General features: G+C 31.1%; 52 protein-coding genes, 1 tRNA gene, 1 other RNA gene and 1 pseudogene. 14 read left to right on the top strand and 41 right to left on the bottom strand.

Annotated features, from left to right (window positions below):
• Nucleotides 1-84: 84 nt before the first annotated feature.
• A complete protein-coding gene (locus BT151_RS17685; RefSeq protein ID WP_143144343.1) occupies nucleotides 85-609 on the top strand; it encodes a hypothetical protein in 525 nt (174 codons plus the stop codon).
• 1,083 nt (nucleotides 610-1,692) lie between these two features.
• Nucleotides 1,693-2,520: a hypothetical protein gene (locus BT151_RS17680; protein WP_072403691.1), complete on the top strand. Its 828-nt coding sequence runs from the start codon at nucleotides 1,693-1,695 to the stop codon at nucleotides 2,518-2,520.
• 654 nt (nucleotides 2,521-3,174) lie between these two features.
• Here BT151_RS17680 and BT151_RS17675 read toward each other — a convergent pair.
• The 5 genes and pseudogenes from BT151_RS17675 to BT151_RS17655 form a co-directional block, all read right to left on the bottom strand.
• Nucleotides 3,175-3,900, bottom strand: coding sequence for a DUF6088 family protein (locus tag BT151_RS17675; RefSeq protein ID WP_072403690.1), 726 nt, complete (start codon nucleotides 3,898-3,900; stop codon nucleotides 3,175-3,177).
• A gap of 130 nt (nucleotides 3,901-4,030) precedes the next feature.
• Nucleotides 4,031-4,566: pseudogene (locus BT151_RS17670) on the bottom strand (type IV secretory system conjugative DNA transfer family protein); the annotation flags it as partial.
• A 349-nt stretch (nucleotides 4,567-4,915) separates the two neighbouring features.
• Nucleotides 4,916-6,115 carry a mannonate dehydratase gene (uxuA, locus tag BT151_RS17665; protein WP_072403689.1) on the bottom strand — a complete coding sequence of 400 codons (1,200 nt, stop codon included), beginning with the start codon at nucleotides 6,113-6,115 and terminating at the stop codon, nucleotides 4,916-4,918.
• Between the two features lie 15 nt (nucleotides 6,116-6,130).
• Nucleotides 6,131-6,946 (bottom strand): SDR family oxidoreductase, encoded by an 816-nt coding sequence (locus BT151_RS17660; RefSeq protein WP_072403688.1) that lies wholly within the window; start codon nucleotides 6,944-6,946, stop codon nucleotides 6,131-6,133.
• Nucleotides 6,947-6,953: 7 nt separating this feature from the next.
• Complete coding sequence (locus BT151_RS17655) at nucleotides 6,954-8,078, bottom strand: glycoside hydrolase family 5 protein (protein WP_084648020.1); 1,125 nt, start codon at nucleotides 8,076-8,078, stop codon at nucleotides 6,954-6,956.
• 186 nt (nucleotides 8,079-8,264) lie between these two features.
• On the opposite strand from BT151_RS17655, the gene BT151_RS17650 reads away from it, so the two are divergent.
• From BT151_RS17650 to BT151_RS17640, 3 genes are all read left to right on the top strand, one after another.
• Nucleotides 8,265-9,629, top strand: coding sequence for a carbohydrate-binding protein (locus tag BT151_RS17650; RefSeq protein WP_072403687.1), 1,365 nt, complete (start codon nucleotides 8,265-8,267; stop codon nucleotides 9,627-9,629).
• Between the two features lie 22 nt (nucleotides 9,630-9,651).
• A complete protein-coding gene (locus tag BT151_RS17645; protein ID WP_072403686.1) occupies nucleotides 9,652-11,844 on the top strand; it encodes a glycoside hydrolase family 3 N-terminal domain-containing protein in 2,193 nt (730 codons plus the stop codon).
• Nucleotides 11,845-12,001: 157 nt separating this feature from the next.
• Nucleotides 12,002-12,817 (top strand): T9SS type A sorting domain-containing protein, encoded by an 816-nt coding sequence (locus BT151_RS17640; RefSeq protein ID WP_084648019.1) that lies wholly within the window; start codon nucleotides 12,002-12,004, stop codon nucleotides 12,815-12,817.
• An 89-nt stretch (nucleotides 12,818-12,906) separates the two neighbouring features.
• Here the strand turns inward: BT151_RS17640 and BT151_RS17635 are convergent, their stop codons facing one another.
• From BT151_RS17635 to BT151_RS17615, 5 genes are all read right to left on the bottom strand, one after another.
• The gene (locus BT151_RS17635) at nucleotides 12,907-13,998 is read right to left on the bottom strand and encodes an endo-1,4-beta-xylanase (RefSeq protein ID WP_072403684.1); all 1,092 of its coding nucleotides are present in this window, start codon (nucleotides 13,996-13,998) and stop codon (nucleotides 12,907-12,909) included.
• 30 nt (nucleotides 13,999-14,028) lie between these two features.
• Nucleotides 14,029-15,837 carry a glycoside hydrolase family 2 protein gene (locus BT151_RS17630; RefSeq protein WP_072403683.1) on the bottom strand — a complete coding sequence of 603 codons (1,809 nt, stop codon included), beginning with the start codon at nucleotides 15,835-15,837 and terminating at the stop codon, nucleotides 14,029-14,031.
• Nucleotides 15,838-15,862: 25 nt separating this feature from the next.
• Entirely contained in the window at nucleotides 15,863-17,425 is a 1,563-nt protein-coding gene (locus tag BT151_RS17625; protein WP_072403697.1) for a RagB/SusD family nutrient uptake outer membrane protein, read from the bottom strand.
• Nucleotides 17,426-17,461: 36 nt separating this feature from the next.
• Nucleotides 17,462-20,482, bottom strand: coding sequence for a SusC/RagA family TonB-linked outer membrane protein (locus tag BT151_RS17620; RefSeq protein WP_072403682.1), 3,021 nt, complete (start codon nucleotides 20,480-20,482; stop codon nucleotides 17,462-17,464).
• A 209-nt stretch (nucleotides 20,483-20,691) separates the two neighbouring features.
• Entirely contained in the window at nucleotides 20,692-24,810 is a 4,119-nt protein-coding gene (locus BT151_RS17615) for a hybrid sensor histidine kinase/response regulator (protein ID WP_245794911.1), read from the bottom strand.
• Nucleotides 24,811-25,386: 576 nt separating this feature from the next.
• On the opposite strand from BT151_RS17615, the gene BT151_RS17610 reads away from it, so the two are divergent.
• The 3 genes from BT151_RS17610 to BT151_RS17600 are packed head-to-tail and all read left to right on the top strand — an operon-like array spanning nucleotide 25,387 to nucleotide 26,546.
• Entirely contained in the window at nucleotides 25,387-25,572 is a 186-nt protein-coding gene (locus BT151_RS17610) for a hypothetical protein (RefSeq protein ID WP_072403680.1), read from the top strand.
• Between the two features lie 3 nt (nucleotides 25,573-25,575).
• A complete protein-coding gene (locus BT151_RS17605) occupies nucleotides 25,576-25,980 on the top strand; it encodes a hypothetical protein (protein WP_072403679.1) in 405 nt (134 codons plus the stop codon).
• Between the two features lie 32 nt (nucleotides 25,981-26,012).
• On the top strand, nucleotides 26,013-26,546 hold the full coding sequence (locus BT151_RS17600) for a hypothetical protein (protein WP_072403678.1): 534 nt from the start codon (nucleotides 26,013-26,015) through the stop codon (nucleotides 26,544-26,546).
• A 196-nt stretch (nucleotides 26,547-26,742) separates the two neighbouring features.
• On the opposite strand, the gene BT151_RS17595 is transcribed toward BT151_RS17600, so the two are convergent.
• The 9 genes from BT151_RS17595 to BT151_RS17550 all read right to left on the bottom strand — a co-directional run bounded on the left by BT151_RS17595 (nucleotide 26,743) and on the right by BT151_RS17550 (nucleotide 37,540).
• Nucleotides 26,743-26,824: transfer RNA gene (locus tag BT151_RS17595), tRNA-Leu, on the bottom strand.
• 3 nt (nucleotides 26,825-26,827) lie between these two features.
• The gene (locus BT151_RS18885; protein WP_245794913.1) at nucleotides 26,828-27,013 is read right to left on the bottom strand and encodes a site-specific integrase; all 186 of its coding nucleotides are present in this window, start codon (nucleotides 27,011-27,013) and stop codon (nucleotides 26,828-26,830) included.
• A gap of 68 nt (nucleotides 27,014-27,081) precedes the next feature.
• Entirely contained in the window at nucleotides 27,082-27,555 is a 474-nt protein-coding gene (locus BT151_RS18880; protein ID WP_245794912.1) for a site-specific integrase, read from the bottom strand.
• A 120-nt stretch (nucleotides 27,556-27,675) separates the two neighbouring features.
• Nucleotides 27,676-29,214 carry a GMC oxidoreductase gene (locus BT151_RS17580; protein WP_072403676.1) on the bottom strand — a complete coding sequence of 513 codons (1,539 nt, stop codon included), beginning with the start codon at nucleotides 29,212-29,214 and terminating at the stop codon, nucleotides 27,676-27,678.
• Between the two features lie 5 nt (nucleotides 29,215-29,219).
• Nucleotides 29,220-30,395, bottom strand: coding sequence for an MFS transporter (locus BT151_RS17575; protein WP_072403675.1), 1,176 nt, complete (start codon nucleotides 30,393-30,395; stop codon nucleotides 29,220-29,222).
• Nucleotides 30,388-32,325, bottom strand: coding sequence for an amylo-alpha-1,6-glucosidase (locus tag BT151_RS17570; RefSeq protein ID WP_072403674.1), 1,938 nt, complete (start codon nucleotides 32,323-32,325; stop codon nucleotides 30,388-30,390). Before BT151_RS17570 ends, BT151_RS17575 begins: the two co-directional genes overlap by 8 nt.
• A gap of 5 nt (nucleotides 32,326-32,330) precedes the next feature.
• Nucleotides 32,331-34,961: an MGH1-like glycoside hydrolase domain-containing protein gene (locus BT151_RS17565; RefSeq protein WP_072403673.1), complete on the bottom strand. Its 2,631-nt coding sequence runs from the start codon at nucleotides 34,959-34,961 to the stop codon at nucleotides 32,331-32,333.
• A gap of 15 nt (nucleotides 34,962-34,976) precedes the next feature.
• On the bottom strand, nucleotides 34,977-35,795 hold the full coding sequence (locus BT151_RS17560) for an SDR family oxidoreductase (protein WP_072403672.1): 819 nt from the start codon (nucleotides 35,793-35,795) through the stop codon (nucleotides 34,977-34,979).
• Nucleotides 35,796-36,325: 530 nt separating this feature from the next.
• On the bottom strand, nucleotides 36,326-37,540 hold the full coding sequence (locus BT151_RS17550; protein ID WP_072403696.1) for a peroxiredoxin family protein: 1,215 nt from the start codon (nucleotides 37,538-37,540) through the stop codon (nucleotides 36,326-36,328).
• Between the two features lie 140 nt (nucleotides 37,541-37,680).
• Here BT151_RS17550 and pheT point away from each other — a divergent pair, with 140 nt between their 5' ends.
• The 3 genes from pheT (at nucleotide 37,681) to BT151_RS17535 (ending at nucleotide 41,273) form a co-directional block, all read left to right on the top strand.
• The gene (gene pheT, locus BT151_RS17545) at nucleotides 37,681-40,107 is read left to right on the top strand and encodes a phenylalanine--tRNA ligase subunit beta (RefSeq protein ID WP_072403670.1); all 2,427 of its coding nucleotides are present in this window, start codon (nucleotides 37,681-37,683) and stop codon (nucleotides 40,105-40,107) included.
• A gap of 8 nt (nucleotides 40,108-40,115) precedes the next feature.
• Nucleotides 40,116-40,967, top strand: a complete 852-nt coding sequence (locus BT151_RS17540; RefSeq protein ID WP_171946661.1) for a phosphatase PAP2 family protein — start codon at nucleotides 40,116-40,118, stop codon at nucleotides 40,965-40,967.
• 69 nt (nucleotides 40,968-41,036) lie between these two features.
• The gene (locus BT151_RS17535; RefSeq protein ID WP_072403668.1) at nucleotides 41,037-41,273 is read left to right on the top strand and encodes a putative signal transducing protein; all 237 of its coding nucleotides are present in this window, start codon (nucleotides 41,037-41,039) and stop codon (nucleotides 41,271-41,273) included.
• Here the strand turns inward: BT151_RS17535 and BT151_RS17530 are convergent, their stop codons facing one another.
• Entirely contained in the window at nucleotides 41,274-42,899 is a 1,626-nt protein-coding gene (locus BT151_RS17530; protein ID WP_072403667.1) for an ABC-F family ATP-binding cassette domain-containing protein, read from the bottom strand. It abuts the gene before it with no gap.
• A 205-nt stretch (nucleotides 42,900-43,104) separates the two neighbouring features.
• Between BT151_RS17530 and BT151_RS17525 the strand changes: the two genes are divergently transcribed.
• Nucleotides 43,105-44,526, top strand: coding sequence for a TlpA family protein disulfide reductase (locus BT151_RS17525; RefSeq protein WP_084648017.1), 1,422 nt, complete (start codon nucleotides 43,105-43,107; stop codon nucleotides 44,524-44,526).
• 4 nt (nucleotides 44,527-44,530) lie between these two features.
• On the opposite strand, the gene BT151_RS17520 is transcribed toward BT151_RS17525, so the two are convergent.
• From BT151_RS17520 to ffs, 3 genes are all read right to left on the bottom strand, one after another.
• Nucleotides 44,531-44,956, bottom strand: a complete 426-nt coding sequence (locus tag BT151_RS17520; protein ID WP_072403666.1) for a hypothetical protein — start codon at nucleotides 44,954-44,956, stop codon at nucleotides 44,531-44,533.
• Nucleotides 44,957-45,007: 51 nt separating this feature from the next.
• Entirely contained in the window at nucleotides 45,008-45,811 is an 804-nt protein-coding gene (locus BT151_RS17515; RefSeq protein WP_072403665.1) for an SDR family oxidoreductase, read from the bottom strand.
• A gap of 57 nt (nucleotides 45,812-45,868) precedes the next feature.
• Nucleotides 45,869-45,967, bottom strand: an RNA gene (gene ffs / locus BT151_RS17510) — signal recognition particle sRNA small type.
• 88 nt (nucleotides 45,968-46,055) lie between these two features.
• Here ffs and BT151_RS17505 point away from each other — a divergent pair.
• Complete coding sequence (locus BT151_RS17505) at nucleotides 46,056-47,090, top strand: glutaminyl-peptide cyclotransferase (RefSeq protein ID WP_072403664.1); 1,035 nt, start codon at nucleotides 46,056-46,058, stop codon at nucleotides 47,088-47,090.
• Between the two features lie 58 nt (nucleotides 47,091-47,148).
• Here BT151_RS17505 and BT151_RS17500 read toward each other — a convergent pair whose 3' ends face one another.
• From BT151_RS17500 to BT151_RS17485, 4 genes are all read right to left on the bottom strand, one after another.
• Nucleotides 47,149-48,126, bottom strand: a complete 978-nt coding sequence (locus BT151_RS17500) for a PorP/SprF family type IX secretion system membrane protein (protein ID WP_072403663.1) — start codon at nucleotides 48,124-48,126, stop codon at nucleotides 47,149-47,151.
• 38 nt (nucleotides 48,127-48,164) lie between these two features.
• Nucleotides 48,165-56,402 (bottom strand): T9SS type B sorting domain-containing protein, encoded by an 8,238-nt coding sequence (locus tag BT151_RS17495; protein ID WP_072403662.1) that lies wholly within the window; start codon nucleotides 56,400-56,402, stop codon nucleotides 48,165-48,167.
• A 586-nt stretch (nucleotides 56,403-56,988) separates the two neighbouring features.
• Nucleotides 56,989-57,963 carry a PorP/SprF family type IX secretion system membrane protein gene (locus BT151_RS17490; protein ID WP_072403661.1) on the bottom strand — a complete coding sequence of 325 codons (975 nt, stop codon included), beginning with the start codon at nucleotides 57,961-57,963 and terminating at the stop codon, nucleotides 56,989-56,991.
• A 42-nt stretch (nucleotides 57,964-58,005) separates the two neighbouring features.
• Nucleotides 58,006-61,890, bottom strand: coding sequence for a T9SS type B sorting domain-containing protein (locus tag BT151_RS17485; RefSeq protein ID WP_072403660.1), 3,885 nt, complete (start codon nucleotides 61,888-61,890; stop codon nucleotides 58,006-58,008).
• A gap of 118 nt (nucleotides 61,891-62,008) precedes the next feature.
• Between BT151_RS17485 and BT151_RS18685 the strand changes: the two genes are divergently transcribed.
• On the top strand, nucleotides 62,009-62,164 hold the full coding sequence (locus BT151_RS18685; RefSeq protein WP_171946660.1) for a hypothetical protein: 156 nt from the start codon (nucleotides 62,009-62,011) through the stop codon (nucleotides 62,162-62,164).
• 98 nt (nucleotides 62,165-62,262) lie between these two features.
• On the opposite strand, the gene BT151_RS17480 is transcribed toward BT151_RS18685, so the two are convergent.
• The 14 genes from BT151_RS17480 to BT151_RS17395 all read right to left on the bottom strand — a co-directional run bounded on the left by BT151_RS17480 (nucleotide 62,263) and on the right by BT151_RS17395 (nucleotide 96,795).
• Nucleotides 62,263-75,414: a hypothetical protein gene (locus BT151_RS17480; RefSeq protein ID WP_171946659.1), complete on the bottom strand. Its 13,152-nt coding sequence runs from the start codon at nucleotides 75,412-75,414 to the stop codon at nucleotides 62,263-62,265.
• Between the two features lie 421 nt (nucleotides 75,415-75,835).
• Nucleotides 75,836-78,223: a PorP/SprF family type IX secretion system membrane protein gene (locus BT151_RS17475; RefSeq protein WP_072403658.1), complete on the bottom strand. Its 2,388-nt coding sequence runs from the start codon at nucleotides 78,221-78,223 to the stop codon at nucleotides 75,836-75,838.
• A 1-nt stretch (nucleotide 78,224) separates the two neighbouring features.
• A complete protein-coding gene (locus BT151_RS17470) occupies nucleotides 78,225-79,667 on the bottom strand; it encodes a T9SS type B sorting domain-containing protein (RefSeq protein ID WP_072403657.1) in 1,443 nt (480 codons plus the stop codon).
• A gap of 203 nt (nucleotides 79,668-79,870) precedes the next feature.
• A complete protein-coding gene (locus BT151_RS17465) occupies nucleotides 79,871-81,196 on the bottom strand; it encodes a hypothetical protein (protein WP_072403656.1) in 1,326 nt (441 codons plus the stop codon).
• Nucleotides 81,197-81,503: 307 nt separating this feature from the next.
• Nucleotides 81,504-81,950 carry a hypothetical protein gene (locus BT151_RS17460; protein ID WP_072403655.1) on the bottom strand — a complete coding sequence of 149 codons (447 nt, stop codon included), beginning with the start codon at nucleotides 81,948-81,950 and terminating at the stop codon, nucleotides 81,504-81,506.
• 216 nt (nucleotides 81,951-82,166) lie between these two features.
• Nucleotides 82,167-83,417, bottom strand: a complete 1,251-nt coding sequence (locus BT151_RS17455) for an NAD(P)/FAD-dependent oxidoreductase (RefSeq protein ID WP_072403654.1) — start codon at nucleotides 83,415-83,417, stop codon at nucleotides 82,167-82,169.
• Nucleotide 83,418: 1 nt separating this feature from the next.
• The gene (locus tag BT151_RS17450) at nucleotides 83,419-84,429 is read right to left on the bottom strand and encodes a 4-hydroxyproline epimerase (RefSeq protein WP_072403653.1); all 1,011 of its coding nucleotides are present in this window, start codon (nucleotides 84,427-84,429) and stop codon (nucleotides 83,419-83,421) included.
• A 6-nt stretch (nucleotides 84,430-84,435) separates the two neighbouring features.
• Nucleotides 84,436-85,365, bottom strand: coding sequence for a dihydrodipicolinate synthase family protein (locus tag BT151_RS17445; protein WP_072403652.1), 930 nt, complete (start codon nucleotides 85,363-85,365; stop codon nucleotides 84,436-84,438).
• Between the two features lie 177 nt (nucleotides 85,366-85,542).
• On the bottom strand, nucleotides 85,543-87,489 hold the full coding sequence (locus BT151_RS17440; protein WP_072403651.1) for a T9SS type A sorting domain-containing protein: 1,947 nt from the start codon (nucleotides 87,487-87,489) through the stop codon (nucleotides 85,543-85,545).
• 318 nt (nucleotides 87,490-87,807) lie between these two features.
• Nucleotides 87,808-88,224 (bottom strand): DUF7793 family protein, encoded by a 417-nt coding sequence (locus BT151_RS17435; protein WP_072403694.1) that lies wholly within the window; start codon nucleotides 88,222-88,224, stop codon nucleotides 87,808-87,810.
• A gap of 13 nt (nucleotides 88,225-88,237) precedes the next feature.
• The gene (locus tag BT151_RS17430) at nucleotides 88,238-88,651 is read right to left on the bottom strand and encodes a DUF7793 family protein (protein WP_072403650.1); all 414 of its coding nucleotides are present in this window, start codon (nucleotides 88,649-88,651) and stop codon (nucleotides 88,238-88,240) included.
• Nucleotides 88,652-88,835: 184 nt separating this feature from the next.
• Complete coding sequence (locus BT151_RS18740; RefSeq protein WP_084648016.1) at nucleotides 88,836-92,519, bottom strand: PAS domain S-box protein; 3,684 nt, start codon at nucleotides 92,517-92,519, stop codon at nucleotides 88,836-88,838.
• Nucleotides 92,520-93,169: 650 nt separating this feature from the next.
• Nucleotides 93,170-95,596, bottom strand: a complete 2,427-nt coding sequence (locus tag BT151_RS17400) for a DUF4982 domain-containing protein (protein WP_072403649.1) — start codon at nucleotides 95,594-95,596, stop codon at nucleotides 93,170-93,172.
• A gap of 41 nt (nucleotides 95,597-95,637) precedes the next feature.
• Nucleotides 95,638-96,795: a glycoside hydrolase family 53 protein gene (locus BT151_RS17395; protein ID WP_072403648.1), complete on the bottom strand. Its 1,158-nt coding sequence runs from the start codon at nucleotides 96,793-96,795 to the stop codon at nucleotides 95,638-95,640.
• Nucleotides 96,796-96,972: the final 177 nt, after the last annotated feature.

The following is a 96,972-nucleotide window of genomic DNA, read 5'->3' as shown; positions in this document are numbered from 1 at the left end:
ACACCTCAAGAAATTATGGATTCTGAACTAAAAAATGTAGCTTAGTATCTCACAAAAAAAAGCAACGTTTGTTGCGTTAGAACCTTGAATGCAGCCGAAATGCTAAAGATATTTAAGGGAAATATAACATCTGAATATAAGGAAAGACTTACCAAAGCTTTCCCGAAAAAACTGCATTCGGATTTAAACGAAGTTTTAAAAATCATTCCATTTGACAATAATAAAGTAAAACTCTTTGACGGAACAATTCACCAAGTTGACAATCTGATTCACGAAAATGAGTTGGATGTAGTACTTGACAATGAAACTTTGACAATTCCATACAGACTTTACTTTGACGAGCTAAATCCAGAATTGGAAAAGACTCTGACGGACAAACAAAAAGACATCTTAAATTGTATTTATTTGAGACATCATAATGGACATTTAAGAGAAGAAAGGCTGAATTTATTATCAGATAATTTAGAAAAATGGACAGTTCCTTTTCTAATTCAATTAATTGGAGAGTACATCTATGAACTACTTCCGATTATTGACAAAAAAGTAAATGAAAACACTCTGGACTTTTGCGCTGAATTTAGAGATGAAAACTCTATATATTGGCAATAGACTGAAAGTAGAATGATAAGTTATTGGAATGAATATTACAGATACAAATTCCCAAAACTGAAAGAATATTTGGGATTTGAAATTGTTAACCGAATAAAAAACGAACGCACAACAAGGTGTAAAAATAATAAGGGTGAAGTGCCAAACCCAAAATTAGTACATATTAACAAAGTCCGCCAAATTTTCAATTTGACGGTTAAAAGAAAGATAACGGTAAAATTGTAAATTTGGCTAAGTGCTAAATCGAAAAGTAAGTACATTTTAATCCCTTACTATTCTTACACAAACCGTTGTAAACAATTTCTCCGAAAAATTTTACGCTAAAAATAAACTGACCAAAACCCTTAATTTAAAACCAATCTTTACGCCGACTTTTAACCAGAAACGAAAAATAAAACTATCTGATTTCTACAAATTTTCGGATTTTAAAACGAATTAAAAAAACCGAATTTTGCGGATTTAAAAACCTGAAATAATATCTGACTGACCAAAGCAGTTCTCAACTGTTGCGTCGGACTTTACTCAGTCTGAGAAAAATTAAAGCGAAATAAATCGTGATTACTCAAATGTGTCACAACTGATTTACAACATTGTATAAAAATAATGCGTAGTTTAGTGCTTAATCAAAAGTTAGTGCTTTTTTTGTTAGCTTCTGATTTTCCTACGGAAAATCCTCGCACACAAAACCGCACTATTCTTATACGTAACCGTTGTGTACAATGCGCTCACTCGGTTAAAAAGCAATATAAATCTTTAATTTTTTCGCTTTAATTCTTAAAACATTTGACCTTAACAAAACGTATATATTACGGATTTCTGACCTCTATTTACGGACAAAATTTCTGACTCTAAAAATTCCGACCAAAGCAGAGCGCAACTGTTGCGAACGACTGACCTTCTGCACGGATAAACTAGATTGAAATAAATTAAGCACTGTACACAACATTGCCTATAATTCATTGCTGCGGATTTTTCCTGCGGAAAAATCTCGCACTTTTGCTATCTTTGATTTACGGCGGAAATGTCCTGCGGACTTTTCCGCAACGAAATCATAGCCGAACCGTTGGCAACAAGCTAAAAAAAATGAACGTCGAAAAAAATATACTTTGGGTTTTATTAATTTTCACAGTTGTTAGCTGTCAAATTTTTGACAAAAGCGAAAACCGAATTATAAAGGAATATTATAACCCAAAACAAAGTATGAAGGTTGTAGTTTTTGAGAAAATGGGAAATGCAACTGTTAACAATTCTATTCAAGCCTCTATTCAAGGATATGATTACGAATTAGATAATGAAGAAATCGGAAATGTATTTGTCGCTGACCAATTTGAAAGTTCCAAAATATCAAAAGATAGTATCTTAACCGTAAATTGGATAGATAATGAAACTGCCGAATTTACATTTCCTCACAAGATTAGGACTTTTAAAAAAGAAAAACAATTCGAGAATAATATTGGAAAAGTAAAAATTCTATATCAAACGACTGAAAAAATTGATTTGACAAAAGTTCCTGATTCCTTGGATTTAATAGCTGACAAAAATCTGGAGGGAGATTTTAACGGAGACAATAAAACTGACTTTGCTTCTATCGTAATAAATAAAAACAATCAAAAAACTGGAGTTTTAATAATTCACAATTCTGACAATCAAGAATGTTTTGTTTTCGGAGCAGGTAAAGAAATTGACCAAATGACAGATTTGGATTGGATTGAAGTTTTTGAAACTTTACCGAAAGGAAAAATAGTCTCACCAACTTTAGTTGACGAAGAAACTGGAGATATAATTGGACAAGACGAAAGCCGAAATTTTGAATTAATTGGAAACGGAATTTATATGAGCGTTGAGGAATCTCACGGTGGCGGAATTATTTTCTGGAATGGAAAAGAATACGAATGGTATCACGTTGAATAAAAGCCAGTTGCCAACACCATGTAAAAATAATTGCTTGGTTCTCGCCTATTTGGAAAATCCTACGGATTTTCTTCTGGTTCGTTCCATTTTTAGTAAGTTAGTTGCTTAAACACGCAACTATTCTTACACATCACCGTTGGCAACATTTTTGACCAGTCCTTAAATAAGGCTACTTAATTTTAAATATTATGTCAAAAAGAAAATAAAGTAATTAAACGTAACAACACACCATAACTTATTATAAAATTTTAATGTAAATTTGATATATTATTTATAATTCGAAAATCAAAACTGCATACGTTTTTGCATACGATTTTATAATTTTGATGCTTGTGAGCCCAATAAATGTGCTTAATTTTTAGTAAGTATAGAGTTCATAACCCGGAGGTCGGGGGATTGTGCCCCCCTCTCGCTACCAGGTAAATAAAGGAAAACCCAAGATTAAAACTCTTGGGTTTTTTGTTTCAGGTACAACAAATAGCTCTTTTTTAATTGAATATCCCAAATTGAATCATATAGCATCAAATTTTATGAAGCCATATTATTTTCTTATATTAATTCTTTAGAATAATAAAAATCAGCTGGCGAACCTCCAATTTGTCAAAAAAGCAAGTTAAAGTTAGTGTAAGTAAAATTTATAATTGTGAAATGTTATTAGGTGATATTCCAGTTAGAGATGGTAGGTAATGTTCTTTCAGAAATTCCAAATTCATAGCTGCTCAAATAGTTAATGGTTTCTTTAAGGGAACCACTCAATTCGTTAAATGAAAGGATTTCAAGAATGGCTCCCAGCAAAGCCCTAACTTTTGGTGGGTACGCTTTTGCAAAACTGGCCAACTTGTCTTTATCATCATCCGAAAGGTTTTCAATCTTTTGCTTAAGAAAGACAACGCCTTTCTTTTTATCCATATCTGGAATGTTCTTAAAATCCTTCATGACGTCCAATAGTTGTAATAAGGGCACATTTTTTTTTGTAACCCGAACATAACTCTTGGCAGGTTTAGTAATAAGGCTTCCTATTTTCGTCTTTATTTCTTTATCCTTACTTGCTAACCTCACAACATTAGAAACTTGAGTGGTCAATCCAAATTGATTGTATAATCTAACACCCGTTACATAAGCAATTTGCTTATCCTTTTCGAATAGATAATTTTTAAGTAACTCATCCTCTCTTGGTTTTAGTTCTCCAAAAACAGTTTGCTTGGGTTTATAGTACATCCCTTTTTTATATCTCTTGATAACCCCATTGGCAACCAATCGACTTAAAGCTTTAGCAGCAGCGGAAAATTCACTTTGGGGAATAGACAACGTATCGTATGTAAATACCTCTCCGGTATCTATACGAGCCACTTTAGTTTTTATGGATGTTGTTATATTCATAGTTCTAATAATACAAAGATACTCATTTTCAATAATACTTGTCAAGTTTTTTCCATTATTTACTTGACTATTAAAAACAAGAACTGTTCCATAATTAGTTTTTATTAACCTAGATATTAAGTTCCTCTAATTATTTAAAAATTGATTTAATAGCCTCATAAACCCTATCAAAATTAGCTTGTAAGTCGGCATCAGCATAGTCTTGTTGTTTCGTTGGTAATCGCTTTTCAATTTTAGGCAATTTAAATTGTACTTTCCGATCCTTTCCATCTGCGAACGTTATAAACTCGCCTTCTTTCAGCCTAAAAAACACATCCGCCCTAATTTTTGCGACCTCACGCTCCCCTGTTGTAATTCGGGTATCAAAATTGAGATTATGTCCTCGATTGACGCTGGTGGTTTCTTTCTTGACGATTTCAAAAAAGGGGTTCGTAATATTTCGCGGTGTCTGGATCGTATACCTTTCCGAAGAATTGATAGGATAAACTACTTAAGATCGTTTTACTAGCCTTGTCTCCATACATCATATCGTTTTGAATTTTATCTTACATCACGTAAATCGTGGCATGTGGCAGGAATTCGGTGCATATTTAGTAACCTGATCGTTGGTGCTTCTTCCATTAACAAAAAAGAAGCCATTGCATTTCGTACACTCATTTGTTTGGAACTGTGTTCAAAAACGTGTTCAGTTTTATGTTAACTTTTTATACAAATATTTTAATTAAATTAAGTATAAAATCTATAATATGCTTTCTTATGAAACATATTTTTAAAAGAATTTACTTGCCATAAATAATAGTTACCTCAACAGTTAAAAGTTCAAACTTTTTGGATAATACTTCACTAATTTTTAGATTTGAAATATAGTAAGATAATCCTAGAACAAACCCAATAAACCTGACTTCAAATCTAATTTTATTTCAAAAATTTAAGCAAAAAATGTTTAACCAAATTATATATGAATTAGATAAATTACATTCTTTTAAAAACCTTTTAGAAACAACTAAACTTACTTTTAATGATTTGTTCTAAATAGAAATCTTAAGTTTCTAATTATACCATACTCTAATCCTCTTAATTCAGCCATACCCCGTAATCTTCCTATACCTGAATACCCAGGGTTGGTTTTCTTATTAAGATCATCTAACATTTGATGCCCATGGTCTGGACGCATTGGAATTACATTATCTTTTCTGCCCTCTTTTTCACGTCTTTGTTCTTCAAAAACGACTTCTTTTATGATGTTAAACATGTCTACATCACCTTCTAAATGATTAGCTTCATAAAAATTCCCTTTTTCGTCTCGTTTAGTACTTCTCAAATGAAGAAAATGTACTCTATCTGCAAAACTCTTGAAAATTTTAACCAAATCATTATCTCTCCTCACACCTAATGAACCGGTACAAAAGGTAAGTCCATTAGAGATGTTTGGAACTTCCGAAAACAAATACTTAAAATCTTCTTCTGTACTAACTACTCTTGGTAATCCTAAAATTGGGTATGGTGGGTCATCTGGGTGCATACACATAAGCACGCTATTTTGAGATGCAACTGGAATGATTTCTTTTAAAAACAACACTAAATTCTCTCTTAACTTTTTATCATCAATATTAAGATACGTATTTAATATCGTTTGAAATTGATCTAAAGTGTAACCTTCTTCTGCTCCTGGCAAACCTGCAATAATATTGTTTACTAAAATTTGTTTCCCTTCTTCTGAGAGCTTCTCAATATATGCCATAGCTTCCATTTTTTCTTCTTCAGAATAGATGTCTGCCACTCCTGGACGTTTTAACAAATACATTTCAAATGCTGCAAAGGCCGTTACATCAAAACGAAGAGCTTTTGAGCCATCTTCAACTTCAAAATCCAAATCCGTTCTTGTCCAATCTAAAACCGGCATAAAGTTGTAACACACAATATTAATCCCACAACTTGCCAAATTCTCAATACTAATTTTATAATTTTCAATATATGTTTGAAAATTTCCAGAACGTGTTTTTATATTCTCATGTACAGGAATACTTTCAACAACACTCCAAGTAAGTCCAACATTTTCAATAATTGCCTTTCTTTTATTTATGTCATCTATTGTCCAAACATCTCCATTTGGAATATGATGTAAAGCTGTAACAATACCTGTTACACCTGCTTGTTTTATGTCTGATAATGATACGGGATCTTCTGGTCCATACCAACGCCATGTTTGTTCCATTTTATTTATTTCTTTTTAAACTCCACTAAAAGCGCTAAAACCTCCATCAATAGGAATCACAACACCCGTAACAAATTTTGAAGCTTCAGAACACAAATAGTGAATAGTACCATTTAATTCTTCCGCTTCCCCAAATCGTTTCATGGGTGTGTTTTGAATAATTTTATCCCCTCTTTGCGTATATGATTTATCGTCTTTATTTATTAATAAATCCCTATTTTGATTTCCTATAAAAAACCCTGGAGCTATAGCATTTACACGTAGGTTTTCTCCAAATTTCATTGCCAATTCAACTGCCAACCATTTTGTAAAATTATCAATAGCAGCTTTTGATGCCGAATACCCTACAACTCTTGTAACAGCACTTTGAGCTGTCATAGAAGAAATATTAATAATTATTCCTCTTTTATTTTTTGCCATTTCTTCACCAAACACTAATGCTGGCAAAATAGAACCAAATAAATTAAGATCAACTACTTTTTTAAAGTGATCGATATTAACATCAAAAATAGTTTGATTGATTCCAATAGTGGCTCCAGACATATTGCCCCCGGCAGCATTTATAAGCACATCAATTTTTTTGTATTTCTCTATAATTTTTTTAGAAACTTCTTTAAGGCTTTTTTCTTCTAGGACATTGCATACAAACCCATCAACTTTTTGACTAATTTTTTTTAAGGTTTCTGTGGCAACTTCAACAATATCTTCTTTATAATCTAAAATAATTATTGTTGCATTATTTTTTAATAAATAACGAGCCATTTCTCCACCTAAAATGCCTCCGCCTCCAGTTATGAGTATTACTTTATTTTTTATATTAAACAAATTCATTTAATTTTTAATTATCTTTTATTAAAACCTCTATCAATTCTTTATTTATAACACCCGTTTTTGAATCTATAATCCCAAAACCTCCTTGATAATCCCAATTGGCCCATGCGATATTATTCTCATTAAAAACACTTATAATATCAGAATACCACTGCATTCTATCTTTGTTTGGTGTTGATGGAAAGCAGCCAAATTCGCCACAATATAATTGCAAGTTGTATTCTTTTGCTATTTGAATTGCGGATTGCATTTTATCTTGAAAAAAATCTTTAGAGTATGATACATTGTCTTCTAAAAGGCTAATCTGTTCTTTAGTGTACTCTTTTAAATCTTCTTTGTTTATTGAAATACCTGGGTATTTTATAGGGCCATTGTAGAATCCTATTTTACTCCATGGCGCCTTATAATGTGTAAAAACATGTGGGCTGTAAAAATGAAAGCTTAAAATAATATTTGAATCTTCTTCAGGAATTTTTAAATTTTGAAACGTATCCACAGATTGCCACTTATTAGAACCCAAAACTATTGTACGAAAAGGCTCGTTTAATCTAATTTCTTTAATAGTCTCACTCAATAAATCGTTCCAATCTTTAGCATTATTCGCTACTGGTTCATTCAAAATTTCATAAGCTATTAAACCATTTGGATACTTTTTTAATTCTAATGACAGCTGCCTCCAAAGGTTAACAAATTTTTGCTGCTCAGTAACATCATCCCATAATGGATTGTATTCATTGTTAAAATAGTGAGCCCTCACTATATGTAGATCTACAATTACTCTTAAGTCATTATTTTTAGCCCAATAGATAGCACTATGAAGGGATTGAAATGCTAAAGTATCTTTTATTCCATTTTCATCCCACATATTTTTTTCATCAATTGGTAACCTAATATGATCATAACCTAAAGAAGCTATTAGCTTCATATCTTCTTCCGAAAAATAGTTAAGTCTTTCTTCTTCATTTTTATTAGATTGTGATAACCAATGACTAATATTCACACCTCGTTTTACTGTAAAGTCAGGTTTACTTATAGTTGTTAAATTATCTTGATTATTATTTTTGAAACAAAAAGTCAAATGCATTAAAACACTTATAATTAAAATTTTAAAAAAGGAATTTATATAAATCATAATTTAATTTGTTAATCCTAAAACAAATCTATACCTATTAAAAAAATAACATTATCATAAAAATCTCTTTTAAGGGGTAAAAATGTACATATATACCCCTTTACAAAAACTACAGAACACCTCTATTAGAATAGTATTTTTAATCTTTGTAATAACTAAACAAAACATTTACTAAAAAAGCTAATTATGATTTTAAAAAAAATTCAAAAAATTAAATCGTATTATTTAACAGGCTTAATCCTCTTTGGTTTACTTTCTTGTGAAGATGAAATTAGAGAAGTAACTCTCTATGAAAAAGGAAATATAGAAGCTTCTACAAGCTCAACAAATATTACAGTTGATGAAAGTATATCATATCAAGATCTATCAACTAAAGTTCAAAGTATAACTTGGGCTTTTGAAGGAGGCAACCCATCAACTTCTTTTAACTCTAATGTAGATGTAACTTATAATGAATCTGGCGTTTATATAACAACGTTGGAAGTTAAATTTATTGATAATCAAATTGAGAAAAAGGAATATACTATAGAAGTTTACCCATTGGCAATAGTTCCGCAAAATCCGTTTAGTGGATCTCCTAAACCAACTGAAACAAAAATCCAATTTGAAGACTTTGATTTTGGTGGTGAAAGTATTTCATACCATGACACAGACTCAAATAATGACGGAAACTCGAATTACAGATTTGGTCATGGAGTTGACATCGAAACAACAAACGATGAAAGCGGAAACTTTGATATCACTAATATTACTGATGGTGAATGGCTAGAGTACACAATATTTGTTGAAACTGCTAGCATATACGATATCAACTTTAAACTTTTAGCAGAAACAAATGGCAGCTCAATAATAGTGCAGAGAGTTAATGGTACAAATGTTACTGATTTAGGTGATACAGGAGCTATAACATCTACTGATGGTGTATATACAACAGTAACAGCTGAAAACGTAAACTTAGAAGCTGGACAACATGTTTTAAGAATGCTATTTTCTGGTAGTGGTATAAAAGCTAATTACTTCGAAATTATAAATACTATTTACATACCACCAGTGGAAAAATTTGGTATATATACAGAAAATACAGATTTAGTTGGCTCAACCCCTATTCAATTACAAGTTAACAATCAATTTGCCATTAACACCATAACAGATGATCCTTATGAAGGCACTAAAGCATTAAGTTTTACAATTGATGGTAGTGCAGATTGGGCAATGGCTTCAATAATACCAGATACTCCTGTAGATATTTCAAGTTATGTAAATTACAATGTAGCATTAAAATCTACAAGTAATGGCACTATCTTAATTAGATTACAAGGAGGCGGCCAAAGAGGTATCATATCTCTTGATGCAGCAAGTGAACCCTATGGCTTTAAAAGAGATGGAAACTGGCATTTAATTTCAATACCACTTACAGACTTTTTGGCTGACAATCCTGCTTTAAACTTATCATCAATTACAGATCTTATGGTTTTAAGAAGTTCTCCCGATGATGTTAGAAATGCCAATAATTATGATTTCTATTTAGACAATTTCTATTTATCAAGATAAAATTAAACAATATAATAGAAATTTGAAGAATAAATTAATTTTAGGTTTAGCTTTATTAGGCTACTTATCCGTTTTTCCACAAAAAAGTCTACCAATATATAAAGATGAAAATACTCCTATTGAAAATAGAATAGAAGATTTATTAATACAAATGACATTAGAAGAAAAAATACTTCAAATGAACCAATGGACTTATGGGAAAAATGCAAATCCTAATAACTACGAATCCAAAATAAAAGATATAAATCCAGAAATAGGTTCTATAATTTACAGAAGTACAAATCCTAAATATCGAAATTATATTCAGAAAAAAGCAATAGAAGAATCTCGTCTTGGTATACCCATAATATTTGGCTTTGATGTTATTCATGGTTATAGAACCATATTCCCTATTCCACTCGCACAAGCATGCTCATGGAATATTGATTTGGTAAAAAAATCTTGTGAAATATCAGCAAAAGAAGCATGGCTATCTGGAATTGATTGGACATTTTCACCAATGGTAGACGTAGCTAGAGATGCCCGTTGGGGAAGAGTTTCTGAAGGTTACGGAGAAGATTCTTATGCAAACTCTGTCTTTGGCGTTGCTGCTATACAAGGCTATCAAGGTGAAGATCTATCAGACAAATACACCATTGCAGCTTGTTTAAAGCATTATATAGGTTATAGTTTATCTGAAGGCGGAAGAGATTACCACTACTCTGATGTATCACAGCAAACACTATGGGAAACGTTTATTCCTCCTTTTGAAGCTGGTATAAATGCAGGTGCTGCTACAGTAATGAGCGGTTTTAATGATATTAGCGGAATTCCTGCTTCAGCAAATCATTATACATTAACAGAAATACTTAAAGAACAATGGGAGTTTGATGGTTTTGTAGTTTCAGATTGGGGTTCAATTAAAAATTTGATTTATCAAGGTGTAGCTAAAGACCGAAAAGAAGCAGGATTAAAATCCTTTTTAGCTGGTGTAGATATGGATATGGTAGATGATGTTTATATTGAAAATTTATCAGAATTAATTAAAGAAGAAAAAATTACTATTTCACAAATAGATGAAGCTGTAAGAAGAATATTAAGAGTTAAATTTAAACTAGGCCTTTTTGATAATCCCTATGTTGATGAATTAGATGAAAAAGATACATACTTACAACCTAATGATTTAAAAATTGCTCAAAAACTAGCAGTAGAATCAATGGTATTATTAAAGAATGAAAACGATGTCCTTCCTTTAAAATCTAGCTACAAAAACATTGCTATTATAGGTCCTATGGCTAAAGACTCCGTTAATATTATGGGTTTCTGGGAAGGAAAAGGTAGATCTGAAGATGTAGAAACTGTTTATGAAGGATTAACTAAAGAATTTGGTACTAAACTAAAATATGCAAAGGGCTGTGATTTTGATGGCAATGATACCTCAGGTTTTAAAGAGGCTATTAAAATTGCTGAAAAATCTGAAATTGTATTGATTTTTTTGGGAGAAAAAAGAAATTGGAGTGGAGAAAATGGATCCCGTTCAACTTTATCTCTTCCAAAAATACAAGAACAATTAGTTTTAGAATTAAAAAAAACTGGAAAACCTATTATTTTAATACTATCTAGCGGAAGACCTTTAGAATTAAATAGGTTACATGAAGAAGTTGATGCTATAATTGAAATGTGGCAACCAGGAACTGCTGGTGGTTCTGCAATTTCTGGTATTATTTCTGGAAGAATAAATCCTTCAGGAAAACTATCAATCACATTTCCTCTCACAACTGGTCAAATACCTATTTACTATAACATGCGTCCTTCTGCTGTACCGGGGTCTGGCAATTATAAGGATATTCCCAAAGAACCATTATATTGGATGGGACATGGTTTAAGCTACACAACCTATAGTTATAGTGATATTACTTTGTCTTCAACTGAAATAAGTAAAAGCGACACATTAATTGCAGAAATTGAAGTAAGTAATATTGGAAATATGACCGGTAAAGAAACCGTTTTATGGTATATATCTGATCCTGTTGCAAATATATCAAGACCTGTAAAGGAGTTAAAATTCTTTGAGAAAAAGGAACTAAAAAAAGGAACTAAAGCTATATACCGTTTTGAGATTAATCCAATTAAAGATTTAAGCTATATAGATAGTTTTGGCAATAAACATTTAGAAAGTGGTGATTTTTACATAACAGTAAATGACAAAAAGGTTAGATTTAAATTAGTAGATTAATTTTAATCACCCTTCAAAAAATTTAACAAGCTTTTCTTCATATCAATTTTACACAAGCACAAATAAACCCCTTATCTAAAATGTATGACACCTATGGCATTCGTTTTAATATAATAAATTGATAACTATAAATCAATTAACTAAATATTATATTATTATGAAAAAAATTACATTTATTCTCGCTCTATTAATTTGTTCTTTGGGATATTCTCAAACTACTTTAGGCTATTATACAGAGGCATTTGTAACCTCGACAGTTGCAACTCAAAACTTACAGATGGACGCTATGGTAACGGATGCTTCATTTCCAGATACTGGTACAGATGGCGGGTCTACTGTTATGGAAATTAAAGCTGATGCTGGCGGTGGAACAAACTACCAAACTTATTTAAATTACCCTGGAAGCCCAAATCAAGATTTGAGCTCTTATAGCTATTACCATTTGTCTTTAAAATCTTCAAGTCCACAAGCTACAGTAATTAGATTAGAAGATGCAGCTGGACAACAAGCAAATTTTGACCCAACTACATATGGTTTTGTTTATGATGGAAATTGGTACTCTTTAGTTATACCATTTACAGATATTTCATCTCAAAACCCAAGCTTTAACTTCGCAGATGTTAATAATATTTTTTTAGTTAAAAGTATCCCTGGTGAAGCTGCGTCTGTTGTAATTTCAACATACCTTTTTTATGTAGATAATGTTTATTTTTCTACTACTAGTACTGTTTTATCAACTAAAAGTTTTGAATCTGCAAAAATTAGCATGTATCCTAACCCTGCACATACAGAAATTAGCATTGCATCTAAAAACAAAATAGAATCTGTTGCTATTTATAATGTTACAGGACAAAAAGTATTGTCATCAAATAAAGCTGAAAACTTAAATATTTCATCTCTTAAAAGTGGCATGTATTTTATAAATGCAATTACTGATGGTATAAGTGCTACATCAAAATTTATTAAGAAATAAAATAAAGACTAGCTTAAATAAAAAAGCAATAACTATATATTAGTTATTGCTTTTTTATTTAATAATACTATTATTCTAAACTAGTCTAGCTAGTTTAGACCAAGAATAAAACCTTGATAGGCTTTCTTTTTATTATAATTTGAATCAAGTAAAAGAGGATATTCTTTAGGATGCCATTCTGTTAATAACCAGCTATAATTATCAGTAACACCCCATGTACTGATTGCAAATTTCTGACTTTCAGGTAAGCTATTATACATTGAAACTATTTCTTTATAAATATCAGATTGTTCTTGAGCAATGGCATTAGAAAAAACAAAAAGATCAGATTTATTAGTATTCATTTTAATATCCAACTCTGAAATATGCATTAATAAGCCAATACTAGATAAATCATTAAAACCTTCAATTATTGTACCCATATTTGTTGACTTACCATAATGAAATTGTGCTCCAATACCATCGATAGGATAACCTTTTTCTTGAAATCTAGTAACCATATCTTTTATAGCATTTCGTTTACCAGAATCTATAACAACACTATAATCATTATAAAATAATTTTGCATCAGGATCGACATCTCTAGCATATTGAAAGCACCTTCCATAAAATCCAATCGGGTCGTTAAAAAGTGGTGCTATTACATCATCATTACGCATACCACCTCCATCTTCAAAAACCTCATTAACCACATCCCAACTTTTTATTTTCCCTTTATATCTTCCAACAACGTCTGTAATGTATGTTTTTACTTTAGCTTCAAAAGCAATAGAATCATTATTCTGATTTTTAAACCAACTTGGAAACGATCTATACCAAACCAAAGTATGCCCATGAACTTCCATATTATTGTCTTGGGCAAAATCAACAAGATAATCTACTGCATCCCAATTATAGTTATTTTCTGAAGCCCATATACTTTCCATTTTCATTTCAAACTCTGCAGTAAGCTGGCTAAAATTAGCAATAAGAGCATCCTTATAATCGGCATCATTTTTTAAATAACTCGTTTTAACGGCGGCACCAACTTTAAAGGTAGCTTTATCTTTTATGCTTATATCAGTATCAATAGTAGTACCTTCCGGTTCTATTCCTTGAATAAATACCACCTTTTCATCTGTAGTACATGAGGTTATTAGAAAAAGAAAGAATACACCCAAAAATTTAATTTTTTCAATCATTGTATTTAGTTTTTGTATCTATTTATATTTTTATTTAGTTTTATAATATTCTTTAAGCACAAAAAATGCTTTTTTCTTTACTCCATTATTTGAGATTAATCCCTTACGGTTCCAAAAATTTTGATAGACTGGATTTTGTCTACGTGGTGATTTAAAATCGACTAAAATCCAAGGTGTCATACCCCTTAATCCATCAATTTTTTCTAACATTTTTAGTTGATTAATGTAAACTAACTCTTGATATTCTTCACTCCAAATGGTTTCATCATCAGCATGAAACCCAGCCAAAGCTCCAGCCCCAAATTCTGATATTATTACAGGTTTATTAAATTTAATATCAAAACTATAGTTTGCCAGATCTTTTGAATTTCCCCAATACCATCCTCCATACTCATTGAAACTTGCTAAATCTAATTTATCTCCCAATTGATCTTCAACAGTAACAGTATAACCGTCTCTTTCTACCTCTAAAGCAGCTCCAACTAATCTGGTATTATCTAAACTTCTAACTTTATCAACAAGGTTGCTCATGAAAATATTCCTTGGTTCTTTAACTGGGGTTTCATTTCCAACAGACCAAATAATTACAGATGCTCTATTCTTATCACGTTCAATCCCTACTTCTAATTGGTTTTCTGCATTTTTGTATGTTTCCTTGTTTGACCAAGAAATAGTCCAATACACTGGCACTTCTGCCCATACCATTAAACCCATTTCATCTGCTAAACGGAGCATCGTTTCATTGTGTGTATAATGTGCTAAACGCACATAATTACACCCTAATTCCTTAGTCCAGGTTAATACCATTCTCATATCTGCTTCTGATCTCAAGCGTCCTTGAATGAGTGGGTTTTCATCATGTATTGAAATTCCTTTTAAAAAAACAGACTTTCCATTTAATAGAATATCTTTTCCTTTAGTTTGAATGGTTCTGAATCCAATTTTGTCTAAAACCTCATCATTTGGAGTTGAAATTTTAACCTGATATAATTTAGGGTTATTAGGAGACCAAAAAGTAATATCATTTACCGGAATGTTAAACTTTACTAACCCGTTTTTATCTGAATTATAAACCTTTTTAATTTTTAATTCAGGGATTTCTAAAGTTATAGATTGTGAGAGATTACCCCCATCTAATTGCACATAACCTTCTACTTTTTTACTGTCATTTTTAGCTAACTGAACTTTATAATCATTGATAAAAGATTTTGGTGTTTCAATTAAATTAACTTCTCTAGTAATACCGCCATAGTTCCACCAATCGGTATTTACTGTAGGTATTTCATCTCTTTTACGAGAGTTATCAACCATAACAACTAAAAAGTTGTTTCCCTCAATTAATTTACCTGAAACTTCAAACTGAAAAGGTGTAAAACCTCCTTTATGAGAACCAATTTTTTTACCATTTAAATAAATATGAGACTCATAATTTACTGCTCCAAAGTGAATGAAGTAACGATTATTATTATTAAGACTTACATTAAAGTCTCTCTTATACCAAAGTGTTCCTTCGTAAAAAAGAAGTCTTTCATATTGCGAGTTCCAGTCTCCTGGAACACTTAGCGTAGGTTCGTGACTAAAATCGTACTCAACCTTTTCGTTTTTTTTTGGTGAATTAAGATTATCATAAAACCCACCTTTCCCTGTTAAAGACTTATCAAATGGTTCCTGTCTATAATCTAGATATCCCATTTTATAAGGATCTAGAATGTAGTTCCATTCTCCATTTAAACTTAAATTAGTTCTAGCATCAATATTTTGTATCGTCTTTTGCGAATATGAATTTGAACAAACTGAACAAAAAATCACAAATAGTATTAAAAATTTATTTTTTAGCATATTTATTTTTTAAAAAGTCTTCTTATTAATAACCTGGATTTTGTGGAAATGTACCCATTAAATCTATTTGAGATTGTGGTATAGGCAGTCTTACCATATGAGGTTTCATTGGTTCTGGTACTTGATTACCAGAATTTGAGCCATAACGATAATACAAATTTTGTCTTTCTACAAGTAGGCCTAATCGTTTTAATAAAAACCAACGATTTTTTTCGAAAGCCAATTCTCTAGCAGATTCTTCTAAATAGTCTTCTAATGTGAAAGAAGTGAAATTATAAGCCGGACTTCCAAATGCTCTCTCTCTAATTTTATTTATATATTCTAGAGCTTTTCCTTCTTCACCTAATCTCCAATGCGCTTCTGATCCTAGTAAAAGAGTTTCTGCAAATCTGTAATAAATTTGATCTTTCCAACTTTCGTTTGCAAGTGGTTTTTTATCTGCATCATAATACTTTTTTAAGCTAAAATGATATCTTCTAAAATTATCATCATAATCGTTAACGGGAATTATTTGACCAAATTTTGGAGATTCAGGATTGTTAGCTGTATAAGTTTCTGGATAAAAATATGTAGTATAACGTTTATCATTCGTTTTATCATACAACCCTTGTAAATAATCATTAGGATAAGACCAACCTAGTGCTTGCCCTCCATATTCAACTTGTTGTATAAAATCTCCTGATCCTTGCTCGTATAGTCTTTGGGTAAAAACACTGCCTAACCATGAGCCATCTCCTCCTGCAGAAATATCGGTAGCATTATCAATATTATCACCTCCAAGCAACTCATCTCTTGTATAAACAAATAATGTTTCAGTATGGTTTAAACTTTGACCAAAAACATTTGTAATAGAAACCAAAGATTTACCACTATTTTCTACTATAGAATCAAACTGTATTACAGCTTCTTCCCAATCACTTTGCCACATGGCACTTTTCCCTTTTATATGTCTAGCAGTTGCTTTACTGTACCTTCCGTAAGACTCGTTGTATGATAAATTTTCAATAGCAAAATCTAAATCGCTATCTATTAACGCGTATACATCTTGAGGATCTGCTGGCTCGTAAACTATTGGATCGTTAACGTTTTCTGGAGTTGTAGCTGTTGTATCTAAAAGAATATTATCATACATTCTAATAAGGTCTAGATATGTTTCTCCTCTAATAATTCTTGCTTGAGCTAGTAAATGATTTTTTTCATACATATCCATATCGATATTTTCTGCACTAGTAATTATGGCATTACATCTATCAATAATTTGATAGCCATTAATCCATTTATTTGAAGCAAAATTACTAGCTGTATGATTAGGTCCATATGGTCTATGAAATGTTCTGGTCATTCCAAGATCGGTACCTGCCATAAAAAATATATTAGATACTAATCTATCATCATATCCACCAGAAGCATTATATGAGCGCATTAAATTATATAACGCATTAACTCCAACCTCTAACCCTGCTTCCGTAGTGTATATATAATCTACAGATATTTCATCTAAAACTTCCTCTTCTAAAAATTTTTCACATGATATATTTAGTAATGAAGCAAGTATTGTAAAAACAAATAAAAAATTTATATTTTTCATAATCCTGTTTAATTTATAATTCATTTGTGTTTTTCTTTAAAAGCTAACTTGTAAACCCATTACAACCGATACTGCTTCTGGATATTCGTTAGGATTTTTCTCTGGACTGTAAGATTCAAAATCTGTTATGGTAAATAAGTTACTACCTGTCACATATAATCTTAATTTATTTAAACCTAGTGTGGATAACATATCTTTAGGTAAAGTATATCCTAATGTTACATTTTGTAAACGAATGTATGATGCATCTTGTAGTCCTTTTGAAATTAGTTGTGTTGGATCGTTTGCTTCGTTAGGTCTGGGAAAATCACCTCCTGGATCTTCTGGTGTCCAATAATATTGCTTAATACCGTTTTTAATACCTCTTAAAGAACCTCCTTCTGTATATCCGTATAAAAATGGATTGTCTTTTATAGCGCCTTGAACAGTAGTAATGTTTGTCGAAAAATCAATTTCCTTATATTCCATGTCAAGATTTAAAGTTCCAATCCAATCTGGTCCTCTTTGAGTTATAACACGATCTTCTGCATTTAAAATACCATCATCTGGATATCTGTCATATAATTTGACATCTCCAGGCACAGCATTTGGTTGATGTGTACTTATTATATCTTCTCCTTCTTGAAAAATTCCAATAGGTTTATACCTATAATAAACATCTATTGGTTGACCAATAAACCATCCATTTCCAACATCATCATCTTCAATACCATCACCATCTTCATCTAAACCATAAAGACTAATGATTTTATTGTCATTTTTAGAGAAAATTAAACCTAGGTTAATCTTAAAATCTTCTTTTCGAACAATGGCCCCATTAAGTGAAACTTCTATTCCTTGGTTTTCAATTTCTCCTAAGTTTGTTTTCTTTCTTTTATATCCTAATCCAGCATTAAGAGCTTGATCAATCAATAAGTCCTTTGTTCTAGTATTATAAAACTCTACAGTAGTTGTTAATCTATTTTTCCATAAACCAAGATCTAATGCTGTATTAAAGGTGGTAGATGTTTCCCATTTTAAATCTGGGTTAGGAAGAAAATCACCCGGAACATATCCAGATACTTTAACACCATTTATTATATAATCTCTTTGTGTGGCTGAACTTAAACTTTGGTAAGGAGCAATAGCTTCATTACCAACACTACCGTAACTAAATCTTAGTTTTAAGTTATTAATAGCTTCAACATCACTTATAAAACTTTCTTTATGAACATTCCATCCTATTGCTGCTGCGGGAAAGAATCCCCATTTATTTTCTGATCCAAATACTGTTGAGGCATCTGCCCTTCCTGAAACTGTTACATAATATTCAGAACTAAAATCATACTCAGCTCTAGCAACAAATGACACTAAGCCTCTTCTATTCCCACTAATAAACGGTGTATTTGTTTCCGCTGCTTCTAAACCATAAATTCCAAGAATGTCGTTAGGAATATTATCGGCAATATTTATATAAGAATTATATTTAGATTCTGTTACACTATGCACAGCTGTTAAGTTTAAATTGTGTTTAGCATCAGAAGAAAAATCAGTTTTATAAGTAAGGATGTTTTCTATTTGCCATTCAACATTATCTTGAAATTGAATACTTCCATTTCCTAAGCCACCACTAGAAATACCTGAAATTGACTTAGTAGAATTATAAGATCGAGCTTTACCGTTCCATGATCTTCTACTCGTGTTTAGTCTATAATTAAACCCTTTAAATGGGCTTATATCCATAAAAACATTTATGATGTCATTTCTATTTTCGCCTAGAGAATTTGTTTCTGCTAAATCTATTAAAGGATTCTTATTCTCTTCAAATCCACCAGGTAAATAGCGTAATGAACCATCATCATTATATATTTTTCCTAATGGTGATGTTGTAATTGAATTAAGCAAAACATTACTAACATTTGGTCTGTTTTCATTTGAAAATTGAAAAGACGTATTTAAACCAATTTTTAGCCAGTCACTTATTTTTTGGTCAACATTTAATCTGGCTGTAACTTTATTATAATCTGAATTCTTTACAACTCCTTTTAGATTGAGATAATTTAAACTAGTATAAACACTAGTGTTTTCTGTTCCAGAGGAAATACTTAAATTATGGTTTTGGGTTGTACCCGTTCCTATTATTTCTTTTTCCCAATCTATATATTCTCCAGATTGTACACTTGCTAATTCAAGAGCAGAAAATATAGCTTCATCTGGTTGATAAACTCCAAGGTTAGAACCTCTAAAAGCTTCTCTTTTTAATTGTGCAAATTCATCTCCGCTATAAATATCAAAATTTCTATTTATGGTCTGTACTCCAGAAGAACCATTATAAGAAACTGTTATTTTACCTTCTTTCCCTCTTTTTGTAGTAATTAATATAACACCATTTGATGCTCTAGCACCATATATAGCTTGTGCCGCTGCATCTTTTAAAATTTCTAACGAAGCAATATCGTTTGGATTAATATCATTAATATCTCCAATGGGAACACCATCTGCAATTACAATGGGATTATTACCTCCATTAATTGAATTTTTTCCCCTAATAAGTATGTTAGAAGAACTTCCGGGTCCACCATCACTTAATGTTACTTGCACACCAGCTGCCTTACCCCTTAACATTTCACCAATATCAGTTGTAGCAACTTTAACCATATCTTCTGGTTTAACTGATGTAACCGAACTAATAACATCGCTCTTTTTTTGAGTTCCATAACCTACAACAACAACTTCATCAAGTAATTCATTATCTGTTTCAAGTATAACAACAATTTTCGTTTTATCTTGAACCAAAACCGAAGTGGTTTTCATTCCTACGTAAGTAAAAACAAGTGAGTCTCCATTAGATGCCTCAATACTAAAATTACCATCAAAATCTGTCATTGTACCCGTAGTAGTTCCTTTAACAATAATGTTTACACCTGGCATTGGCATATTAGAATTATCAACTACAGTTCCTGTAATTTTTTGCTGTGCATTTACATTGCAAAAGGCAGTAAGTATTAATAAAAACAAGCTTAATTTAAAGTAGTAGCCTGCTTTAAAAAACACGTCGCATTGATTGTTTTTTTTCATATTTAAAGTTTAGTTTGGTTTTTATAAGCCTAAAAAAAGGGACCTATTAATGCAAATATGAATATAAAAGATAGGTTAAGAGGGATAGATACATTCATTTTCTGGGGTGTGAATGTATTTATTACTGGAATACACAAATTATACTTCTTCAATCTGTTTTCACACCTATTTAATCATGAAAACACTCTTAATAATAAGAATAAACCAATTTACAATTGTTTTTCTACTGCTTTCCTATATTCTGTAGGAGATACTTTGAATATTTTTTTAAATTCTTTACTGAAGTGTTTTCTATCACTAAAACCAACCAAATAAGTTACTTCCGATATATGATAGTTTGTATTTAATAAAATATCTGCCGCTTTTTTTAATCTCAAATGTTTTATTAAGCTTGCAACAGAGTGATTGGTTAATGCTTTAACTTTTTTATACAATACAGTCCTACTCATACCAATTTCTTTTACTAATTCATTAACATCAAAATCGGGTTTTTCAATATTTTGCTCGATAATTTTCATTAATTTTTTAATAAACATTTCTTCAGGCATTTCCAGCTTTTCCAAATTTGAATCAATAATAAAGCTTCCGCTATATTTTTGACGCAAAATTTCTTTTGAAGACAATAAATTAATAATATTGAGTTTTAAAACCTTAACGCTAAAGGGCTTTGTTATATAGGCATCTGCACCTAATGAAAGTCCATCAATTCTATTTTCGGTAGATGTTTTTGCAGTTAAGAGAATTACAGGGATATGGTTGGTGTTCTCGTGTGTTTTAATACGTTTACAAAATTCAAAACCATCCATTTCTGGCATCATAACGTCACAAATAATTAAATCTGGAATTTGTTTTTCCATATAATTTATGGCATCTTGCCCATTAGAGAATGCTATTATAGTGTATTCTTCCTGTAAAATTTCTTTAATAAATTTTCTTATTTCTTTATGGTCATCAATAATTAAAACATGTAATTTATTTTCATCTTCTAGTTCTTCATCTTCTATTATTTGTTCTGGAACAAGCAATTCTTTTTCAACAATTTCTACATTTGATTTAAGTTCAGTAAACTCTAAATCATTTTCAACAATTTGAGATTCATTTAAATGCGCTCTTCCTTTTTGTAATGATATTTTAAATACAGTAGTTGCCCAAGTTTCTGGCTCGTTTTCAATATTTAATTCACCATGATGTAGTTCAACTATAGTTTTTGAAAGTGCCAAACCGATACCGCTTCCTGTGTTTTTCTGTCCTCTTTCATCAACCTGAAAAAAACCTTTAAACACTTTCTTTTTACTATCCTTTGGTATACCAATTCCATTGTCTTTAATTTTTATTTGTATCCAGCAATTATCGTCTGGTATTTCTTCAATTGATATAACTATTTTCCCGTTTTTCTTTGTGAATTTAAAAGCATTACTAAGTAAATTATAAATAACCTTTTCCATTTGGTGTTTATCAAAAAAAACAGGTATAGATTTAGTGTTCATAACAAACTTATAATCTATATTTTTTCTCTCAGAAAGCCCTTTAAATGATTCATATATATCAAAGCAAAACTGAATAATATCTTGCTTTTCGCAAAAAATTTTCATTTGTTTACTTTCTATTTTTCTAAAGTCTAAAAGTTCATTTATAAGCGTTAATAATCTGTCAGAATTTTTCTTTATAGTAGTTAGCTTTTTTTTAAGTTTGCTATCTTCCTTATAAGAGCTCAGTAATTCTTCTACAGGTCCTTGAATAAGTGTTAAAGGTGTTCTAATTTCATGAGAAATATTGGTGAAAAAATCTAATTTCATATTATACAACTCCTCTCTTCTTGCACTTTCGGTTTGTTTTAAAAGTAAAGCTTGCTTAATTATAACTTTACTCTTGATAAAATTCATTGTTATTATAAAAATAGATACTATTAAAATAGTATAGGCTAAATACGCCCAATTGGTTTTCCACCATGGTGGCAAAATCGTAATCTTTAAGGATTTTACATTTAAATTGTCTAAATCATTTAAAGATTTAAGCTTAAAAAAATACGTACCAGAATTTAATGCTGCTAGGTTAACTCTATTTTGTGTCCCTATATCATGCCAACTATCATCTTCAAAAGTGCTTTCTAGTTTATAAGCATATTTATTGTTTTCTGTATTTATAAAATTTAAAGAACTAAACTGAAATCCTATAAACTTTTGGTTGTAGTTTAAAGTTATTTCTGGAGCTTCTGATATATCTTTTTCTAAAATAGAATTATTATCAGAAAACTTAACCTCTTCATTATTAATTATAAGTTTTGTTAATACAATTTTACTAGTAGCTTTTGGTTTTATAATATTATTTGGGTTAAATATTATGAGCCCTTTAGTGCCTCCAAAAGCAAGCATCTCATCTTCAAATATAACACTACAATTATTTGAGTAATTTTTAACTGTTATTCCATCTTTTGGTCCATAAGAAATAATTTCAAAGTTTGATTTCTTTAATGGAATTATTAAATCTTTTATTTTTATTTGAAATAATAAATTATTGGAACTTACCCATAAATTACCTTGAGAATCCTCAGAAATACTTTTTATATCTCCATCTGTAAGTCCCATGGCTTCATTAATTAAATAGAATTTCTTAGTTTTTTCATCAAAATAATTAAGTCCTCCATAACCCATGCCTACCCAAAGCCTGTCTTTTGAATCTATAAATAATGTTGAAAGTGTGTTATTTGATAAAGAATTCGCCTCATTACCCTGTAATATTGTTATGAACTTTTTAGTTTTTTTATTAAAAAAATTTAATCCAAATTGAGTAGATACCCACAAGCCATTTTTTCTATTCTCTATATGTGTTATGAAATTATCACTAATTGAATTTCCTGATTCTTTTTTTTGATAATTTTCAATATCTCCATTTTTAGATATCTTAACTAATCCTGTTCCATCCGTACCAACCCATATGTCTTCATCATCTACTAATAATGAGGAGACTTGAACTTCTTCTTGAAAAATTGATAGCTTACTAAATTTTTTAGCTTTTTTATTAAATTGATACAATCCAAATAATGTTCCACATAATAAGGTTTCCTTGTTTTTATTTACCAATGAAGTTATTATATTTTGGCCTTTAAAAGATTCAATTAAGTAATACTCTTTTTTTCTATTTTTAAAGTCTAAATAGTTAAGACCTCCACCATTTGTACCTACCCATAATGACTCATTATCGTCGTCAATAATGGCATTTATTATAGTATTATTCAAACCGAAATTTTGATAAATACTCTCTCCAACATTAGTAAAGTTAGAGTTTGCTTTGTTGAAAAAATTAATACTTCCTGTTTTTGTTCCTAGCCATATACTACCTTCTCTGTCCTTTAAAAAAGTTCTTATATTATTATCGCTAATAGTTGAAGAAATTAACGGATTGTGCTGATGTCTTGTAAATTGCTTCTTATCTTTATCAAAGACATTCAGACCATCATCGGTAGCAAACCATAAGGTATTATTATCAACGTATAAAATATCCTTGACATTATTCGAAGAAATACTATTCTTGTTTTTTAAATCTACCCGATAATTCACGAATTTATTTTGATTTTTAGAATATAAAAACACGCCTGCACTCTCCGTTGCAAACCACATATCTCCGTTAACTTCTTTAATTATTTTCAGGATTTTCTCTTTAAAAAAAGAAATGTTTTCTGTTATTAACTCTGGTAATTCTTTATTTAAACTTGTAGTTGGATCAAAACTTTGCAATCCAGAATTTGTACTTACAAGAATCCCTAATTCATTATCATAAAACAATGTATAAACTTTGCAACTGCTTAAAAATAAATTAGTCTCTGTAAAAATATCTTCTAGTAAATGAGTCTCTTTATTCAATTTTTTCACACCTCCAAAAGTACCGACCCAAAGATTTTTATTATCATCTTCAATAAATGAAGAAATATAATTTCTACCGCCTTTTATAGGGTTTACAGGAGGCAAATCAATAATTTTAAAATCGTTTGTATTTCTATTATAAAGGTTCACTCCATGACTTGTCCCAATCCACAAGTTCCCATCAAGATCCTCATAAATATCATTTATGTGATTATTACTTATAATTCCTTCTTCCTTATTACTTGTGTAATATCTTATAAAATTGTAACCATCATAACGTACCAAACCATTTTCTGTCCCTAACCAAATAAAGCCTTTTTTACCTTGAATAATTTTTGAAATAGTGCTTTGAGGAAAGTTTTCATCATAGTCAATAGTCTCAAATCTTAAATCTGTTTTTTGAGCATTGGAATAAACTGAAATAAAAAAAATTAAAATATATGTATTAATGTATTTCATGAAATTCATAGAATAATAACAGTTTTAAACTAGTTATATGGCTAACCACAACTAATTTCTTTAAAAATAAATTAATAATACAAGTCTAACAAATAGTTGAATATTCTATTTATACCTTTTTAGGGTGTCATATGTATTTATTACTTTCAAAGTAAAACAATATATAACTGGTTTAGATAGAAAAATTAAAGCTGCTTTTATTCTAAATAATAGCAAAATAAATAAGTGAAATTAAACGAAATTTAATGACCCAAAAATCTATAGTTTCTATAAAGTGAGGTATAATGAATTAAATCGAATATACTCTTGTGACCTAAGTGGATTTAAACTATTTAATTATACTAAACATAAGAACAACTATAGTGCAAAAAACGGGCATAGTATACCACCCACAGCGGATTATAGTGAGGCGGGTGAAAGTGAACCACTAAAATCGATTCTATTTGATTGTAAGCTTAAGAATGAAATACAATGTTTGTCTGTACTCCGTGAGTACTGGCCATAACACTTTTACAGAGCGCAATGAAAATGAATTTTTAAGCTCAAAAAGAAAATTTCAATCGTCAAGATGTTATCATACCCGGTATGAAGGATGCTATAGAAAAAGACAATTTTTTAGGACGGGCTCCTAGAGGTTATGACCACTTTGTACCAAGAGTTACAGATCCACTTAAAGTTCAAGCTAAACAAGAAATTAAGCTTAATAAGGATGATATATTATTAAAAAAAGCTTTCAAACTTAAGATTTATAAAAATTATACAGATAAGTAAATTTTGGACTGGTTACTTTTAGAGGGGTTGTTCATACCTAAACAAAGTCTAAACGCTATGTGGAGCAAACTCTTTTACTCTGGTTACTTTACTAATAGCTTAGTTCCTAGAGTTGAAATAAAAGTCCATTGGGAACCGATCATTACCAGAAAGGAATATGATTTATTACAAGATAGATTATCCAATTCCAATCAAATTGGCATCCCTAAAATTAATGGTAAGACCAGTACCCCATTAGTTCCTACATTTCTAATTTGTGATGATTGTGATAATACCATGACCTCTTATTTCAACAAAAGAAAAGATATCTATTATTATAAGTGTGGTAAATGCAATAAAACTGCCAATGCAAATACCAAAACTAAATCTCTTAATGATGGCCTAAACCAACAATTTGCAAAACGATAGACTCCTTTAAGTTTTCAAAATCCTTTCACAACTTGTTTTCGAAACAACTTGAAAAAATTATTGATGCTGAAATGCCAGGACTGAGTGAAAAGAAACGGATACTAAAATCTAAGATTGAAAACCTTCAGAAAGATTATGACACTATGGAAAATCGTTTTGCATTGGGCAAAATATCAGAAGGGATTTTTGAAAAACATGGATCAAATCTAAAAACACAAATTGATGAAAAAACAAAAAAACTTCTAAACTTGCCCTCAAAAAAGTCGAACCACCAAAAATTATTGAAAAAATCCTTAAAAATCACTGAAAACCCCAGTGAATTCTATGAATCTTTAAACTATAACGATAAAAGGGTATTCCAAAATATAGTGTTTCCAGAAGGTTTTAAATTTTCATTGAAAAACAAGGAATGTCGAACTAATAAAGTGAACATAATTTTTGATTTAACTAATTCATTAAAAGCAAATTACTCAAAAAAAAAAAAAAAAAAGACTCAAATACAAAATGTACTTGAGTCTCGTTTAGTAGAGCGAACTGGACTCGTACCAATGACCTTCGGATTATGAGTTTGGTATTTAAATCATTACTGAACAAAAATTATTGATAGTAGTACAAAATAATAGTTTTTAATGCTAAATATAATTAAAACCAATTATTCTAAATTAAGTCAGTAAAAAAGTAAAATGTTGTACCTATGTTGTACCCGTGCAAAAAAAGAGAAGTTTTTTCACATACAAAAGCCGAAGAAAACTTCGGCTTTTGTACAGGCGGGGAGACTCGAACTCCCACACCTCGCGGCGCCAGATCCTAAGTCTGGAGTGTCAACCAATTCCACTACGCTTACATTTTAAAAATTAATAACTTTATCTAGTGCAGCATCCGTATCTTTTTGAACAAAATTTGACTGATACATTATTGTCGTTGTTACTGAAGAATGTCTATATAATTTTTGTAACATTTGAATAGGGATTTTATCTCCAGAGATATTTCCGAAACTATGTCGGGCTATGTGCATGCTCATTTTCTTGTCAATACCAGCTTTAGCAGCTACTAGTTCTAATCTTCTATTAAAATTTTTTGTTGCTGTTTTTATTCTAGTTCTTAATAATTTATCATCTTTTCATCAACTTCTTCTAATTCTTTAAAGACATATACAGAGTTAATATTTCTATCAAGTTTATTTAAAATATTCAATACTTTATCAGGAACTTTTAATGAGACTAACTTACTATTCTTTCCCATTCTGTAATGTAATCTTTCATCTAAAAAATCCTTCCATTTCAACTTTAACACATCACTAACCCTTATACCGGCAAAATAGAAACTAATTAACAAGACATCTAAAGCATATTGCTGAGCATAAGTAAGCCCATTTATGTTTTCAAGAATTCTGATTTCATCAATATTCAACCCTATCTTTCTAATTTCTGGAAATCTAATTTGATGTTTTCCCTTTCCAAATGGATAAAATTGAGTATTAGAAACAGATTTAGTTATTGCTAAATTAAAAATAGTTCTAAGAGTAATCATATAATTTACTACTGTCCGCATTGAAAGATTGCGTTCATTAAGCAGGAAATTCTCGAATCTTACAAATAATTCAATATTTAATTCATCAAAAAAAAAAAAATCTAATAATAACTTGTAATGTATTTATTCAAATAGCAAACTTATCATTTTCAGGGAATAATAACATTATTTAATAATGTTATTCTTAATATAATCACCAACACGTAAAGCCATAGCTATAATAGTTAACGCTGGATTAACAGCGGAGCTTGACACAAAAAAACTACCATCTACTACAAAAAGATTTTTCACATCATGAGATTGACAATAAATATCTAGTGCTGAAGTTTTAGGGTCATTTCCAAAACGAATAGTGCCATTTTGGTGTGCAACAGCAGCCAATGACATATTTTTACTAAAATAAATATGCTTTGGGAAAAACTTGGAGAATTTACCTGAATGCTCTAAGGCATACTTTAGCTTTTCAGTTAGCTTTTCATGTGCAAGCATATTATTATGCTTATAAATCACTTTTATTTTTCCATCCTTTAATACTATTCTATTATTAGGGTCTGGTAAATCTTCAGACGTTAACCAAAAATCTACTGCATGTTTAGCCATTAAATCAAATGTAAAACCTGGAGCAGGAATTGGACTATCACCACTTATTTGAACTTTATCAGATTTCCCCAACATTTGAATGTGTCCTAACGGAAAACCAAAATCATCACTTTTGTGATAATAATCATTAATACCAAAAGTTTTACCAAATTTAGTGTCATTTGGTTCTATGGATAAAGCAATCATAGCAGAATTATTATGAAACATATAATGCCTACCAACAACATCTGATGAGTTCCCTAATCCATTTGGATGATTATCATTTACACTTTTCAACAATAATGCAGCTGAATTAATAGCTCCTGCAGATAAAATGACCAAATCTGCATTTATTACCATATTTTCATTTTTATAATGTACTTCTACTCCCGCTATCTCTTTACCTGTTTGATTAGTTAATAATTTATTCACTTTTGCCTGTGTCCAAATAGATACATTTTCGTGTTGCAAAGCCAATCTTAGGCTATTTGTTTGTGCATCTGCCTTATGTTCTGTTGGATCTGGAAAACCATCAAAACGATCTAGTACAAAAGGCGCACTCGCTTTTTTATTGGAGTCTGGATTGACACCTATTGGTAAGGGAAAAGGATGTAATCCAAATGATTTTAAATCATTAACTACTTCTTGAATTCTTGGTTCATGTGGTAATGGTGGAAATGGGTATGGATTTTTATCTTTCGGATCTGTAGGGTCAACACCACGTTCTCCATGAACATTGTAAAGATCCTCTGCTTCTAAATAATAGGGTTTTAAATCTGTATAAGATATGGGCCATTTTGGTGAAATACCTCCATGATGTTTTACTTCACCAAAATCACTTTCTCTCATTCTAAATAAGGCTGCTCCATACAATTTTGTATTTCCACCAACATTATAATGTTGTCCTGGACTAAACTCTTTATCATTTTTATCAAACCATTTTTCATTAGTAGTGTATTTGTTTTTCACAAATACTTCTTCACTATCCCAATTTTCCTTTTCTATGGGAATATAATCGCCACGTTCAAGAATCAATATTTTTTTTCCTGAATTGGCTAGTTTATATGCTATGGTAGCTCCACCAGCTCCGGAACCGATAATTATAATATCAAAATCTGTATTCATATTTCTTAGGATTGAATTTGATTAGTTTTAAATTTTCTGTTCACTAAATAGATTATAATAAATACTAAAAAAGCAATACCTGCAATAATTTTAAACAAAAATGATAACGAAATAGTCGTGCTCAATATGCCTAAAAAATTAGTACTAATACCCGTTCCTAGTTGTAACGAGGCTACTAAAACCCCAGAAACCAATACAGCATTTTTACTAAATACTTTGGTTGACCAACTAACAGAATTTGGAAATATACTTGACATGCAAAGCCCTGATAAACCCATAATTAAAATGTTTATATAAGCACTTTTGTAAAACGGATTAAAAAAAAGTAACACAGCCACAATACTCATAGCCAAAACATATATCCATTTTAGATTAAATTTTATTGATAGTAAGCTAAAAAGTATCCTTCCTAAAGCTAATCCAGACCAGAACATTGCAAGTCCTAACGAGGCTTGCTGTATATTTAATCCTTGGCTTTTTAAGAAAACAGTACTATAACTACCTAATGCACCTTCACAAATTCCATAAAGGATAACTATGGTTATAAACCACCATAATTGAGAAGGTATTTTTAAGCCACCTTTGATATTGAAAAGTTTATTTTCTTTAAAACTGACAAAAAACACCAGAGTCATTAATCCAATTAAAACAAAACATACTAAAATTGGTAAATAATACCATGAATCTGTGTTTTTAATAAGTCCTAAAAATAAAGGTGCTCCTGCTGTACCTAATCCTAAAGCAAAATGTAATCCTGTAACAGATGCTAATTCGTTATTTGGAAATAGCTGAAATGCTAATGGATTTAAAACTGTTATCACAGTACCAAAACCAAAGCCCAAAAATGTGGTTCCTAAAAATAGTATAATTAATGCTGCTTCCTTTTCATAAATGTAAAAGTGGCTTAAATACAGTAAAAATGTACTCAATATCAATGCTCCTAACCCTAATATTAATGCTCTTTTTATTCCATATTTTGAAACAAAAAAAGGAATTGCTAAAGCAGAGACAATAGCCAATAAAGCTTGTGGAATAAAAATATTACCAAATTGACTACTAGATAAACCAAATTGTGAAGCATCTGTAAAAATACTTCCCATTGCAGGAAAAAGAATGAGTGATAAACCAGTAAGTAGACCACCTAAGTAAACTATAATGATCTTTTGGCTTTTCTCAATCATCTATTTCATATAATTTATAGTCTGAATATAACTTTATCAAAGCTGCTACAGACCATGCTTGTTGAATGGTGCCTTTTCCCTGTTTTGGTTCTTTTCCATCAAAAACTTCTGAAATACAATGCAAACCTTCTTCGTTATAAAAATGATTTTTTAAGGATGTAAGTTCCTCAACTACTTTTTTACGATTCGTTTTATTATTTCCATAAATTTTAAAAAATGCTATATAATATTCAGAAAGTAAAAATGGCCAAACCGTACCTTGATGATATTCATGATCTCGATGCCATTGATTTCCTGAATATATTCCTTGAAAATTAGGATTTTCAGAATCCAAGGTTCTTAATCCGAATGGTGTATATAATTTTTTTTGAACAGCATCAAAAACGGTTTTCTGTTGCTCTTTATTTAAAATTGTGAATGGTAAACTTAAACAATACAACTGATTGGGTCTAAAACTACTATCACTACTTATATTTGGAACTATAACATCATATAACGTTCCTTCTTCATTTATAAAAAAGTTAGAGAAATTCAATTCAAAATTATTTTTAATCGTATCAAACTGAGTTTCATTTTTGATCTTAAATTCTTCACAGAAATGTTCATAAACCTTTAATGCATTGTACCAAAGAGCATTAATTTCAATTGGGCAACCTATTCTAGGCGTAATAACTTCTCCATAAACCATGGCATCCATCCAGGTAATTTGCACACCTGCTTCACCTCCGTATATAAAACCTTCGGGAGTCGCTTTTATGCTATAATGTGTGCCTTTTATGTACCATTCTAAAATATCTTTTAAAATGGGCATTTGTTTTTTCACAAAAGCTTCATCATTAAATTCCAGATAGTATTCATATAAAGTTATAAAAAGCCATAATGTTGCATCCATAGCATTATATTCCACTCTATCATTACTATGATCTGGAAAACGATTAGGAATCATACCTTGGTTAACACGCTTAAAAAAAGTAGATAATATAGATTGTGATGCGGCTTTATTTCCCGTTGTAATGGTTAAACCTCGCATAGAAATCATGGTGTCGCGTCCCCAATCTGAAAACCAATGATATCCCGCAATAATAGATTGCCCATCGGTAGAATATCTTTTCACTAAAAACTGATTTCCAGAACGTAATAAATCGTTATAAAAAGTACTTTTAGTTTGAGGGCCAACTTTTAATAATTTTTGTTTTTCATAAATAAAAAGTTTATTAATATCATTTTCTAATAACGTTTCATTTAATGAAACTAGCAGCGTTAATGCTTCTTGAGGTTTCAATTCGCAAGATATGTATCCTATTCTATAAGAATCACAAGTATCATCTAAACCTCTTTTAGTTTCAATAGGTAAGTATATGTTTTTGTACCAATTTCTAGCTTCTGTAAAATGTCCTTTGTTCCATTTTGTAAAAACAGGAATACTTTGATAATATGGAAATGTTTTTAAATAATTTTCATGTATTTCTGAATAAAAATTAGTGTTATTATTTTCATGAAATAAGGTGTGATAATCTGTAGAAACATAAAGTGGATCAATTTCTAAAATAATAGGTTTATCGCCTCTGTTAACATAATTTACTAAAGTAGCATTTTCGTTTTGCACCATCAAAACCTGCTTTTCTAAATTGAAGTCATCATCTTGAAATATCCAAGTTGGAATTGGTGTTGGATTAAATGATTTTAAAAACTTATACCCTTTTGGATAAACAACATCTTTATAATTATTTGTAGATAAATCTTTATAATTACCATTAATTACTAAACGTTCTTCTACTTTTGTAAGAATAACTTTTCTATCCGTTGGTGGTGATAATGCTGCCACTAAAAGACCATGATAACGTCTTGTGTTTGCGCCCTCTATAGTTGATGAAGCATAACCTCCAAGTCCGTTAGTTTGAATCCATTCTTTAGTAAATTGATTATCCATAACTTTTAAATATCTTCAATTAAATTAGCTATAAGTGCTGTCCAACCTGTTTGGTGAGAAGCTCCTACTCCACGACCGGTATCCCCATGAAAATATTCGTAAAACAATACTAAATCTTGGAAATTAGGATCTTTATATTTTTCTACATGCAACTCATTAATTGGTCTGTTTCCTTGGCTATCTTTTTTAAATATTTGAATGAGTCTATCACTCAATCCCAAAATTATTTGCTCCAAGTTTTGTATATTATTACTACTTGTAGGATACTCAAAACTTATAGAATTAGAATAGTAAATATTAAACTCTTTTAACGATTGAATAAATAGATAATTTAGTGGCATCCAAATAGGACCTCTCCAATTAGAATTACCTCCAAAAAGCCCTGTACTAGACTCAGCAGGTTCGTAATTTATACTATAATTTATATTATTAATTATAATATTATACGGATTTTCGTATGTTTTTGAAAGAGACCTAATTCCGTAATCGCTTAAAAATTCGTTTTCATTTAATAAGGCTTTCATTAAAACCTGCATACGATCTTTTGGCACTAGAGATAATAATAAATCTCCACCTTCAACATGATCTTGAACTACTGGATACTTTAATGTTTTTTTTCTATGTTTTACAAACCATTCAACACTAGCTTCAAATTTTGGTAATTTTTTTAATGTTTCTTTTTTTACACAAAGTACTGCTGCTATTGATAACAATCCTGCAATAGATTTCACTTTAATAGGTATAGATTCTCCAGTAGGAAAAATAAGCTTGTCATAAAAAAAGCCGTCTTTATCATCCCAAGTACCAGAATATTCTATACTTATTTGATTTAAGGCTTCAGCTATATAAACAAAATGACCAAAATATTTGGTTGCCATATCTTCATAAGCATCATCAACCATGGCTATCTCCAAACTCATTTCTAGCATATCTAAACAGAAAAGCGCCATCCAAGATGTGCCATCTACCTGTTCCAAAATACCGCCTCCTGGAATACCATGACTTCTATCAAAAACTCCAATATTATCTAAACCTAAAAATCCTCCTTCAAAAACATTATTTTCACTACTGTCTAACCTGTTAACCCACCATGTAAAGTTTAAGGCTAACTTATTAAACATGCGTTTTAGAAAATTAATATCTCCTTTTCCCGTTTTCTTTTTCTCTATTTTATATAGCTCCATTGTTGCCCACGCTTGCACAGGTGGATTTACATCGCTAAAATTCCATTCGTAAGCAGGAATTTGTCCGTTTGGTGCCATATACCATTCCCTTGTAAAAAGAATAAGCTGATCTTTAGCAAATTGACAATCTACTAAAGCTAAACTAATACAATGAAAACTTAAATCCCAAGCTGCATACCAGGGATATTCCCATGCATCTGGCATAGAAATAATATCGTGATTCCTGAGGGTTTTCCATGAGCTATTTCTTCCTTTTCTACGTTCTAAAGGTGGTTTAGGTTCTTTTGGATCACCTTTTAACCAACTCTCTATGTCGTAATTATAATATAGTTTAGACCACAACAAACCTGCCAGTGCTTGTTTTTGTATGGCAGCTAAATCTGGTGTTTTCGGTTTGGTTATTTCTTTGTAGAAGTCAGCACTTTCTTGTTGACGTTTTTCAAAAACAGCATCAAACCCAGAATTAAATGGTGTTTTTAGAGTTTGATTTGTCAGTCTTAGTTTAATGACTTTTGATGCTCCAGCTTCTAATTCTAATTGATACAATGGAGAAAACTTTGTTCCCTCTTTTTTAGCTGTTGCTAAATCATAATCATCATCAATAACTGCCTTATGAAATAAATCTTTTTTGTAAGGATGATTATTTTCTGTACCAAACAATTTCTCTGTATTGGTTTCATTTTCAGTAAAAAGCAATTTAGAAGCCGTTTCAAAATAGAAATTATAATTACCTACATATACATGATTTATAGATACAAACGTGTTATTATTTTTAACCTGTTTTTTTAAAATAGGTTTTTCAGGCATATCCATAAAACTCCAAAAATTACGACTCCATAAGGTTGGTAATAGGTGAAGTTTAGCTTTCTTATCAGAACGATTTTCAATAGTTATTTTTATGAGAATATCTTCGTTGTCGGCTTTTGCGTATTCGGTAAAAACGTCAAAATATTCATTGTTGTCAAATATTCCTGTATCTAAAAGTTCGTATTCTAAATCGTTCTTTCCGCGTCGTTTATTTTCTTCAACTAATTGATTATAAGGAAATTCATTTTGAGGATACTTGTACAAATGTTTCATATAAGAATGAGAAGGTGTGTTTTCCAAATAATAATACAACTCCTTTACATCTTCACCATGGTTTCCCTCTGGACCTGTAAGACCGAACATACGCTCTTTTAAAATAGGATCTTTTCCATTCCAAAGCGCTATACCAAAACAAATGTTACAGTATCTATCTGAAATACCTGCAATACCATCTTCTCCCCATCGGTAAGTTCTACTCCTAGAATGGTCGTGCGTAAAATAATCCCAAGCTGTTCCATACGGACTATAATCTTCCCTTACTGTTCCCCATTGACGTTCACTTAAATAAGATCCCCAATGCAACCAATCTTTCTTTTCGGAATAATGTTCTTCTAATCTTTTATCCTCTTCGGTTTTTTCTGCCATTTGAATTCCTACTTATTAACCGTTTGTTGTAAACCCTGGATAGCAGGTCATACCTCCATCAACAAAAATGGTCGTTCCATTAATATATTCAGATTCATCTGAAGCCAACCATGCGGCTGCGCTCCCAATATCTTCTGGAACACCTATTCTTTTGTATGGAATTAATTTATTTAATTCTGTTAAGGCTTCTGGAGTTTCCCAAGCAGGTTTATTAATAGGTGTTTTAATGGCACCTGGAGCAATGCTGTTACAACGTACTTTTTGAGGAGCATATTCCTGACAAATACTTTCCATAAGCATTACAATAGCACCTTTTGATGCGGCATAATTAGCATGACCTGCCCAAGGAATTATTTGATGCACAGAACTCATATGAATAATTTTTCCTATAGATTTTGATATTTCAGGACGAATTCCTCGACGTAAAAATTCACGAATAGCTTCTCTAGCACATAAAAACTGTCCTGTTAAATTTACATCGATAACCAATTGCCAATCGGCAAGTGACATTTCGTGTAAAGTTGCATCCTTTTGCAATCCTGCATTGGGTATACAAATATCTACTGTACCAAAATGGTTAATGGTTTGTTTAAACATGGCTTGCACTTGATCTTCTTTACTCACATCACATTGTATCGCAATAGCATCACCACAAAGATTATTAATTGAAATTTTATGAGCTATTTCTTCTGCTATTTCAGGATGCGAATTATAATTTACTACCACATTGGCACCATCCAGCCCAATTGCAGTAGCAACAGCCTCTCCTATTCCTGAGCTTGCTCCCGTTACAATACATGTTTGTCCTGCTAATCTATTATTTGGTTTTTGCATATATTTTGTACTTTAGTTATACTAGATTTAAATATTACTATGAATTTAACAAGTTATATTTTGGTTTGTGTTAAGATTTTAATAAAGTTATTTTATAAAAACGTATTAATATTCACGTTTAGGTTTTGTTAATTCTTGTACAGAATGCAACAACATTTTATAAAGGTTTTTCTAATCTTTATTGGTTATCTGAGAAAAAAAACTTTATTTTTAAAAATAGCGTAAAAACTACTGAAATCCATATAAAATGGAACTTTATTACAAATTCTAAAGTGCCAAACTTTTTTATAATTATACTATGGAACTGTAAATTAATGCTGGAGAATTACAAATTTATATCACTGTTAGTAAAAACAAAAAATAAAGATAAAAGATTACATACTTATTTGATAAAGATATATCTGAGAAAACCTATTCCTTTTCCCAATAAGCTTCTAGGTCGGGAATTGTAAATTGTGAATATTATATATAAAAGTGCAAATACTTTTCTAGAGAAAGTGTAATTAAGCTTTTAAAACAAAAACAAAAAATTATTCACTAAATAACTCACTTACAAATTCTTTGAATTCTGCTTTAAACTCAACAAATTTTTCACCTGTTGCTGGTCCATTAAAGCCTGTGTGTATTTTTCTAACCTTCCCTTTTTTATCAATAAAAATGGTTGTTGGGTAAGATAAAATGTGATTTAACATGGGTAATTTTTCATTAGCCTTTACTTTACTGCTTGAACCATATTGTGCTAATAAAACTGGATAATCAATTCCTGCTCCTTTTTTTAAACGTTTTATATTTTTAAACGCAGCATCTTCAGTTTTAACATATTCAAAAGCTAATGCAATAATTTCAAAATCTTTGTCTTTGTTGTTTTTATAAAATTCTGAATAATACTTACTTTCATCTAAACAATTTGGGCACCATGTTCCCATAATTTGTAACAAAACCACTTTATCTTTAAAACGATTATCAGTTAAAGAAATAATATCACCATTTTCATCTGGAAAAGAAAATGCAACATTATCATAGCCTTCTTTTAAAAACGTTAATGTATTAGCATCTGGTAATTCAAAAACATCATTACGTTTTGCAACAAAAGGCTCTTTAAAATGATTTCCAGAATAAAAATTTCCAATCATAGTGCTATCTGTAACCGTAGCTGTAAATAGAAAAGCGTGAGCACCATCAAAAGTTGAGAGTTTTAATTGATTACCATTTAATACACCTTCTAAATACCTGTAATCTCCTGTTGTTGTTCTAAAAGTTCCAGTAACAATATTACCGTTTTGTTTAAAAACACCTTTTGCTATATATTTATCTTCTTCAATATCTGGACTAAAAACAGCTTCCCAATTTCCTGTCATATTTTGTTTGGATACTCTTTTAGAAACTTCAAATCTAGTATCGTTTTTTTCAGCTTTGAAAGGCATTATTCTATTTAAACTTGGTTTTATAAAACTCCCCTTAAGTTTTCCTTCTTCTAATTTAGCAACAATAAAGCCTTCAAAAACTGGCATATTTATATAAACGGAATCATTCTTATAAGAAATATCATCTACATCTATGACTTCTTCTGCATTATAAATATTGAGTTTATTTTCTGAAAGCACTTCAAAATTAAAAGGTAAATTAAGAGTGTCGTTTACTTTTAATTCAGCTCTAAACCTTCCAGTTTCTAGTTTGTTAATCTTGTTTTCTTCTTTACAAGAAAAAACTATAAACATACATGCTAATAAAAAAAGGGGCCTCATACTATTCATTTAAATTATATTAATCGAATTTGCGGCAAGATACTAACAAAAAAACTCTTTTTAAATGACAATTTAGAACGCTTTGTTTGAATGCTAACCGCAATATTTTATCTTTACGCCCTTAAATAGGAAAATGATTTATGAAGATTTCATATAATTGGTTAAAACAATTTTTAAAAACAGATTGGACACCAGAACAAACAAGCGAATTACTAACAGATTTAGGACTTGAGGTTGAAGGTATTGAAGCATATCAATCTGTAAAAGGTGGATTAGAAGGTGTTGTTGTTGGTGAAGTTTTAACTTGTACAAAACACCCAAATGCTGATAAATTAAACATTACTACAGTTAATATTGGCACAGAATCTCCTGTGCAAATTGTTTGTGGCGCACCTAATGTTGCTGCTGGACAAAAAGTACCTGTTGCTACTATAGGAACTACTTTATATACTGAAGAAGGTGAAGCTTGGACCATTAAAAAGGGTAAGATTAGAGGTGAAGAAAGCCATGGAATGATTTGTGCCGAAGATGAGTTAGGTTTAGGAAAATCGCATGATGGTATTTTAATTTTAGACAACGATATAAAAGTTGGTACTCTTGCTGCTAATATTTTTGATATAGAAAATGATCAGGTTTTTGAAATTGGATTAACTCCAAACAGAGCAGACGCTATGAGTCACTTTGGTGTTGCACGCGATTTAAAAGCTGGTTTAGTGCAAAAAGAGATTAACTTAGAACTAATTACGCCCTCAGTTAGTCCATTTCATGTAGATAACAGAACTCTTAAAATAGATGTTGATGTTATTAACAAAGACTTAGCACCTCGTTATTGCGGTGTCACTATTTCTGGAGTAAAAGTAAAAGAATCTCCAGTTTGGCTACAACACCGTTTAAAAGCTATTGGTTTAAGCCCAATAAATAATATTGTTGATGCTACAAATTATGTTTTACACGAATTAGGTCAACCTTTGCATGCTTTTGATGCTACAAAAATTTCTGGCAATAAAATTGAAGTTAAAACATTAGAAGCAGGCACTAAATTCACAACCTTAGATGGTGTTGAGCGAGAATTACACGAAGATGATTTAATGATTTGTGATAAAGAAAAACCTATGTGTATCGCTGGCGTTTTTGGCGGTATAAATTCTGGCGTTTCTGATGCGACAACTAATATCTTCTTAGAAAGCGCTTATTTTAATCCCGTAAGTATTCGTAAATCTGCAAAAAGACATGCATTAAATACTGATGCTTCTTTTAGGTTTGAGCGTGGTATTGATCCAAATATTACTGAATATGCTCTAAAACGTGCAGCTTTATTAATTCAAGAACTTGCTGGCGGAGAAATAACAAGCGATATTATTGATTTATATCCAAATAAAATTAAAGATTTTGAAGTTCGTTTAAGCTTTGAAAATGCAAAAAAACTAATAGGTGAAGAAATCCCTAAGGAAACTATAAAACGTATTTTAACCTCTTTAGAAATTAAGGTTAATAATGTTACTGAAGCAGGTTTAGGTTTAACTGTGCCTGCATATCGAAACGATGTAGAGCGTGAAGCAGATATTATTGAAGAAATTTTACGTGTTTATGGTTACAATAATATTGCAACAACAACAAAACTTAATGCGTCTATTTCTGGTACATCTAAATTTGAAGATTATAAAATTCAAAATATAATTGGTAATCAATTAGCGTCTCAAGGTTTTTTCGAAATACTTTCAAATTCTCTTACAACACCAAATTATGTTGGTTTAAGTGAGCAGTTAAAGGAAGAACATAATATTTCAATGTTAAACCCCTTAAGTAATGACTTGTCTGTTTTAAGACAGTCTTTATTGTTTTCTGGTTTAGAGGCTGTTTCGTTTAACATTAATAGAAAACGTGCCGATTTAAAGCTTTTTGAATTTGGAAAAACGTATCATGGTTATGATGATAAACGCGAAGAATTCAAACATTTATCGTTATTTGTTACAGGAAATCAACTACAAGAAAGTTGGCTATCTTTAGGTAGAAAGAGTGATTTTTTCTTTTTAAAAGGAAGTATTGCCACAATTTTAGAGCGTTTAGGTATTTCAAGATATAATGAAACCCCTATAAAAAATGATTTATTTAGTGAAGGTATAAGTTTAGGTCTAGGAAAAATTAAACTTGTTGATTTTGGTTTAGTGAAAAAATCTGTATTGAAACATTTTGATATTTCTCAAGATGTACTTTACGCCGATTTTAATTGGGATAACATTTTAGATTTAGTAAAACGAAATAAAATCACATTTAAATCAATTACTAAATACCCTGAAGTAAAGCGTGACTTTGCCTTATTATTAGATGATAATGTGAATTTTGAATCTATTTATAAGATTGCTAAACAAAGCGAAAAGCAATTGCTTAAAAGCGTAAACTTGTTTGATGTTTATCAAGGTAAAAATTTACCTCAAGGTAAAAAAAGTTATGCGGTTAGTTTCACATTACAAGATGATAACAAAACTCTAACTGATAAGCAGATTGACAAAATTATGAGCAAATTGCAACAAAGTTTTGAAAATCAGCTTGGAGCAGAATTAAGATAATATTTATATTGAAAAACATCTCTATTTTTATTGTTGCCATTTTCTTTATCTTAAAGCTAAATGCCCAACAAAATATTTTTAATACAGAAAAGGTTAGTGATACAACTTCAATTGGAAAATTAGCTCTTTACGATTTAAAACAAGGTATTAAAGGCGTTGGTTATTCTTTTTCAAGACCTTTTTTTTGGAAAAAGAAAGACTTCACAACCTTAAGTTCTATAATTATAGGCTCTTTAGCTTTATCAACCATTGATGACGAAGCTAGTGCGTTTTTTATACGAAATGAGCCTCATGTGCCAGAACTAATTCAAGAAATTGGCACACGTTTTGGAAGTCCACAAGTATATTTTATAACAAATGCGACTTTATATGGCGTTGGTCTTTTTACTAAAAATGAAAAGCTAAGAAAAACTAGTGTTCTAATTATTTCTTCTTCTTTTACCACTGGCCTTTTACAAAGTTTGAGTAAAACAGCTTTTGGTAGAACTCGCCCAAATAATGTATATAAAAGTAATGAGTTTAGGTTTTGGTCTAATGAACCTTCATTTCATTCTTTTCCATCTGGTCATACTGTTTTATCAATAACCATGGCACACTCCATTGCCAAACAGTTTGATAATACTTGGTCTAAAGTAGGTGTTTATACATTAGGTTCTATTGCTCCATTATCTAGATTGTTTGCTGGTGCACATTGGCTAACAGATGTAGGTATCGCTACTGTTTTAAGTATTGTAGTGGTGGATTCTATTGATAAATTTCTATTCAAAACTAATGCCTACGATTATTCAAAAAAAGAAAAACAGATTTCATGGAATTTTACTTTTGTTGGAAATAAAATAGGTCTTACAGGAAGTTTTTGATATTATATAGCTTCGTAAATAAATAAAAAGTTCGTATATTTAGTTTGACCATTCTAAACTATAGAAACTATGCAAGATTCAAACTATATTAAAATATATACCGGTGATTTTCTAATGGTACAACGTATTGTTTCTGAATTAGAAAAAGAAAACATTATTCCTGTTTTAAAAGATCAAACAGACTCTGGTCTAATCCCTATTTTCGGAACCTCAAACGCTGTTTTTCAACAAGTTTTTGTTCATAAAGACGAACTTGACAAAGCTGTTTTGGTTGTTGAAAACATTATATCAGAACTGCAAAACTAATTAAGCAGTTACTGCATACATTTTATCACGCAATTCCTTAATTTTCTTGTCTTGCATATATTCATCAAAAGTAGTGTAACGGTCTATAACACCATTTGGCGTTAGCTCCACTACTCTATTGGCTACAGTTTGTGCAAACTCATGATCGTGAGTTGTAAACAACATAGTGCCTTTAAAGTTTTTAAGCGAATTATTAAATGCAGTAATACTTTCTAAGTCTAAGTGGTTTGTAGGCTCGTCTAGCATTAAAACATTTGCTCTTACCATCATCATCCTACTTAGCATACAACGCACTTTTTCGCCTCCAGATAATACATTCGATTTTTTAAGGGCTTCTTCACCACTAAAAATCATCTTTCCTAAAAATCCACGAATATGAACTTCTTCGCGTTCTTCTTCTGTAGTAGCCCATTGACGTAACCAATCTACTAAACTTAAGTCATTATTAAAAAACTCACTATTATCTAATGGTAAGTATGATTGTGTTGTAGTTACACCCCAATCAAATTTACCGGCATCTGCTTTTTCGTAATTATTTATAATTTGATAAAATGCAGTTGTTGCTCTTGAATCTCTTGAAAACACAACTACTTTATCTCCTTTTGCAAGATTTAAATCGATGTTTTTAAATAAAATTTCACCTTCAATTGATGCTTCTAATTTTTCAATATTTAATATTTGATCTCCCGCTTCTCTTTCTCTTTCAAAAATAATAGCTGGATAACGACGACTAGTTCTTCTAATATCACCTATATTAAGTTTTTCAATCATCTTTTTTCTACTAGTCGCTTGCTTGCTTTTAGCAACGTTGGCAGAAAAACGACGAATAAATTCTTCTAATTCCTTTTTCTTTTCTTCTGCTTTTTTGTTTTGTTGTGCATGTTGACGAGCAGCTAATTGAGAAGACTCATACCAAAAGGTATAATTACCTGAATAATTATTAATCTTTCCAAAATCGATATCAGAAATATGAGTACAAACAGAATCTAAAAAGTGTCTATCATGAGATACCACTATAACACAGTTATCATAATTTGCTAAAAAGTTTTCTAACCAAGAAATCGTTTCATAATCCAAATCATTGGTAGGCTCATCCATAATTAGCAAATCAGGATTTCCAAATAAAGCTTGTGCTAATAACACACGTACTTTTTGCTTTCCATCTAAATCTGCCATTAAAGTGTAATGAAACTCTTCTTTAATCCCTAAATTAGATAACATAGATGCTGCATTACTATCTGCATTCCAGCCATCCATTTCTTCAAATTTTACTTGAAGTTCCCCTATTTTATCTGCATTTTCATCAGTGTAATCTGCATAAAGCGCATCAATTTCAGTTTTAATTTTAAATAAAGGTTTATTACCCATTAAAATTGTTTCTAATACAGTATGCTCATCATATAAATTATGATCTTGCTCCAAAACAGACATACGTTTACCAGACTCTAAATGAACTTGACCAGATGTTGGCTCTGTTTTTCCAGAAATAATTTTTAAAAATGTAGATTTCCCAGAACCATTAGCACCAATAATACCGTAGCAATTGCCATTATTAAAAGTTGTATTTACTTCATCAAAAAGAATACGTTTTCCAAATTGCACCGAAAGGTTAGATACTGATAACATAAATTTGCTTTATTTTTTTTGCAAAAGTAGAAAAATCAATTGGTAAGACGAAACATAGTTTCTCTCTTTTTAAGTATTTATACATTATAATAGCATTTTTATTGGCTAATATTTAACAGCGCATTAACAAGACTTTATAAATACAAACTATATTTTTGTCTACAAACTAACTCTATTGAATTAAAATTACTCTCACGAGGGACTTATGAAGCTGTATCTTTCAATTATAATTATTGTTATTACTTTTTTGGGCTGCAAAAAAGACACGCAAGAAGTTGACAATAATTACGCCTACTTAGGTGGTGAAATTATAAATCCTAATACTAATTTTATTGTTCTTTCTAAAGATGAAGCTGTTATAGATACTGTAAAGCTTGATGGCAGAAATAGATTCTTATATAAAATTAATCATTTAAATGAAGGTATTTATACCTTTAGACATGGTGGAGAATATCAAATAATATTACTTGAGCCAAAAGATAGCGTGTTTTTAAGATTAAATACTTTAGATTTTGATGAATCACTTGTTTTTACTGGTGACGGTGACAAAAAAAATAATTATTTAATTAATGATTTTTTAGAAAATGAAAAAGAAGAAAAACACATTGTTAAACTTTGCCAATTAAATCCCATTACTTACCAAATACATATAGACTCATTAAAAGACCTAAAAGTTAATGCTTTTAAAAATTTTAAGAAGAAATATGAAACCACACCATTATTTGAAAAAATTGCGAAATCAAATATAGATTATAGCTATTACTCAAGTAAAGAAGTTTATCCTTTTATACATTATGGTAAAGATAAAGCTGCTCTTTTAAAGTCGCTGCCTAATGATTTTTATAGTTACAGAAAAGACATTAATTACAACGATACTTTTTTTAGCAATTACCATAATTACAATATTTTTTTAAGAAACAACTTTAGTAACTTATCATTAAAAGAGCATGATTTGCATTCTGATAATAAAGTTTTTAATAGAAATAATTTATGTTATAATTTAGACAGACTTAAATTAATTGACAGTCTTGTAACAGACCCAAATATTAAAGAAAATTTACTTTATCATTTTACTATTAATTATTTAACTAAAAGTCAAGATGAAAATGGCAATAATGCTGTTTTAAAATCTTATTTAAGTAAGAGCAAAAATGATAAAAGCAAGACAATGTTATCTAACTTAACAAAATCTTTAAATAGCCTTAAAAAAGGATCTAAACTACCAGAAATAAATATTGTAGATTATAATAATAACACTGTTGAAATTAACTCTATAATAAACAACTCTACAGTTATAAGTTTTTGGTCTCATACTTATTATGATCATTTTAACGACAGCCATAAGAAAATAAAAGAATTACAAATAAAATACCCTGAGATTAATTTCGTGACTATAAATATTGATGATTATGGTTTAGATAAATCGGAAAAATTGTTGCTTAATCACGGGTTTAGTCCTAAAAATGAGTATTTGTTTAAAAGTCCAAAAGAAGCTACTGAAAGCTTAGCCATTTACCCAATGACTAAAACAATTATTATTGATAAAAACAAAAAGATTGTTAACAGTAACTCTAATATTTTTTCAATTCATTTTGAAGAAGAATTGTTAGGGCTTCTTAATAGATAAAAATCTATTTGATAACAAGCGTGTAGTTTTTTGATGTACTGTCTGTACACAATGAATCATCGTAAATCACATCTCCGTAGTCATCATAATAGTAATCTACATAAGGGTCTACATCTAAATAAACTGTGAATGTAAATCTTCCTTTTTCAGTCGGAATACCTTCTAAAATAACATCCCTATAATCATAAATAATTTCTATTCCATTAGGAACATCTCCATAAACATCAAAATAATAATCATAACTGTTGTCGTTCGGTTCATTTTTAACTTCAGCAGTGATTTTATCGAAATAATACTTATCACTGTAACCTACTTTTAACTTTACATCGTGAAGTTCGGGTCTTACATTAATAATACAATCAATTACGTTTTCGCAATTAATAAAGAGGAGAAATAAAAAAAACAGTGCAAAAATAGAATATCGTTTCATAAGTCTAATTTATAAAACAATGGCATCAAGTACTATACCAAACAAACCGTATTAAAGCTTATAATGCTTCATTAAAAGCTTTTCATAAACTTTATCTGGCAAAATTCTTTTTAATACTATAGAAAACTTCTGCATAAACTCCCCTACTTTGTAATGTACTTTAGGATTAGGGTTATTAATAATTTTATAAACCGCTTCGGCCATCATATTAGGATTACTACCATTATCCACATGCGCATTCATTAACTCTAAAGTATCGCCGTAAGGTTTTTTATAAGGTGAATTTTCTAGTAATGGCGCATGATAGCGACCTGCAGCAATATTGGTTGCAAAATCTCCAGGAGCAACGTTTGTCATTTTTATATTGAAATCTTTTAACTCCATTCTAAAAGCTTCGGTTAAAAGCTCTAATGCACCTTTACTAGCACTATAAACACCTCGATAAGGTAAACCCATATAACCTGCTATAGATGTTATGTTTATGATTAACCCAGATTCCTGTTTTCGCATCTGTGGTAATGCCGCTTTAATTACATTTATTGGTCCAAAAAAGTTTGTATCAAAATTGTTTTTAATTTCAGATTCAGGAATTTCTTCTATAGGTCCTGTAATACCTGCACCTGCATTATTAATGACTACATCTAATCTGTTTTCTTTTTTTATAATTTCAGAAATTGTCTCATTAATAGTTTCAACTTTTTTAACATCTAAAGCTAAAATTGGAAACTTACTATTTTTATAATTATCAGGATTTCTGCTAGTACCATAAACTATAAAACCTTTTTCATTTAAAAACTCACCAATAGATTTTCCTATACCAGAAGAACCACCTGTTATTAAAACAACTTTAGACATTTATTGAAATTTTGTGAGTTTAAAGATAAAAAGATTTACCAAACTAAAAGGCATAAAAAAAGGCAAGCTACCTACATCACACCGCTACGACCATTTACCTTTGCTTCGTTCCCGACCTGGAGGATTCAACAGGAGCTGGTTGTGTAGGACTTGCCGGGTGCAAAGATACAAACTTTTAAAATTTTCACAATGATTTTTTAAACTGATTTTAAATAAATATCTTGCTATAAATTTATAATTCGAAATGAAAACATTCAAATATCTAACAATCATATTTTTAAGTGGAATACTAATTTCTTGTGGATCAAATTCTGGAAGTAAAAAAAGTGATTTTGCTATTAAAACCAATACTGAAAAAGGTAATATTTCTAATAATGAAACCTTAAAATTGTCTTTAAATAATAAAAAAGGGCAAACTATAGATTCAGTTTCTTATACTTTAAATGGAAAAAAGATTGATGAAAACTCAGAGTTAAAAAACTTTAAATTAGGAAAACAAACAATTGAAGCTACAGTGTATTTTAATAATGAAAAACAAGTTGCAACCTCCGTTATAACTATTTTAAATAGTGATTTACCTCAAGTTTATAATTATAAAATTATTAATGAGTATCCGCACGACATCACATCTTACACTCAAGGTATTGAATTTTTTAACTATACACTTTACGAAAGCACAGGACAGTATAAAGAATCTAAGCTTAGAAAAGTAAATTATAAAACTGGAGAAGTAATTAAAAACATTGATTTAGCTGACGAATATTTTGGAGAAGGTCTTACCATTTTAAACAATAAAGTATACCAACTTACTTGGCAAAAAGGTACAGGTTTTGTTTATGATGTAAATACTTTTGAAAAACTAAGCAGTTTTAAATATGGCAATAGTAAAGAAGGCTGGGGATTATGTAATAATAAAAACACTATTTATAAAAGCGATGGCACTGAAAAAATATGGCTTTTAAATCCGGAGACTTTAGTTGAAGAAGCCTTTATTCAAGTATATACTAATAAAGGTAAAATTGTTGGTATTAATGAAATGGAGTGGATTGACGGAAAAATATATGCAAACCGCTATCAAAAAGATGGTGTAGCTATAATAAACCCTATAAATGGCGCTGTAATTGGTGTAATAGACTTTTCTCCTCTTAAAAAACTAGTGACTCAACACGAAGGTTTAGATGTTTTAAATGGTATTGCTTACAATCCACTTACCAAAACTATTTTTGTAACTGGTAAACGATGGGATAAATTATTCGAGGTTGAAATTGTTGAAAACTAACTGCTATTAAATAAATAAAACTTAATTTCTAATTTCTAAATAAAAAATTTAGCAAAATTTAATGTACAGGACTCTGAGTACATGGACAATTACTAATGCCTTGTAAAAAGTCTATACCAATAGTAATAACATGAGTTCCTGAGTTAAACCCAGATAAATCATTAATGGTTACTTGGTATGCATATCCAAAATAAAAAATTGATTTTTTGAATCCTGCCATTGGACCAAGATTTAAAGGTTTTAAAAGTTGATCGTTAAGAAAACGGTATGATACTCCTGCCCAATAATAATCTTCATTTCTATTAAACTTACGGAACTTAAAATTTAAATCGGTACTTGAGCGTTTGTCACTTGTAAACATTTGATAATACACTGATGGCTCAAATTCCAACCCACTATTTTTAGGTCCTCTAAAAGTAAAACCTGAATATATTTGATAATTTAAGAGAAGTTGTGGTTCGTTTTGAACAATCACTTCATCTAATTTTTTTTCTAAAACATTATTAGCATTAAAACTTAAATAAAACCCTCTATTTCTATATAATACACCTACATCAAAATTATTGTTTGAATTTTTTCTATCATCTGTAATATTTGGGTTAGAAACTGGAGGTTGATTATTACCGTTAGTAAAATTATTAATATCAAATCTAATATTATTAATGTTATAGGATATACCAAATGATAAATACTGTTTAGTATAATAATCTAAAATAAGATGATGTGCAAAAGAGAATTTAGCTCCTGTTTGAATAGTGTTCCCATTGCTATCGTTATAAAAAGACATGCCTATTCCTGTGCGATCTGAAATTCTAAAATCTGCATAAACAGACTGATTGTCTGGTGCATCTTTTATACCTACCCATTGTGTTAAACCATTAGCTCTTAATTTTAAATTATCTCCAATTCCTGCATAGGTTGGAGATATTACAAAATTATTATCAGCCAAATATTGGGTAAAGACAGGCAAATTTAGCTCTTGCCCATAACTTTTAGCAAGAACTAAAAATAATACATATATAATTATTTTTCGCATTTAAATAATTCCTTTAACGAGGTAAACAATCTTTATCATTATCTATAAAGTGTAAAGTGTCCCACAAATTCACGATTATCATTAACATCATTCAATCTTACAACATACCAATAATCTCCAGACGGAAGCTCTGCACCATGGTATTTTCCATCCCATTTTTCACCAACTCCTAAAGTAGCTATTTTACGACCATATCTATCAAAGATATCAAATGTTAAATCTTTATATTGAGATGCACAACCTGGCCCCCAGCCTTCACTAATTGGTGTAAAATAATTAGGTATGCACACATCTATATATTCATAATATCTTGTAGCAGTAGCTATACAACCGTTACTATCTGTTACTGTTACGGTATAATCGCCAGATTCATAAATAATAAATGTATTTGTACTTCCGTAAGACACGCCATTAAGTGTGTATTCATAATTTCCAGAACCTCCACTTGTAGCGGTAACAATTTCATTTATTTCTCCATCTTCTAAAGTTAATGCTAAAGCATCAAATTGCTCAATTTCAAAATCTATAACTACTTCACATGTATTTGTATGTCTTATGGTAATATAATGATTTCCTGCAATAAGATCAATAAATATATTACTAGATTGATAAACTCCTCCATCTAAAGAGTAATCTAAATCAGAAAGGTTAACAGTTGTATCATCTACAGTTACAGTAACCCTATTACTTGTTGCATCTATAGTGTTAGTACAATACTCTATATCAAGTACGGCATCAATAAGTACAGATGTTGGGAATGCAATATTCCACTCTGTTGGACAACCTACATTATCAAGTACGTAAACAATATGATCTCCTCCTTCTAAATTAATAAAATCGAATTGAGTTTGGATTGAGGTACCTACAGTATAAGTCCCATTTATATCGTCTAAACTTACACTATATGGCATTTCACCCCCAGAAATTTCAATACTGAATTCACCATCTAAATCACCACTACAAGCTTCGGGAATAATTGAATTTGAGACAATAGTAACTGCTACAGGAATTGGGGCTTCTATGATAAAATCAAAAAGAACGAAACAACCTAATTCATCTTGAGCAATTCCTTGATAATTTCCTGGAGAAAGATTTTCAAATAATGAAATTTCAAAAAACTGATCCAATCTTGGTGAAATAGCATATTTTATAATTCCTGTTCCGCCAGAAGCGGTAATTTCTAATACTCCATCATCAATGCCTGGGCAAGTAACATTAGATACAACAAAACTAGCTATTAATGGAGCAGAAGGTTCTGTAATAGGAATTTGAGCACTTATTGTTAAACAGTCACCACTATCAACCCTTACTTGATAAGTTCCAACAGGAAGATTTGTAAATACTCCTGGACTATCTTGAGTTACTGGTGTAATAGTATTACCTGCTGTATCTTCTAATGTATAAACATAATTGCCTAAACCTCCTTGAGCGGTTGCTATTATAACACCTGTATTATCTCCTGCACAATTAATTGTAGCATTAGTTACATCCAAAATAACTTCTAATGTTGGTAATGGATCGATTGTTATTTCATTTGAGACAAATGCTATACAACCATTAGCATCTCTTACATAGTATTGATAAGTTCCTACTGCCACAGAAAATGTTGTTGATGTTGTAAACGAACCTAATATAGTTGTAAAAGTATCAGTATCACTATACTCATAAGTTCCAGTTCCTCCAGAAGCATTTAGTGTTAGTGTTGAACTTGTTAAACATGTTTGTGATGTTTCTTTAACTAGACTAGCTTGTATTTCAGTAGGCTGTGAAATAATAATATTTGGTGAATTAAATGAACAATTATAACCATCATTTATTACAACATTATAAGTTCCAAATCCTAAATTGTTAAAAACAGGTGATGTTTGTGGACCAGACGAACTCACTGTTGGAGACGTCATATTAAGTGTATAAGTATAATTACTTCCTTGTCCGCCAGTTACAACACTAGTCGTTATTGAAGCATTTGTATCTCCAAAACAAGATAATAATGTTGTACTTGCAGTAACTGTTGCACTTATTGGATTTGGGATAGATAATATAACATTATCTGAAGCAATACAGCCACCAGAATCTCTTACATTAACCGTATAAACTCCAGCCGATAAATTAGTAAATGTTCCATTTGAAGAATAAGCTACGGTTGCAGCTCCTGTTAATTCGTATTCATAAGTACCCCAACCACCATCGGCAATAGCAGTAATAGTTCCTGAATTATCATCACATGTTACATTAGATGTTTCTGTAGCGACTACCGTTAATGTTGATACTGGTGATGAAATAATAACAACTCCTGATGTTGCAGAACAAAAAGGACTAGCTGTCTCATTAATAACAACTGTATAACTGTCTGCTAAAAGACCTGTTATTAATAAAGGATTTGTTGATGTATTTGCTGAAACGACTCCAAAAATAGAAGTAAAAGAACTATCTAACACTTCATAAGTATAAGCTCCTGAGTACCCACTCACATTAAGTTCAAAAGTACCATCATTATCTCCAAAACAAGTTACAGCTTTAGGTGATGTTAAAGTCACCGTTGGAAGTGTTGCAGATTGAATAAAAATATCAACATTTTCTGTACATAAAGTCACTGTATCTGTTATTGTAACTGTATATGTCCCTGATGGCACACCAGAAAACACATTTCCTCCTAAACTTATTGATGCTGGATTTGGACTTATTGAATAATTATAAGTACCCGAGCCTCCAGAACCTGTTATTGTTATTTCTCCATCGTCATCATTACAAGTTGGATTTGCTGTTACCTGTGGCAATAATCCTATTGGAGAAAGAATATCAATCGATACTAAATTACCACAACCATTGGCATCTTGCACCTCAACAGTATGAGTTCCTGATGCTAAGTTTGATATGGTAAAAGGTGCTGTACGTGTTTGAAAAGCACCACCGTCAATACTATAACTATAAGGTGAAATCCCTAATGTTGTTAAATTAACATCTATTTCAAAATTACCTTCCGTTACTGTACATTGATTGGTTACAGTGGCTGTAATTACTGGTTCTGAATCTGCATCTAAAACTATAACCGATGTTGATTTTATACAGCCATAAGCATCAATAACATGAACATAATAACTCCCTGCATTCATATTAAAAACATTTGCAGAAGCCCATAAAGGATCTGTAGCTAAAGGAGCTGTAGCTGATGTTGTTATTTGATATAAATATGGTGCTGTACCATTGCTAGCAATAGCTGTAATGACTCCTGAATTTGGATTACAATTTGCGTTTTTATCTACAGCAGCAGAAATGCTTAAATCAATAGCAGATTCTGTAATATTAAATGGCACTGTAATCACACTACATCCTGCATTTGGTCCAGAGATTTCGGTTACTAAAGCAAAATAATTCCCAAAAGGTAATGGTCCTAAGTTACTTATAGATAATGAACCGCCTGCTGGTACGACTCCTGAACTACTAATTCCTGTTGAAATTAATGATAGCGAATCAAATATTTCATAATTTACATTAGTAGCTGCACCATAAATACTATTTACTGTGAATGAGACATTTCCATCCGCACTTCCAACACAAGTAATATTATTTGATGTTAATGCATCTGCTGTTAAAGTTGAATTTGTTGGAATTGGAAGTGTTGCAGTTTCGTAATAGCTACAACCTGTAGACATGTCATACACTATAAAAGTGTAAGTTACACCTGGTAATAAACCTGTAAATGTCGCAGATTGACTTCCTGAACTATCCTCAGCTACCCAAGTTCCTCCTGGTGGTGGCGCAGGTACAAAACCTCTATAAATATCAAAGAAAAAAGGGCCTGAACTAACTAAAGTTGTTCCTATATCTACAACAGCTTCACCTCCAGTTGTACAGTCTGCAACAGAATTAATAGAAATATCTAAATCGTTTGGTGGTGATGCAACCAATACATCTTGAATCAATACAGAGCACCCATTAGCATCAACAACATTAATTTGGTATAATCCAAAATCTACAACATCAAACGTAGTTGATACAGTTCCAGACGCATTAAGCTCTGATGCAGAATACCCATTGGTTCCCGTAACATAATAGTTATATGGTGCTGTTCCTCCAGTTACACTTTGCACAATCACAGCACCAAATGTAATGTTTGTACCAGTTCCTGTTCCATCATCTTGACAAGTTATTGGATTTGCATCATTAATAACTACTATTGGACTTGGTTCTGCAATTGTAATATTTTCTGTATCTGCACAAGATTTAGAATCGGTTAAAGTAATGGTATAATCTCCAGCAGTTAAACCAGAAGTTTGAGTTCCATAATCTGTTCCTGTTGTATTATTAAAAACATTGATAACAAAAGCTGGTGTACCAACTGTATTATTTATTGTAATATTTATGGCAGCATTATTATCACCACTACAAAGAATAGATTGTGTTTGAGTAACCGAAATAATTTCTGGTAAAGAAATAACATTAATAGTTTGTACTCCAGATTCTACATTACATCCATTAGCATCAGTTATTAAAAACTGGTAAGTTCCATCTGTTGTTGCTGTATGTGTAAATGTACTTCCAGTAACTGATGTTGAACTACTATAAGCACTTCCGTTAAATGACACTTGATATGTAAATGGTGCAACTCCACTTGAAATATTTCCAGTAATAATGCCATCTGGTAATGCCGTACAATCTAAATCTTTAGTTATAACAGTACTTAATGTAATTGGTGGTAAAGGCGGGATTGTATAAGATTCAGCATATGTACAATCATTAGCATCTCTAACCTCAAAAGTATAAGTTGCTGGTGTTAATCCAGAAAAAATATTTGATGTTTGAAAAGCTGTTGCTGATGCTGCTGGTAATATAATTCTATATTCCAATGGTGCTAACCCTCCTGTAGTTGTTAATGTTACATCAGATGTAATTGTTGGGCAACTTATAGGCGAATTACTAAAATCTAAATCTGTTGGTGGATTTAATGAATCTATAGTTATAGAAGCTGTTAAAAAAGTACAACTATTTGTGTCTCTAATTGTAACTGTATAAGTTCCATCGGTTAAACCAGAAAACGTTGTTCCTGTTTGAAATGTTGTTCCATCTAAACTATATTCATATGGCCCTGTTCCTCCAGAAACACCAGAAACAGTTATCTCTCCATTAGTCGTACAAGTATAAGGAGATGTTAATGTTGCGGTTCCTGTAATTGCTGTTGTTGTTGTAATACTAATAGTTTGTGGAGCAGTTATACAAACATCTGTTCCTACAGTATATTGAACTACAACATCGTAATCTCCAGCTGTTAATCCATTAAATACTGGTGAATTAAAAAATGTAACTCCATTATCTATACTATACTCTAAGGTATTTCCATTAGTATTTGTGACGTTTATATTTATTGCGCCAGAGTTAATCTCATCGGCACATAAAATATTGGTTTGAGATATTGTAAAATCTGGTTCTGCAATAGCATCAACTGTTATTGATACATCTACCGAACAGTTATTAAAATCCACAACTGTAATATTATATACACCTACAGTTGGCACATTAATTATTGGTGTTCCTTGAAAAACCGTTGTACTATTAACAAAATATGAATATGGTGGTGTACCTCCTACTGGGTAAACTGTAATTTCACCGTCGGTACATGTTAAGGGTTTTGTAAGTGCTGCTGTAGCTTCTAATAAGGGTGGATTTATAATTTCAATATCTCCTGTATAAGCACAACCATCTTCTGTTGAAACATTTACAGTATAAGTCCCTGGGCTTAAATTATCAAAAGTATAGTCACTTTCGGCTATTGGTCCCACACTATTTATAAGCGTAACACCATCGTAAATTGAAAAGAAATATTGTGGACGAACATCATTTGCGGCCAATACGACACTTCCTAATTCCCCATAACATAAAGGTTGAGTAACTATCGTTGAAGTTGTAAAATCTCTATCTCTTATTTGAACATCTGGCACAGAGAAAATACACGGATTAGGAGTAACTCCTATTTGTCTAATATAAACATCATATAAACCAGCTGTTGTAACAGAAAAAACATTACTATTTTGATAGTTTGTACCATCAATACTAAACTCGTAACCACTAGGTACACCTCCAACTACAATCTCTCCAGGAGTAGTACAATAAATATCTCTTGAAGTAACCGTTGGGGTTAATAAGTTAGTATAAACATTAAAGAAAAACTGATTAAAACAACCACCTTCGTAATTTAATGTTAATCTATATTGCCCAGCGTTATCTATTGTAAAGTCTGGACCAGTTGCTACTTGATTCCAAGTACAGGCATCATCTTCATTAGCACAATCTTGATTGGTAACTGCTGTACAACTTGTTTCATCTAACTTTTCCCATATTATTGAAGTAGTATCAGTAATAGCAGTTTCAATAAGTCTTGAATCGGTAGTGCCACATAAATAAAAATTTGGTAATAATTTTCCATCATTAGGGCAAGTAACAACTTCATCTGCAAAAGGAATTAAAGGGTTTGTTACATTAGCACCAAAAGTGATTACCTCAAAAACTTGGTCTATTGATTGACATGGAGCTACAGCAGTATTATGAACATAATATGTTCCTGTTTCTGTAACCGAAATAGATTGTGTTGTTCCTATTACTGGTGTACCAGATTGACTTGTAGACCATGAATATGCATCATAACCATTCCCAGCTGTTAATGTTGTGCTTTCTCCACACAACACCACTTCTTCTTCAAAAGTACAATCGTTTAAATCTGCCAGAAAGTTTGTTGCTCCTGGTGATAATAAACATCCTGTATTAGTTGCAAAACTTGGATCATCTGAAATTGTAAAGTCTGGGTTTATAGTTCCTTGATAAGTGGAGTATGCTTGATTATCAATATTATTAGAACAGGCATCACTTAATAGACTACACGTTGATACTACTGTTACTTTAAAACGAATTTCTGAAACTGGATCATTTTCTTCAACTACAGACGGGTCTACACTAAAAATAAGTTCTCTAGTAGTAGAATCGTAACTTTGAACACTAACCCCAGCAGGTAAAACATCAATATCTGATGGGTAATTAAAAACTATGTTTGTTGGAAGAATATCTCTAATCGTTAAATTAGTGGCATCATCGTTTCCTGTGTTTTGAAAACCAATTATATAATACAATTCGTCCCCTAAATCTACTACTTGTCCACCAATATCATTTCCAAATTCATCTTCAACAATTTTAGTTAATACAATATTTGGTGCAATAATTTCAATAGCAAAAGCACTAAAATAATAATAATAAATATCTAATGTACTACCTAAACTTATAGTTGCACTAGTAGCACTATTTGCAATAATAGTATTTCCTGCGTTAGGTATATTTATAATACCAGAATCAAAACCTAAAGTATTTGAGCCGTTAGGGTTTCTTGCTGTAAAAAGTTCTGGTGTATTAGTAATAGGGTCTATAATTGAAGATGTACTATTAAAGAAATTGTTTCCTGAACGTATTACTGTACCTGCATTATTAGTAGCATCAATAGTGTTTCCGTTAAGTCTTAAATAATCTCCTGTATAACTACGGTCACCTTCTATAGTATTAAAAGCAAATTTAGCACGTACTGGTCCTGTTGGTATCGTTTTAAAACCAGAAACAGGAAATGTTTCACTTATAGTACTAGTTATTTTAGTGAAACCATCAAAAGATGTAATATACTTACTAGGTAAAAGCGGATCTTCATAAACTACAAAAAGCGACCAACCTGCAGATAGTCCTTCCGAGTTTGGTCTAGGTCCAATTAATGAGGATATATTTGCCACTGCATAAGTTCCTTCTGGATCTGGTAAAGCCGTAAGCATATCTGTTACATCATGATAATAAACATAAGTATTTGAATTATTATCATTTGCTGCGTTTTGAAAGTAAACCTCTGTACCGGTAATATCTGTATAAGTCCCACCAGGAGTTTTGAACTTAATATCTGAAATTGGCTCGTCTCCATCAACTACAGCACTCCAATATAAACCAGCGTAAACAATTTGATAACAGCTTACATCATTAGGCACATCTAAGTCTGCACTACTAGAATTAAATGTTGACGCATCTCCATCTATATCTACATAAACAGCTGCATTTATTCCGTCATTAGTTCCTGTTCCGTTATAAGGATCAGAGACATGTAATCCAACATTACTGTTTCCAATTAAAAGTATATCACCCTTAATGGCCTCATCATATCTTGGTGAAAAAGGAACAAGATTTTGCCCTATAACACTAAAAGAAAATAGTGAAACAAAAACAATAAGTAGGTTTTTTAAATAAGTAGTTTTTTCCATAGTCAACTAAATTTAGTACTTCTTTTCTATTTGGGATGAAAAAAAACTATTGCTAGTTGTTAATTATTTTAGATTATTGTAATAATACTACTACAATAAATTCACTTTATCTAAACTAAATGTTTTTAGACGATATAAATATCGTGAATTTATTTCAAACTATAAAAATAGATGCAATATTTTAAACAATCGCATGTTTTTAATCGTTGATTATTGTTTTTCGTCGTAGAATGTGATGAAAACCTTTCAAATTCTTTACAAATACTGCTGAATATCTATTAGAATTATTTAGTAAAAAAATAAGAAATTTAGTGTTTTAATAAATATTGAACACTAAAAAATATAAGGGTGATTTGTATAGATTTTAATAAAATACCTTATTCATGAGATTATTTTGAACTTAAAGCAGGTAGATAATCATTAAAATTATCCAAAGAAAAGCTATAAGGATTACCTAGATAAGTACCTTAATTTTAATTAAAATGAAGTAGTAATTAAATAATTAGTAGTTTATTTTATCAAATTTTGATGGCTAATTTTGCTATTAAACAATAATTGAAATCGATTCACTAACAACAAATTTTATTTAATGAATAGGACTTTGAGTACAAGGACAGTTACTTATTCCTTGTAAAAAGTTTAATCCAATGGTTAAAACGTGCGTACCAGAATTATAAGCAGATAACTCGTTAGTTGTTATTTGATAGGCATATCCAAAATAAAACATAGACTTTTGAAATCCTGCCATCGGACCAATATTAAGTGGTTTAAAAAACTGGTCATTTAAAAAACGGTATGAGATCCCTGCCCAAAAATAGTCTTCATTTCTATTAAATTTTCTGAATTTAAAATTTAAATCTGTACTAGATCTTTTATCACTACTAAACATTTGATAGTACACAGAAGGTTCGAATTCTAATCCACTTTTTTCAGGCCCACTAAAAGTATACCCAGAATATACTTGATAGTTTAAAAGTAAATTTGGTTCTGAAACTCTTATATCTTCATCTAGATTTTTCTCAAGAATATTATTAGTATTAAAACTTAAAAAGAAACCTTCATATCTATACAATGCACCTACATCAAAATTATTGTTAGATGTTCTTCTGTCATCAGTAACAAAAGGGTCTATAGTTGGGTTTTCTGTTGTAGTGTTGAATTTATTGATGTTTATTCTAAAATTATTGATGTTGTAAGAGATACCAAAAGACAAATATTGTTCTGAATAGTAGTCTAAAATAAGATGATGGGCAAAAGAGAATTTAAAACCTGTTTGTAATGTATTACCGTTTTTATCATTATAAAATGATACCCCTACTCCAGAACGATCTGCAATTCTAAAATCTGCATAAACCGACTGATTAGTTGGTGCTTCTTTCAAACCTGCCCATTGTATCAACCCATTGGCTCTTATTTTTAAATTATCACCAATACCTGCGTAAGTAGGTGAAATCACAAAGTTATTATCTGCCATGTACTGAGTAAATACAGGTAAGTTTAACTCTTGACCATAGCTATTAGCTATAAATAGAACAAAAAAGGATATAATTAGTTTTCGCATTTGTATAATTTTTAATTTAATAGCTATTACTACTAATTTTATTTATCTATAAAGTGTAAAGTGTCCAACAAATTCTCTATCATCTCTCTCGTCATTTAGTTTTACTATATACCAGTAATCTCCTGAAGGAAGCTCAATACCTTTATACTTACCATCCCATTTTTGACCAACTCTTAATGTTGAAACCTTACGCCCATATCTATCAAAAACATTAACTGTTAAATTTTGATATTGGCTTGTACAACCTGGTCCCCATTCATCTTGATTACCATCATTATTAGGTGTAAAGTAGTTTGTAATACAAACATCAATATATTCAAAGAATCTACTAGCTACAGTTGTACAACCATTACTATCTGTTACTGTTACTGTATAATTCCCAGATTTATAAATAAGGAATGTGTTTGTATTATCGTATGAATCACTACTAGAATCAAATTCATGTTGAACTTCGTATTCATAAATCCCAGATCCACCAGTTGCTGATGCCACAATTTCGTTTATATTACCATCTGCAAGTGTAAGTTCTAATGGGTCATATTGTTCAATTTCAAAAGTGAAAGATACCTCACAAGTATTAGTGTGTCTAACCGTTACAAAGTGGTTACCTGGAACAATATCCATAAATCTATTATCAAGCTGATAAGCTCCACCATCTATTGAGTAATCCAGATCAGTAAGGCTTACCAAGGTATCATCAACCGTAATAGTTAACATATTAGTTGATGCGTCTGAATTATCTGTACAATAATCAATATCAAGCTCTGCATTAATACGAACTGACTCTGGAAAAGTTATATTCCATTCAGATTCACAACCTTGATTATCTACTACATAGACCGTATGATCACCACCTGCTAGTCCTGTAAAATCAAATTGTGTTTGCGTTAAGCCACCAGTATTATAAGTACCATTTATACTATCTAAACTTAAACTATACGGCATACTTCCTCCAGAAATATCAACACTAAACTCACCATCTAACTCACCTTCGCAAGCCTCTGGAATAATTGAATTTGGCACAATAATTAACATTATTGGAGTTGGCTCTGCTACAGTAAAATCAATAAGTACATAGCAACCTAATTCATCTTGTACTATAGCTTGATAATCTCCAGCAACTAAGTCTTCAAAAATAGATGTATCGAAAAACTGATTCAATTGAGGTGAAATAGCATATTTAATTATACCTGTACCTCCTGTAGCAACAATTTCCATAATCCCATCATTACCTCCACTACATGCAACATCTGTAACAGAAAAAGATACTTGTAAAGCAAATTCAGGTTCAGTAATTTCAACTTGTGCAGATACTTCCTCACAATCTACTCCACTAGTTACTCTAACTTGGTAAATACCTGCTATAAGTTCTGTAAATACTCCTGGACTATTTTGAGTTGGTACAGGTGTTATGTTTGTTCCAGATGCATCTTGTAATATATAAGTATAATTACCCAATCCACCTATAGCTTCTGCCACAATGACTCCTGAAGTATCTCCAGTACAATTAATTTGTGCATTTGTAGTATCTATATTTACTATTAGTGTTGGTAATGGATCTATAGTAATTTCATTTGATGCAGTAGGTCCACAACTATTAAGATCTCTAACATAATATTGATATGTTCCTGGTGTTACTGGGAACGTTGTATCTGATGTAAAAGTCCCTAAAACTGTTGTGAACGCCATAGTATCACTATACTCATATGGTCCTGTACCTCCAGTCGCACCTAATGTTAAGGTTGATTCTATTAAACATGTTTGTGATGATGTTTTTACTAATGTAGATTGTATTTCTGTTGGTTGTGTAATCACAATATCTGCAGTAATAAATTCACAATTATAACCATCTCTAACAGTAACATTATAAGTTCCTGCTCCTAATCCATTAAATACATTAGAAGTTTGAGGTCCAGATGATGTTAATGTTGGTGAAACCATATTAAGTGTATATGTATAATTAAATCCTTGTCCACCTGTTACATTACTTACTGTTATATTGGCATTTGTATCTCCAAAACAAGAAACAAGTGCTGGTGTTGCAATCGCCTGAGCATCAATTGGAGTTGGAATTACCAATACTACATTTGTAGTTGCAATACATCCTTGACTATCTCTTACACTTACAGTATAATCACCTGCTGTTAAACCTGTAAAATCATATATAAGACTGTAAGCTGAAACAACAGTTCCTCCTGTTAATTCTAACTGATATTCGTAATCTCCTGGCCATCCACCAGTAGCACTCGCAGAAATTGATCCATCATTATTACCACTCACACAGGTAATTTCTGTATGTGTTTGAGTAATTGCTAAAGCTGCTGTTGGTGCAGTTATTGTAAAGTTTTTACTAATTGTACAAAACGGCGTGTTAGTTAAATTTGCTGTTATCGTATAAGTACCTGCTACCAAACCAGAAATAGTAGTTGGTCCAGCATTTGCTACTGTACCTGATGTAACTGGATTACCTAAAGCATCTAAAATATTGTAGCTAAAGGCTCCAGACTCATCTGTTGGTGTTGGTACTCTATCTATAAAAGTAATATCAATACCTCCATCAGAATCACTAAAACAAGTAACATCAACTACATTATCTATAGTTAGGTCAAAAGTATTTGGCTCATTAACATAATGTGTTGTTTGTAAGCTACAATCTGTATCTAAATTAACAACTGTAATTAAGTAATTAGCTATTGGTAAACTAGTAAAGATTCCTGTTGTGTTAATTTGACTATAAATACTTCCAACTAAAGCGCCATCAACATCTTCTACAGTGTATTCTAAATTTGTTGGAGTACCACCTATACTAGTCACAGAAACTGTAATGTCTTCATCATTAGTACAAGTTATTGCATTATCAACAGTAACATCTAAAGTATCTAACCCTATAAATGGCTGAATAGTTGCTGTTGTGGTACCCAAACAACCATTATCATCATAAACATTTATTGTATATGTACCACCTGATAAATCAGCTTCAGTATATACATTATTAGCATTAGCTTGAACAATGGTTCCTCCTTTTATAAATTCATAAATAGTATAATTTAAAGAACCTCCTATTACACCATTTACCGTAATGGTTGCATAATTAGTAGTGTTTGTATTTGCTGTACAAGCATACTCCTCTACCACTGGTGCAGGAACTGTAATAGCATCTGGCTCATTAACTGTCTCAACTTGCGTTAGTATACAATTTCTTCCAGAAGTCACGGTAATATTATATGTGCCCGCAATTAAGTCTGAAAATACATTTGATGTTTGTGTGGTAACACCTCCATCTAAACTATAAGTATAAATAGGATTATCATTGCTAGCAGGTAAATTAACGATTATGTTACCATCATTACCACCATTACAACTTACATCTGTAGGTATTGTTGTAAATGTTACAAGCGTTGGAGCATCTACAGTTACATTTATATCTCTTGTACATAAAGTTGTAGTATCTGTAATAGTTACTGTATATGTACCTGCTGGCACACCAGAAATCACATTTCCTATAATAGTAATTGACCCTGCAGTTGGACTAATAGAATACGTATAGTTTCCAGAACCTCCTGAACCTGTCATTGTAATTTCACCGTCATCATCTGAACAACTAGGTAAAACTGTTATTGATGGTGATAAATCTAAAGTTGGATAAACTGTTACCGAAGTTGCACTAATAGCTTCACAACCATTTGCATCTCTAACAGTTACAAAATAGCTACCCGGTGTAGATACTGTAAATGTAGAACTTGATTGGAATCCACTTCCTATAGAATACGTATAAGGAGCTATTCCTGTAGTACTTGTAACAGTAAATGTATAAGGATTTCCAGTTAAGTTACATTGGTTTGAAGCCAATGCAGGAACTGTAACTGTTGGTAAGGGATCGGTATCAATAACAACATCAATTTGAGTTGTACACCCATTGGTATCCATAACCCAAACATCCCAATCTGTATTAATTGCTGGATCTAAAACGACACTTGCACTAGAGGTATAATCCGCTAATGTAGGTGCTACTCCATCTTGTACAAATGCATACCTGTAATTTGGAGTGCCTCCATTAGCTTCTACAGTTACTTGTGCTCCAAAATTACAATTTGCATTAATATTTGTTATTTCTGTAAGTGTTAATACTGTTGGTTCACTTACTAAAATGCTTACTGTATCGTCACAACCTGTAGTCTCATCTGTTACGATGATGACTTGATTTCCTATTGTTAACCCTGTTAAACTAATGGTTGTTGCTGTTTGTCCTGTACCTGTTGGTACTCCATTAATCGTATAACTATAGGTGCCTGCAAAATTTCAAACTGTAAAATCAACCGCTCCATTTGAACCGCCATTACAACTCACATCACTTACCAATAATCCTGATACTGCAATATTTGTTACTGGAGTTACCGTATAAGATTCTGTATAAGTACATCCATTGGCATCAGTAACAGTGAAGGTATAGGTATCTGGTGCTAATCCTGTAAAAGTACCAGATGAAGCCCCTGTTGTATTACCTACTTCACTTGCTGGTGAAATAATTTCATAACTAAGAGTTCCTACGCCATTAGTAGCGGTAAGTGTCACATCACTAGTTACAGCTAAACAGGTTACTGCGGTCGCTGTAAAATCTAAATCTGTTGGAATATCTAGTGCTGGTACAACAACATCTATTGGTGTTACTATTGTACAGCCATTAGCATCTTTTACATAAGCAGTTACTGTACCTGCTGTATAAGTTGAATATGTGCTCGTAGCAGTATAATTTACACCGCCATCAAAACTATAAGTATATGGTGCTGTTCCGCCACTTCCTGTAATAGTAACTAAGGCTGGTTGTGTCGCATTACCTGCTCCACAAGTAAGTCCTTGTGTTAATGCTCCTAAACCTCCAACTAATGGTGGTTCGTTTATAGTTACAGAAGTAGGTGCTGAATCACAACTTTTACTATCTCTTACAACCACACTATAAGGACTTCCCGCGAAGTCTAAACCATTAAATACATTCGAGGCTTGGAATGTTGTACCTCCATCAATACTATATTGATAAGGAGCAATACCACTACCTGCTGTAACGACAATACTACCATCTGAACCACCATTACAGGTAACATCAGTATGTACTTCAGTTAGTGTTGGTGTTGTTCTTGGAGTAACTATTATTTCAGATGATTCTGATTGACATCCTTGTGAATCAGTAACTCTAAATTGATACGTCCCATCTGTTGTTGTTGTATATGGAGACCCTGGAATTACCGAATATCCACCACTATTAAAATTAACTTCATAAGTCGAGTAGGTTCCTGTTCCTCCGCTTGGTGTTAAATCAATACTTGCATCAACTGCACAAGTTAAATCTTGAGTCATATTTGCGTCTAACAACAATGGAGATTCTACGACATAAGTTGTTGTTGCTATACAGCCATTTCCATCTTTTATAAATAAATCATAAGTTCCTGCTGCACTAATTGTAAAGGTATCACTAGATTGATATGCGCCCCCAATACTATAGCTTAAAGGAGTAATAGGTGCACCTGTACCTTCAACTAAAGTGATATTAATTGGTGTGCCATCAAAACATTGTTGCGCCACTGGATTGATTGTTGGTAAGGGATCGGTATCAATAACAACATCAATTTGAGTTGTACACCCATTGGTATCCATAACCCAAACATCCCAATCTGTATTAATTGCTGGATCTAAAACGACACTTGCACTAGAGGTATAATCCGCTAATGTAGGTGCTACTCCATCTTGTACAAATGCATACCTGTAATTTGGAGTGCCTCCATTAGCTTCTACAGTTACTTGTGCTCCAAAATTACAATTTGCATTAATATTTGTTATTTCTGTAAGTGTTAATACTGTTGGTTCACTTACTAAAATGCTTACTGTATCGTCACAACCTGTAGTCTCATCTGTTACGATGATGACTTGATTTCCTATTGTTAACCCTGTTAAACTAATGGTTGTTGCTGTTTGTCCTGTACCTGTTGGTACTCCATTAATCGTATAACTATAGGTGCCTGCAAAATTTGAAACTGTAAAATCAACCGCTCCATTTGAACCGCCATTACAACTCACATCACTTACCAATAATCCTGATACTGCAATATTTGTTACTGGAGTTACCGTATAAGATTCTGTATAAGTACATCCATTGGCATCAGTAACAGTGAAGGTATAGGTATCTGGTGCTAATCCTGTAAAAGTACCAGATGAAGCCCCTGTTGTATTACCTACTTCACTTGCTGGTGAAATAATTTCATAACTAAGAGTTCCTACGCCATTAGTAGCGGTAAGTGTCACATCACTAGTTACAGCTAAACAGGTTACTGCGGTCGCTGTAAAATCTAAATCTGTTGGAATATCTAGTGCTGGTACAACAACATCTATTGGTGTTACTATTGTACAGCCATTAGCATCTTTTACATAAGCAGTTACTGTACCTGCTGTATAAGTTGAATATGTGCTCGTAGCAGTATAATTTACACCGCCATCAAAACTATAAGTATATGGTGCTGTTCCGCCACTTCCTGTAATAGTAACTAAGGCTGGTTGTGTCGCATTACCTGCTCCACAAGTAAGTCCTTGTGTTAATGCTCCTAAACCTCCAACTAATGGTGGTTCGTTTATAGTTACAGAAGTAGGTGCTGAATCACAACTTTTACTATCTCTTACAACCACACTATAAGGACTTCCCGCGAAGTCTAAACCATTAAATACATTCGAGGCTTGGAATGTTGTACCTCCATCAATACTATATTGATAAGGAGCAATACCACTACCTGCTGTAACGACAATACTACCATCTGAACCACCATTACAGGTAACATCAGTATGTACTTCAGTTAGTGTTGGTGTTGTTCTTGGAGTAACTATTATTTCAGATGATTCTGATTGACATCCTTGTGAATCAGTAACTCTAAATTGATACGTCCCATCTGTTGTTGTTGTATATGGAGACCCTGGAATTACCGAATATCCACCACTATTAAAATTAACTTCATAAGTCGAGTAGGTTCCTGTTCCTCCGCTTGGTGTTAAATCAATACTTGCATCAACTGCACAAGTTAAATCTTGAGTCATATTTGCGTCTAACAACAATGGAGATTCTACGACATAAGTTGTTGTTGCTATACAGCCATTTCCATCTTTTATAAATAAATCATAAGTTCCTGCTGCACTAATTGTAAAGGTATCACTAGATTGATATGCGCCCCCAATACTATAGCTTAAAGGAGTAATAGGTGCACCTGTACCTTCAACTAAAGTGATATTAATTGGTGTGCCATCAAAACATTGTTGCGCCACTGGATTGATTGTTGGTAAGGGGTCTTTAATAATACTTACATCTATTGATTTTATACAACCATAGGCATCTTTTACATATACTGTATAATCATCTTCTGCGCCTTCAAAAGTATTTGAGGTATTCCATCCTAAATCCGTTGCAATTGGAGCTGTAGCAGTATCTAATAAAAATTGATACTCATAAGGAGCAGTTCCATTTTGTGCTATTGCAGAAATCACACCTAACTCATTACAATTTTCGTTTCTTGTTGATGAAGCAGAGATTGTTAAATCTATGGCAGATTCGGTTATATTAAATGGTATTGTTGCTACACCACATCCTGCATTCGGTCCTGTTGTTTCTTCTATAACTACAATATAATTTCCAAAATCCAATAGACCTAAATTAGTAACCGATAATGTTCCGTTTGATGGAACAGTCCCAAATCCAGTAACAGCTGTCGGTGTTATTGAAGCAAGTGATTGTGAATCAAAAACCTCATAAGTAACATCAGTATCAACACCATAAGTACTTGTTATATCAAAACTTACATTTCCATCAGCACTACCAATACACGTAATATTTTTTGGAGTTACTCCAGTAATAGAAAGTGTTGAATTTGTTTTAATAGGGGTCGTTGCTGTTTCATAATAATAACACTTAGTATCATCATCATAAACTATAAACGTATAAGTCACATCTGGAATCAATCCTGTAAAAGTTGTAGAAACTGGTGATCCAGCCCCTAATTGCCAAATAGGTGTTCCATCATAAACCATTCCAGGACCTGTATATATTGCAAAATAGAATGGACCAGAACCTGTTATACTTGAAGATGCTCCTATACTTACTTCTGCTTCGCCTCCAGTAGCACAATCAACTGTTGTGGCAATATCAATATCTAAATCATCTGGAGGTGATGCCACTAAAATATTCTGTTCTATAACAGTACATCCATTGGTATCTGTAATAATAATTTCATATAAACCAAAGTTAACAACTTCAAAAACTTGAGTTGCCCCTGTTTGATTTAAAACTTCTTGATTATAGCCATTTACTCCAGTTACGTGATAAGTATAATTTGGTGTACCTCCTACAACAGAATTAATTATTATTTGTCCTAATGAAACACCACCTGCACCACAAGTTATTGGATCCACATCAAAATCTAGAATAATTGGAGTTGGTTCGTTAATTGTAATAGTATCTGTATCAAAACATCCGTTAGCATCTGTAAGTGTTATTGTATAATCCCCTGCAGCTAAACCTGAAGTTTGAGTTCCATAATTAGTTCCTGTTGTATCATTGTTAACGTTAATTACAAAAGACGCTGTACCAACTGTATTATCAAAATTAACTTGAATTGCAGCAGTATCTTCACCACTACATAAAATAGATTGTGTTTCTGTAAGACTAGTTATTACAGGATTTACTGGTGTTGTAACAGTTATAATATTAGTTTCCTGAGTACATCCATTAGCATCAGTTATTCTAAACTGGTAATTACCTGCAATAGCTGTTGTATAAGGAGAACCTGGAGTACTAGTATAAGTAGCACCTCCATCTGTACTAACTTCGTAACTATAAGGTGCATTACCACCAGAAACTGAAATATCAATGCTCGCATCTGTAGGTGCTGGTGAACATGTTATGTCTTTAGTTAGAAGTGCACTTGTTGTAAGAGGCACATAAACCACTGTTGGAGTTGCACTTGTTGCTGTACAACCATTCGCATCTCTAATTGTTACGGTATAACTTCCTGGAGTATTTACTGTAAATGTTGGACTCGCTTGGTACGATGCCCCGCCATTAATACTATATTGGTATGGTGTAACACCTGATGCACCTGTAGCTGTAAATGTAAATCCTGAATTTGCTGAACATTGATTTGATGCTAAAGTTGGTGTCGTTACCGTTGGTAAAGGATCTGCTGTAATAGTTATTGTATTCATTGTAATACAACCATTAGCATCTTTTACATAAACATCCCAATCTAAATCTGAAGCTGAATTAGTATCTACAGTTATAACATTACTACTTGCATAGGTTCCTGGAGCTGCTGCTCCTGAAACCACTGCGGCATAAGTATAACTTGCTGTTCCTCCTGATGGTGTTACTGTAATTTGTGAATTATCCTCTGTACAATATACATTTGTAGAGGTTGCGGTAAAAGTTAAACCTGCTGCTGGTTCTGTTATTACAAGAGTCGCATCTGCTGTACATCCTGTAATATCATCTGTAACCTCAACGGTATAACTACCTGCTATTAATAATGTTAAATCAACAGTGCTTCCTGCTTGAGCTAAAGTTCCTGAACCACTTGTTATAGCACTTGTATAAGTTCCCGAAAATCCTGATACTGTATATTTAATGGCTCCTCCATTATCTCCAAAACATAAAACATCACTCAACTTTAAGCCTGTAATAGTTATTGGAGTTACTGGATTTATAGTATAAGATTCTGTATAATAACATCCATTAGCATCAGTCACTCTAAAAACGTAAGTCCCTTCTGTTAATCCTGAAAATGAATTTGATGTTTGCTTACCTACAATTATTGGTGAAGGAGAAATGGTTTCATATTGTAATGCGCCTACTCCGTTTGTAGCTGTTAAATCTACCGTTGAGGTTGTTGCTATACATGTAATTGCAGTAGATGTAAAAGTTAAATCTGTTGGTGGATCTAAACGATTTAATGTAATATTTTGAGCTGAGGTTAAACAGCCATTTGCATCTCTTATTACATAAGAAAAAATTTGATCCGATCCATTATCATTTACAGTTAACGTATTACTTGCACTAAAGTTTATTCCTCCATCAAAACTATATTGATACGGTGAAGTTCCTGTTGTTGGAATAGCAATTGTTATTACTGCTGATTGTTTTGTATTGGTAGCACTACAACTAAAAGCTGTTGCACTAGCTGTAGCTACTAATACTGTTGGTTCAGCTATTGTTGCAGCTACACTTGATGTACAGTTTTTACTATCTCTTATATAAAATGTATATGATCCTGCTGGCAAACCTGTAAACAATGAAGTTGCTGTAAAGCTTACATTGTCATCACTGTAAGTATAACCTCCTGAGCCCCCTGAGCCTATTAATTGCACAGAACCATCAGAAGCACCATTACAATTAGCATCTGTTGTTGTTGCTGTAGCTACTGGATTTGTTATAGTGTCTATAGCAATTGTACTCGTTGAAGTACAACCATTAGTATCTGTAATTTCAAACGTATAACTATCTACATCTGCAAGAGAAACTGAATATGTAAATGTTGGTCCCGTGATAGATGCACTTGGTGCACTTGGTGCGCCAGCTCCTTTTTGAACTGTATATGTAAAAGGTGTACTTCCTCCTGAAATAGTAACCGTAATTACCGCATCTGGTGATGCTGAACAATCTAATTCTTTTGTTACTGCAGCTATTGAAGTTAATGGCGCATAAACCCCTGTTGGAGTTGCACTTGTTGCTGTACAACCATTCGCATCTCTAATTGTTACGGTATAACTTCCTGGAGTATTTACTGTAAATGTTGGGCTTGCTTGGTATGATGCTCCTCCATTAATGCTATACTGGTATGGTGTAACACCTGATGCACCTGTAGCTGTAAATGTAAATCCTGAATTTGCTGAACATTGATTTGATGCTAATGCTGGTGTCGTTACCGTTGGTAAAGGATCTGCTGTAATAGTTATTGTATTCATTGTAATACAACCATTAGCATCTTTTACATAAACATCCCAATCTAAATCTGAAGCTGAATTGGTATCTACAGTTATAACATTACTACTTGCATAGGTTCCTGGAGCTGCTGCACCTGAAACTACTGCTGCATAAGTATAACTTGCTGTTCCTCCCGATGAGGTTACTGTAATTTGTGAATTATCCTCTGTACAATATACATTTGTAGAGGTTGCGGTAAAAGTTAAACCTGCTGCTGGTTCTGTTATTACAAGAGTCGCATCTGCTGTACATCCTGTAATATCATCTGTAACCTCAACGGTATAACTACCTGCTATTAATAATGTTAAATCAACAGTGCTTCCTGCTTGAGCTAAAGTTCCTGAACCACTTGTTAGAGCACTTGTATAAGTTCCTGCAAATCCTGATACTGTATATTCTATGGCTCCTGTATTATCTCCAATACATAAAACATCACTCAATTTTAAGCCTGTAATAGTTATAGGAGTTACTGGATTTATAGTGTAAGATTCTGTATAATAACATCCATTAGCATCCGTCACTCTAAAAACGTAAGTCCCTTCTGTTAATCCTGAAAATGAATTTGATGTTTGCTTACCTACAATTATTGGTGAAGGAGAAATGGTTTCATATTGTAATGTGCCTACTCCATCTGTAGCTGTTAAATCTACCGTTGAGGTTGTTGTTGTACACGTAATTGCACTAGATGTAAAAGCTAAATCTGTTGGCGGATCTAATTGTAATAAGATTAATGAACCTCCTGCTGTACAACCTTGTGCATCTTGAACGGAATATGCAATAGTTTGATCTGTTCCATTATCATTTACAGTTAATGTATTTGTAGAACTATATCCTGAACCGTTAAAACTATAAAGGTAAGGTGCTGTTCCTGATGTTGGTAAATCGATAGTAACTAATGCTGATTGATTTGTATTAGAAGCATTACAGCTAAAAGCTGTTGCACTAGCTGAAGCATTTAAGACTGTAGGTTCTGATAATGTAATAGAACCACTAAATACACAATTCTTAGAATCTCTTACTTGATAAGCGTAGTTAATTCCTGCACTTAACCCTGAATATAATGACGTTGTGGTGAATGCACTTCCATTAAAACTATATTCATAAGGTCCTACTCCATCAGCAGGTATAATTTGTACTGAACCATTAGCATCTCCGTTACAACTTGGTTCAACCGAAGTTGTTGTTGCTGTTGGGTAAGATATAGGGTTAACTGTAATTACATTTGAAACTATTGGGCAACCATTATTATCTGTTACTTGAAATTGATATGTTCCGTCTGTTGTAGCATCATAATTAAAAGATGTCCCAATAGATCCTAAATTTGTATAAGCACCTCCATTAAAAGATACTGCATAAGTATAAGGTATATATCCGTCTGAAATAGCACCAGTTATAACAGCATTAGGAGAAACAGTACAATCTAATTCCTTTGTAAGAGCTACACTAATCGATATTTGTGGCTCAATGGTTTCTGTTGGTAAAGTAAAAGTACAACCATAAGCATCTCTTACTATTATAACATAATTCCCTGATGCTAAATTACCAAATACTGGATTTGTTTGAAAAGCACCTCCGTTAATATTGTATTCATAAGGTGGTTGTCCGCCAGAAGCAGAAACCTCAAGACTAGCTCCATTGGTTCCATCATAACAATAATCGGCATTAATGATGGTAGCTGTAGGAGGTATTGGATTTACTAAATTTAGTGACGTTGTATCTGTACAACCATTAGCATCTGTTACTCTAATTATATAATCTCCTGCACCTACACTTGTTAAAACACCACTACCTGGAAAGTTTGATATTAAATTTAAAGAAGTATCTAATAACTCGTAAGAATAAGCTGCTGTACCACCAGTTGCTGTTGCAGTAACTGTTGATCCATCAAGACATGTAATTGGTGTCGCTGAAACTGAAACAACAACTGCTGTTGGAGAACCAATGTTTTGATTGAAATTAAACTCACAAGTATCTACCGCATCTTCGTAACGTATTTGAACATTATAATTACCATCAGCCAAACCTGTAATAGTGTATGGTGAAGTCATTTGTGTAATCCATGTTAAACCATCTAAAGTATACTGAAAACCTTTAGCAGGATCAAAATTTTGTGCTGAAATAGTTATTGTTCCATCACCAGCGCCTACACAACTTACATCTGTAGCACTTACATTACCTGCCATAAAAGCATTACCAGAACCAATAACAATTGGAAAATCTTTTTGTGCAACACAAGTACTAGGAAGTTGATAAACAGAAATATCATCTATTGCAACATCATTTCCACTAGTTAACTGCACATTTGATCTAACAATAAATCTTAAGCTAGTATTAGCTCCAGGATTTAAAGTTATAGGTGTTTTTGGATAGTTTTCCCAAGCTTGACTTTTTGGAATATTACCTGTAGAAAAAGAAGAAATCTCATTACCAAATGCATCAACCAAAGCAACTTTCAAATCTGGATCAGCCTGATTACCTGATTTCAGTAAATTCATAGCAAAAAACTCTACATTAATAGGTTGGTTAGGAATAATATCATCTATAAATTTTTCATATAAAATTTCATTTGCTGGAATTGTAGCTCCAATATTAACTACCAGAAACCTTCCTTTTGGCGTTGATGGACTTGTTGCTGGTGTATGATCTACAGGTCTCATCCATGCTCCAAATGGTTTTACAATATTAGCAGTTACTGAATATTGTCCGTCATTTATAGTTATATCTCCTCCACACTGTGTCGCTGGAACTTGTCTTTCAAAACAGTAGTATGTTGGATTCATCCCAGGGGATGAAGTATCTTCTCCATAACCAAAAGTTTCATTTAATAAATTACTAAAAGTTGGCACCGTTTTTAATTGGTAAGTCACAGTTATAGTGTGAGAACCATCTGATACATTTAAGAATGTAGTAGGATCTGATATATTTGGGTTTTCTACACCATCTATTAAGTATGTGTAATCATATGAATTAGAGGTAGTGTTTGTAACAGTTACTGTTGAATTAGCTGATCCATTACAATTAAAATCGGGATCTGAAACATTTATAGTTGGTGCCACGGGTTCGGGATCTATTGTAATATCTGCCATTGGAAAAACACACCCATTAACATCTCTTATATACAAAGTGTAAGTGCCAGGAGCAAGATATTCTTCATTTATGCTTGTCCAAGTTCCCTGATTATCAAAACTATATTCATAAGGTGCAACACCTCCTTGAGGATTTGTAATACGAACTCTTCCTTCACCTGAAGGCCCACAACCTGCCAATTCTGATACCCCAGCAGTAGCAGTTATAGCAGTATCTGGTTGATCTATGATTATATCTTGCGGAGAACTAAAACATTCTGTTCCGTTTAATGAATATTTTATAATACCCTGATAAGTTCCCGAATAAAGATTTGAAAATGTTGGATTAGTTACATAAGTCAAACCATTATCTATGCTATATTCAACTGTATATCCATTAGCATTTGTAATATTAAATTGTATTTCACCTGAATTATCATTATAACATAAAACATCAGTTTTTGTAATATTAAAAACAGGTTGAGGAATTTGATCAACGGTAATTGATGTTTGTGCAGAACAGTTATTCGAATCTACAACAGTTATGTCAAAAACTCCAGAAGAAGTTACAACAATTGTTGGAATAGTCTCAAAATCTGTACTACCATTAAGAAAGTAAAAGTAAGGTGGTGTACCACCAACTGGGTATACGGTAATCTCTCCATCTTCACAGGTTAAAGGTGTTGTTAAAGCTGATGTTGCTTCTAATAATGGAGGATCAATTATTTGAACAGTATCTGTAAAAACACAACCATCTTCAGTAGAAATATCAATAGTATATGTACCAGGATTTAAGTTTGAAAACGTATAATCTCTATCAACTATTGGTCCTACACTGTTAACAACTGTGCCTCCTTGAGAAATTGAATAGAAATATTGTGGTCTTACATCATTTACTGCTATAACAACATTTCCTAAATCCCCATTACATAAAGGTTGATTTATAATTGTTGAAACCGTAAAATTACGTTCTCTTATTTGAACATCTGGAACTGTAAAAATACATGGGTTTGGTGAAACTCCAATTTGTCTAATATAAACAGTATAAAGATCGGGTGCAGTGATAACAAATGTATTACTACTTTGATAATTTGTCCCATCAATACTATATTCATAACCACTAGGTACTCCTCCAACAACAATTTCACCTTGTGTAGTACAAATTATATCTCTTTTAGTTACTGTAGGTGTTAATATATTAGAATAAACATTAAAATAGAATTGGTTAAAACATCCTCCTGGATAATTTACAGTCAATCTAAATTGCCCAGCTGTATCTGCCATATAGTCTGACCCTGTAGCTACTTGATTCCAAATACAACTTTTATCTTCATTAGCACAATCATTATCTACAACAGCACTACAACTCGTCTCATCTAATCTCTCCCAAATTAACGAAGTGGTATCTGACAGATTTGTTTGAATAAATTTTCCACCAGCACCGCCACACAAGAAAATATTTGGTAACTGCTTCCCATCATTAGGACAGGTTACAACCTGATCTGCATAAGGAATTACTGGGTTATCAACATTAGCACCAAATGTAATAACTTCAAATTCTTTATTTGAAGATTGACAAGGTGCTAATGCGGTATTACGAACATAATATGTTCCAGTAGTTGTAATTGTAATTGTTTGAGTTGTTCCTATTACAGGTGTTCCTGAAGAGCTGGTTGACCATTGATAAGAATCATACCCACCAGGAGCCGTTAGGTCAGTACTTCCACCACACAAAATAACTTCTTCACTATAAGTACAATCTGAAATATCAGCTAAAAAATTTGTTGCTTGTGGTGATAATAAACAACCATTATTAGCATCATAACTAGGATCATCTGAAATAATAAAAGATGGATTTAATTTACTTCTATATGTAGCATAAGCTTGATTATTAACACTGTCTGCACAGGCATCATTTAATAAGTTACAAAATGAAACAACCCTAACACTAAAACGAATTTCTGTTACTGGACCAAACTCTTCTATTAAAGAATCATCAACTCTAAATATAATTTCTCTGGTAGCTGCATCATAACTTTCAATAGTAACCCCTGTAGGTAGTGGCTCTATATCTGATGGATAGTTAAAATCTATATTAGCAGGAAGTATATCTCTAATAGTAAAATCTGTGGCATCATCATTTCCTATGTTTTGAAAACCTATAACATAATTTAACTGCTGTGCTAAATCTACAACTTCCCCTCCTATATCATTTCCAAGCTCATCTTCTACAATTTTTGTTAATACAATATTAGGTTCAATAATATCTACAGCAAAAGAAGTTACAAATGCTCCAAAACCATCACCACTAGTAGTTAATCTTAAATCACCAGCTGTGGCATCGTTTGGCAAAACTGAATTAAGTGGATTTGGTATTATAACGTTTGCTATATCGAAACCAAGAACATTTGTACCATTAGGATTCCTATTATTCATATAGGCTCCTTCATTTGTAATTTTAGAATTAAAAAAATTATTATTTGAATTTAAGGCATCACTCAATTGGGTATAAGAACCAGATGTACTAGCTTTAAATCTAAATGTATCTCCACTTATTCCTAAATCACCTTCTAATGCAGCTACACCAATTTTAGCGTTTACTGGTAATGGTGCTGGTAATGTTTGAAATCCTGAAACTGGAATATTTAGTGCTGTACTCCCTTGAACTCCCGCATATCCATCAAAAACAGAAATAAATTTACTTGGCAATTGAGGACTTTCATAAATAACTACCAATGTCCAACCAGCTGCACAACCTCCATTTCTACTTCCTCTTGTTGCTCTTAAATTAGCTACAGTATATGTACCATCTGCTTCAGATAATCCTTGCAAATAATTAGTCACATTTTTATAACATACTATAGGTGAATCTTTAAAAGAATTATTAATATTCCCAGAATCATAACCATCAAAAATTATATCATCTTCTTCTCCTACAGGATCAGCATTATTATCTGCTACCAAATCAATAAACCCTCCAGTAGGCAATTTAAACTTTACTTGATTCCAATCTTCGAGTCGAGTCGTCCCTGTAAAACTCTGACCACCATTAGTTCCAACTTCATTAGGATAAACAGAAGCCCAATATAAACCTGCATAAACTATACTTTTACATGAATTATCTAGGAATAAATCTGCTGTACTTGAACTAAATATATTTGAATCACCTCCACTGGCTACATTTATATATTCTCCTTCGTAATTATTATTATTACCTCCACCATTATAAGGAAGCGGTAAACCTTTACCTGTAATTATTGTATTTCCTATTAAAATTACATCTCCTTTTACTTTAATATTACCTCCTGGTAGTCTAGGAGAAAAAGGTACTGCTAATTGTGCAAATGCAGTATTACTAGCAATAGTTAATATAACTATCAATAAAAAACTAGTAATCCTTTTCTTAAGTAAGAAAAAATTTGAATTTGGCTTAAAAAAACTTCTGAAAATAAAAAATAAAAATGTTGAAGAAGTAGGGGTTCTCATGGTGGTTATTATTAGTATTTCTTTATTTATGGAGTTTAAAAGAAATAATACTATTTGATTGATATATTCAAGTTTTAGTACCTATAAGTATATTCTTTCTTGAAAAACCTTTCAACGATATTTTATCGCTTTTAAACGCTACTAATATCATAATAATTTTTGTTAAAAAGAAAAGAAATCTAACATTTTTTGCATTTAATCGATGTTTTTAAGCGTTTAAACGAATTTAAATATATTTTTGTATGAAAAAACTTAAATTATTGTTTTAATGTAACCATTACTTTACCAAATAAAACACCTAATTAGTAGACATTTATTAGTTTTCTATTTTAACTATAGACATTTTACTGTTGTAAGGCTGGTTTCCTTTTGCATCAATTGCACTTTTAGCACTTTGAACATCATCAAACTTCATATAGTAAATGAAGTACTTACTTGTGTTTACATCGTAAAAGAAATTTACATCACCTTGTCCTGCCGACACTGCTTTTGTTAAGAAATCATCTCTTTTAGATACATCACTATGAACTGCTAATACTAAATAGTAACCACTTTCAACATTTTTAATGTCTTTTACTATTTGAATATTACTACCTCCTACTTCACCAAAATCAAAGTCATCAACCTCTAATGGCACAGAACTTATTGGTGTATTTTCTTTAATTACTTTTAAAGCTGCTTTATCTTTAGTATATCTTACCTCTTCATTATCGTAAGCAGCACGTTTTATTCTTCGTTTTCTTTCAAAATCTATTGCTACTTTAATATCATCTAATGCTGAAATTAGATCTTTTTTTGCTTGTAATGCTTCTTGCTGTTCTGATTTTAAATCTTCTATAGCTTTTAAATAGTAAGCATTAACTTCATCTTCTTTGTTAGGAACACTTTCAAGTCTTTTATTATAAAGATCTTCTAATTGTGAAATCTTATCATTTTGAGATTCTATAACATCATCAACTTCTGATTTTAAAGATTCTAAAAGTGCATTTTCAGCAGAAACACTTTTAAATGGTTTTGGCTGTTTATAAATACCTTGTTCACTTAAATCATTTTCTTCTTTTAAATCATCAAGATCTTTTTGTTTATTATCTACAGCTTCACCTAATCGTTTTAATAATCCTTCTTGTTCTATTTTAGAATTCTCTGTTAGTTTTGCTAGACTTTCTAATGCAATAGCATCTCTATCATTAGCAACAGGAATAATTAATCCATCCAATTTAACAGTATCAACTTTTTGTTCTGCTTCTAACCTTTCTTTTTCTTCTAAATCTGCTTTAGCTTTTGCCTCTTCTGCCAATCGTTTTGCTTCTGCTTCTTCTTTAGCTTTTATTTCTGCAGCTAATCTTAATTGTTCTTCTGCTTCTAATCTCGCTTTTTCCTTAGCTAATTCTTTAGCTTTAGCTTCATCTGCTTCTTTCGCTTTTAGATCTGCCGCTACTAATCTTGCTTGTTTTTCGGCTTGCAGTCTTGTTTGTTCTTCAACTAGAGCTTTATTTTCTTCATCTGCTAGTCGTTTTGCTTCTGCTGCTTCCTTAGCTTTTGTTTCTTCAGCTAATCTTGCTTGTTCTTCTGCAAGAGCTTTAGCTTCATCTTCCTCCTTAGCTTTATTTTCTGCAGCTAATTTAGCTTGTTCTTCTGCGTCAGCTTGATTATCAGCAATATCATTATTTTTTACGTCTGTATTTGTTGATGGTCTGCTAACAGGTTTTTTGGTAGCTACAGAACGCTTAGGTTTTTTATTATAAATAATTAATGCTTCCTCATCATCATCACCACTATAACTATATCTATATCTATTTTTAAACTTATAAGCTAATGTAAATTCATGAGAATTTCCAAAGTTTGATAAATCTCCAATAGCTTTTTCATAATTATACTCTAAAGCTATTTGGCTAGTGATATTTAGACCTACACCAGCAGAAACACCATACAAACTATTATAACCTGCCTGAGCCCAAATTCCTTTAGGTATAGTAAGCATCATTATGCCAGAAATAATTGTTTCATCTTTTTTGAATTCTGAACGTACTAAGCCAGAAAATTTACTTTCATCAAAAAAACCGCGACTATCAATATATCCTGTATACATAATATGACCTTGAATACTTTGTTCTGGGTTTTCTTCAATTAGCTTAGAGCTTTTAAGATTGTATAGAGCAAGGTTATTTATGGCCAAACCAAAATCAAAAAATTCAGTTCCGTAATTTATACCTGGATTTATTGTAATTAAAGTATTTGACGGTATGTTTTGTAACGATGGGTCTGGAAAATTTGTTACCAAATTCCCTTCATCAATACCACTTTTATACACACCAACATTTGCCCCAAAAGTTAAATTTTGATCACTATCTAAAATTACGTTGTATGCGAAATTTAATAGGCCTCCAAAAGTGGTTAAAACACCATAATTTTGTTGAAATAGTCCAATACCAACACCCATATTTTCATTAAATCTACCTGAATAACTTAATAAATAAGTTTGAGGAGCATCATCAAACTCCACCCATTCTCTTTTATTAGAAAAACTAATATATTTATTTTGTTCTCTAACAAAACTGAATGTTGGGTTTATGACATACCTATTAAACTTTAAAGAATTTCTAACTGGTAAATTTAAAGCAACAACACCATCTCCATTTTCTTGAGAATGGAATTCTTGTATTGTAATAAAAAATAAAATTATGTATGGTAGATACTTTTTCATCTTATTTTATTACTGTTATAGAACCCTTTTTGGTTTGGTTATTAGTTGTTTTAATGATGAAATAGTAAACCGGGTTCACATCAATAAAATTCAATTCGTTTTCTGGCCAATTATTCTTGTAATCATTAGTTTGTAATACAATTTCACCTCGAGAAGATAAAATCATAACTTCTGCATTAGCTCCATTAACATATTCTTGAGGAATTATCCATGTATCATTTATTCCATCACCGTTAGGGCTAATTAAATTTGGAATATCTGCTACGTCTGGAAAAGGCTCTGTTATTACAAAAATAAACTCGTTAGATGCAACACAACCTGTTGTTTGAGTAACAACTACTTTATAACTTCCTGTTTGGGTAGCTTCATAAGAATTATTAATCTCGCCTGGAATTAAAACATCGTTTAAATACCATTCAAATTCAGGATTAATAGCATCTGTAGTTAGTGTCGCAAACAAAGTTTCTCCCTCTTCTATTGAAGTGTTTTCTGGAACATCAATACTACTTGAAAAACCGCCATTATCAAGGTCTATTGTAGCACTTGATGAGCAATCTCCTAAATTAATTTTAACAGTATAAGTTCCTGATTCATTTGTTTCAAAAGTTTGATCTGTAGCTCCAGAAATTTCTGAATCATCTTTAAACCATTGATAACTTAGTCCGCTAATGGTACTTAATGTTGTTGGTCCATCGTTTGAACAATATGAATTTCCTAAACTTGAAATAATTTCGGATGTAGTTTCTGAATCAGATTCGGTTATAGTTACTCTATTTGAATAGGAATTAGAGGTACATGTCCCATAATTAGTTTCTGCAAAATAAATTCCTGGTTCGCTAACAGATAATGTTTCTCCTGAATCTACAAAAACAGATGTTGTAGCGCTTGTTTCTTTATACCAATTAAAAGTAAGTGATGGGTATTGCAATGGAGAATCATTATTTATATCTCCTGGATTATCAATTGTTAACAAATAACTTCCACTTGAACAATAAGCTCCTGTTGCAATTAAATTATTTATTGAAAATGGCGTGTCTTGTATTTTATAATATGCAGAAAAAGCTACTGAAGATGAGCTTGTTGCAGCTGGAGATGTACTCTTAACCCTTACTTTAAAAGCTTCACCAGCTATAGTTGTGGGTACAGAAAAAGTAAATGTAACTGGTGATGTAGTTACAGAACCTTCAGCAGACGTGTAAACTGTAGTTGGGCTATCAAAAAGGCCGTTTTCATCAGAAAGTTCAATTATAAACTGATTTGATGCAGATACTCCAGATACAGGTGAAAAAGTAAATGTTACATTATAATCATTAAATGACGGACTTGCACATGCTTGTGTAAAACCTAAGTTAGGTTTACTTATTACTATTTGAGCACTGATATTTTCAGATACACAAAGAGTAAAAAGAAGAGCAAGTAAATAAATAATAGTAAAATTCTTCATTCAAATTTTTTTAGTAAATAATAAAATATCTTGAAACCAATAACCTACTACATTTCATAAGTAAAACATCACTTATTTAATAATAAATAGTTGCTTATTTAATCAGTAAATCTTTCGAAGCTTATTTCTTTGTAAAACAATCGGGAAAGTTTAAAGAAATCACACACATATATTAAACTAGGAATACGATTAACATTACTATTTTAATCTACTCTTAAATCTGAATCAACTTCATTTGATGCAATTATTTTATTTATACGTAATCTATAATCTGGTCTTTTTTCATTTTTCAAATCGATAAATGTTTCAGCATTTGAGCCTTTTGAATACACATTAAAAAAAGCACTGTTGCCATACCAATTTTCCAAATCCTCATTATTAGTATTATTCTCTACAAAAATGTTTCCATTACAATTATTGAAATACATATCTGTAAACTTAATTTTTTCTAAGCTTTCTTGGTTAATTCTAATTTTGTCCTCTAGTATTACTGCTGGATTAAATCCAGAAACAACACTCTTATTCATATCTAACTTAGCATTTTCACCTATGTAAACAGCTTCATTAACCAAACCTTTTTTAATATCTCCTTCTAAATCTTCACTTAAATTTAATAATGTTAAGTTTTTGGCTATCACATTTGTCCCTTTTTTGGTAAAATCTACTTCTTGCTTATTATTATATGCCATAATTTGCATACATCTAGCTCTTTCACTACTTGAAACGTATGGCGAACGAATTGCTAATGAATTAGTTACATTGCATTGCGCTCCGTAATTAAATTTGAAGTCATTTCCATTTGCTCTATAGGATACAACTTTATTTAAATTTAATTCTCCTCCCCATATTTCAAAAGAATCTTCAGCTGCATGGCTTACCATTATATTTTCTAATACAGTCTTACGCCCTACACTTGCCAATAATAAACCGTTAAAAAAGCCTACATTTTTAATTCTTTTACCTGCATACTCTATCCTTACATATTTTAAAATTCCTGAAGAACTACTAATGCTATCTCCACCATAATTTGCATTTTTATAAGAAGATGGGTCTAGTCTTGGATAAAAAGATGCTACAGAACCATTACCAAATTTGCTAGTTGGTGCATCTCCAAGAATTATTATCCCTCCCCAATCACCTGCTCTTTTAACACTTCTTTTTGAAGTAAAAATGATAGGATCTGTTTCTAAACCGTCTGCAATTATTTTTGACCCCCTACTAATAGTCAAAGACCCTTTTGAATCAAAATCGCCAATAATTACTGTTCCTGGTTCTATTGAAAGAGTTGCATTATTAGTTACAAAAACATTACCTAATAATAAATAAACATCTCTTTTGTAAAGCTTTGTGTTTTCAGTAATATTTCCTGTTAATATTTGTGTAGGCTCGTCGTAATCTTTAGAATTTGGTTTAAACTCTGCCCAATTGCTTAGCCAATTGTCAGCGCCTACTATTCCTTTTTCTTGTTGAGAATAAATATTTCCAAATACAAGTAGAAATATCCATAACATTTTAGTGAAATTTTTCATAGTTATAATTTTATTATTAATAGCAATAGGTTTAGGTTTAATTTTAGATTTAGCTTAAATTATTAATCAAAAATAGAAAAAAATCCATGAAATACCAATTATTTCGATAAAATACATAAATTAAGTAGTTTTTTAATTAAAATAATCGACGAAATGCACTTTTAATCTTTAATTTAAATATGTTTTTTTTTTAAACATAGTAATTATGGAGAGTAAAAATTTAAAACTGACTCATATTAAATAAAAAAAGAAACATAATTTCTTATATTTCTTTTCAAATACCTTAATACATTACTAATGTTTTTCTCTAATGAAATTCACTATACTCATGTAATGACTTCATTATTTCTTCATAAAACAGTATAGCTCCAATTAAATTTCTTGTATCAGAATATGGTAGTATACTATGTTGAAACTCTATCGTTGCTTCAACAAAATCACTTGTTGCTTCAAATTGACTATCTAGTATTTTTCTATTATCATTCGTATTAGGAATACCCAAAGTTGTCATTGTTACCCCTGGTTTAGTAGCAAATGCTATATAAGGCAATGTTTTAACAAGACTTTCAATACGCTCAATATATAAGGTCAATAATTGACCTTTTTGCATACCTTCAAGTTCTTCCTTATTATGGTATTTTTTAATGGCTACTTTTTCACTAATAATACTTTTTGGTGCATTGGTTTTTTGTGCAAAACCAATACTTGCTATTAAAAAAAAGCTAAAGCTGAGTAAAATTATCTTCATTTTCATGTTTAATACTTAAGGGTTTAGTTAGCAAATTTATGTAATTAATCGTAAAAAACAAGCGTTTGGTCGATTTTTTTTCCTTTTTTTTCAATTATATAAAAAATAATCAAGCTTTATAATCCTATAAAAAGTATAAACTCCAAGATATTAGATATTTATATTACATATAATCTAATCATTTTTCATTCAGATAATTGTCTTATTTTGATGCTATTCTACTCAATAAAAACATCTATCAGGATTGAATGCTTCTGTATTTAAACTTGTTTTTTTATTAAATATGATTTCTGAAACAAGCATACCTGTTGCGGGTCCTAAACTCCATCCCATCATGGCATGTCCTGTTGCTATAGTTAAATTATTACATTTTGATGATTTACCTATATAAGGTAATCCATCTGGTGTGCATGGTCTTAATCCACATTGAGCATTATCTTTTTCTTTAGATGTAATTTCTAAGTTATTATAGTATCTTTTTGCTGCATCAGCTATTGCATCAACTCTTTTATGATTAATATTATGATTAATCCCTGCAATTTCCATAGTACCAGCAAATCTTGTAAAACCATCCATAGGAGTTACAGCAACTTTTGCCTCGCATAATATTGCAGGAATGGTAATATTGGTTTCTCTTTCTACATTTATTCTGTAACCTTTTCCTGCTTGCAAAGGAATTTTAATTCCAAGTTTTTTTGTTATTAATGGACTCCAACTTCCAGCAGATAATACGACATCATCACACAATAATTCTCTTTTATCTGTAATCACTTTTTTAATTGTTCCGTTAGATACCTGTAGATCTTTCACGCTTTCGTTTTTATGAAAAATAACACCATTCTCTTTTAAATAAGAGACCATATCTTTCATAAAGTTATTAGGCGTCATATGAGCATCACAATCATAATAAACAGCTCCTTTTATATTTAAATTTGCTTTTGGCTGAAGTAAATTAACCTCTTTTTTAGACAAATGTTTAACACCTAAACCTTCTTCGATACCTCGCTTTCCTACTTTCCATTCTTCTTCCCCTACTTTATCAGATTGATAACACATTAACAACCCTTTACGTTCGTAATGAAAATTAAAAATTCTCGAATGCTGTAAATCTTCGTATAAATCTCTACTAAATAAATTAATATCTTTTAAAACCGATATTGACTTTTCTACTTTAATTTTAGTTGCCGATTTTTTAAAAGCTACTGCCCACTTTAAAAATTCTAAATCTAATCTGGGTTTTACATAAAATGGACTAGCAGAATCAAACATCCATTTAATCCCTTTCGAAATTATACCTGGAGCTGCCAATGAAATAAAATGACTTGGAGAAATGTAACCTGCATTAACATAAGAAGCACCAGCATTCATATTGGATTGGTCTATAATAAGAACTTCATGACCTTCTTTTTGAAGATAGTATGCAGAACATAGTCCTATAATACCACCACCAATAATAATTACTTTTTTCGACATATTAAATTACTTGAAATCCGTATGCATAAGGATCATCATTATCATCAATTATAATAGTATTGTATCCATAAATTTTTGCCCAACCTTGAATACTAGGTATTATTGCTGGTTTACCATCTAAAATAGTTTCTTTTTCTACTCGACCTGTAAACTTACTTCCTATAAAACTTTCATGAATATATGGTTCTCGAATTTTTAATTTCCCTTTGGTATATAATTGAGCTAATCTAGCTGAAGTTCCTGTGCCACAAGGTGAGCGATCTATGGCTTTATCTCCATAAAAAACTGCGTTTCTTCCTGATGATGTAGAATCGATTGGATTACCTGTCCAAAGTATATGACTAACATCTTTAATTGTTTCATTTTCTGGATGAATAAATTTATTAGGATATTTTTCATTAATTCGCTGTCTCACAACTTGAGAATATTGAATTATTTTGGATGCTGAATATGCATGAACACCTTCAAAATTTGCTTGCGGATCTACAATTGCATAATAATTGCCGCCATAGGCCACATCAAAAATAATTTCTCCTAATTCTGGGCAATCGATAGTGAGGTTTTCTTCAGCTAAATAGCTTTTAACATTCGTTAATTTAACCCAATCTACTTTGTTTCCAGTTTGTTTGTATTCTATTTCTACTAATCCAGCAGGCGCTTCCATTCTAATTTTACCTGGTGTTTTTGGGGTTATCAAACCTTCTTCAACAGCAATTGTTACTGTGCCAATAGTACCATGTCCACACATTGGCAAACATCCTGATGTTTCAATAAAGAGAATAGAAAAATCATTTTCTGGATTATGAGGCGGATATAAAATACTACCACTCATCATATCATGCCCACGAGGTTCAAACATTAATCCTTTACGAATCCAATCGTATTCTTTTAAAAAATGTTGACGTTTTTCACTCATGGTTTTCCCAATCAAATCAGGTCCACCAGATTTAATTACCCTAACTGGGTTTCCGCAGGTATGTGCATCAATACATACAAAGGTATTTCTACTCATTAAATTCTAAACTAATAAATTTAAGTTTTTGTAATCTGGTAACGATGGTCTCATAGCTAACGCATCTTTAATTATTTTTTCAATTTTAATGCGCTCCTCTCCTTGCAATACTAATCTTGGAGCTCTAACATATTCAGCACCAATTTCTGTATGAACAGATGCTAATTTTATATATTGGACTAATTTAGGATGAATATCTAACTCTAATAATGGCATAAACCAACGATAAATATCTATAGCTTCTTTAATTCTTCCTGCTTTTTGTAATTCATAAATAGCCACCGTTTCTGCTGGAAAAGCATCTACTAAACCGGCAACCCAACCATCTGCTCCTAGCAATAAACTTTCTAAAGCAAGCGTATCTACTCCTGTCATGATGGCTAGCCTATCTCCAAATCTGTTTTTTATTCTGGTAATATTTGTGGTATCTCGTGTAGATTCTTTAACTGCTTGAATATTTGGACAAGCTGTTATTAATTGATCAAACATATCTAAAGTGACCAAAATTTTATAATCTATAGGATTATTATAAATCATAATTGGTAAAGAAGTGCTATTTGCCACTGCTTTAAAATATTCTACTACTTCTTCATTACTAGCATTATAGCACATTGGTGGCAGCATCATTAATCCTTCTGCTCCGTCTTGTTCAGCTGTTTTAGCTAATTCTATTGCCGCTTTTGTTGTTTGCTCTGCAATATTCATTAAAACAGGTACTTTTCCTTTTACAAATGCTACTGTTTCTCTAGTTAGAACCCTTCGCTCTTCATCTGTTAAAGTACTTGCTTCACCTAAAGTACCTCCCAAAACTAACCCATGAACACCTGCATCTAATTGTGCTTTTACATTAATTTTAAACAAATTTAAATCTAACTCGTCATTTGCTGTGAATTGTGTTGTAATAGCTGGCATAACACCTTTCCATTGAATACTCATAGTTATTTATTTTTGTTAGGTCCAATTTAAATGATAGTTCCTAACAAATATAAAATAAAGTCACCTAATGGTTATGTTGTTTAATTAAAACAGCAAATAATTTATAAGTAAAGTCGATTTAAACAAATAACTAATGCTGGATTTAGCATAATAATTTGATTTTTAAAATTTTAATAACTAATTTTTTAAGATTTTTTGAGTTATTTTACTATTATCCGTTTCTATGTTTACAAGGTAAACTCCATTATCTTTATTAAATGGAATTATGATTTTGCTTTGGTTATTTATATTTTTATTAAGTTTTAAAATTTCTTGTCCTAACATATTCAAAATTATAATGTTTTTAATTTCCAAATTCTTATTATTGGCAACAATAATATTTTCTTTACCATCGTATAAAACTTTAATAGTTTCAATTTGATTGTTATTAATCAATAATGTGTTTTGAGTTAAAAAAACTATTGAAAACCTATCTAAATGTTCTCCTATTGATAAATTAACATTTAAGCTAGATTCACTTAAATTATGAGTCGTATTTAAATACTTATCTTTTAAGTACACTGTATGTGTAAAATTCTCAACATTATCAAGCATAATTTGCTGGTTACCTAATTCTTTTATTAATATCCCTAATGGAAACTCCATAGTATCAACAAAACTATCTAACCCTTGTATGGCATATTTTTTATCTAGGTCATTTTCAATAATAAAAAACAAATCATCTTCTCTAGCATCCTTCATTATAGCATCATAGCCATGATTATATTTTATATCTGCAGTAGAATTTGGTAAAAACCCTAATAGTAATTGTCTGTGAAATCCTTCAGGATCTTCGTGACCAATTCTTATATATTGATTTTGAATCTTTTTTTCATTTGTATTTTTATTAAAAATTTCATCACTAGAAGTTTGCGTTTTAAAAACTCTTTGTGAATTATTAAAAACAATTGATCCAGTCCCATATGCTTCAACAAAAAAACCTTCACCAATTGGTACAAATTGTTTTGGTGTTGTAACAGAACCTGAACTAATTAATGGAGATAATATTGAAGGCGGAATTCCTCCTGTTAAGTTACGTGTGGCATAGCCTCCTAAATGACCTGATAACATATGTGATGTTGAACCACCGTCTATCCAAAAATGCAATGCATCAAGTATTAGTAAATTATCAAGTATAAATTTTTTTGCATCTAAAGCACATGGATATGGATTTCCCAACAAAGACTCTTCTCCAATACTTATTGGTAATAAATATTCACCATTATTTGGCTCCCCATAAAATACATAGTTTTGTTTTTCTGAAACAGTGTTAGTTCCTTTCATAGTATATCCTACTCCAGGGTTTAAAACACTATTTTGGTTTATATTTACCCAACCTGCATAAGAGCCTGATCCTCTAAAATATTTGTATAACCAATTGGTATTAATTGAAAGTGGTGTAATGACATTACTTCCCGCATCAACTACAGTGGCTGTACCATTATAATGAGCCCCAGAATTAAATAATATTTGTTGGGGTCTAAATGCATTTACACTAGAATCTGTACCATCAAATTTACCTCCAAATAAAGAAAATCCTCCACTATTATTTACTGGAGAAGACCAATAATTAAACTTATATGCTGATGAATATCTTTGTTGATCAACTAATATTTTACCTGAAGTAACTTTATTTATATTAGCACCTAAATGAGTTTGAATTAATTGAGATTTCCCAACTAAACGCATATCTCCACTTACAAAATTAATTGAATTAACTACATTTAGTTCAAAATTATCTGCTACTAAAATACCTTTCGTATTTAGAGCTGTAATATTAATTTCTAAATTATATAAATTAAGAGCATTTGTTAAACCAGAAATATTTATTTCAGGGTTTGTGGAACTCGCAAAATGAGTTGTACCAGATAATGATGATGTTTTACCATTATTTATAAAATTGCTATTTAAGTAAAGATTCCCGTTGTTGTTATGAACACCGCTTACTGTATTTATATATTCTTCTTCAAAGTAAACATTTGTTGAAGATGAAATTTGTAAAATCCCTTTATTAACTATTTGAGAATAGCCATTGATGAAATTAAAAAAGATTAGAATTTTACAGATAAAGTATTTCTTTTCCATAAGAATGAATTAAATAAGTTTGTGATTGTTCAGTTGGGTATTTTTAATAATATTAACACCTTGTTCTAGGTAATCATATTTGTTTATATAAAGGTTGTTGTTTGTTAAGCTTTTATTGAAACTTTCTAAGGTTAATGGTTTGCTTATAATAACAATACAATATTTTTTCTTTTTAGATCTATTAACATCTTGCATGTTAGTTGATTAGGATAGTATATACATTTTAGTATTTTTATCTATAAAACTTTGTATTTAGTTTCAACTTAATATCTAATTAAAGGCTGTATACTACCACTAAAACTATTTAAAAAGTAATACTTAATTGCTTCCATAAAAATCGTTTTTCGTATCTATACAATACTCTAGAGCAGTTACCATATCGTTAAAAACACCAAATGGTGTAATTGGATCATAAATTCTTTTATAAGAACCTATTAGTAATTTAATTCCTATAGAATTATGAATAAATGCTTCAGAAATTTTTAATTCTGCCAAGGCTGGTGTTTTAGCAAATAAATTTGCTGCTGAAGATGAAAATGTACCGCGAGAATCCCTTGCATCTATTAAGAATGGCATAGCTTTACCATTACATATTTTAGTAATGGCTCTTATGTATAATTTTACTTTATCTGAGTCTAATTTATAACTAGGATTGTCATTATTAAACTTGCAATAAAGAATATCATTATAATCCGTCCAGAATTTCGCATTTCCTATTTTAATTACGTTTTTCATATTATTTTCTAGATTAACCAATTATGTTAAACTCCATATATTTTTTATTACAATGCTTAATTGCAGAACTATGAATGTTAAAGACTCTATTGGGTACAATAGTATCGATTGTAAGACTATAGAGAAATAGAAGAATTTTCAATGCAAAAGAATCAACTAAAAATGTTTTAGATAGCACTAAATTTTTAATTGCTAAATTGTTTGATAGATATATAAATAGTCTAATGGATGTTAAAAAATTTATTTCCCTTATATTAATTAGAATAGGAATATATTTCCCATAAGACAACATTGTAATAGCTTGAGAAAAAGTATCTTCTAACTCTACTCCAATATTATTCTTACCAACATTTTTACTTATTTTGCAGTAAATTATATTTTGGTCTATCCAGAATAAAATATTTCTTTTTAATGTTTCGTCTTTCATTAATATTATTTTGAAAAACGTATTTCAATAGGGATGCCAGAAATTATTTTAAACAAAAAATAAAAACAAATGCCTGATTATGAGATATTTATAATTTACGTGTTTTTTTTAAAATGTTTTTTAGTGTCGGTATACCGTGCTTATATTGAATGAAAATTGAAGAATGACGGAATACCGCTACTATTTATGTAAGTTTTTTTATTCCTAGTTTAGCCATTTTATCACGTAAAGTGCTAGGTTTTAAGTCTAACAAAATTGATGCACTTTCTGGTCCACTAATTTTCCATTTACATTGCTCTAATACTTGAAGAATATGATTACGCTGAATTGCGTCTAAAGATAAATCTTTATTATTTATAAGTTGTTTTGCTTTTTGTATAGGTGTTTCAAAACCAGGTATTAGTAAAGTATCACTATTTGATAATATTAAAGCTCTCTCAATTAAATTTTCTAATTCTCTTATATTTCCTGGCCAATTATGTAATTTAAGTTGATTCATAGCATCATCAGATATATACTTAATATTCTTTTCGTATGCTTTATTAAACTTGTCTACAAAATGCTCTACTAATAATGGAATATCGTCTTTTCTATTTCTTAAAGGAGGAACTTCAATAGGAAATACATTAAGCCTAAAATACAAATCTTCTCTAAATTGCTTTTTTTGAATCTCTTCTTTAAGATTTCGATTAGTAGCCGCTATAACTCGAACATTTAGTTTTTTTGAACCAACCCCTCCTACTACTTCTATTTCTCCTTCTTGTAAAAATCTCAAAATTTTTGGTTGCATATCTAATGGTAACTCTCCTATTTCATCTAAAAACAAAGTTCCTCCATCGGCTAATTCAAACTTACCTATTTTATCACTAAAAGCTCCTGTAAATGAGCCCTTTTTATGTCCAAAAAGTTCGCTCTCTATAAGCTCTCTTGGTATTGCTGAACAATTCACCTTAATTAATGGCTTGCTATTTCTTAAACCTGTATTATGAATTGCTCTGGCTAATAACTCTTTTCCTGTACCTGATTCTCCTAATAATAATACTGTAGCATTTGTTGGAGCAACTTTTTCTACTTCAGTTAGTACATTGCTAAACTCGACACTTCCATAAACCATCTCTTCATAGTTAAATACTAAATCTAACTCATTTCTAAGATAAACGTTTTCTTGTTCTAATTGATTTCGTAAAACATTCAACTCTTTATTGGCTTCTGTAAGTTTTTTATTAGCCATTTTTATTTTGTTTTCAGCTAATTTACGCTCGGAACTTTCTACCATCAACGACACTGTACTTGCAATAGATGTTAAAAAGCTTTCTTCTTCAATAGTAAAAACTCTTTTGGTGGCTGTGCTTTCAAAACTAATAATTCCATAATGATCATTTCTTCCATGTACAAGCACATCAATACGTGAAGAAATATCATAAGGAATAAAATATTTATCAGAAAATGCCTTTGTTATTGGGTTATTAATAACATCAGTAATATTTATACTGTTACTATTTTTAAACGCATTAAAGTATTTTGGGAAATCTTCTTTTTTAATTAATAATCCCTCTTCATCAAATTTATTTTCTATTGAATTAAAAAAAAGCTTACTTAATAATTCTGTTTTATCATTTTTGTATTCCCAAATAGTTACTAAATCTACATTAAGAGCTTTTGCAGATGTTGTTGCTATTTTTTTTAAAGACGAATTGAAGTCTTCTCCAATAAGACTAACTAATTCAATTATACTATTTTTTCTTTGATCAGATATTCTTATGTTTTCTTTTAATATATTTTCTGCTTTAACTCTAATTGTTATATCAATTATGGTTGAAAAATAAGCTATTATTTCTCCTTCTGCATTTTCAATATAAGAACCTGATAATGAAACAGGAAAGCGTTCTCCATTTTTTCTCATTAAAACAAACTCCTTATTTACACCCAGATTTTCTAATGGTTTTTTAAATTCTTTATAAATTTTATCTTGTTCTTCTGGTGGCCAATAAGGAAATGGTGGTTTTATACCTAACAATTCTTTTTCTGTAAAACCTGTCATTTTACACAAAGCGGCGTTAACTTTTATATGTTTACCTTCTAAATCTACAACAGATAAGCCTTCGTGTAATGAAGTTATTAGTTTTTCTGAAAATTCTTTCTCTGATTTTAATTCACTTTCTGCAACTTTTCGTTCAGTACTTTCAACCATCAAGGACACTATACTTGCAATTGAAGTAGCAAATTCTTGCTCATCTGAAGTCCAATCTCTAAGTGTATCTCCTACATGTTCAAAACAAATAATACCATAATAGCCATTTGTGCTATTAACAAAAACATCCATAAGGGATTTAATGTTATTTGGAACTAAATAATTTTTTGTAAACTGTTTTGTTATATTATTTTTCTGTGCATCATTAATAAGAATCGTTTGGTTTTTTTCTAGAGCTTTAAAATATTTAGGGTTGTCTATTTTTTTTATTTTTATTCCACTTGTATATTTTCCACTTTTTAAAACATATAACTTCTCACAAGAAATTACACTTGCATCATCATTAAAACTCCAAACACTAACTCTTTCTACATCTAACGTTTTAGCTGCTAATTTTGTAATTTTCTTCAATGAAGTTTTAAAACCTTCTCCAACAAGACCTGCTAACTTTAAAATAACATTTTTCTTTTGGTTGGATTTTATTGCAATATCTTCTAGCGTTTTTTTAATCTTGAATTCTTCTGAAATATCCTTCATTGTTCCAAACAAGGCGATAACTTCTCCTTTGTTATTCTTTATATTCCCTGTTAAAAACGACGCTAAAAACTTTTCTCCGCTTTTTTTTATAAATTCAAATTCTAGTGATAAATTTTCTCCTTTTACAATCTGTTTAATTGAACTTTCAATTTTATTAAAATCATCATTTGAAGCAAAAGGATAAGGTAAATTAATTCCTATGAGTTCTTTTCTAGAATAACCTAATATTTTACAAAAAGAATCATTAATCATTACTATTTGTCCTTCAAGATTAACTATAACTAATCCTTCTTGCATGGACATGATTAGCTTATCTGTAAACTCTTTAGCCATTCTAAGCTCTCGTGAAGCCTTCCTCCTCTCTGTGGTATCTATAACTGTTCCAAAATAAGCAATCATATTCCCTTCAGAATCATTAATGCAAGATATCATTACATCTACATTAAAACGACTTCCATCCTTACGCATGTAAACACTTTCAAAACTATCAATCAGTTCTCCTTTTTCAAGTTTTTCATGTCGTATATTAGACTCATCTTCTATTTCTGGAGGGGAAAATGGATATGGACATTGTTTTCCTATAAGTTCTTCTTCAGAAAAACCAGACATTTTACAAAACGAAGCATTTACACTAATAATTTCTGTATGCATATCAAAAACCACCAGTCCTTCTTGCATATAATTTATTAAGCTTTCTGAATATTCTTTTGCAGATTTTAAGGCTGTTTCTGCCTTTTTACGCTCAGTAATATCTCTTAATACACCTACTAGGAACTTATTTCCTTGGTTATCAATGAATCTAGTTTTTTTTGTAGAAATTATTTTTGTACCCTCATTTTTAATAGTTAAGCTTTCTTCACTAACATTCTCTACACCAGTGGCAAGTACTTGTTTATCTATAATTAAAAACTTCTCCTTTTCTTCTGGTGTTACATTTTCAACTAATGTTTTACCAATTATATTTTCTCTTTTGACACTAAAAATATCACAAAAAGCATCATTAACTAGAAGTAAACGACTTTGATCATCTTTAACAAAAACAGGATCTCCTATTTTATTAATAATATTCTCTAAGTATTTCTCATTTTTTATAAGAAACGCTTCTGCTTTTTTCTGTTTTGGAATATTTGTGTTACTCATAAAAAGTAGTTGTCTTTTAATCTCTTATATTCGATTATGTCCCCTTTTTAACAAAAATTTAATCAGAAATAAATAATAATTATTTTGTAATTAAGTTCCGTATCAACCAACATAGGGTTGTTACTCAAATATTATTAGCTACAAGTAATACTACAATAATTCAACGGGAAATTACTCACAAAATATACTAATAAATTTTGTAAACAAACACTTAAATAAAACATAATACTTTACAAAGTAAGTTTTCTCTTTCGATAACAACTATAATTTTTAATTAATATTAAATCTAATTGAAGTTTTAATTGTTAAGAAAAAGGATAAACTACGGTAAGACTACCATACATAAAACCACTAAATATCAATTTACTAACTAATAGATACATCTAATAAATCACTTCATAAAATTTAAGTAATTGTAAATAGTAGTTTTCGTTTTTATAGAGAAATTAATAACGAATTAATAAGAAGAGTACTATTTACTTTTAAGTAAATAGCTTTTGTAAGACGTTATTCTTGCAAAGAATAAGCAAAAAACAATTATTTATAACTACAATTAAAACAAATTTGAAGTAGGTATTTTAAAAAACTACAAATTTTAAAATCATTATACTAAGAAAAATAAAAACTAAGCAAGATTTAATTTATAATTTCTATTCAATTGAATTTATAACAACATGTGCTGTTTTTAAGCCTTTACCTGTAATTGTTAATTTAATATCTCCTGCTTCTTTTAGAGATTGAACCAAAACAACCAATTTGCCACTAAAAAGCTTCATAGTTGGTAAATGAAATAACTCCAACGATGTTGCATCACCATTACAAGCCGCTTTGTATTCTCCTTTACCTGATACTTTAAATTTTAATTGATTTGTGGCTGTTGGACATGAAATACCATTTTTATCTACCACAGAAACTTCTACATAAGATAAATCTTTTCCGTCTGCCTTAATTATTTTTCTATCTGGATTTAAAACAATTTTATATGGTTTTCCTGCAGTATGGATTTCTTTTGTAGCAATAGGTTTTCCTTCTTTATCAAGGGCTACTACTTTTACAGTTCCTGGTTCATATTTAACATCCATCCACATTAAACGATAACGATTTTGAGGCGTTGATGAGTTCTTTTTTTGAATCCCCATACTTTTACCGTTTACAAAAAGCTCTGCACTGTCATAACTAGTATATACAAAAACTGGCGTTATTTCACCTTCACGACCTTTCCAATTCCAATGCGGTAAAATATGTAATGTTTCTTCTTTAGTATTCCATCTACTTCTATATAAATAAAACCTATCTTTTGGTAATCCTCCTAAATCATTAATACCAAAATAAGAGCTGCGAGAAGGCCACATTTCATCATAAGGTGTTGGTTCTCCTAAATAATCAAAACCTGTCCATACAAACTCCCCAATAACCCAAGGTTTATCGTCTTGGAGAACAAAATCATCATCTGGTAAATTAGACCAACTACAATATTCTAAATCATAAGATGAAGATTGAAAATCATCATATTGCTTCATTGATGCTTTTTCAACAGGAAATTTATAAATACCTCTAGAACTTACTGTTGATGCTGTTTCTGAACCTAAAATAAAGCCTTGAGGAAATTTTTTAAAAGCTTCTTCGTATAAATGCACTCTGTAATTCAAACCAGGAATATCTAATAAAGCTCCAAATCCAGATTCCATAACTGCTTTTACTTGATCCATACCTACAGTAACAGGACGAGTTGGATCTTCACGATGAAAAATATCTTGTATCCATTTTGCTCGCTTTACACCTTCATCTCCCCATTGATCTGGCACTTCATTTCCTGCGCTCCACATTATTATACTAGGATGATTTCTTGTGGCTTGTACTAAATTTACAATGTCTTTTTCTGCATATTCATCAAAAAACCTGTTATAGCCATTTTTCACTTTTGGTTTTGCCCATTCATCAAAACTTTCAGCTAAAAACAGGAAACCCATTTCGTCACACAATTCTAATTGCTCTAAAGATGGCATATTGTGAGAGCTCCTAATGGCATCACAGCCCATATCTTTTAATATAGTTAATTGTCGTCTTAACGCCGCCTTGTTAATTGCAGTTCCTAAAGGTCCCAAATCGTGATGTAAACATACCCCTTTAAATTTTCTTACTTCACCATTTAAACTAAACCCTTTTTTAGCTTCATATTTTATTTCTCGAATACCAAAACGTGTTGTAATTTCATCTTTCAAATCATTACCCACAAATAATTTTGAAACAGCAGTATACAGATATGGGCTTTCTGGACTCCATAATTTTGGATTTTCAACTTTTATATTTTGATCAAATTCATTACCAAATTTTATTTCTGAATTATTTGAATTAACCTCATTTCCTGCTGCATCATAAATTGTGGTTAATAAGTTGGTGTTATTCCCAGATGCTTTAGTTTTTATATTAATTTTTGCTAAATCTTTACTGATAAATGGTGTAGTGATGAATGTTCCCCATTGATTAATACTTTCTTTATTTTTAACAATTACCGATACTTTTCTATACAATCCAGCTCCTGGATACCAACGTGATGCAAACTCCTCATTATTCAATTTTACTGCTAAAGTGTTTTCACCATCCTTTATTAGTTCAGAAATATCAAAATAAAAATAACTATATCCATAAGCCCACTCACCTACTTTTTTACCATTAAGATAAACTTTAGGCTCACTCATAGCGCCTTCAAAAAGCAAAATGATTTTTTTATTCTTTTCATACTCTGAAAGAACAAATTTATTTCTATACCAAGCAGAACCAACATGAGGTAATGCTCCTGTTCTTCCTGTTTTTTCGGTAGCAACTTTTTCACCATTTTGCACAATAGCAGTCGTTTGTATATCTACTTTTTTATCAAAAGGTCCTTTTATAGCCCAATCGTGAGGTACTGTAACCGTTTCCCATTTTGAATCATCAAAATTTACTTGATAAGCATTTTCTAAATTTCCTTTTTGAAATTTCCAGTTAACATCTAACTCTTTAACTTCTCTTACTTGAGAAAAAGATATTTGAGATAACACAAAGCATATATATAAAAGATTTTTTACTTGTTGCATATTTTTATAATGGTGACGATGATGAATTACAAGTTTTATTTTTAATTTTTAGATCCGTTATAAAAACTTAACCCTAAAGTAGCTTTTTTATCATGATCGAATAAAGTAGCATTATCCCAATGTGAACCTTGTGCCCAAAGCGTTGAACAATTAGTTGAAACCCATGCTGGTTCCCAATAAATTAAACCTTCTCCACCTGCTTCTACTACTTTAGTTTTTAATGTATTTAAATAATCTAATTGTCCTTGCTGAGTTGCGGGATAACCAGAAATTAAAGCTTCTTCGTTTAAAATATTGTTTGCTGAATCAACATTTTCTAGAGTAAATGGATAAGCTGTTTCTACAATCATTAAACGTTTTTTATAAGTATCTATTAATGTTTTTAAAGGTATAGCAACATTATTTAATTTATAATCTGACCATAAAGGGTAATATGATAAACCAATCCAGTCATAATCTGTAATCCCAGCTGTTGTTGCTTGCTCAAACCACCAAAGTCCATTTTCCGGCTGTGCAATGTGTAACATCACTCCTATTTCTTTGTTTTTTTGTGATGAAATATCTCGTACTGCTTTTATTCCTTTATTTATTAGTGATGAATTTCTTGCCCAATCTATTGGCCATTGCAATTCACCCTCTTGTAAAATCATAGGATTAATTTCGTTACCCACTTGCACGATATCTGGTAATAGATTTGCACTTGCTAAATCATTTAAAGTATTATAAGTATAATTATAAAGTAAATTACCTAAAGCTTCAGTATTATCTATTTCACTTAACCAAGCTGCAGGGATTTCTTGTTTTTCAGGATCGGTCCATGTATCTGAATAATGAAAATCTAATAATACTTGCATGCCTTCTGCTTTTGCACGTTGTATTGATTTCTTAACATCATTATAATTGGAATAGTTAGTCCAAGTCGGGTTATGCCACAAGCGTAAGCGAACTAAATTGGTACCAGCTTCAGCAAATATTTTATAAGGATCTTTTATAGTCCCATTCAAATCTTTATAAATAGCACTACAATCTTCCATTTCATTGACATAAGAAAGGTCTGCTCCATAATAAAAATCTATATTTCCATTGCCATTGTTTGGATTTTCATCTATTGAATCATCGTCCGTTACTGGTGTATCTGATCCTTGTGAAGAACAAGAAATAGCAAGAATTACACATAATATTACAGGTAAAAGTTTCATTTTCATAGATTTTAAAAGTTAAAAAGGGAACAATAAAATTAACTGTTATTCCCTTTTATTGAGAGAATGTTTAATAAATTATTTTTATTATTCCAAAGTAATGGTTTTGGTAACTGTATCTATAGTTAAAAAGTAAGTTCCTGGCGTACCTAAAAATCTAAAATTGTTATCCCCATC

It is taken from the genome of Flaviramulus basaltis, from assembly GCF_900114265.1.
In the GTDB taxonomy this organism is placed as follows: Bacteria; Bacteroidota; Bacteroidia; order Flavobacteriales; family Flavobacteriaceae; genus Flaviramulus; species Flaviramulus basaltis.
The sequence above is the reverse complement of the archived record's forward strand: the minus strand, read 5'-3'. Positions and strand labels throughout refer to the sequence as shown.

Coding starts and splice junctions, on each gene's coding strand:
- BT151_RS17610 (WP_072403680.1), top strand. CDS start 25,387: ATGAAGGATGCTATAGAAAAAGACAATTTTTTAGGACGGGCTCCTAGA.
- BT151_RS17455 (WP_072403654.1), bottom strand. CDS start 83,417: ATGTCGAAAAAAGTAATTATTATTGGTGGTGGTATTATAGGACTATGT.
- BT151_RS17505 (WP_072403664.1), top strand. CDS start 46,056: ATGAAAACATTCAAATATCTAACAATCATATTTTTAAGTGGAATACTA.
- BT151_RS17530 (WP_072403667.1), bottom strand. CDS start 42,899: ATGTTATCAGTATCTAACCTTTCGGTGCAATTTGGAAAACGTATTCTT.
- BT151_RS17500 (WP_072403663.1), bottom strand. CDS start 48,126: ATGCGAAAAATAATTATATATGTATTATTTTTAGTTCTTGCTAAAAGT.
- BT151_RS17525 (WP_084648017.1), top strand. CDS start 43,105: ATGAAGCTGTATCTTTCAATTATAATTATTGTTATTACTTTTTTGGGC.
- BT151_RS17580 (WP_072403676.1), bottom strand. CDS start 29,214: ATGAATACAGATTTTGATATTATAATTATCGGTTCCGGAGCTGGTGGA.
- BT151_RS17655 (WP_084648020.1), bottom strand. CDS start 8,078: ATGATTTATATAAATTCCTTTTTTAAAATTTTAATTATAAGTGTTTTA.
- BT151_RS17395 (WP_072403648.1), bottom strand. CDS start 96,795: ATGAAACTTTTACCTGTAATATTATGTGTAATTCTTGCTATTTCTTGT.
- BT151_RS17445 (WP_072403652.1), bottom strand. CDS start 85,365: ATGAGTATTCAATGGAAAGGTGTTATGCCAGCTATTACAACACAATTC.
- BT151_RS17435 (WP_072403694.1), bottom strand. CDS start 88,224: ATGAAAAACGTAATTAAAATAGGAAATGCGAAATTCTGGACGGATTAT.
- BT151_RS17475 (WP_072403658.1), bottom strand. CDS start 78,223: ATGAAAAAGTATCTACCATACATAATTTTATTTTTTATTACAATACAA.
- BT151_RS17675 (WP_072403690.1), bottom strand. CDS start 3,900: ATGAATATAACAACATCCATAAAAACTAAAGTGGCTCGTATAGATACC.
- BT151_RS17470 (WP_072403657.1), bottom strand. CDS start 79,667: ATGAAGAATTTTACTATTATTTATTTACTTGCTCTTCTTTTTACTCTT.
- BT151_RS17550 (WP_072403696.1), bottom strand. CDS start 37,540: ATGAGGCCCCTTTTTTTATTAGCATGTATGTTTATAGTTTTTTCTTGT.
- BT151_RS18740 (WP_084648016.1), bottom strand. CDS start 92,519: ATGAGTAACACAAATATTCCAAAACAGAAAAAAGCAGAAGCGTTTCTT.
- BT151_RS17465 (WP_072403656.1), bottom strand. CDS start 81,196: ATGAAAAATTTCACTAAAATGTTATGGATATTTCTACTTGTATTTGGA.
- BT151_RS17400 (WP_072403649.1), bottom strand. CDS start 95,596: ATGCAACAAGTAAAAAATCTTTTATATATATGCTTTGTGTTATCTCAA.
- BT151_RS17535 (WP_072403668.1), top strand. CDS start 41,037: ATGCAAGATTCAAACTATATTAAAATATATACCGGTGATTTTCTAATG.
- BT151_RS17570 (WP_072403674.1), bottom strand. CDS start 32,325: ATGGATAATCAATTTACTAAAGAATGGATTCAAACTAACGGACTTGGA.
- BT151_RS17625 (WP_072403697.1), bottom strand. CDS start 17,425: ATGAAAAATATAAATTTTTTATTTGTTTTTACAATACTTGCTTCATTA.
- BT151_RS17630 (WP_072403683.1), bottom strand. CDS start 15,837: ATGCTAAAAAATAAATTTTTAATACTATTTGTGATTTTTTGTTCAGTT.
- BT151_RS17680 (WP_072403691.1), top strand. CDS start 1,693: ATGAACGTCGAAAAAAATATACTTTGGGTTTTATTAATTTTCACAGTT.
- BT151_RS17635 (WP_072403684.1), bottom strand. CDS start 13,998: ATGATTGAAAAAATTAAATTTTTGGGTGTATTCTTTCTTTTTCTAATA.
- BT151_RS17460 (WP_072403655.1), bottom strand. CDS start 81,950: ATGAAAATGAAGATAATTTTACTCAGCTTTAGCTTTTTTTTAATAGCA.
- BT151_RS17650 (WP_072403687.1), top strand. CDS start 8,265: ATGATTTTAAAAAAAATTCAAAAAATTAAATCGTATTATTTAACAGGC.
- BT151_RS17440 (WP_072403651.1), bottom strand. CDS start 87,489: ATGGAAAAGAAATACTTTATCTGTAAAATTCTAATCTTTTTTAATTTC.
- BT151_RS17615 (WP_245794911.1), bottom strand. CDS start 24,810: ATGAATTTCATGAAATACATTAATACATATATTTTAATTTTTTTTATT.
- BT151_RS17620 (WP_072403682.1), bottom strand. CDS start 20,482: ATGAAAAAAAACAATCAATGCGACGTGTTTTTTAAAGCAGGCTACTAC.
- BT151_RS17640 (WP_084648019.1), top strand. CDS start 12,002: ATGAAAAAAATTACATTTATTCTCGCTCTATTAATTTGTTCTTTGGGA.
- BT151_RS17450 (WP_072403653.1), bottom strand. CDS start 84,429: ATGAGTAGAAATACCTTTGTATGTATTGATGCACATACCTGCGGAAAC.
- BT151_RS17560 (WP_072403672.1), bottom strand. CDS start 35,795: ATGCAAAAACCAAATAATAGATTAGCAGGACAAACATGTATTGTAACG.
- BT151_RS17485 (WP_072403660.1), bottom strand. CDS start 61,890: ATGGATACCAATGGGTGTACAACTCAAATTGATGTTGTTATTGATACC.
- BT151_RS17565 (WP_072403673.1), bottom strand. CDS start 34,961: ATGGCAGAAAAAACCGAAGAGGATAAAAGATTAGAAGAACATTATTCC.
- BT151_RS17515 (WP_072403665.1), bottom strand. CDS start 45,811: ATGTCTAAAGTTGTTTTAATAACAGGTGGTTCTTCTGGTATAGGAAAA.
- uxuA (WP_072403689.1), bottom strand. CDS start 6,115: ATGGAACAAACATGGCGTTGGTATGGACCAGAAGATCCCGTATCATTA.
- BT151_RS17495 (WP_072403662.1), bottom strand. CDS start 56,402: ATGGAAAAAACTACTTATTTAAAAAACCTACTTATTGTTTTTGTTTCA.
- BT151_RS17520 (WP_072403666.1), bottom strand. CDS start 44,956: ATGAAACGATATTCTATTTTTGCACTGTTTTTTTTATTTCTCCTCTTT.
- BT151_RS17430 (WP_072403650.1), bottom strand. CDS start 88,651: ATGAAAGACGAAACATTAAAAAGAAATATTTTATTCTGGATAGACCAA.
- BT151_RS17490 (WP_072403661.1), bottom strand. CDS start 57,963: ATGCGAAAACTAATTATATCCTTTTTTGTTCTATTTATAGCTAATAGC.
- BT151_RS17660 (WP_072403688.1), bottom strand. CDS start 6,946: ATGAATTTGTTTAATATAAAAAATAAAGTAATACTCATAACTGGAGGC.
- BT151_RS17575 (WP_072403675.1), bottom strand. CDS start 30,395: ATGATTGAGAAAAGCCAAAAGATCATTATAGTTTACTTAGGTGGTCTA.
- pheT (WP_072403670.1), top strand. CDS start 37,681: ATGAAGATTTCATATAATTGGTTAAAACAATTTTTAAAAACAGATTGG.